Raw genomic sequence first — 113,913 nt, 5'->3', positions numbered from 1 at the left:
CAGGGCAGTGGCGACACGGACCACCGGGTTGTGGTCGCGAACGTGGCGCATTCCGCTTCCGCGGCCCAACACCATGGTTGCGACCACGTCGGAGATGCTGGCCGTATTGGCACCACGATTACTGCTGCCGATACGGCGTCTTCCAATACCACGACCCAACACCACGATTGCCACCACATCGGAGACGATGACCGCGCCGGGACCACGGTCGCTGCTGCCGATACGGCGTCTTCCAATACCACGACCCAACACCACGATTGCCACCACATCGGAGACGATGGCCGCGCCGGGACCACGGTTGCTGCTGCCGATACGGCGTCTTCCGCTGCCGCGGCCCGGCACCACGATTGCCGCTACGTCGGGGATGGTGGTCGCGCTGGCTCCGGGGTTGCTGCCGCGAACACCGATCGTGCAGGGGGTGATGACCGGGGTGTTGGTGATGTTGTTCGTCGGGGTGGGTGCTGGTGTGCGAATTGTGTTGCGGTGCTGGCAGTTCTGGACGATGGGGCGGTGGGTTCGCGGTGTGGTCGTGGTGGGCTGCGGATTGGTGGTGGGGCTGGCGGGGGTGCGGGCCGACTGGTGGCAGAACCGGTTGCGGGAGGCGATGGGGTTTCCGGATATCGGGGTGGGTTACTGGATCGAGTGTGTTGTCACGGCGGGGCTTGTGGCGGGTGCGTTGATCGGGTGTGCGCGGGTGGTGCGGTGGCTGGTTCGAGGGGCGATGCGGGCGCGAAGCGTCACCCTGACGATTGTCGCGGCGCTGGCGCTCCAGATCGCGCTGCTCCCCGCGATGGCCGATGGGCGGCGGCCCGCAGACGCGCGCGCCGACGTACCGACCGCGAATATCCGGCCGGTCGCCGAAAGCCTTTCGGGCAGTGGCGAATCGGCGATCTCCTGGTCCGCGCTGGGAACTCAGGGGCGCAAGTTCATGTCGGCACCGGCCGGGCGCTCCGTGCGGGTCTACGCGAGCCTGGATTCGGCAGCGGACCTGAATTCCCGTGTCGCCCTGGCAATCCGCGAACTCGAACGCACCGGCGGGCTGAATCGCTCGAATCTCGTCGTGATGGCCCCGACCGGATCGGGCTGGGTCGACGATCTGGCGGTCACCGGTCTGGCCCGGCGCTTCGCCGGAGATGTCGCCCTGGTCACCGTGCAATACTCCGACACACCGAGCTGGGTCGGCTACGTATTCGGCCGCGACGCCGCCGAACGCTCCCAGCGGACCCTGTTCACCGCGCTCGAACACCGCCTGTCCGAGCTGAAACATCCACCGCGCCTGTACATCTACGGCCAGAGCCTCGGCGCGACCGCCGGAAGTTCGGTCTTCACCGACGACGCCGACCAACGCCACCGCGTCTGCGCGGCCCTGTGGGCGGGCCCGCCCGCCGACCGCGTCCACCACGCCGACGCCCGCATCCTGGCCAACTCCTCCGACCCGGTCGTCCAGTGGTCCACCGAATCACTGTGGCGCCCACCGAATCTCACCGACACCCGCCCCGATGGCCCCGCACCCGCCGTGGATCCCGATCGTCGGCTTCCTCCAGACCAGCGTCGACCTGCTCGCCGCCCTCACCCCGACTCCGGGCCACGGCCATCGCTACGGCACCGATCAGGGCACCACGCTGGGGACATGCTGACCGATCACCATGCGGGCGAAACCTGGCTCACAATCCGTTGTGCCACAAGCTCATCGGCGCAGACGAAGAGGCTGACGGTCTCCGGCTTCCTGGATGTCGACCTCCCTCCGCAGATGAGATCAACGCATGGTCGGCGGCCTGCACACATTCCGGTGCGCGACTACGTGGATAGCCCGAAGGCCGGAGTGCGACTCCGGCCTTCGAAGCAACCATTCAGCCGTCTGCTACCCGCGAGCGCCGAAATCCCTTGCGGGATTCAGGCAATCGGCCCGCGCGCCGCCTCATACGCCGCACCCACGCGGTACAACCGATCATCGGCGAGGGCGGGAGCCATGATCTGCAACCCCACCGGAAGGTTGTCGTCGGCGCTCAGCCCCGACGGCACCGACATGGCGCAGTGCCCGGCCAGGTTGGTCGGCAATGTGCACAGGTCCGACAGGTACATCGCGAGGGGATCGTTGACCTTCTCGCCCAGCTTCCACGGGGTGAACGGGCTGGTCGGCGAGACCAGCACGTCGACCTGCTCGTAGGCGCGGTCGAAATCCTGCGCGATCAGGGTGCGGACCTTGAGCGCCTTACCGTAGTAGGCGTCGTAGTACCCGGCCGAGAGCGCGTAGGTGCCGATCATGATGCGGCGCTTGACCTCCGGGCCGAATCCGGCCTCACGAGTGGCGGCCATGACCTGCTCGGCGCTGTGCTGACCGTCGTCACCGACGCGCAGGCCGTACCGCATGGCGTCGAAACGCGCCAGGTTCGAGGAGACCTCGCTGGGCAGGATCAGGTAGTAGGCGGGCAGCGCGTGCTCGAAGTTCGGGCACGACACCTCCAGCACGTCCGCGCCCAGATCCTTCAGCGCGGCGACGGCGGCATCGAAGGAGGCCAGCACACCGGGCTGATAGCTGTCCGAATGCAGTTCCTTGACCACACCGACCTTCACGCCGCGCAGATCCCCGCGCGCACCCTCGCGAGCCGCGGTCACCACATCGGGCACCGGGACATTGCGGGAGGTCGAATCACGCGGATCGTATCCGGCGATCACCTCGTGCAGCAGCGCGGTGTCCAGCACCGTACGACCGCACGGACCGCCCTGATCCAACGACGACGCGCACGCGACCAGGCCGTATCGCGACACCGTGCCGTAGGTCGGCTTGGTGCCCACGGTCGCGGTGACCGCGGCGGGCTGCCGGATCGAGCCGCCGGTGTCGGTGCCGATGGCCAGCGGGGCCTGGTACGAGGCCAGCGCCGCGGCCGAACCGCCACCCGAACCGCCCGGAATCCGCTCGGTGTCCCACGGGTTGCGGGTCGGGCCGTAGGCGGAGTTCTCGGTCGACGAGCCCATTGCGAACTCGTCCATATTGGTCTTGCCGACGATCGGGATACCCGCCGCGCGCAACTTGCCGGTGACCGTCGCGTCGTACGGCGACACCCAGCCCTCGAGGATCTTGGATCCGCAGGTGGTGGGCATATCGGTGGTGGTGAACACGTCCTTGAGCGCCAGCGGCACACCGGCCAGCGCCGAAGCCACCTCGCCGCCGGCGATCGCGCGATCGACTTCGGCGGCGGTCAGCAACGCCTGCTCACCCGCGACGTGCAGGAAGGCGTTGTACTCCCCGTCCACCTCGGCGATCCGCTGCAGGTGCGCCTCGGTGACCTGCACCGAGGACACCTCGCGGGCGTGGATCTTCGCCGCCAGCTCGGCCGCGGAGAACCGGGTCAGATCCGCCTCGCTCATGCGCCCTCCCCCAGGATCTGCGGAACCAGGAACCGCTGCTCGTCGACCGCCGGGGCGCCCGAGAGCGCCTCGTCGGGAGTCAGGCACTCCACCGGAACGTCCGCACGAGTCACATTCGTGGTCGGATTCGGCGACGCGGTGGCGGGAACGTCGGCGGCGACCTCCGAGATCACCTGCACGTGGCTCAGGATCGAATCCAACTGGCCCGCATACAGATCGAGCTCTTCGTCGGTCAGAGCGAGCCGGGACAACCGGGCGAGGTGTGCAACCTCGTCGCGGGAGATGGCGGGCACCGCGGGACCCCTTTCGGCAGGTTCGAACGTGGAACAGGTCCGGCATCAAGACGATCTCGCCGGTTGACACCGATAGCCTACTGGGTCTTTGGCCTCCGCTTCGCTCCGGCGGGGTCGGGGCCCCTGAGGCTCGATTCTTCCCTCCTCCGCTCCTCCGCTTCGCTCCCCCGCTCCGTCAGTCCAGAATCGAGCCGGGCCCCGACCATTGCAGTCGGCCTTATTCGGAGCTGGCGGAACTGGGTGACCTAGTTGTCGGCGTTGGCGATGGTTGACGGAACTCGACGCTCTTGGAGGTGGGTGGGATCGGGGACATGGGATCGAGGACATTCGGTTGACCGCTCAACGTCCACCCGGCTTCGGTGGCATGAACGGCCGATGAGGATCACAATGCGAGTGATGTAGGTCACTGCGGATACTTCGAGTCGATTGCCCGGCATCTCGGGTGTAAAGATGACCAGGCTCGGGTACCCGTCCGAAAGTTTCGGTCGCACAGGAAGGAAGGGACGCACGTGTCATTTCTGCTCCGCGTGCAACTTCCGGATCGCCCAGGAAGTCTCGGATCTCTCGCCCTCGCCTTGGGCTCGGTGGGCGCGGACATTCTCTCACTCGACGTAGTCGACCGCGGGGCCGGTTACGCCATCGACGACATCGTCGTCGAGGTCACCCCGGGCGCGCTGCCCGACACGTTGATCACGGCGGCCGAATCGCTCGAGGACGTGCGCGTCGATTCCCTGCGCCCGTATTCGGGGGTGCTGGACACGCATCGCGAACTCGAGTTGATCGATCAGGTCGCCGGGGCCCGCGACGATCGGCTACAGGTGCTCGTCGACGGTCTACCGCGGGTGCTGCGCGTCGGCTGGAGCACCGTGCTGGACATGGGTCCGCAGGGCGCGTTCCGGCTGGTGGGCAGCCAGAGCGCACCCGAGACCCAGGCCGCGGAGGCACCCTGGATGCCCCTGGAGAAGCCGACCGCCCTGGACGGCGAGGCCGACTGGGTGCCGCAGATCTGGAAGGACATGGACACCAAGCTGGCCGCCGCGCCGCTCGGCAACACCGGCAAGGTGCTCATGCTCGGCCGCCCCGGTGGCCCGGACTTCCGTCCGTCCGAAATCGCCCGTCTCGGTTACCTTTCCGGCATCGTCGCCACCGTGCTGGGCTGAGTATTCGCCCCGGCGGCGAAGACTCGACCCAACGGCGAAGGGCTACAACGTCAGTCGCATGACGGTCAGCGGCAAACCGGTGGGGGTGGCCCAATCCCGTTCGGGCACATGGGCGAAGCCGATCCGGTCGTACATGCGACGGGCATCGGCCATGCCCGGCATGGTCGTGAGGACCACCGCGTCGAACTCCTCCTCGCGGGCCGTGTCGATCACCGCGCGCACGAGGGCGGCGCCGATTCCGCCGCCACGGGCCCGGGGCTCCACCGCGAGCATCCGGAATTCCAGCTCACCCGGCCGGGCGATATCGGCGAAGGGTGTGCCCGGACGCGCGATCGTCACCGAACCGAGCACCTCACCGGCGCGCGCGGCGACCAGCACCCGCGCCGCGCGCGCCCGGGTGTCGGTGTCGAGAAGCTCTGCGACATAAGGACTATCGGGGTGCACATGCCCCTCGCCGACGTACACGCCGACGGTGAGCGCGCCGATATCGGCGAACTGTGCCCGCTCCGCGGTATCGATCGTCAACTCCGTGTGCACGGTCATGCCTCGGCACCCTCCTCCGAGTCCTCGGACTCTTCCGCCGCGACCTCCTCGTCGGGCCGGACCGCGCTGGGGCCGCGCTCGAGCAGTAGCCGAAACGCGGCCTCGTCCAGGATCTGCACCCCGAGTTCCTCGGCCTTGGCCGCCTTGGAACCGGGTGCGTCGCCGATGACGACGAAGGCCGTCTTCTTCGAGACCGAACCGGCCGCCTTCCCGCCGCGCAGCAGGATCGCCTCCTTGGCCTCGTCGCGCGAAAAGCCTTGCAGCGAACCGGTCACCACGATCGACAGGCCCTCGAGATTGCGTTCGATGGAGGCATCGCGCTCATCCTCCATGCGCACGCCCGCGGCCTGCCACTTGTCCACGATGACGCGATGCCAATCGACGGAGAACCATTCGATCAGCGCGGCCACGATGGTCGGGCCGACGCCGTCGATCGCGGCCAACTCCTCCTCCGACGCCTGCCGGATGCGTACCATGCTGCCGAGTTCGGCCGCCAGCGCCCGCGCGGCCGTCGGCCCGACGTGCCGGATGGACAGGGCCACCAGCACCCGCCACAGCGGCTGCTGCTTGACCGACTCCAGATTTTGCAGCAGGTGGCCGCCGTTGGTCGAGAGGCTGCCGTTCTTGTTGACGAAAAGCGTTGTGCCGAGCAGCTTTTCCTCGGTCAGGTCGAACAGGTCGCCCTCGTTGACCAGGACGCCGGACCCGAGCAGATCGGATGCGGCCTCATAGCCCAGGGACTCGATGTCGAACGCGCCGCGCCCGGCCGCGTGGAACAGCCGCTCGCGCAGCTGTGCCGGACAGAACTGCTGGTTCGGACAGCGGATGTCGGCGTCGCCCTCCTTCTCGGGGGCGAGTTCGGTGGCGCATTCGGGGCAGTGCGTCGGCATCACGAACGCGCGCTCGGACCCGTCGCGGGTGTCGACCACCGGGCCGAGCACCTCGGGGATGACGTCACCGGCCTTGCGGATGGTCACCGTATCGCCGATCAGCACGCCCTTGCGCACCACCTCGGCGGCATTGTGCAGGGTGGCCATGGCGACGGTCGAGCCCGCGATCGAGACCGGTTCCATCACCGCGAACGGGGTGACCCGGCCGGTGCGGCCGACGTTGACCTGGATGTCGCGCAGGGTGGTGGTGGCCTCCTCCGGCGGATATTTGTAGGCGATCGCCCAGCGCGGGGCGCGGGAGGTGGAGCCGAGTCGACGCTGCAAGGCGATCTCGTCGATCTTGACGACCTGGCCGTCGATCTCGTGCTCGATGTCGTGCCGGTGCCGGCCCCAGTACGCGACGCGCTCGAGGATCGCGTCGGCCCCCTGCACCCGCACGGTGTGCTCGGACACCGGCAGCCCCCAGGCCACCAGCGCCCGATATGCCTCGTACTGGGATGCTGGGCTGAAACCCTCCATGCGGCCGAAGCCGTGACAGATCATCCGCAGCCGCCGCCGGGCGGTGACCGCCGGATCCTTCTGCCGCAGTGAACCCGCCGCGGTATTGCGCGGATTCGCGTACGGCGCTTTACCTTCCGCGACGATGGCGGCGTTGAGATTCTCGAAGTCCTCCAGCCGGAAGTACACCTCGCCGCGCACCTCGAGCAGCGCGGGGATCGGGAACTCCGCGGTGGGGGTCAGTTCGGCGGGGATGTCCTCGATGGTGCGGGCGTTGAGCGTGACATCCTCACCGGTGCGGCCGTCGCCCCGGGTCGCGCCGCGCACCAGCCGACCGTTCTCGTAGACGAGGTTGAGCGCGACGCCGTCGATCTTCACCTCGCAGACGTAGTGGATGTCCGGGCCCGTCTCGGCCTCCACCCGGCTGACCCAGGTGCGCATCTCCTCGGCGTCGAACACGTTGTCCAGCGACAGCATGCGCTCGAGGTGGTCGACGGCGGTGAATTCGGTGGCGAAACCGCCGCCGACCAGCTGCGTCGGCGAATCGGGGGTGCGCAGGTCCGGATGCGCCTGTTCGAGTGCGAGCAGGCGCTGGAACAGCGTGTCGAACTCGCCGTCGGTGATGACCGGCGCATCGCGCACGTAGTAGCGGAACTGGTGTTCGCGCACCTGTTCGGCCAACTCCTGCCACTGCAACCGCTCGTCACCGGTGGCCGCGCCGACCTCACCACCGGATGCGTCCAGTACCGTCGATTCCTTCGCCAGCTCGCTCACCCGTCGAACATTAGCCGAGGCCACCGACACTTCCGCGACCTCGGCACACACCCCGGGAACACCGACACCGCACCCACCGGTTGGACCCCGTATGGAACTCACCACCGCCCTGGACTTCGCCCGCGCCCACACCCGCTCGGTCCTGACCACCATCCGCGGGAACGGCCGCCCCCAACTCTCCAACGTCACCCACTGGCTCGCCGACGACGGCCTGATCCGCATCTCCATCACCGCCGACCGAGCCAAATACACCAACCTGACCCGCACCCCCTGGGCCGCCCTCCACATCACCCGAGAAGACTTCTGGGCCTACGCGGTAATCGAAGGCGACGTCGAAGTAACCCCCGTAGCCACCACCCCCGACGACCCCACCGTCACCGAACTCATCGCCTACTACCGCGCCCTCTCCGGCGAACACCCCGACTGGAACGACTACCGCCGAGCCATGATCACCGACCGCCGAGCAATCGTCAGAATCACCCCCACCCGCGCCTACGGCATGCTCCCCTGATCGAAACCACCTGCGCCGCTGGAGATTCCGTTCGGTGATCAACAATCCGCCCCACAACCCGGATAGACCTCTTATTGCGGATCGACGCGACCGACCGGAGGCTGCCAGTTACCCAGGGCTCGAGTACTGACACTCCGAAACATCCTGACGGACAACGTATTCGGAGTAGCCACTAGAGCGGCGTCGCGAACAGCGGCCAGTGTCGTGGATCCTGGCGACGTCACCCGCATTCCATAGCGGGACACCACGCTCACAGCGCTGACCCGACGACGCCGGGCATCCTGGTAAATACGCAGGTCGGTGGCATGAGCGGCCAGCGTGACCACATCCTCGAGTGCCATGCCCGCCCCCTGACCGAGGGTAGGCCGCATAGCATGCCCGGCATCACCGACCAGTACGACGTGTCCGCACCACAGCCGCCGCGGCACCCGAATCTCGACCAATTCGTCGACGACAACGCGAGAGCGATCGGTGGCGGCGATGAGTTCCGGGACGGGATCCGGCCAGTTGGTGAAATGGTCCAGACTCGTGATTCCCTTTCTGGCAGAAGCGAATACATAGGTCCGCCCGCCCGCCATCGGCACCACACCGCATTCCCCGTGACGCCCCAGCACCACACCCACCGGATCGGGTGCGGGCACGTCGAGCACCCAGCGCCACGCGGTGATTCCGGTACGCCGCACCAGGCTCGCCCCCGGCCACAACACGCGGCGCACCACGCTGTTGACCCCATCGGCAGCCACAACCAGGTCGTATTGCACTGCGCCGGTTTCGGTTTCGACCGTCCCGTCGGCATCCACGCGAACAACCCGCGCGCCGGTACGGACGCATTCCCCCGGCGCGGCGGCAGCCAGAATCGCGATCAGATCAGCACGATGAACGGTCACCAACCCACCGACGAAATCACTGATGTGCGCATCGATCAGCACCCGCCCATCCTGATTCCGAGCCAGCGCACGCCGATCCGCCACACCCATGGCCCGCACCGCATCACCGACACCGAGCGCATCCAACGCGGCCAAAGCATTGGCCGCAAGTGTTATCCCTGCCCCGACCTCGGTAAATTCCGGCGACCGCTCATACAGCGTGACATCCCATCCCGCAGCCCGTAACGCAATCGCAGCCCCCAACCCCGCAATCCCCCCACCGACAATCCCGGCCCTCCCGACAACTTCCACCGCGCAACCCCCTCACCGGTCCGTTTGCCCCGATCGTAAGCACCGATCCACCCCCGGTCCAGAGACCGTCATCACCCCACCTCCCACAATCCCAGGCCTTGCCGACTCCATCCCGGCAACCAATCCACATTTCCCTGATCTCCCGTCGGCCCCTGCGACTCGGATAGGCACCGGACATGCGGACCATCCGCCGCAGACTGCTGTCCGACCACCGATATCGACTCCTCCGACACGACGATCCTTTCCGCTGAGACAGGCCGCCTCAGCTTCTCCGATCACCATCCCACCCACGAGATCTCGGGCTCTGGTCCACATTCGGCGGCCCCGCCGATACGGTGGTCCGCGCGGGCGACACATCACGATCGCTGCGCGAAATACCCATTACGACAAGATCATTCACGCCGCATCCGAGCCTTTGGAATCGGCGGCCGTGCCGAGACCACCGAATGTGCCCGAGAGCCAGATCTCGGACAGTCCCGGTCGATCGCGTAGGCCTTTCCCCCGGAACACAGGACGATGGATAGCACGCCGCTCATGTGGCATCCGGCGAGCGCATTCCTTCGCCGTCGCAGATGTTTTCGAGTCCGGACGCGCACAGGGTACGTGCGGACTCGATCGCGGTGTGCAGGGATCGTGGAGCGGGGGTGAGGGATTCGATGATCTGGTCGACGGCGGTCAGTCCGGCTCGGGCGAGAAGGGTTTTCTCGTTGGTGATCCATTCTGCGCGGGCGGCGAGGATGGCGTGTGCGAAACAGGTTGCGGCTGTGGCTATCTGACCAGCACAGAGGGTCAGGCGGCCGTGTGGAGCGTGGTTGGCGGCGGCGTAGTCGAGGGTCATGTGGGCATGGGTTGACCAGATGTGAGGAGCGTTGCGGCGCAAGAGGTTCGGATAGGTAGGATGCGGAAGTGGGCCGCGTAGGGTGCGATTGAGGGCCAATTCGGCTACGAGCAGGTAGGTAGGGATACCTGCGAGGTGGAAGGCCAGGGGTTCGATGTCGAATCGGCCTGCTTCGGCGGCACGCAGTTGGGTGTCGACGACGTCCAGGTCGCGGTAGTGCACGTCGACGCGGCGGTTGTCGATGGTCAGCCAGGCGCCGCCGTTGAAGACGCCGCCGCCCCAGTCGCCGAGTTCGGAGACGTGGCCGGGCCAGCCTACGGCGGTTAGGGCAGCTGGGGCGAACGTTCCGCGGTAGTAGATGGCCAGGTCCCAGTCGCTGTCGGGGCGGGCGGTGCCCTGGGCCCGTGAGCCGCCCAGCGCGACGGCGGTGACGCCGGGGAGTGCGAACAGTGTGTCGGCGGTCGTGTTCAGGAACGTCTCGTCGTCCATGGCCATCCCCTGTCGTGGCGAAAATCGTTCGCCGCCTCCGCTTTTCGATTCGCGAAACGCGGCACTAAGCCTTCGGGGGCTCCGGGAGCAGTTCGCCGGTCTCCAGCAGCGTCTTGAGGTTCGACAGGATCGCGGGCCAGCCCTCGGTGATGCCCGCGAGCATCGCGCTGCCGGGGCCGAATCCATTGTGCACCACGGTCAGCTTCACCTGGTCGCCCAGCGGCTCGATCTCGAAGCGCACCCGGGAACGCGGTTCCTGCGACAGCTTCTCGAAATCTTCTGTGCTGAAACCGAATTCGTCGGCGAATGCCTGGTCGACGGTGTGCCAGGTGTAGGACAGCACGCGGTAGGGCTGCGCTTCGAGCACGACCTGTTCGGGGTCCTTGCCGGTCCAGCCACGCTGGGACCAGGTCATCGGCGCGCCGGGCTGCCAGTCGGTGTCGAAACTCGCCCCCCAGTAGCGGCTGGTGAAGGCCGGATCGGTCAGCGCCTGCCACAGTTGCCGATCGGTGGCCCGGATGTAGGTGGTGTAGACGAATTCGTTCGACTCGGTCATGGGAACGCTCTCCAATGCGGATTTGAGGTCGGCGAGCAGATGCACTCGCCCGCGGTCGTAGCGGTTGATCCAGCGATCGGCGATGGCGTTGATGGGTTCGGCGTTCAGATAGTGCAACTTCTCCCGGCCGCGGCGGCGGGTGGAGACCAGATTCGCCGCCTCGAGCACCACGAGATGCTTGCTGACGGCCTGCCTGGTCAGCGCCAGCCCGGCGCACAGTTCGCGCAGGGTCTGGCCGTTGTCCGCGTTCAGACTGTCGAGCAAGCGGCGGCGGCTCGGATCGGCCAGCGCCTTGAACACCTCGTCCACATCACCATCCTCCATAGGCAACCATCCGGCTGCATGTTTGGACAATAGGCAGCCGGATGGTTGCCTGTCAAGACCCGGTGTCACCGTCTCGGACAGCGGGCGGCAGGATCACATCCGTGCTGCGCAACTTTCAGGTGACCAATCACAGATCACTGGCCGAACCGCAGGAATTGCGGCTTGTCGGCACCCGCGCCGGGGCGCTGCCCGCACCGGTGACCGCGGTGCACGGCCCGGCGGCGTCGGGCAAGTCGAGCCTGGTCGACGCGCTGGGTCAGCTGCGCGACGCGGTACTGAACTCGGTCACCGGCTGGGATCCGTACGCCGGTCCGGTGCGCGCCCCGCACCTCGGATTCGCCGATCGCCCTTCGGAATTCGCCGCGACGTTCATCGCCGAGGGCGTCTCCTACACCTACGGTTTCCGCCTCGACAACGCCGACGTCAGCGCCGAATGGCTGCACAGCCACCCGCACAATCGCAAACGCATCGTCTTCGAACGCGAGGGTGAGCAGATCCGGATCGGCCCGCAGTTCGAGCCGGTGCGTTACGGCATCGGCGCGCTGGTTCCGCTGGTCCGCCCGAACGCGCTGCTGCTGAGCCTGGCCGGGCAGATGTACGCCGAGGCGCTGGTCCCGGCGTACCGCTGGTTCTCCGCGCAACTGGACGTGCTGCGCGGCCGGGAGGACGCGGAAACCACCGCCCGCCGCCTCGCCGCTCACCTCTCCCGCTCCCCCGAGACCGCCGCCCGGCTGCTGACGCTGCTGCGCTCGGCCGAACTGGGCATCGAGGATCTGCTCATCGCCGAACCCGACCCGATGTACGCGGACTACCTACGCGACCTGGACGCCGAAATCTCCGGTGCGGCAACCGAACTCGACGCCTGCCTGGCCTCCCCCACGCACGCCGTGCAATTCGAGAACACGCACGGCCTGAGCCCGACGGGCCTGGAACGCGAACTGAGCAATCTGCGCGCCGCCCGCGACACGCTGTACACCCGCATGGTGTCCCGGCGCGGCGCGGGCCTGGGCCTGGTGCACGAGGGCATCGACACGCCGTTCGAGATCACCGACGAATCCACCGCGACGCTGGCCCTGCTGCGTCTGCTCCCGACCGTCCTGGACGCGCTGGACACCGGTCGCGTGCTGGCCGTCGACGATATCGACACCCACCTGTCCGGCGACACCGCGGACCGGCTCATCCAGTTGTTCCAGACCCCGGAGACCAATCCCCGTGGCGCACAACTGATCTACACCACCCGCAACCGCACCCTGGTCGACCGCGGCAACGGCCGTTCGTCGCGCCGCACCATCGTCTGGCAGTTGCGTCGCACACCGCACGGCACCGGTGAGCTGACCGCGCACTGACCAGAACTGGCCGCCCGCGGCCCTCATCGCACGCGGCGTTCGGCGCTTTCCGGGCCGGATCACCTCACGCACCCGACTCGACGCATCGGCAGTACAGCGATAACGCGGCCGGAAACGCCCTTCGGGGACCGCACCCGGACAACGCCTAGCATGGTGAGCATGCTGCAAATCGTGTTCATCGTGGTGATCGTCGGTGCGCTGGCGGCGACGGTGATGTTGTACCTGCGCGGGCGCGGCGGTTCGGTTTCGGCCGACGCCGAGTTCGGCACGTTGAACGTGACGGGCGTGAGTCCCCGCCCCGCCGCGCAGGGTGAGCAGTACGTGACGATCACCGGCACCCTTGTCGGCCCCTCGGTCCCCGGTGAGACGATCTACGGCCGCTTCGCCTGGGACGTGAACCAGTGGCCGAGCGCCGGTGACCAGATCCCGGTCAGCTACCCGCCCGGCAAACCGCAGCACTGGCAGATCGCCCATCCCGGCGCTCGCCCGCCGCTCGGGTCCCGATAGGCACCCTCGTACCGCACAAACCGACAAGCGTTGAGCGGCAGACGAATCCGACCTCACACCGCAACTCGACAGGTGCGGGCGAGTGGTTTCCCGAAAGGCCGAACTCGACCGGTGACGCGGCGATTCACTCGAACGTCAACGACTCCGGATCCTCGGAAAACACCCGAGCGGTCTCGGTCGCCAGCGACAGAGCACGCCGAGCCCAGGTCAACGGCGTATTCGCCAGCCCGCACGCAGGGGTGATCAGGACGCGATCGGCGAGGGTGCGGCGACCGACACCGAGCCGATCGACCAGCCGGACCGCAGGTTCGGCCAGCTCGCGCCAGGTAACCGGGGTGGCGGGCGATTGCACGGGAATCACGCCCAGCGCCAACTGCTTTCCGACCTCGAGCAGCTCACCGATATCGTCCAGATCGGCCGTACGTATCGTGGCGAGATCGAAACCGATTGCCGCAGCGGCACTTCCACGCAGGAATTCCAGCGCCGGACGATCCGCACAGGTGTGCACCAGCACCGGGCCGGGCACACCGGTGATCACCGCGTCCAACACGAACAAGGCTTCGGGCGCGGGAACGGCGCGCACCGAATCCAGCACGCTGGTCCCCGGCAAAGACCCCTCCAGCACCGCGCTCGAGGACGGTTCATCCAGCTGCACAACAACTTTCGCACCCAACCGCGAGGCAACCTCCGCCGCGTGCCGGGTGATCCCCTCGGCGAGGGACGCCGAAAGATCCCGCACCGCACCGGAATCGGTGAGCACCCGATGCCCGCTGGTCAATTCCAGCTGCGCCGCCAGCGTCAGCGGTCCGACCGCCTGCACCTTGACCGTCCGCCCGGACCCCGCCGAACCCGTTCCCTCCCAAGCCTCTTCGAGCGCATCCAGATCGGTCCGCAGGAAATCCCGAGCCCGCCGCGCCACCGCGCTCGGCCGTGCGGTGAGCCGATACGCCCGCGTCGACACATCGAACGGCATATCGACCAGCAAGGCCGCGGTCCGCCCGATCATGTCCGAACCCGTTCCGCGCCCGGGCAATTCGACCAGATGAGCCAGCTCCCCCAACTCACCCACGATCGTCGCTGCGGCTTCCCGCGGATCGGTCCCCGGCCACGACCCCACAGCCGTAGCGACACCACCGCGCCACAACTGCTCGGCCTGCTCAGCGCTCACCACACATCCCCTCGCTCGACGTCGAAACCAGCGCGGCCCGAAATGTCCACGCCCGGTACCTGTCCGGCCTGCCGAACACTCACCGCGCGCCCGCATACACGAGGCCGGACATCCGCGAAACACGCAGTACCTGTTCGGCGCACACGCGCCGCAGCCGCGCGCCGTGCGGCGGAAGTGGCGAAATGGTCACCGACGGCTGTCCGCCGCCAGCTCGGACACGACCCGATCGTCCCGCTCGCGGTCCGCGCCGGTGATGGCGCCGCTACCGATGACCTCGTCACCGAGCGCGTCCGGCCGATACAAAACAACGGCCTGACCTCGGGCGACGCCGGTCAGCGGCGCGCGCAACCGGGCCACCAGACCGTCACCGACGGGCTCGGCGACCGCGGCTGCGATACCGCCGTGCGCGCGCACCTGAACGATGCATTCGATCGGACCCTCGGGTCGCTCACCGGACGTCCAGATCGCCCGATCGGCCCGCACGGTCCACACGTTCAACTCCTCCGCGCCGCCGACCCGCACGGTCCCGGACTCGGGATCGATATCGGTGACATAGCGAGGACGACCGTCCGCGGCAGGCCCGGGCAACCCCAGCCCCTTGCGCTGACCGATCGTAAATCCGTGCACGCCATCGTGTTCGGCCAACCGCTGCCCGTCGGAGTCGACGATCGCGCCCGGCCGGATGCCGATCTTCGCGCCCAGGAACGCCCGGGTGTCACCGGACGGAATGAAGCAGATGTCGTGCGAATCGGGCTTGTTCGCCACGGCCAGACCGCGTTCGGCGGCCTCGGCGCGGATCTGCGGCTTCGGGGTGTCGCCGATCGGGAACATCGCGCGCGAGAGCTGCTCGGCGGTCAGCACGGCGAGCACGTAGGACTGATCCTTGTCCGCGTCCACCGCGCGACGCAGCACGCCGTCCTCGAGCCGCGCGTAGTGACCGGTGGCCACCGCGTCGAATCCCAGCGCGATCGCGCGGTCGGCCAGCGCGGAGAACTTGATCTTCTCGTTGCAGCGCAGGCACGGATTCGGCGTCTCGCCCGCCGCATAGGCGGCGACGAAATCGTCGATCACGTCTTCCTTGAACCGATCGGCGAAATCCCATACGTAGAACGGGATTCCGAGCACATCGGCCGCGCGCCGGGCGTCACCGGCGTCCTCCTTGGAGCAGCAGCCCCGCGATCCGGTGCGCAACGTCCCGGGGGTCGCCGACAGCGCCAGGTGCACACCGACCACCTCGTGCCCGGCCGCCACCGCGCGGGCGGCCGCGACCGCCGAATCGACGCCGCCGCTCATCGCCGCCAGCACCCTCATCGCGAACCTCCCTGCACACTCGCCAGTCCGGCCGCCCGCGCCCGGTCCACCGCCGGCGGCAACGCCTCCAGAACTCTGTCGATATCGGCCCGGGTCGAGGTGTGCCCCAACGAGAATCGCAGCGAACCGCGCGCCTCCCTCGCCCGCACACCCATCGCCAGCAGCACATGACTCGGCGCGGCCACACCCGCGTTGCAGGCCGAACCGGTCGAACATTCGATACCCGCGGCATCCAGCAGCATCAGCAGCGAATCACCCTCGCAGCCCGGAAAAGTGAAGTGCGCGATACCCGGCAGCCGCGACTCGGCGGGGCCGTTGACCACCACGTCGGGGATCGCGGCCCGCACCCCGGTGACCAGGTCGTCCCGCAGGATCGTCAATTCCGCTGTGCGCGAAGGCAATTCCTGCACGGTCTCCCGCAGCGCCGCGGCCATCCCGACGACACCGGGCACATCCGAGGTCCCCGACCGCAGATCGCGTTCGTGCCCGCCGCCGTGCAGCAGCGGCACGCAACCCACCTGACGCCCCAGCAGCAGCACCCCGACACCGTGCGGCCCGCCGACCTTGTGCGCGGCGAAACTCGCTGCGGCGGCGCCGCTTCCGGCGAAATCGATGGGCAGCGCGGCGGCGGCCTGCACCGCGTCGGTGTGCAGCGGAATATCGAATTCCTGTGCCAGCGCGGCCAATTCGGCGATCGGTTCGATCGTGCCGACCTCGTTGTTGGCCCACATGATCGAGATCAGCGCGATCTCACCGGCATGCTTGGTCAGGATCTCGCGCAACGCGGGCGCCGGGACCAGCCCGTCGCGGTCGACCTCGAGCAGACTCACCTGCGCGCCCTCGTGCTGTTCGAGCCATTCGACCGCGTCCAGCACCGCGTGATGCTCCACCGCGCTGACCAGAATCCGGGTGCGCTTGGGATCCGCGGCCCGGCGTGCCCAGTAGATCCCCTTGACGGCGAGATTGTCGCTCTCGGTGCCACCCGAGGTGAAGATCACCTCCGAGGGCCGCGCCCCGAGATCGGCGGCGATGGATTCGCGCGCCTCCTCCAACTGCCGCCGCGCCACCCGCCCCGACCCGTGCAGCGAGGATGCGTTACCGACCGCGCCCAGCACAGCCGTCATCGCCTCGACAGCGGCGGGAAACATGGGTGTTGTGGCCGCGTGGTCGAGGTAGACCGTCTGGGGCACCGCACCTAGTGGACCCGGGATGACCGACTTCATGACCGCATCAGCCTAACCGACCGTTGACCTGCACATCTTGCGGGTATCCCTCCACGTCCTACGTTCCACCTACCGATCCCTTCGATCGGCAAACAGCCGCGGGGCCGCCGATATTCCCGAGCCCGATCGGAACACCGCACTCCCCAGCGGTCCGGCCGTCACCCGCCCGCCAGACCGCCATCGTGTCCGTATTTCGTTGCGGCGGTGACAGTCCGGGATGTTGCTACGGTCGGCTCACCGGGAGGTCCAGCGGGCCACGCCCGCTCCGGCGAGCCGGTCGGCTGCGACGTCACGGCCGGTGAGCAGCAGCAACAAGGTGGTCACGGATCCTTCGATGATCGATCCTTCGCCGACGGACCAGTCGGTGTCGGTTGCCACGAGGCGGTAGCCGTCGAATTTCCGGCGTGCGTGGAACGGGGCGGCCGTGTGCCAGATTCGGTCCAGCGCCGATCGTGCGGCGGCGACCGGCACGGTGTGCGTGATTCCGAGGGGTATCGCGACGTCCTGGCCGTGTACGAGCAGATCCATCAGCCGGTCGGTCGGTGTCGTGCCGATCGGCGTGACCCGGGCGCCGATACCCTCGCGCAGTTCGGCGAGGAGTTGGGCGCTGGTGCGGGTGTTCGCGTGGCGGACGGCCGTGTCGCCGATGGCGCGGTCGAGGCTGCCGCGGGCGCGCGCCAGATTGAGCAGTAGCCAGCCGATCCGGGGTCGGGCGGACAACACCAGATGTGCGACGACATCGCGCACCCGCCAGCCGTCGCACGAGGAGGCGTGGTCCCAGTCGGTTTCGGGCAGAGCCTCGAGCATTTCGGCCAGACCTGCGCGTTCGGCGTCCACCGCCTGCCAGGTCCGTTCGGTGCTCATCGATGTCGGTCCGGCCATTCTCGTGACTCCCTTTCCCCGGTGGCTGTTCCAGTAGGGTAGGAATTCCAGTCGGGTGGAGGTTCCAGCTATTGTGACTGAGATCACACATCGCGAGGGGCTGGTCGGTATCGGGGAACTGTCCCGGCTGATCGGTGTGCCGGTGCGCACCATTCGCTTCTACTGCGACGAAGGGCTGGTTCAACCCCATCGCAGCTCCGGCGGGCACCGCCTGTTCGATCCGGCTGCCGTGGATCGGCTGCGATCGGTGCGCCGGTTGCGCGCGCTCGGGCTCGGGCTGACCGCGATCACCGCGGTCCTGGACGGCACGATGTCGATCACCGAAGCCGTGGCCGCCGAACAGGCCGCACTCGACACCGAATTGGGCGCACTGGTGTGGCGGCGAGCGATACTGGCCGCCGCTCAGGATGCGCCGTCGGGCGCACGCGCCACGCGGCTGGACCTGCTCGCAGCGGTCGGCGATCCGCACAGCGCTCACCGTGATCTCGTCGCCTTCTGGCAACGGTTGCTGGCCCCCGCATCGGCGAGCGTCTTCGAGGGGTTCGTCGTGATGAACGTCCCGACCCCACCGACCGATCCGACCCCCGAGCAGGTGCTCGCCTACGCCGAACTAGTCGGAACCGCGACCGATCCCGCACTGGCAGCGGCAATCTCGCGCCAACTGTGGCGATCGGATCCCGCGAGCATCCGCCACCCGCGAGAACTGCTGGCCGGCATCTCCGAAGCCTGCGCGATGGTGGAACCCCTGCTCAGCGCTCACGTTCCACCGCGACCAGGACCCGAACTGGACTGTTTCCTCGATGCCCACGCCACCGCCCGCCGCGCACTCGACACCCCTCGATTCCGGCGGCAGATCCGCTGTGGCACTGACGATTTCGACCCTCGCGTCCAGCGGTACCGGGAGCTCACCGGCGAGATCACCGCAACGACCACCGCGGGTGCCGCCCTACGGTGGCTACGACAAGCTTTGGAGTTCCGGCCGCCCGAACAGACCGACGAGCCCTGACCGGTGCGTGCCGTCCTCATCCAAGCACCAGCGCATCGGCGGGGCTTGCACGGTGCCGTCGAGCACCACCATCCCATCGCCCACATGGTTGGGGTCGGCACTGCGCTGATCGAAGGCATTCGGTCGTGTCCAGGTAGGCCGTGACGGCCCCGTGAGGATGTCAGACCTGGCCGTATCCGCCGTCGACCTGGTAGTCGGCGCCGTTGACGTGGGAGGCCGCGTCCGAGGCGACGAAGGCGATGACGGCGGCGACTTCTTCCGCGGTACCGGCCCGGGTCATCGGGGTCCCGGTACCCATCGCGGCGAACAGCGCCTCACGTTCCTCGGCGGTGGCGGCCAGTTGCGCGATACCAGGCGTGTCCGTCGGGCCCGGGCTCACCACGTTCACCCTGATCCCGCGTGGTGTCAGCTCGAGAGCCCAGGTGCGGGCGAGAGCGCGGACACCGGCCTTGGAGGCCGCGTAGAGACTCCGCCCGCGCGACGCCTTGTGTGCAGCCATCGAGCCGGTGAGGACGATGACGCCACCGTCCACCAGCAGCGGCAGCGCCTTCTGAACGGTCATGATCGTGCCGGTGATGTTGACGTCGAAGACTGTCCTGATGATGTCCTCGGTGATGGTTCCCAACGGCGCGGTCGCGATCGCCGCCGCGTTGACGACCAGCACGTCCACCCGACCGCTGCGGCGCTCCACCTGCGCGAAGAGCCGGTCGAGATCGTCGGCCGAGCGCGAGTCGGCCCGCACCCCGATGACATCACCCGATATGTCCGCAGCCGCCGCCGTCAGGACGTCCTGGTCCCGTCCTGTGATGTAGACAGTGCCGCTCCCCTCGGCGATCTTCTGTGCGGTGACATAGCCGATACCGGCACTCCCGCCCGTCACGACCGCGACCTTGTCATGAAATGCGTTGCTCACCGAACAACCCTGCGCCTTGTGCCGACACCGGTTCCAAGAGCCTGCTGATACTGGTACTGGCAGCACCAGGCCGACGCCTCCCGGCTCTGGCACAGTGGACTTGTGCAGACGACCGCGAACCGCACTGAACTGCGGGAGTTCCTGCGCTCACGACGCGCGCGGGTCTCACCCGCGGATGTCGGCATACCTCCTGGAGTGCGTCGGCGCACCCCCGGACTGCGCCGCGAGGAGGTCGCCCAGCTGGCCGGGGTCGGCATCACCTGGTACACGTGGCTGGAGCAGGGGCGGCCGATCAACGTCAGCTCCCAGGTGCTCGACGCGGTGGCCCGCACGCTGTTTCTGGATGCCGCCGAGCGCGACCACCTCTACCGTCTGGCCCGGATCCCCCAGCCTCCGGTCGCCGGCGATCCGCCGGCCGAGATCCCCGGCGACCTCGACACCGTCCTGACAGCCCTGGACCCGTTGCCTGCCATGCTGGTCGACGCCCGCACCGACGTGCTGCGCTGGAACCGTGCATACGCGGCTCTGCACCCCGCTTTGGTCAGTGCTCCGGTGGGCGAGCGCAACACCCTCTGGCAGTTGTTCGCGGCGCCGGACGCGCAACACCACATCGTCAACCGCGATGAGCGGGCGCCCGAGGCCGTGGCAGGTTTCCGCTATCGCTACAGCCAGAACGTGGGCGACCCGCGATGGCAGGACTTCGTCACTCGTCTGCGCACCGCCAGCCCGCTGTTCTCCCTGCTCTGGGCCAGGCACGACGTCGCTCCACCACGCCTGTGTGACAAGCGTTACGACATTCCGGGAATCGGCGAAGTGAGCCTGCGTGCCACCGGCATGGAACTGGCCGACCATCCGGGCGTCCGCCTCGTCGTCCACACCCCCACCGACAGGCGCAGCCGCGAGAACATCGACCACCTGCTACGCCGGGCGACGCACCTGTGACGAGTGGACCGGAGCCCGAACGTGGGCAGGCCACTCCGGTCGCGGTGGCGAAGCATGGATGCACCGTGGTCAGTGGAAATCCGGCCCGGGGATGCGGACCCCGGCGGCGCGCAACTTGGTCTCGACCAGCGCGAGTGCCCGAGCGGCGGCAGATCCCTGCTGTTCACCGTGGTGCGCGATCAGGTGGTAGCGCGTCCCGGCCTCGGTGCGTGCTCAGGAAACCGCAACCGGGTGGTGGATGTCCTTGTCCGAGACGATCTTTCGAGTCGGACCGGTGCCCAGCGCAGTTGCCTCGGCGTCGATGTCGAGGGTTTCGTCACCGCGAAGGGCTTGTTCGCAGCGGTGGGCCAGGTCGTGGCGATCGTCGCCGGGAGCCTCGGCGGGCAGCAGGGTGAGTTCCGCGACGACGCCGCGGGAGTGCAGAACGCGGCTGACCGAGTCCAGGAAGGTGTCGTCGCCGACGAAGGCGGGGATGCTGGACAACTCGCCGGCACGGTCGAGGTAGCGGACCCGGATCGGCTGGACGGGGGTGCCGGTGTCGACCGCGGCCTGGAACAGGGCGGGGCGCAGGCGGCCGTGGGCACGACCACACCAGGTGGTGCCCTCGGGGAACATCGCGACCCGGTCGCCCGCGGACAGCCGGGCGGCGATCGCGTCGATCACCTGCGGCAGCGCGCGCAGACGTTCGCGTTCGATCGGGATCACGCGCATCAGGCGGGCCAGTGCGCCCAGCAGCGGCCAGTCGATGAGGTCGGCGCGGGCCACGAAACCCATCGGCTGCACCGCGGCCAGCGCGACGACATCGGTCCACCCGACGTGTCCGGCCACGGTCAACAGCGGGGCCGGCCCCTGGTCGGCGTCCGCGCCGCGCTCGTCGACGACGCGCAATCCGATTCCGCAGCAACGCAACAGAGCCTGGGCATACCCCCGCTGCAAACCGCCCCGACGACGACGCGGCGTGACCACGTTGACGATCGGGAAGGACAGCAGCAGACCGAACACACCGGTCACGCGGGCGACGACCCGCAACGTTCCGGCCTCAGCGACCGTCTCGACGCAGCTGGGCACGCACGGACTCGACGGCATCCACTCGTGCACCGCCGCGGCGGGTGGGCACGACAGCGCTGCGGTTCCGGGAGATACGAACGCGGGCATCGGAATTCACCGTCCATCCATGACCGAGGCCGCCGACTGTAAGCGCTCCAGATACCGGCGGTTGATGGTGTCGAGGCCGAGCAGCACCACGAAATCCGCGACGCCGAAGTCGGGATCGTGGGCGGGCTGCCCGCAGATGTCCGCGCCCAGGCGCAGGTATCCGCGCAGCAGCGGCGGCAGTTTCGGCCGCGCGGGCGGCTCCAGTTCGTCCAGGGTGCGGCCGTCGACCACGACCGGGTTCAGCGGGCGCGCCCAGCGCTCCGGATCCCCACCGTGCTTGGCCAGCACCAGATCTCGCACGCCGCGCACGTTCGCGCCGATCGGGTCGCCGGGCGCGTCCTGCATCGGCACCGACGCGCAACCCATCACCCAGTCGTAACCGGTGAGCTGGATGTAGTGCAGGATGCCCGCCCACATCAGCGTCACCACCGAACCGTTGCGGTGATCGGGCACCACGCACGCCCGGCCCATCTCCACGATCCGCTGACCCTCGGGATCCATTGCACTGAGGTCGAATTCGGTCGCGGTGTAGTAACCGCCCGCGGCCGCGACCTTGTCCGGCGGCAGCATCCGGTAGCAGCCGACGAACTGATCGGCCAGCTCGTCGCGCACCAGCAGGTGGTCGCAGTGGTCGTCGAACGAGTCCGCGTCCAGACCGTCGGCCCGCTCGGGAATGTTGAAGCCGGGCTCCCCGGCGAAGACCTGATAACGCAACCGCTGCGCGGCGATGCGGTGCTCGGCGTCGGAGGAAACCACCAGCGAGTATTGTGGGCGACCGTCCCCTACGGCCGTACTGCGCACCGGCGCGGGCGAAACCGCGGCGGGTTCTGAGACTGCCTTTATCGCCATGATCCGATGAAACGAGTCCGAAGGGGCCCTGAGGCATCCGCCGAGTGTCGCCCCGATGCCAGTCCGGTGAACGAGATGAGCATCACACCCGACGTTCACCGCCAGTCCGCGTCCAGTTCGCCCAGATTGCGAACTACGCCGCTACCCGATGCGAATCCGTCACTTCCACAAGGGTTTCAACGCCGAATGTGATGTAGCTCAGGACCGGACAAACGATCTGTTGCCTCGGACGGGCGATTCCTATACTCGGGTGTCGTCGGCCGACCGGCCGACCGGGTAAAAAGGGATCAATACGAAATGAAACGTGTTTTCGCCAGCACCGCCGTCGCCCTCGCCCTGGTGGCGGGTGGCAGCACCGTCGCCGCGAGCGCGGCGAGTGCGCAGACGGTGTCGGCTCCGATCGCGAGCACCGGATCGTCCAGCGGGACGGCGAGTTTCCTACAGACGCTGCTCGCCGGGCGGGTCGGCTGCCTGTTGGGCTCCGTCTTCGGGACCACCCTGCCCAACTGCTGATCGCTCCAGAAGCGATCGGGCACACCGTGATTCGCGCCCGTCCGGTAACCACCGGGCGGGCGCGAGGTCTATCCGCGCGGCACGTTCACCAGCGCCGCACCGTCGCGTGTGAATGCGAGCGGATCGCCTCGGACTCCTCCTCGGGCGTGTAAACCGATTGCACCGCAACACGTCCCGGCCCGACCAGCCGCAACCAGATACTGCGATAACTGAAACTGCGCCACCAGCCCACTCCACGGGTGTGCGGATATTCCAGATGCAGATGCGCGGTCACCGAAAGGTCCCGGTACAGCAGCGCGGACGGTTTGACCAGCAGCGTCTGCCCGGGCGCGAGATCCCGGATGAAGGTATTGCCCGGTGAATGCAACAGCAGCAGACCAGGACCGGCCTGCGCGCTGAAGATGTCGCCGAACATCCCCAGCGGATAGTGCGTCTTGCGATCGTCACCGCTGCCGGTGACGAACCAGACGTTGTTGTTGGTCCAGTCGTAGGAGATGCTGCCGCTGGCCGCCAGGAACCGGTGCTCACGCACCCACATCTGCTGACCGTGCGCCAGCGGCAGCACCACAACGTCCCCGGCGTGCGTCCCGGACAGCGCGATATGCCCGGGCCCGCGGCCGGTCATCATGATCAGCGGCAGCCCGCCCATCATGCGCCGCCACGCGCCCTTGAGGCTCATCCGGTCCAACTGCGCGGTCGGCTCGGTCCACAGCAGGTTGTGATGCGAGAAGTAGATCCAATCACCCTGTGCCAGCGCGAAATCCGCCGCCGGAACCAGCGTTCCCTCGATCTGACAACGGGATTGGCCGAACTGGATCCGGGTCATGTCCCGGATCGCGGGCTGCTTGGTCCAGCCCGACGCGCTCACCGCCGCCCGGATGTCCACTGGCGCACCGCAATGCGGGCAGGTGCTGGCGTTCGGATCGCTCGGCTGCCGACAGAACAGGCAGGTGTAGGTACTCATCGCGGACCTACCCCGACCGGTGGTGGACGTACATCGACTGGATGCCGACCCGGCCCGGCCCGGTCATCTCCGCCAGATACATCCGGCCGAACAACCCGACCTTGATGTTCTGCGGCACGGCCTGCATCTGCACGCTCGCGTCCTTGTAGAGGAAGCCGCCCGGCTCGACCAGGATCTTCTCCCCCGGACGCAGATTCCGCTCGAACACGTTCCCGTACCCGTGCAACATCAGCAGCCCCGGATACCCCTGCGTGATGAACCGGTCCATGTACATGCCGTTGCCGCCGTGCAGGATGTTGGCCAGGCCCTTGATCCGCACGAACGAATAGTTGATGCTGCCCGAGGCCAGCAGGAACGCATGCTCGCGCACATCGAGTTCCATCCCCGGATGCATCGGCAGCACCACCAGCTCACCGGGCGAATCCCGGGAGAACGCGATCCGCCCCGGCCCCTGCGACACCGTGATCACCAGCGGCATCCCGGCCAGCGACCGCTTCACCCCGCCACCGGTGTTGAGCGCGAAGATCGGGACGGCCTCGTCCTTCCACAACATCACGTGATGCTCGTAGTAGACCTGATCGCCCGGCCCGAGCGCGATCTCCGCGACGGGCACCAGCTCCCCCTCGACCTGGCAGACGCTGTTGCCGAACCGGAATTCGGTCATGTCCCGCAGCCGCGGCGCCTCCCGCCAGCCCGAATCGCTGACCTTGTTCGCCTCGTCCAGCGGCGCACCGCAACTGGGGCAGGTGTGTCCCGTACCGGGTGGCGTCTGCACCCCGCACCAGTCGCACTGCAGCTTGTCCACAGCCGAATCCTCCCCGTGCGCAACCGGTCCGCGACCGTCCAACGAAAACGAATAGAAACTAGCACCCGGCCGCTGATCGTTCGAGTGCGTTACTCCGACTTGGGATCCCGCTCCGGCAGCGGCCGCTCGACCACGACCGGACGTCCCATCGGATTGCGCACCCGGCGCTTGGCGGCCTGGTAGACCAGGATCGTCTCGGCCGCGACCACATCCCAGGCGAAGTCGGCGGTCAGGCGCTCACGCGCGGCGAACGCGCGTTCCTGCGCGGCGGCCGGATCGTCCAGCACCGCGCACGCCGCCTCGACCAGACCGGACACGTCGGCGGGTTCGAAGGACGCCCCCGTCACCCCGTCCACGACCAGCTCCCCGAGCCCGCCCGCATTCGAGGTGACCAGCGGGATCCCCGCCGCGGCCGCCTCCAGCGCGACGATGCCGAAAGGTTCGTAGCGACTGGGCAGTACGACCGCGTCGGCGCCGTGCAACCAGCCCAGCAGGTCCTCGTGATCGAGCCGTCCGACGAAGTTCACCGCCCGGGCCACCCGATGCACCCGCGCCCGCTCGCGCAACCACTCGAACTGGGTGCCCACCCCGGCGACGGTCAGCGTCGTGCCGGGATGCGCGCGCCGGATCCGGGGCAGCGCGGCGATCGCGTCCTGCACGCCCTTCTCGTATTCCAGCCGCCCGACGTACAGCAGCCGCGGCGGATCCGAACGCGGCATCCGAGCGCGAAAAGGCCACGCCCCCACGTCGATTCCGTTGCGGATCACCCGCAGCGGCACCCGTTCGGGGTGATAGAGCCGCTCCACCTCGTCCTGCATCGAGGCCGAACACGTGATGAGCGCGTCCGATTCGTTGGCCAGCCACCACTCCACCGAGTGCACCTGCCGGTTGACCCGGCCCGAGACCCAGCCGCTGTGCCGCCCGGCCTCGGTGGCGTGGATGGTGGAAACCAGTGGCACGTCGAAGTATTCGGCCAGCGCGATGGCCGGATGCGCGACCAGCCAGTCGTGCGCGTGCACCACGTCGGGCGTCCAGCCCTCGGCGATCCCCGGTTTGCTCAGCGCGATGCCCGCGCGCACCATCGCGTGGCCCATCGCCAGGGTCCAGGCGAGCATGTCCGCACCGAAGTCGAACGCCGGTGGATCCTCCGCGACCGCGACGACCAGTACCCGGTCCTCGATATAGGTGTGCGTGGGATGGGTGGAGGCGTCGGTGCCCATCGGACGACGGGCCAGCACGACGACCTCGTGTCCGGCGGCGGCCAGCTCGGTGGCCAGGTGATGGACGTGGCGGCCCAGCCCGCCGACGACGACCGGTGGATACTCCCACGACACCATCAAGATCTTCATGCTGGTCCTCTGTGTTCGATATGGCCGCCCGTCGAGGGAGCCATCGATGCCGCGGGGCCCAGCCGCCGCGCGTCCAACGCGGGAAAGAGTCCGTCGGCCGCATACCATCCTGCCGCCAGATCATGTGCCTTGGCCAGTTGCCCGCCGAGTACCGCCCCCGCGATCTCCCGTATCGCGTGGCAGTGGCGGTGCGCGCGATCGCGGGCGTAGCCGGCGGCGGAGTCCTTGCTGACCATGAACGCCCAGTCGCTGGACACCGCGAGCACCGCCTCGCGCAGCAGTTGATCGGCGATCCGGTCGCGCGCCTGCGCACCACCGGCCTCCGCGCGCATCTTGTCCAGCGTGTCCAGGGTGAAGCGCACGATCTCGGCGTTCAACTCGACCAGATCGCGCACCTGTTCCCCGGCCCACACCCGCCAGTCCTTACCCGAACCCCAGGACGAGTCCGCGAGCGGAACCGGTTCTCCCACATAGCCGTTCGCCCGCGCGTCGGCCAGCGTGCCGACGCTGATCCCGGCCTCGGGCAGAGCGCGCAGCACCTGTTCGAGCCATTGCGGGCCCTCGTGCCACCAGTGCCCGAACAGTTCGGTGTCGAAGGCCGCGACCACCAGCGCCGGACGTCCGATCCGCGCGGATTCGGTGATCAGGCGTTCGCGCACGGTCGTCACGAAGTCGTCGACGTCGCGGCGCACCGCCGCGGCCGCGAGCTCGGGATCGTAAGGAGCCTTGTCCGGGCCCTCGACCTGTTTGCCGGTAACCCGCGAGGGCTTGAGCCCGGTGGCGTGGTCGTAATGGTGGAAGTCGCGGTAGGCGCTGTGCCCCGGGTACCCCGATTTCGGCGACCACACGCGATAACTCACCTGGAGATCCCGGCCGAAGGCCAGCACATCCGACTCCCGCACCGGACGCCCCAGGGTGGTGTCCCCGCGCAGGGCGGGACCGTCGACCATGAAGTGCGTCACACCCGCGGCGGCGTATTCCGTTTCCATCCCCGGCGTGAATCCGCATTCGGGAGCCCAGATCCCCGACGGGGTGTGCCCCCAGCGATGCCGGGCATCGGCCAGCCCCTCGGCGAGTTCGAAGGTGCGCAGCCGCGGATCCAGCAGCGGCTGGAACGGATGCGACAGCGGCCCGCCGAGCAACTCGATCGTCCCGGCGTCGATCAACTCCCGCCACACCGGCGAACCACCGTGCCGCCAGCGCTGCTCGAAATCCGCCAGCGCGGTCGCGGCCAGCCCGTGTTCGTGACGACCGAGCGCGACGTTCCCGGCCATGGCGGCCTCGTCGGCGCGCAACTGCCAGTTGCCGAGCCAGTGATGCATACCGGCCAGCGCGTGCGGATCGTCCAGCTGGGCCGCCAGCACCGGCGTGATGCCCAGGCTCAACAGATTCGAACGTCCTTCGGCGGCAAGGGTTCTCAGCACTCGAGCGACCGGCAGATAGGACGCGGCCCAGGACTGATAGAGCCACTCCTCCCCCACCGGCCAGCGCCCGTGATGGGCCAGCCACGGCAGATGCGAGTGCAGGACCAGCGTGAACCGACCCGGTACGGCGTCGGTGTCGGCGGACCCGCTCGTCACGGCTTCACCGCGATCGCGACCAGGTCCAGGCTCGCGTCGATGCGCGGATCCCACGCGCCGCCGGCACTTTCCGGTCCGTCACCCGAGGGCGAGATGTCGAGGGCGAAGTCCTCGCTGCGGACCGCGGCGACATCGGCGGCCAGATCCGCGGGCCAGGGCTCACCGGCCAGGGCGCGCTCGATCTGCGCGTCGATGATCGAACCGCCCCACTTCCTGTCCAGCGCAACGATTTCCGGCCCGTGATGCACGCCGGTCATCACCTCGACGCGAAAACCCGCCGCCACCAACAGTTCCGCCATCTCCACGGCGTTCAGCTCGCGAGTGTGGAAGGGGTTCAACGGAGTGTCGCGTCCGGGCGAGAAGGTGATCCGATTCGGCGTGCTGATCAGCAGCTCACCGCCGGGCCGCAGCACCCGCAGGCATTCGCGCAGGAACTGCCCCTGATCCCAGAGATGTTCGATCACCTGGAAATTCACCACGACGTCGACCGAATCGTCCTCCAGCGGCAGCTCGGCCAGATTCCCCTGGATCATCTCCACCCGGGGGTAGGCCGCGCGCACGTGCTCGACCGCGCTCGCGTCGTAGTCCAGGCCGATCACCCGGGCGGCGACGGCGGCGATCATGTTCGCGCCGTAGCCCTCCCCCGATCCGGCCTCGAGCACCGTGCGACCGGCGCAGCGCGAAAGCAGTCGCAGATAGGCGATCTCGTGGCGGCGGAACCAGTAGTTCTCCTCCGGGATACCAGGCACGGTGCGCTCACCGGTCAGCGGTAACGGGTCCACCGCACTGGCTTCCGCAGGGGAGAAAACGGCCTCACTCATCCAACAGACGTTAGCGGTTGCCAATATCACACCGACGCGCGGAGGTGGCGATGGAGAACATCACACCGTAAGTTACCCATGAGTAACTTAACGTAGGGTAATGTCCCGGAACGAGCTACTTCTGTGGACGTACGGCCCTCGTGCGACCCCACTTTTCACGTGTCCACCAGAACAGGAGGTCGACGAAGACCAATGCCGAACATCGTCGTACTGATCAAGCAGGTTCCCGACACCTGGTCCGAGCGCAAGCTGACCGATGGTGACTACACCCTCGACCGGGAGGCCGCCGACGCCATCCTGGACGAGATCAACGAGCGTGCCGTCGAAGAGGCCCTGCTGATCAAGGAAGCGCAGGGCGGCGAGGTCACGGTCCTGGCCATGGGCCCCGAGCGTGCCACCGAGGCCATCCGCAAGGCGCTGTCGATGGGCGCCGACAAGGCCATCCACGTGAAGGACGACGCAATCCACGGCTCCGACGCCGTGCAGACCGCCTACGTCCTGGCCGCCGCACTGGGCCAGGTCGAGGGTGTCGAGCTGGTCATCGCCGGTAACGAGGCCACCGACGGCCGCAGCGGCGCGGTGCCCGCGATCATCGCCGAGTACATCGGCATCCCGCAGCTCACGCACCTGCGCAAGCTGACCGTCGACGGCGAGAAGATCACCGGCGAGCGCGAGACCGACGAGGGCGTGTTCAAGCTCGAGGCCAGCCTGCCGGCCATCGTCTCGGTCACCGAGAAGATCAACGAGCCGCGCTTCCCCTCCTTCAAGGGCATCATGGCCGCGAAGAAGAAGGAAGTGCAGACCTTCACCCTGGCCGACCTGGGCGTGGACCCCGAGACCGTCGGTGTGGCCAACGCGGGTTCCGCGGTCACCGGCGTCACCCCCAAGCCGCCGCGCACGGCGGGCGAGAAGATCGTCGACGAGGGCGAGGGCGGTAACCAGATCTCCGCCTACCTGGTCGGCCAGAAGATCATCTGATTCCGCCCCTCGAGCAACCCAGGAGAATAAGAACAATGGCAGAAGTACTTGTGCTCGTGGAGCACGCCGACGGTGCGGTCAAGAAGGTCAGCACCGAACTCATCACCGCCGCCCGCGCGCTGGGCACCCCCGCCGCGGTCGTGCTCGGTGCGGCCGGCACCGGTGACAAGCTCGCCGACGCGCTGGCCGCGGCCGGCGCCGAGAAGATCTACGTCGCCGAGTCCGACGACGTCGACGGCTTCCTGGTCACCCCGAAGGTCGACGTGCTCGCCGGCCTGAGCGAATCCGCCGCCCCGGCCGCGATCCTGGTCGCCGCCTCCGCCGAGGGTAAAGAGGTGTCGGGTCGCCTGGCCGCCCGCATCGGCTCCGGCCTGCTGGTCGACGTCATCGACGTCAAGGCCGACGGCACCGTCACGCACTCCATCTTCGGTGGCGCGTTCACCGTGGACGCCAAGGCCACCGGCGACGTGCCGGTGATCTCGGTGCGTCCGGGCGCGATCGAGGCCGCCCCGCAGGCCGGCGCCGGCGAGAAGGTCACCGTCGAGGTGCCCGCGCAGGAAGAGGGCGTCACCAAGGTGACCTCCCGCGAGCCCGTGGTCGGCGGCGACCGGCCCGAGCTCACCGAGGCCACCATCGTGGTCTCCGGTGGTCGCGGCGTCGGCAGCGAGGACAACTTCCACAAGGTGATCGAGCCGCTCGCCGACGCACTGGGTGCGGCGGTCGGCGCCTCGCGTGCCGCGGTCGACTCGGGCTACTACCCGGGTCAGTTCCAGGTCGGCCAGACCGGTAAGACGGTCTCCCCGCAGCTGTACGTCGCGCTCGGTATCTCCGGCGCGATCCAGCACCGCGCGGGCATGCAGACCTCGAAGACCATCGTCGCGGTCAACAAGGACGAGGAAGCTCCGATCTTCGAGATCAGCGACTACGGCATCGTGGGCGATCTGTTCAACGTCGCACCGCAGTTGACCGAAGCGGTCAAGGTGCACAAGGGCTGATTGCCTGCGAACTTGTACCACTGTGGCCCCGGCTGGAAACAGCCGGGGCCACTGTTGTTTTCGATCACAAGAGTTTGTAACGGTTCGGTCGCTGTCATCCTGAAATGCTGCTAATGTTGGCCCGCGTCGGGTTACGGGAGTGGTTCGATCCGCACCGACGAGTCGTTGCGAGATCGCCTGTCCCAACGGCGTTTCGAGCTTTCAACGGGCAGGCTTCCACCTGTCCGCGTTCCAGAATTCGACAGGCATTATCCGGTCGCGGGCAAGACGCGATCGACGAGCTGAGGAAGGCGAGGCGGCCGGGCACCCGGCAAGAGGAAACCTGATGAATCAATCTACTGCCGTGACGATTTCGTGGATCCTCGCCGTGGTGCTCCTCCTGGCCGTGTGCGCGGCGGTCTACGCGGTCTACTACGCGAACCAGCAGCGCACCCGGGCCGAGACCGTGGCCCGCGAGGTCACCGCGCGCGAGGACGAACTCGAATATTTCGTCACCACGACGATGCCCTTCGCGGTCGAGTCCACGCGACATTCGGACAGCCAGGTGGAACTGCCCACCGGCGGCGAGCGCTTCCCCCGGCTGCTACGCGGCCTGGCCGAGCGCTACATCTCCGATCTGCACATGGTGCAGGCCGAGACCCGCGACCGAACCCGCCACGAGGCGGAATTCGAAGCGCAACAAGCCATTTCGGCCGCCGAGAGCGCCGGTAAGGCGGAGATCGATGCCGCCCGCGCCGAAGCCGACAAGGTCCGCAACGACGTGCAGGCCGGTGCGCACGAGGCCACCAGCGCCGCGGTGCGCTCGTTCGGCACCTCGGTGGTGAGCCTCGGCGCCGACGTCGGCCAGGTGGTCAGCGACGCGCTGCGCCGCCACCGCGGCGACGAGGTCTACGAGACGCTCTCCCGCATCGACCACAACGTCCAGCAGATGATCCGGCAGGCGCAGTCCTACGTGATCGTCTGTGGTGGTCTGCCCGGTCGTCGCTGGCCGCAGCAGTCCCTGACCGACATCGTCGGCGGCGCCACCGGCCGCGTGCGTGACTACACCCGGGTGCGGCCCGGACAGCTGGATCGGGTCGTCATCAGCCGTGCGGTCGAACCGCTCGTGCACACCCTGGCAACCCTGCTGGACAACGCGTTGCGCTACTCCCCGCCGACCTCCTTCGTGGATGTCAGCTTCCAGGAAGGCCACCACGGCGTCACCATCATCATCGATGACGCCGGTGTGCGGATGAACGCCGAGCAGATGGAGGAGGCGCGGCAGATCCTCGCCGGTGAGCGCGCCGTCGACATCCATCAGCTCGGCCCCGCACCCCGAGTCGGCCTGCCCGGTATCGCCGCTCTGGCCCGACGCTACGGTTTCAGCGTCTACGTCGACGGCCCCAACGCGTACGGGGGTATGCGCGCCATGGTATTCGTTCCCGAGACCCTACTCACCGAGCGCAAGAACGCCGACACTCCCGCCGCGGAACCCGCGGCCGTGCCGGCGGTGTCCGCCCCCGCGCCCGTGGAACCCATTGCGGTGCAACCGAATCCGCCGATCCCCGCGCCCGCCCCGATTCGGGAGCCGGAGCCGGTGTCGATCCAGGAACCCGAGCCCGTCACCACCTCGACCGTGCACGAGATCACCCCGGGCGGACTGCCGCGCCGCCGTCGCCGGACCGTTTCGGTCTCCAGCGTGGCGCGACTGACCGGCGCCGAGGACGGCACCGTCTCCGAAACCACCGCGCTGCCCCGCCCCGAGATCGCGACCGCGTGGCACAGCGGTTCCCAGAGCGGCCGCGCCGCATTCGACGAACACAGCGAAGGGATGACATCCTGATGGGCACACCCGGTACAGCCGTCACCGACGGCAACAAACTGGCCTGGATGCTCGACGATCTCCACGTTCCCGGCGTTCGCTTCGCCGTCCTGCTCTCCGAAGACGGTCTGCGTATCGCCCACGTCGGTGCCATCGGTCTGGACGACGCCGAGCGCTTCGCCGCCGCGTCCTCCGGGCTACGTTCGCTGGGCAAGGCCCTGGGCGAGTTCTGCGGTACGGCAAATGCGGTGCGGCAGAACATGACCGAGTACGACGACGGGATGATCTTCATCACCGCGGCCGGTGAGGGTGCCCTGATCGGCGTCTCGACGACCAGCGAGGTCGATGTCAGCATGGTCGCCCACAGGATGAACGAACTCGCCGGTCGGGTCGGCCGGGAGCTCGGTAGCCTGCCACGCCAGCACTAGCGGCCGGTGATATGAGCAACCACCGGCGCGACCCGGATCTGGTGCGTTCGTATGTCCGTACGGGCGGCCGCCTTCGTCCCAGTCGAGAACTCGACCTGGTGACTCTCGTTGTAGCAGCTCAGGATCCAGCCCCCGGCACGAGTCCGGATGCGCTGCGCGTCCTCGGCGTGTGTAATCGACGCCGCGTGCTCTCGCTGGCAGAGATCGCCGCCTACCTGGATCTACCACCCTCGGTGGTCAAGATCCTGGCGTCCGACCTGCTGGACAGTGGCCATCTGGCCACACCGGCCCCGGCGAAATCCGTGCCGGAGCTTGCTCTGCTCGAGGAGGTACTCAATGGGCTCCGCGCTCTCGCCGTCTGAGTCCGCTGTTCCCGACCGCACCGTCGACTATGTGCCCGAGACCGTGACCCGGTCCGTGAAGCTACTGGTCGCCGGCAACTTCGGTGTCGGCAAGACGACGTTCGTGGGCAGCGTGTCCGAGATCCGGCCGCTGCGCACCGAGGAGACCATCACCGAGGCCAGCGTCGGCATCGACGATATGGCCGGGCTGCCCGGCAAGGTAACCACCACCGTGGCAATGGATTTCGGACGCATCACGCTGAATCCCCAACTGGCACTGTACCTTTTCGGCACTCCGGGGCAGCGGCGGTTCATCCCGCTGTGGGAGGAACTGTCCCGCGGTGCGCTCGGCGCGCTGGTCCTGGTCGACACCCGGCGCATCGACAAGGCCGACGAGGTGCTCGCGGTCCTCGAGGAGCGCGGTGTGCCGTATTCGGTGGCGGTCAACGAGTTCGAGGGCTCGCAGCGGTATCCGCTCAGCGAGATCCGCGACGCCCTGGACCTCGAGCCCGGCACCCCGCTCACGGCCCTGGACGCGCGCGATCGCGGCACCTGTCTGCGTTCGCTGATCACCCTGGTCGAACATCTCTTCCACCGCGTGGAGAACCGCGGCTAGCGGTTCACGAGCTGTGCAGTGCGGCCAGCAACGTCACCAGGATCGGTGAGGGCCGCACATCACTGCGCACGACCGAGGACACCGGTATGCGCAGCGGGTTCCCGGCCAGGTTCAAGCGGGCGATCCCCTCGACGGCGCTGTTCGCGTACAGGATGGTCCACGCGTCGGGCCGGTTGATGAGCTCCATCGTGGCCGTGTGGTCCGGTGGGATGGGCGGGCCGAACGTGGGCCGGACCGGTAGATCGGCGAACGCGGACCGGACCACGTTGTGCAGCAGCACCTGTTCCTGTTCCGGTGGCAGCAACAATGGGTAGTTACCCAGTTGGGTGAGCGTCACGTCCTCGCGTCCGGCGAGTGGATGCGAGGTCGACGCGGCCAGTTCGAGGTCCTCCACCCACAGTTGTTCGACCGTCAGGCCGGGCTGATCCACGCTGCCTCGGATGAGAGCAAGATCACAATCGCCATCCGCGACCGCGGCGATGCGCTGCCGGAAGGGTTTGATCACGAACTCGATCTCCGCCCCCGGATGCGCGTCGCGCGCCCCGGCGATGGCCGAGAGCGATCTTGTTGCGAAGGACATGTTGGCGGCCAGGCGAATTCGCGGTCCGGAGGCCCGCACAGCTGCGCGAATGGCCGATTCCAGGCTCAGCATCTGTTTCGCAAGCGGAAGTAGCCGAGCGGTTGCGTCGGTCGGGACGACCGATCGCGTGGAGCGTTCGAAGAGCTGCACACCGAGGTCGTGTTCGAGTCTGGCGATCTGGTGACTGATAGCCGATTGCGATATGAAGCACCGCGAAGCCGCCCGACTGAAGCTGAGCTCCTCGCAGACTGCGACGAAGTACGACAGCTGCCGCAGTTCCATCACGAACTCCATTCATGAGAGATCCAGATAAGAGTCATCTGAATTATGCGCCCTGACCCGTGGAACAGTCCCCTTCCGGATCGCGTTTACTAATGACAGAAGGAGGTTGTCATGCAACACGTGGATGCGGGTATCGAAGCCGCGGATGTCGTCATCGTCGGATCGGGCTTCGGCGGGCTCGCCGCCGCGAAGCAGTTGAGCAAATCGGGGGTGGATTTCGTACTCATCTCGAGTACGCCGGAGCATTTGTTCCAGCCACTGCTGTACCAGGTTGCGACGGGTGTGCTCCCCGCCACAGACATCGCCCCGCCGATCGCGCAGGTGCTGCGCCGGCACAAGGGTGCGGATGTGCGGCTGGGCAAGGTCACCGAGATCGACGCCGACGCCGCGGTACTCACCTACGAGACCGAACAGGGCGCGCGCCGGATCCGCTACGGCTCGCTGATCGCGGCCACCGGTGCGAACCAATCCTATTTCGGCCGTGACGATTTCGCCGAGAAGACCTATTCGCTCAAGACCATCGCCGACGCCGAGCGGCTGCGCGCGCAGATCGAGCGCGTCTTCGCCGAGGCCGCCGGGGCCGATCAGGCCACCCGCGAGCGGCTGCTGAGCTTCGTGGTCGTCGGCGCCGGGCCGACCGGGGTCGAGGTCGCCGGACAGCTCAAGGAACTCGCGAAAAGGTATTACCGCCAAGAGATTTCGGTCGCCCTGGTGGAGGGCGCCGGTGCGGTGCTGCCCCCGTTCGGCGGCAACCTGTCCGAGTACGCGCGAGAGTCGTTGACCCGCAACGGCGTCGAGGTGTTGCTCGATACGTTCGTCACCGATATCGACGACGGCAAGGTGACGGTCAAGACCAAGGACGGTGTCGAGCGCGGTATCGCCGCCGAGACCGTGGTGTGGTCGGCGGGCGTGGCCGCGGGCGGTTTCGCCGGGCTGCTGGCCGAGGCCACCGGCTGCGAGACCGATCGCGCGGGGCGGCTGCTGATCAATCAGGACTGCACCGTCGGAGGCCACGCCGACATCTACGCCATCGGCGATATGACCTCGCTGAACGGCTACCCGGGCCAGTCGCCCACCGCGATGCAGGAGGGCCGCCACGTCGCGGACATCATCCGTCGCAAGAAGCAGCCCGGCACCCCGTTCGTCTACTGGGACAAGGGATCCATGGCGGTGATCAGCCGGTTCAGCGCGGTCACCAAGGTCAACGACAAGATGAAGTTCACCGGTCTGATCGCGTGGACCGCGTGGCTCGCGGTGCACCTGTTCTACCTGGTCGGATTCCGCAACCGGTTCATCGCGGTGGCGTCCTGGCTGGTCGCGTTCATCGGCACCGGGCGTCCGGGCTTCGCGGAGAGCGCGAAGGTCGCCGCGGCCCCACCGGCCGAACAACGCCGAGCGGCATAGCCGTTCCCCCGAGACCCTCCGGTACCGACCGGAGGGTCTCGTCGTCCGCGGCGGGCTCTCACGCAGCGCGCTCCACCTCCGTATCGGTCGTGGCCATCTCGAACAGTTCCGCAGCCAACGCATCGGGTGCGATGCGTTCGACCTCGTTCGGCTCGACCGAGGCGAAATGCCCGGAGTCGTAGAGTCGCTGCGCCGCACTCGTCTCGATCAACCTGCTGATTTGCAGACTACCCACGCGCACCCCCGCCGGGCGTACCTGTCGATCCACCGAACGCAGGTAATTGAGCAGACCCGATTGCGGGATGCCGACGCTTGCCAGGGCGGGCTGCGCATCGTGTATCGCACTGCCCTGCGCGACCAGCACCGCGCCCGATCCGCGCCGCACCATCTCCGGCAGCAGGGCGTGCAAGATGCGCACGGGGGTGGTCAGATTCAGCGGCAACCAGGTTCGCAGGGTGTCCGCGTCCAGGTCCAGGGCGTTCACCGGGAGGCGTTCGACGCCACCGGGCGAGTAGAGCAATACATCCGGAATGCCGTGGCGGCCACGAAGATTCGCCAGCGCGATGTCGACCTGCGCATCGTCGGTGAGGTCGGCAAGCAGGATGTCGGCGGTGATGCCGTCGGCAGCCAGACTCCGCCGGAGCCCATCGAGGGTGTCACCGTTGCGTGCGATCAGCGTGACCGAGTAACCCTCGCGACCGAAGCGCCGCGCGGCGGCCAGACCGAGTGCGGGACCTGCGCCGAAGACTGCCAGATGAGGCATGACGAGTTCCTTTCGAGTTCGATGAAGTTGAGAAGTCACTCAATTTGAGCACCTTCTCAACTTAGCTCGAAGTCGAGTGGTCGTTCAACTTGTTAGGCTGATGTCATGGTGGACGCGGCCGAGCACGGGAGTATCGCGAACGCTCCGACGGCGCGGCCGCGGCGTCGGGATGCCCGTGACAATCGGGACAAGGTCGTGACCACGGCCCGCGCGCGGTTCGCCGCCGACGGGCTCGACGCCTCACTCAATGCCATCGCACGCGATGCGGGAGTCAGCATCGGCACGCTCTACAACCACTTCCCGACCCGCGAGGACCTGATCGGCGAGGCGCTGCTGGATCAGGTGTGGGAATCGGTGCGCAGCGCCGAGGCCGCGCTGCGGGCCGAGGATCCGTGGGCGGGCCTGGTCGAGCATCTGACCGCGCTGGCGCAGTGGCAGGCCCGCGATCGCGGATTCACCGATATCTGCGTGCGTTCGCTACCGCCGGACAGTCCCATCGAGGTCGCGAAACAGCAGGGGCACAAGCTGTTTCATCAACTGATCGCACGGGTGCGGGAGTCGGGTGCGCTGCGGACGGATGTCGATGTCAGCGATGTCGGGTTACTGCTGTGGTCGGTTGTGCGGGCGACCGAGGGGGTGCGGGAGCAGGCCCCGGATGTCTGGCGGCGACATCTGGGGATCCTGCTGGACGGGCTGCGCGGGGAGGCTGCCCATCCGCTGCCGGGGCCGCCGCTGGATGACGAAATCCTGCGTACGGCAATGCGATTCGGATAACCGATGGGTCAGGCGCGACGCAGTGAGACGACCGGAATCGTGCGGATGCCCGCTGTCTTCTGCGCGTATTCGGCGAATCCCGGATAGCGGCGGGCCTGTTCGTCGTAGATCCGGTCCCGATCCGGGCCGGTGATCTCGGCGACGGTGACCGGGTAGGTGGCGGTGCCGCGTTCGATCTCGGCGGATCCGGCGGCGACGAGGTTGTGGTACCAGTCCGGGTCGGTCGGCGCGCCGCCCTTGGACGCGAAGACGTAGATGAGATCCGGGTCCTGCTCGTCGGCCAGGTACATCATCGGGGCCACCAGGTCACGCCCGGTCCTGCGGCCCCGATGGTGCAGCAACAGCATCGGCGCGCCCTCGAAGGGCCCACCCACCCGGCCCTCGTTGGCCCGGAACTCGGCGATGATATTCGCATTCCAGTCGCTCATACGGCCATCCTTCCCGATATCGCCCGGGGTGTGCCGGTTTCGGGTCGGCGCGGCGGGCCGGTCTCGCGGAACGTGCTACATCCCGTTGACCTCGACGATCGGTGCCGGATATACCGAGTGCGGCACCGCGGAACGCCACGGGGCGGCGGTCGTCGCGCTCAACTGAGCGCCACGAAACCTCCGGCGATCACGTACCGCTTATCGATGCGCGGTCGATGCAATCGTCAACGCTGGGTTCGGTTGTCGAGGGTGCGGCCGAGGATGTGGCGTAGGGCGAAATCCAGTGCGGGAGTGCGGAATCGGTGTTCGGACTCCTGGAGGCGGGTGGGTTGGACGCGCTGGCTGGCGGCGGCCAGTTCGCGAGCGCCCTCGGTGCCCAGCAGCAGCGCCGGGCCGAATTCGGGTACCGGCAGCAGCGCGGGACGACGAACTACGCGGGCCAGGGTTCGGGTGTAGTCGGCGTTCGTGACCGGTTGGGGCGCAACAGCATTGACCGGTCCGACGAGGTTCGCGTCCCACAGCGCGCGGTGGTAGACCTCGACGAGATCATCGATTCCGATCCAGGACAGCCACTGCGTGCCGTCGCCGATGCGGCCGCCGAGCCCGGCCGTGAACAGCGGACGCAGCAGCCGCAGTGTGCCGCCGCGCGGTGACTGGACGATCCCGGTGCGGACGGTGACCACGCGGACGCGATCGGCGACCTCGGTGGCGGCGGACTCCCAGCCCGTGACCAGGTCCGCGAGGAAACCCGTACCGCGCGAACTGTTCTCGGTCAGCGGCTCGTCCCCACGGTCGGCGCCGTACCACCCGATCGCCGAGGCGCTGACGAAGGTGCGCACCCCGGACCTCGCGGCCAGATCGGCGAGCCGCCGCGTGGGCTCGATCCTGCTGTCGGCGATCGCACGCTTGTGCGCGTCGGTGAACCGGCCCGCGATCGACGCCCCGGCCAGATGCACGACCGCGTCCACGCCCGCCAACAGCCCCGGCTCCGGATCGGCCGGATCCCACCGACGCTCGTCGGGACCGGACGGCGTGCGCCGGACCAACCGGATCACGGTGTGCCCGCCGGTGGTCAGCAGTGCGGTGAGCGCGGCACCGACCAGTCCGCTCGCACCGGTCACCGCGACGACCGACGGCCCGAGACCGTGCGCCGCGGCCAGCCGATGCGCGGCCAGATCGTCGGCCAGTTGCCGGGACCGGTAGGCGAACATCGACCGCAGCGCGAACCCCGGCACCGGGGAATCGACGCGGTCCACCACCCGGGTATGGTCCGCGCCCACGATCTCGAACTCGTGGGTGTGCCGCCACGGCAGCAGTCCGGCGGGCAGCGTGCCGAGGCCGTCGCCGACGACCTCGTCCACGAATCGATGCGGCGGGTCGTACTCGCTCCCGCGATGCTGAGCCACCCAGGACAGACCACCCGGCAGGCGCAGGACCGCGCGCCCGTCGGCCAGTGACCTCGCCTCCGACCGCACCTGCACCGGCTGCCAGGGCGGAGCGAGCCTGGCGAACGCCCCCGGACGCTCGAACCACGCGAAAACCTCGTCACGAGGCACGGCAACGACACTCGACCATTCGATGCCCACGAATCCGAGCGTAACCACGCGAGCACCGATCCCGTTCATTCCCCCCCAGCCCAGCCTGGCACCCGCCGGATCACCGTTGGCTATGCGCGGATCATCGAACCAGCAATAAGCGTGCGGCACTGATGCTCTCACCGAAGGCCACACACGAACACCGGACCAGCAACAAACGCACGGCACTGATGCTCTCACCAACGGCCACACGCAGATCACCGGACCGACAACGAGCATGCGACGCCGGTGCTCTCACCATCGGCTGCGCGCGGACCACCGCACCGACAACAAGCGTGCGACGCCGGTGCTCTCACCATCGGCTGCGCGCGGACCACCGCACCGACAACAAGCATGCGACGCCGGTGCTCTCACCATCGGCTGCGCGCGGACCACCGCACCGACAACAAGCGTGCGACGCCGGTGCTCTCACCATCGGCTGCGCGCGGACCACCGCACCGACAACAAGCGTGCGACGCCGGTGCTCTCACCATCGGCTGCGCGCGGACCACCGCACCGACAACAAGCGTGCGACGCCGGTGCTCTCACCATCGGCTGCGCGCGGACCACCGCACCGACAACAAGCGTGCGACGCTGATGTTCTCACCGACGGCATCGCCGGATCGGTCCGGATCGGAAACGAGTGTGCGGCGCTCGAATTCTCGCCGACGGCGGGGACACGACGTGCGGCCGAACGTACTGTATGTCCATGATCGAACCCCGCGCCCGGGTGGCGGCGCTGTGGTCCACTCCCGCTGCGTTCCGGGCGCTGCGGGCCGCGCTCGTCGTGCCGGGACTGTTCGCGTTGACCGCCGAGGGGATCGGCAATCTGGAGATGGCGACGTTCGCGGCGTTCGGCGGGTTCGCGACGCTGGTGATGGCCTCCTTCGGTGGCAGTCGCAGGGACAAACTGCTCGCCCATCTCGGTCTCGCCGTGGTGGGCAGTGTGCTGCTGACCATCGGGACCGCGGTGCACGCGGCGGTCTGGCCCGCGGTGGTGGTGACGCTGCTGGTCGGATTCGCGGTGTTGTTCGCCGGGGTCATCGGGCCGAATGTGGCGGCCGGTGGGACGGCCGCGCTGTTGGCGTTCGTATTGCCCGCGGCGTCGCCGGGGTCGATGGAGGCGATTCCGTCCCGGCTGGCGGGCTGGTGGCTGGCCTCGGTGGTGGGGACCGCGGCGGTACTGCTGATCGCGCCGCGACCCGGCGCGGACCGGGTGCGAGCGGCCACGGCGACGTTGGCGCGCACCCTGGGTGAGCGCCTGGATGCCGCGTTGCGCGGGGCCGACGACGCAGCCGCGAAATCGGCGACCATCGAGGCCAAACATCGGCTGATGGAGTTGTTCACCGCCCAGCCGTACCGGCCGACGGGTCTGACCACCTCGGATCAGGCGCTGGCGGGAGCCGCCGGAATCATGGAGTGGCTCACCGGACTCCTGAACGACTGCCTGACCGAGCATCCCGATCTGAGCGCGGTCATCGAGGTGGAGAAGGAACTGTTCACCGCCATCGGTTCGGTACTGCACGATGTCGCGGAACTACTGGACGGCGACACCACCGATCCGGACCTGGACCGCCTGGATCAGGCGCTCGAGCAGAGCGTGACCGTGCTGCGGCACATGGACACCGGTGGGGCCGGATACGCCGCCGCGGTGGACCTGTCCTTCCACGCGCGCACGCTCGGTTTCGGTGCCCGCACCGCCGCCCGCGATGCGCTGGTGGTCGTCGGCCGAACCGATGAATCGAACGAATCCGACAGCGCTACAACAGTATCGGTGCATCCGCTCCGACGCTTCGGAGTGCTGAGCTCCCTCGGCGGACTCACCCTCGGACATACCAGCCTCCGATCGGTGTGGTTCCTGAACAGTGTGCGTGGCGCGGTGGGACTGGCCGCGGCGACCGCGGTGGCCGATCTGAGCGGGGTGCAGCACGCGTTCTGGGTGGTGCTGGGCACATTGTCGGTGCTGCGCACCAGCGCGGCGGCCACGGGAGCGACGGCATTGCGCGCATTGGCGGGCACCGTCGTCGGATTCGCCCTCGGCGCGGCGCTGCTGTCGGTGATCGGCACCGGCCAGGTCGCGCTGTGGATCGCGCTACCGCTGGTCACGCTGATCGCCGCCTACGCGCCGGGGATCGCCCCGTTCGCGATCGGACAGGCGGCCTTCACCCTGACCGTATCCGTGTTGTACAACCTCCTGGTTCCGGTGGGCTGGCAGGTCGGCGTGCTGCGGGTGCAGGACGTGGCCATCGGCTGTCTGGTCAGCCTCGTGGTGGGTACGCTGTTCTGGCCCCGCGGCGCGGGCAAGGTGGTGCGCGACGATCTCGCCGACGCCTACCACCAGGGCGGCGACTATCTCGCCGGTGCGGTCGAATGGGCACTGGGCCTGCGCCAGGCCCCACCCGATCCGGCCCGCACCCGCACCGCCGATCTGCGCCTGGACGAGGCCGTGCGCGGCTACCTCGCCGAACGCGGCACCAAACGCATGCCGCGAGAAGACCTCTGGCGTCTGGTCAACGGCACCACCCGCCTGCGCCTCACCGCACGATCCCTGGCCGGACTGCCTCCACGACGAACTGGGCTCCCGGCCGCCACCGGAAGCCCAGTCATACTCAGTCCCTAGCTGGAAGCCGGTTGAGAATCTCCCGCAACAGATCCCCTTGTTCGCGGAACATGGCGTCATGCCGATCCAGCCTGGCGTTCACAGTCCGGAACTCTTCACGCACACCGGCAAGCTCCCCGTGCACTACCGCGAACTCTTCACGCACACCGGCAAGCTCCCCATGCACACCGGCAAGCTCCCCATGCACTACAGCGAACTCCTCGCGCACGTCTTGGAGGGTGCCGTGTACTCGGCCGAATTCCTCGAGCACCTTGTCGTGGTTGGCGGCGACGGTTGCCTCTAGTTTGTCGACACGGCCGGTGGTGGCGGCAGCGATATGTTCCAAGTGGGTCACCCTGATCTCGAGCGATGCGGTCACTGCGGGTCCTCTCAGTAGTGCGATGGTAACAAGCCGGAGCCGGGCGGCACCGGCGGTGAAATCGGCGATCGGTGCTCAGGCGCGGGCTTCGCGGAGTGGGATGCGGACCGCTTCGACTGCGGTGTGCACCTGATCGCAATCGGAATCGGTCAAATCGCCGGACTTCGCCAGAACGAGTTCGTGGCAGGCGGTGAGCAGGGTGTTGGCCAACGCCGGGTAATCGGCGCTCGGATACAGCTCGGTCTGCACCGTCCAGTAGAGGGCGGCGGCCTTCTTCACACCGATTCCCCGGATCTTCCGGCGGGTGAAGGTCCCGCCGTCGGTGATCAGGAAGGCGAGTTTGTTCCCCACACCGCTGTTGATGTGCACCCCGCCCAGATCGGGCACCCGATTGCGGTCGGAGTACGTCGCCGGGGCCCACCCGGGACCGTGATAGGTCTCCGGTTGCGGATCGGCGCCATCGGCCGGGGACTTCATATCCCGGATGACGCCCACCTGCGTCCCGTTCCCGATCTTCCAGCGATCACCGGCGGAATGCTTTGCCCGAGTGGTCAATTCGGCGAGCTCCCCGAACACATCGGACAGCGATTCGTTGATCGCCCCCGCCTCGTTGAGATAGTCCAGACCGCTGGTCTGCTCGGTGACGCCGTGCGTCAGCTCGTGCGCGACGACATCCAGCCCGAGTACCGCACCGCCCATCACGAACCCCTCGGTGTCGGACCAGAAGGCATTCGCGTACGGGCAGGACTCCGGGCACACCCGAACGTGCGCACGCAACGCCTTGCCCCGCCCATCGTGCGCGTCGATGCCGATCAACTCGGTGAGGCTGCCCAGCTCGGTATAGGCCGCGTAGAACTTCTCGGTATCGCCGATCCAGTCGTACACCTTGTTCGCATCGTCGTTACCCCGAACCCGCCCCTGCCCCTCGGCGCGCACGACCGGATACGACCCGTCCGCGCCGCACGGAATCCCCAGTTCCGGCTCCGCGCCACGGGAATTCGCGTCGCAGATCACGCGGGTCAGATTCGCGGCGGTCCGCCACGCGTCCAGTACCGCGCCGGAGGAATCGGCCGCGACGAACACCCGCCAGCCGACCCCGGCCGCCGTGATCTCGAATCGGTAGGCGGGGACCGCGGTCTTCTCCGGCCCACTACCCGTCAACTCCGGATCGAACCAGGCCGCGGATCCGGACCGCACCCGCACCGCACTCACCGGAACACCGGCCAATCCAGCGGCGGTCGCACTCGCCCGGTCCCGAGCACTCGACGAGGGCGTCCTACGGCTCTGGGGAAAATTACCCGAAACGCGTTCGGCGAGTGCCCCACTCGCCGAGAGCAACGAGCCGTCCGGCTGCAACGCCAACGCAACCGCCGCACCGTAAACCGGCACGGCATCGATCGATTGCGCGAGCCGCACGGTACTCCCCCGACTACGCCGAGAAACCTTCTGCACCAACAGTTTCCCCACCTCGACCGCACCGAACAACTGCTGAACCGCAGCGGTGTGCGCGAGCGCAGCCTCGGCCGCCCCGCCGGACGCCCCCACCCTCGGCACCGGCCGATCCGGCACCACCTGCCGCACCGACCCGGCCGCATCCCGATGAATCCGCTTGGGCGCGGCCACAAGTGTGGGCACATCCGGTGGTCGAGCCGAAACCGCCCCTGCCGATCCGGCCACGAGCATCGCGACCACAGACAACACAACGATCGAAACCCTCATGAATCCCCCTAAGGACTCGATGACGACGCAGCATCCCGGCATACATCGAGCGCTCCCCGAAAACGGGCACCACCGAGCTACCGAGAGAAACGTCTGCCGACAATTCGCTTCTTGCAATCCATTTCGATTGCGGTCCCCCGAGACGAATTCTCTCGGTATTCACATGATCGGTTCGTCGAACGATCCCGAACCACTACAACTTCGCGAAAACCTTCTGCACCGTGGCCCACGTCCGGGTGGTGTTCTCCTTGCCGAACGTCCTGTCCAGCCAGGCCATGTGATTCGGCGTCCCCGGCACGCTGTTGTCCATCACCGCCAGAATCGCCCGTATCCGCTCGTCGTACCCCAGGATCTTCACCTGATCGGCGAGCGCGGGCGGCGGCTCGGTGCCCAACGCGGGATGATTCGCCTCCTTGAGAAACGTCACCATCAGGTACGTCTCCCGGGAATGCGTCAGCCCCGAAAACGGATCGGATTCGATCAACGCCCGCAACTCGGCCCGAGTACGAATCAAGGTGCCGCCACCGATGCCGAGTTCGGTGGACAACCCGTGCTGAATCTTCGATTCCAGTGCGGCACAATCGGACTCCGCACTGCTGAATACGACATTGCCACTACCGAGCACCGAACCGACGGATTCGAAACCCAGCCCACTGAACACACCGCGCAACTTCTCCCCGCGCATGGCGGGATTGCTCGGCGTAATTCCCCGCAGGAGGGCGGCGTATCGGTTCATGGCTCAGACGCTACCGCCGACCACCGACAGATTCACCCTCCTGCGGCCAGCCGCTCTAAGACGCGCCGATGCTGGAAGATTCGATCTGTGCAGCATCCCCGCCACGCGCTTTCTTGCGCTCGATATCGGCCAGCGCGGCCTGATGCGCCGCGCGCGCCTCTGCGGCCGCATCCCAGGCTTCCTTGCGGTTCTTGACCACCTTGGCGGGTGCGCCGACCGCGATGCTGTAATCCGGCACGTCCCCCTTGACCACCGCGTGCGCGCCCAGCACGCACCCGCGCCCGACCCGGGTGCCGCGCAGTACGGTCACCTTCGCCGCGATCCAGGTGTCCGGGCCGATGCGCACCGGGCTCTTCACGATGCCCTGATCCTTGATCGGCATGGTGACGTCGTCCATCTTGTGGTCGAAGTCGCAGATGTAGCACCAGTCCGCGACCAGCGTCGACGCGCCGATCTCGATGTCGAGATAGGTGTTCACGACATTGTCCTTGCCGAACACCACCTTGTCGCCGATGCGCAGCGAACCCTCGTGGCAGCGGATCGCGTTGCCGTCACCGATGTGCACCCAGCGGCCGATCTCCATCCGGCCGAATTCGGGCGTCGCGTGCACCTCGACCCGGCGGCCCAGGAAGACCATGCCGCGCAACACGATGTGCGGATTGGCCATCCGGAATTTGAACAGCCGGTAGTAGCGCACCAGATACCAGGGCGTGTACGCCCGATTGGCGAGCACCCAGCGCAGCGACGCCGCGGTCAGAAAGCGCGCCTGCTCCGGATCCCGGCGGCGCGAACCCCGCCAACGCGAGCGCAACGGTGCGCCCCACATGCTCGTCACGAAGTGCTCCTCGCATCCATCGGGCGATCTTCTCGACCCGCGGTGTCGTCGTCGAGCTACCAGGGTACTTTCGGCCGATCTCACCCGATCCCCTACCCTGGCCGTCCGCCGGATTCCCCCCGAAGCGGACGTACTCCATGAGGCGGCAGACCGCCCGCTCGCGGGTGCGGTTAGTCTCGTGCAAGCCCGTACGAGCAGAGGGGAGACAAGGTCAGATGCGTACCAGCATCCGGCGTCCCGCGCACGATCTCCGTACCATTGTGCGCCGCCCGGCATTTCGTGCCGCCGCGGCCCTCGGCGCGGTCGGCGTGCTGACGCTGAGCGGCTGCGGGGGAACCACGCTCGACGACATCACGGTGGGTCCCGGTCACGGCTGGCCCTCGTCCTTCCACGACGGGCGCAACAGCGGCACGACCGATGTCACCGGTTCGCGCCATCTGAGCCTGAGCTGGTCGCGGCCGATCGGCGGCCCCGCCCTCACACCGACCACGATCGGACCGGACGGGCAGCTGTTCGTCACCACCGGCATCGGCACCGCCTGCATCGGCACCCCGGGGGCGACCGGCGCGCTGTTCTCGTTCCAGATGCCGACGGGCCGCAAACGATTCTGTAATCCACTGGGCGTGGACGTGATCCACTCGGTGACGGCCGTGGACGAACTCGCCAACGTCTACGTCGGCGACGACGGCGCGATGAATTCGATCAACGCGCTCGGTCAGCCGCGCTGGCGCACGCCGGTGGCCGGTGTGCCGATCTCAGTGCAGTTCACCGCGGACAGCCACGTCCTGACCATCACCCAGTCCGGCCAGGTCGACGTGCTGAACCGGCAGACCGGCGACCGCGAGGTCCCGTCGTATCAACTGCTGGGCGAACCCGATTTCCTCGCGCATCCGAACCTGCCGCGCCCGGCCGACGGGGAGGGCCTGGACGACTGCGAGTCCGGCGGGCCGCAGTGTCCGGTGGCCAACGTCTCGGCCATCGCTCCGAGCTCCGGGCGCTTCTACGTGACGGTGTGGCAGCGCGGGTCCGCGAAGGCCTCGCTGGTGGCACTGCGCTACGCGGACAAGCGAATTCAGCAGGACTGGAGCGCCGACATGCTGGTCGACGGCAGCGCGACCAGCCCGACCCTGTCCCCCGACGGCAAGACCGTCTACGTCGGTGACAACAGCGGTCGCCTGATCGCCGTCGACGCCGACAACGGGCGCACCAAATGGGCGCAGCCACTGGGCTTCTCACCGCGCGGTGCGGTCTCCGACGACGACGGCCTGCTGATTCCCGGCGGCGACGACGGCCATCTGATGGCGTTGCGGGACAACGGCGCCAGCGCCGAGATCGCCTGGCAGCGTAAGGATCTCCAGTTGCGCGGCCGTCCCGCGCAGACCGCGGGCGAGACCGGTTACATCGTCTCCCCGATCGGCGACGCGCTGAATCTGGTCACCTTCGACACCCACACCGGCAAGACCGTCGCCTCGGCGGTACTGCCCGGCGCGCAGGGCGCCACCACCGGCACCTCGGTCGGCGAGAAGGGCCAGGTCGTGGTGACCTCGCGGGCCGGCGAGATCTACGTCTTCAAACCCGAGAAGTAGGACGCGCGGGAGGCGTCTCGCACAGAAATACCGTGGGAGTGCGGCCGATTCGCGTGATGACCAGCGAGAACGGCACGGCCCCACGGGGTTTGAGCCGTGCGCGCAGGGCGTCGGGGTCCAGATCCACACCGCGGGTGAGGATTTCCAGCGGACCGCAGCCCCGGCGACGCAGTTCGGCGCGCAGGGTCTTCTCCCGCAGATCCAGGCGGTCCAGGATGCGGAAGCCGCGGATGCCCTCGGGAACGCGGTCGCCGGTCAGGTAGGCGATGCGCGGATCCAGTTGCCACAGACCGTTCTCGGCGGCGTAGTGCCGCACCAGGCCCGCACGCACCACGGCACCGTCCGGATCGATGATCCATTCGCCCGGTGGTTGTTCGGGGATCTCGTCGGGGGCGGCATCGGTGAGGGTCCAATCACTGCCGTCCGAGCGCAGCACCGTCGCGCGCCGGGTGACGCCCGGTTCCGCCAGTCCGGACGACCACAGGCACGCCTCACGCACCGCGCCGTCGAGCGAGACCACCTCGGCCTCACAGTCCTCGAACTGGTCGAAATCCAGTCCGGGAGCACACTTCACGGCAATATCGCGACCGCGATAGGCATCCAGCAGATCCGGCAGCGGCGGTTGCAGTTTCGCCGGATCGTGCGTGCGACGGCCGTCCGCCCGCCGGGCCGGATCGGCGATCACGACGGTCCCGGTGCTGCACGGGACGAGCGCATCGGCCTTGGCCAGCAACACATTCGGCGCGTCGGCGAGATTGTGGGCGGCCATCGCCAAGCGGACATCGTCCAGGTCGCTGCCGATCACGATCGGGCAGACCTGGTGCAGCGCAGCCAGTTCCGCGCCTATCGAACAGGTCAGATCGTGGACCGCGCGACCGGCCAACCGACGTGCCCGATGGTCCGCGACCACGCTCGGCGTCGCCTGCTGCATCGCGTCGTCGGTGAACAACCAGCCCGGTGCGCCGGGCAGTTTCGCCACCGCCCGCCGACGCAGCCGCACCGTCTCCACCAGCGCGGCGGCGCGGTCGCCGTGATCGCGCCGCACCCGCTCGAGATCGCCGAGCAGACTCGCGGCGCTCAACGTCAGCCGATCCACCTCGGCCAGCGCCGCTCGTCCGGCGGCACTCCCGAGATATCCGACATCGGCTCGGGTGAAGCGGTACGCCACTAGAGCACCCCGCCCGGTCGCATTACCTTCCCGCGCCGCCCGGCTTCACGCCGGTGATCATCGCGTTGTAGAAGAACTGCCGGGGCACGACGTGCCGCAGCACCTTCTCGTCCAGCTTGCTCAGCCCCAGCCACGCCCGGTACTGCGCCATGCGGTAACGCCAGGTCAGCTTCGCGTCGGGCACCGCGGCCTCGAAGGTGCGCACCGGCCAGCCCCACAGCGCTGCGGCGAACTCCTCGGTCTCGGCATGCACCTCGGTCGCGCCCGCGCGCCGCGCGATGGCCTCGAGCTCGGAGGGATCGAAGGTGTGCAGATCCACCACGGCCTCGAGGGCCGCCGCGCGGGAGGACTCGTCCAGTTCCTCCTGCGGACGCCGCCAATCGGACAGGAACGGCAGCTTGGTGACCTCGGTGGTCACCTTCCAGGTGAGCTGCCCCAGCTTGCGGGCGTAGAAGTCGCCGATCGTGGTCGGCTCACCGGCGAACACGAACCGGCCGCCGGGCTTGAGCACCCGCAGACATTCCTTCAGCGCCAGCTCGACATCCGGAATGTGGTGCAGCACAGCGTGACCGCAGACCAGGTCGAACGTGTCGTCCTCGTACGGGATGGTCTCGGCGTCGGCGACCCGGCCGTCGACGTCCAGACCCAGATTCTGACCGTTGCGGGTGGCGACCTTGACCATGCCCGGCGACAGATCGGTCACCGAACCGGACTTCGCCACCCCGGACTGCATCAGGTTCAGCAGGAAGAACCCCGTACCGCAGCCGAGTTCGAGCGCCCGCTCGTAGGGCAGCGGCGCGTCGGGCACCACGGCGTCGAAGCGGCCGCGCGCATACGCGATACAACGCTCGTCGTACGAGATCGACCACTTGTCGTCGTAGGTCTCGGCCTCCCAGTCGTGGTAGAGGACCTGGGCGAGCTTGTTGTCGGAAAGTGCGGCCTGGACCTGCGCCTCGGTGGCGTGCGGGTTCGGCGCGGGGGCGTCAGGACGTGCGGTCATGATCGGAAAGGGTAGCCCAGCCTCACGTGCGCGCCGTCACCAGGCCCGCGGCGCCCGGCTCGGTCGAACCCCCGACGACCACGGGCGGGATCGGCGACCGAATCCGACCGATTCGGTCAGCGACCGACGAATTCGGCCGATCCCGGACCGGCGACCAAATAAGAACCTGTTCCTGTGCTGCGATCCTCGGTGTCGAACAGCTCCGCCCATTCGGTCCGCGCCCGATCGTGGCCGTGCGTTCCGGCCTCGAAGACGGCCTTGGCCGCGGCCAGCGCCCGCGCCGGGCCGGTGACGAACTGCCGCGCCCAGCGCAGCGCGGCGAGGTAGACGTCGTCGGGGGCGACGACCTCGTCGACCAGTCCGAGCGCGGCGGCCTCGTCGGGTTCCACGAAACGTCCCGTGTACACCAGATCCTTGGCCCGCGCGGGCCCGATGAGCAGGCTCAGCCGCCGGATTCCGGACAGCGGGATCAGGCCCGCGCGAATCTGCGGCAGGCCCAGGCGGACGTTGTCGCCGATGATGCGCCGATCCGCGCCCAATGCCAGTTCCAGCCCGGCGCCGAGGGCGTAACCGCTGATGGCGGCGACCGTGGGTTGCGGCAGCCGGGCCAGGCAGCCGAGCGCGGCTTGCAGATCCGCGGCGCGCGCGGCGGCCTCCTCGGAGGTGAGGCGATTCAGTTCGGCCAGTTCGTCGCCCGCGCAGAACACTCGTTCGTCGCCGTAGACGACCACCGCGCGCACCTCGGCGTCCGCGCCGATCCGCTCGGCCGCGGCCGCCAACTCCCGTGCCACCTGTAGATCGATCAGATTCATCGGCGGCCGCGCGAAACGCAGCACGGCGATCCCCGCCTCGGGTCGGTCAACGGTCACGAATTCGGCCACGGGGCACGAGCCTACTGGTCGCCCCGATTCCGCCCCGGAGGCCCTGCGGCCGGAGCGCCCGATTCCACCGCTCAGGGTGGGCGGTCCGCTCCGGCGGCGCGACGTCGGGGGAATCAGTCCGCGGGCCGGGAGCCGCGCAGGCGGGAACCTTCGGGGTAGTCGGCGAAGTAGCGCTCGTTGTTCGGGAATCGCAGCCGCGGCTTACCGTCGACGGTTTCCAGGACGGGTTCGATCGGCTCGAAATCCGTTGTGGCGGAGAATATCTCGTCGGCCGAGGAGTATTCGCCGAGCGCGATCAGCTGGGACCAGGTCGGCGGCAGCAGCACGTCGGCACCGGCCTTCCAGCGCGCGACGGCCTCGGCGGGAGTACTCCACCGGACGTGTTCCGCCTCCGAGGTGGCCCCGTCGGCGCGTTGTCCGGCCGGGAGCACCGCGACGAAGAACCGGGTGTCGTACCGCCGCGATTCCACGGTCGGCGTGATCCAGTTGGCCCAGGGACGCAACAGATCCGCGCGCAACACCAGATTCTCGGCGGCCAGGAATTGCCCGAGGGACAGTTCGCGACGCTCCAACCGGGTGCGCGCGTCGCTGTACACCGACGTGTCGGAGACGACGCTGTCGGCGGTCGGGCCCGCCAGCAACACCCCGCACTCCTCGAACGTCTCCCGCACCGCCGCGCACACCAGCGCCTGCGCCCGCGCCCGATCCACCCCGAACCGCTCGGCCCACCACTGCGGACCCGGTCCGGCCCAGGTGATTTCGGCCTGCGCGTCGGACGGGTCGACCCCGCCGCCGGGGAACACCGTCATCCCGGCCGCGAACGCCATCGCCTCGACACGTCGTTGCAGGAACACCTCGGGACCCGACACACCGTCGCGCACCAGCATGACCGTGGACGCGTCCTTGGGAGCCACGGGCGTCGAATCGTTCACCGCCGCACCACCGTTCGCCACCGCACCGTCGCTCACGACCGCACCGCGCCGATCATCGGGTTCGCGCGACGCACCACGCGCTGTGTCCTCGGTTCACTCACGGCAACAATCTCGCTCACCCTTCGCACCCTAACGGGTGCTTGGTCGCCCGCACGCGCGAGCCCGGTACCCGCCGAATCCCCGCTGACCAGGACCGCAATCAGCGCACACCCGAATCACCCCACCCGCTCAGGCGCGGTGACGCCCCAGCCGCCGACTGCGACGCGCGAAATAACGCCCATCGATACGATCCAGCGTGATCGACTGATGGAACGCCTTGCTGAGGTTCTCACCGGTCAGCACATCCTCGAGCAACCCCTGGGCGACGACGCTGCCCTCGTTCAGCAGCAGCCCGTGCGAGAAACCCGCCGGAATCTCCTCGACGTGGTGGGTGACCAGCACGGTGGCCGGGGAATCCGGATTCGAGGCCAGATCGCCGAGCTTCTCCACCAGTTCCTCGCGACCGCCCAGATCCAGTCCGGCGCCGGGTTCGTCGAGCAGCAGCAGCTCCGGATCGGTCATCAGCGCCCGCGCGATCAGCACCCGCTTGCGCTCGCCCTCCGAGAGGGTGCCGTAGGCGCGGTCGGAAAGATGTTCCGCACCCAGGCTTTCCAGCATGTCGACCGCGCGATCGGTATCGACGTCGTCGTACTCCTCGCGCCAGCGGCCCATCACCGCGTATCCCGCCGACACCACTAGATCGCTGACCTTCTCGTCCAACGGCACCCGGCTGGCCACCGCCGCCGAGGACAGGCCGATCCGCGGCCGCAGATCGTTGATATCGGTCCGGCCGATCACCTCACCCAGCAGATGGGCGGTACCGGAGGTCGGATGCAGTTCGGCGGCAGCCATGCGGAGCAGGGAGGTCTTGCCGGCACCGTTGGGGCCGAGGATGACCCAGCGTTCGTCGAGCTCCACTTTCCAGCTGAGCGGACCCACGAGAGTATGGCCCGACCGCCGGACGGTCACCTGGTTGAAATCGATGAGTAGATCGGGATCGGGTTGCGACACGAGCTCCATCTTGGACCACGCACCCGAAACATTCCCAACATGGTCCGTTTGCACGTAGATGTCATATCCCGTCGCGCACCGGAAGATGCCGCGAATTCGCCATCGGGGCGGTGAGATTCGACACTGTCGTCAATCATGGCAACCGGACACCGTCGATCCGAACAGCTCCGGATCGTCCCCGGAACCGCGCGGCCGCCTCTCAGCTCGAGACTCCGGGCGGGACCGCGATCACCGTCATCGATCCGGGCGCGACCTCGGTGAATCCGGCGTCCCGCACCGCGATCGCCGCACCTTCCCGAACCAGCCGGGACAGCTCGGACCAGCGCGAACCGGCCTCCCGCACCGAACAGCGATACCCCTGCCCGGCCCAGGCGAAGGTCTGCTCCACCGACAACGCACCGGCCAGCAACATACTCGCGTGACCGACCTGCGCGGCGGCCTTGCCGACGGTCATTCCGAGTTCCGAATCCACCCACAGCACAGGCAGTTCCGGATCCGCGGGCCCCGGATCGTCCGACTCGAGATCGGTGCCGCCGATCTGAAGTCTGCGGATTCGCTGATCGATAGCGCCGACCGGTCCCGGCACCAGTGCCCGCGCCTGCGCGCCGTCGATCTCCACGGTGAGCCCGTCGACCTCGTTCGCCGCGAGCCACTGCGCACCGCGCGCCCGCCGCGCCACCTTGCGGATCCGGGAACGTTTCCAGGTCAGATACCGCGGCTCCCACTCCCCGCCCGGACCGACCCGCGGATCCATGCACACCGCGACCGCGGCCGTCGCGGCGGCGGCCAGCAGCGCACTGCGCGGCGGCGGATCCTGTTTCGGAATGTGCAGCACCATCTGCATCGCCTGCACCAGCGCCGGATCCTCCGGATCCCCGCCGCCGCCGTAGCCGCGCGCCAATTCCGCATGCCGCGCGACGAATCCGTCGTCGAGCTCCACGACAGCGGCGGCCTCCTCCGACGCCTCCGATATCGACGAATCGAATTCGGGGTCATCGCATGCGGATTCGAACAACTCGCCCTCTCACTTCCGTATCACCTGTCGACCGGTCTCGTTCCGTCCCGGAACCATCGGCGACATTCCGCCCGGCTGATCGACCGGCCGCGTCGACGGCTCAGTTCAGCGGGACGCGACGCAGCAGACCGTCACGAGCATCAGCGGCCTCCACCTCATCGCGGGTGACGCCGAGAATGAACAGCACCGCGTCCAGATAGGGGTGCGAAAGCGCCGCATCGGCGATCTCCCGCAGCGCGGGCTTGGCATTGAACGCGATACCCAACCCGGCCGCATTCAGCATGTCGATATCGTTCGCGCCGTCCCCCACCGCGACGGTCTGTTCCATCGGCACCCCCGCCTCGGCCGCGAAACGCCGCAGCGCCACGGCCTTTCCGGGCCGATCCACGATCTCCCCGATCACCTTGCCGGTCAGCCGGCCGCCGACCACCTCGAGCGTATTGGCCTGCACGAAATCCAGTTCGAGCTCGTGCGCGAGCGGTTCGATGACCTGACGGAAACCACCGGACACCACACCGCAGCGAAAACCCAAGCGCCGCAACGTGCGAATGGTCGTGCGCGCACCGGGCGTCAACGTGATCGCCTCGGCCACCTCATCGATCACCGACTCCTGCAACCCGGCCAGGGTCGCCACCCGCTGCCGCAGCGATTCGGCGAAGTCCAGTTCCCCGCGCATCGCCGCCTCGGTCACCTTGCGGACCTCGTCCTCGACCCCGGCGTGCGCGGCGAGCATCTCGATCACCTCGCCCTGGATGAGCGTGGAGTCGACGTCGAACACGATCAGCCGTTTGGCGCGCCGGGCCAGACCCGCGCGTTCGACGGCGATATCGATGTTCTGTTTCGCCGCGACCTCGGCCAGGGTGGTACGCAACCGCGTCTCGGCGGATTCGGTCGCGGGCGCGGTGACGGTCAGCTCCAGACCCGTCACCGGATAGTCCGCGACACCGCGGATCGCGTCGATGTTGACGTCCTGCTCGGCCAGTTTGCGCGCGATGACGCTGAACGCCCGCGCGGTCACCGGACTGCCCAGCACCACGATCGCATGCGTCGACAATCCGGCCCCGGTGCTCGAATCCGCGCCGATCTCCACGTCGACCTGCATGCCGACGGTGACCATCGCGTCCTCGAGCTCGTCCTGCAAACCCTCCGGATCGCCCGGACAGGTCACCAGCACGCCGAGCGTCAGCCGACCGCGGATCACGACCTGCTCGACGTCCAGGAGGCTCACGCCGTTGCGCGCCAACGCTGCCAGCAGGACCGAGGTGACGCCGGGCCGGTCGGGGCCGGTGACGGTGATCAGCACCGTCGTCCCCGCGGCAGCCTGCGCAGCCACGGACTCGCCGTGGTTGCCGGATTCAGGCTGGGACGTGCTCACGTGGTCTCCCTCTCGCGACGTACTCGGCCGCCGGCGACGGCCCCTCATTGTCTCAGGCGGTTTCCGGCGTACCGGACACGGCCCACGGCAGCGTGGCCGGAATCACTCACCTCGGAAACCGAACGCGGCGGCCGCCTCCGAGGAGACGACCGCCGCGTAGGTCATGGCGAGAATCAGCCGATCAGCTCGACACCTTCTCGAGTTCCTTGACGGTGTGCGACTTGGAACCCCAGCCGACGTGGGCCTCCGCGCGCATCCGCTCCACCATGTGCGGGTAGTGCAGCTCGAACGCCGGACGCTCGGACCGGATCCGCGGCAGCTCGTAGAAGTTGTGCCGCGGCGGCGGGCAGGAGGTCGCCCACTCCAGCGAGTTGCCGTAGCCCCACGGATCGTCCACGGTCACGACCTCGCCATAGCGGTAGGACTTGAAGACGTTCCAGATGAACGGCAGCGTCGAGGCGCCCAGGATGAACGCGCCGATCGTGGAGATCGTGTTCAACGTGGTGAAACCGTCGGTGGGCAGGTAGTCCGCGTACCGACGCGGCATACCCTCCGCGCCCAGCCAGTGCTGCACCAGGAAGGTGGTGTGGAAACCGATCATGGTCGCCCAGAAGTGCCACTTGCCCAGGCGCTCGTCCATCATGCGGCCGGTCATCTTCGGGAACCAGAAGTAGATGCCCGCGAAGGTGGCGAACACGATGGTGCCGAAGAGCACGTAGTGGAAGTGCGCGACCACGAAGTAGGTGTCCGACACGTGGAAGTCCAGCGGCGGGCTGGCCAGGATGACACCCGACAGACCACCGAACAGGAACGTCACCAGGAAGCCGACCGACCACAGCATCGGCGTCTCGAACGTCAACTGGCCGCGCCACATGGTGCCGATCCAGTTGAAGAACTTCACGCCGGTCGGAACCGCGATCAGGAAGGTCATGAAGGAGAAGTACGGCAGCAGCACCGCGCCGGTGGCGTACATGTGGTGCGCCCACACCGCGATGGACAGCGCCGCGATACCCAGGGTCGCGTAGACCAGCGTGGTGTAACCGAAGATCGGCTTACGGCTGAAGACCGGGAAGATCTCCGAGACGATGCCGAAGAACGGCAGCGCGATGATGTACACCTCGGGGTGGCCGAAGTACCAGAACAGGTGCTGGTACAGAATCGCGCCACCGTTGGCCGGGTCGTAGATGTGCCCGCCCAGGTGCCGGTCGTAGGCCAGACCGAACAGCGCCGCGGTCAGCAGCGGGAACGCCAGCAGCACCAGCACGCTGGTGACCGCGATGTTCCAGGTGAAGATCGGCATGCGGAACAGCGTCATACCCGGGCAGCGCAGGCAGACCACGGTGGTCAACATGTTGACGCCACCGAGGATGGTGCCCAGACCGGAGACGGCCAGACCCAGGATCCACAGGTCGGCGCCGACACCCGGGGAGTGCACGATGTCCGACAGCGGGGTGTAGGCGGTCCAGCCGAAGTCGGCCGCGCCACCGGGGGTGACGAAACCGGCGGTCGCCATGGTCGCGCCGAACAGGTACAGCCAGTAGCTGAACGCGTTCAGACGCGGGAAGGCGACGTCGGGGGCGCCGATCTGCAAGGGCAGCACGATATTCGCGAAGCCGAACACGATCGCCGTCGCGTAGAACAGCAGCATGATCGTGCCGTGCATGGTGAACAGCTGGTTGAACTGCTCCGGCGACAGGAACTGCAGGCCCGGACGAGCGAGCTCACCACGCATCAGCAGTGCCATCAGGCCGCCGATCATGAAGAACGACATCGCCGTCACCAGGTACATCACCCCGAGCACCTTCGGGTCGGTGGTGGTGACCAACTTGTAGATGAACGAACCCTTCGGACCCGTTCGTTCCGGGTACGGCCGTGTCGCTTCCAATTGGGGGACTGGCTGGGGCTCTACAGCAGTCACTGATCCTCCTGAAGGTATGCCTTCTGGTCGTTGTCGTACGTCTCGCTCCGGCCCTGCGGACAGGCGCACGGCGAACGACGGTGGCTTTCGCTACTACGGATCGTAAACCGTGCTGCCGCAAGCATCACGCCCGGTCCTACTCTGTGTCGTAATTGGCTCGCACAGGTCGAGCGCGCGGGTGGTCGACCGAGGCCCGCACCTGCCCTCGGATGCGCGGGCTGTGTACCCTTCCCGGCATGTCCGTGAGCCAGCGCAGCGAGCGAACCTCCGCCCCGGTGACGCGTTCGCGTGGTCGAGATGTGCGCGCGGACAAGCGCGCTCGGCGTTTGCGTGGAAGTTGCCTGATGCTCGTCGCGGCGGTGGTCGCACTGACCGCCTGTAGCAACGGATCCGATGACGCCGCCAGTTCGATCGTGCGCACCACGACCAATATCGCCGGTGCCGATGTGGTCGGTGTCGAGCGCGACACCACCCGCGCCTGCCCGCTGCCCAGCGATCCGGATCAGGCCGCGGGCACCCGCGCGGTGACGAGTCCCGCTGGGGTGACACAGATTTCGGCCGATCCGAAGCGGATCGTGGTACTGGACACCGCCGCCCTGGATGCGGCGTGCGGCCTGGGCCTGTGGCAGCGGGTCGTCGGCGCGACAACCCTCGCCGGACCCAGCCCGCAGCCGTCCTATCTGGGCTACGGCTTGCAGATCGTGCCGAGCGTGGGCGTCTCGGGCACCCCCGACGTCGCGAAAATCGCCGCGATGCACCCCGATCTGGTGCTCGGCACGGTCGGCGACGGCGATCTCAACGCGTTGCGCGCGGCCGCGCCCACCGTGCTGATCGGTAAGGATCCCAGCTGGCAGAGCTCGTTCAGCGCCTTCGCCGACGCCCTCGGGCGACCGAGCGCCGGCGCGAAGGCCCTCGCCGACTACCACGCCTACGCGCACGACACCGGCGTCGCGATCGCGGCCTCCCTGTCCCAGGCGTCGGTGCTGCGCTTCGGCGCCTCCGACGCCCAGGTACAGGGTGCGGACTCCTTTGCCGGACGAGTGCTGGCCGACGCGGGCGTACAACGCCCGCAGGCCCAGCGAGGCGCGTCCTACCAGGTGAGCACCCTGAGCAGCGAACGCGACCGGGCCCGGGTCGAGGGCGACATCATCTACGTGATGTTCGACGGCGAAGACGGTAAGTCCTACGGCCAGAAGGTCATGCACGGCGACGACTGGAAGAACCTCGGCGCGGTCTCGGACAAACGCGATTTCGTCGTCGACGACACCATCTGGCACGGCACCGGCATCACCGCCGCCCGCGCCCTGATCGATGACCTGCGCAGCTCGCTCAACGGTTACGTGAACGACTGAGCCCTCGGCTCGACCTCACCCCACCGAATCGACGAATTCACCGATCTTCGCCGCGATGACGTCCGGAATGCGTTGCGGCAGTAGATGTCCACCCCCGGAGACGAGTTCCAGCCGGGATCGCGGGAACCGCTCGTGCAACGCGCGTGCGGCCGCGACCGGGACGACCGTATCGGTCGGATCGGCGATGATCAGCGCGGGCATGTCGGTGGTATCCAGGCGCTCGACCCAATGATCCAGGCTCCCGAACAGTTCACGCTGTTCGAGCAGCACGGTGCGCCAGACCGGACTGTGCTCGTGCCGGATGTCGGCGAACGCGTGCCAGGACGCGACGGCGTCGGGATGACGCGCGCGATGCCAGCGGGCCAGCCGCGGCATCATCGACCACATCCCCACCGCCAGCGCCGGTCCCACCACGGGCGCGGCGAGCACCCCGTCCCAGCGCGTGACACATCCCGGCCAGACGCCGGCGATGGAGATCAGCCCGCGCACCCGTTCCGGCGCGATCGCGGCCGCGGCCAGCGCCACCCCACCGCCATAGGAGTGTCCGGCCAGCACGGCATCCGGTATTCCGGCGCGATCGAGCCGATCCAGCAACCAGACGGCATTCTCTTCGAGCGTGCCCCCGGCCGATTCGCTACTCCCGTATCCGGGCCGATCCCACGCCAGCGCCCGCACCGACGACGGCAACCGCTCGAGCACCCCGTCCCAGGCCGAATGGTCCCCCGGCTGCCCGTGCAGCAGCACGACCGGCGCGGTCGTGGTCATCGCCTTCCCCCTCCGCGAGCCCGTCGAATACCGAAGCGCCGCGGGAACCGGCGGCCCCACGACCAGTTCGGAACCATTCGCCATGACCCGCTCCTCTCCCATTTACCCTCTGGCTACCGACAGTAACCGCACAACCTGACCCCCAGCCAGGTACGTTCTGTGCGCTTGCTGTGGACGCGGTCCGAGCGCGCCGTGCTGGTGACCACGACACAAGCGCAGCCCCGGCTACCTGTGCCCCAACCATCCGTCGGCGGAATCGCTTCGCATTGCCTCGGCGAATACCTCACGCGGACAACGAAATACAAGCTGTTCTCAACAGGGCAGTGCTACCTGCCGGGCGATGATCATTCGTACGCCGCGCCACCTCACCCACGCCGCGTGATCAGCCACATCGCCGCACCGATGACAACGCCGAAAAGCAGCAGGCCGCCGCCCAGCTCGGCCATCAACCAGGAACGCTCCGACAGAGATTCCGTGCCCTTGAGGGTGATATCCAGTGCACCGACAGCGAAGGCGATCACCGCGGCGAAGAAGGCGACCACTTCGATGGCACGCGTATGCCCACGCTGCGTACTGTCGGCCAGATCCTGCATCTTCTGCTCGTGACGACCGATGGTCGTATCGATTCGTTTCTCGGATTCCTGCACGAGCGCAGTCATATTCACCATGAATTGCTGCATTTCCTCGCGCGCCGTCTGCATCTGACGCGTGATGGCCTGCTGACTCTCGATCAGCCGTTGCTCGGCCTCGAATTGCTCTTGCAGAAGGTTGTGGCTGATGCGCCAGCCCGTTTTCGGGAGCTTTTTCTGGGCTCGACCGATACTGATTCGAGCGTCCGCGTAGTCACCACACAGCCGCTGTCCGATGGCCAGCCGGAACAGGAACATGTGATCGTCCGGGAACAACGACACCGCCTCGGCCGACCAGGTCCGCAGCAGCTCCCCACGACGGTCGAAATCCTTGCCGACCGCTAGGCCGTTCAACACGACATCGACACTCTCGCGGGTGCGATCCGGCGAGCTCCACACCTTTTCCGCCAATCCACAGGCGTATTCGGAGCTCGTCCGCTCCGCACCGAACGCGGCGAACGCCCGCAACGCGCGGAAAAGCACAGCATCCCAGAACGTCCTGCGGATGGATACGGACAACGGCGAGGACTCGAGGAATTCGAGCAGCTCGTCGAAACTATGGTTGGAACGCAGTTTGGCGGCCTGATACAGCACGGCGAAATAGGCACGGTCACCACCGGGGTTACCGGCGATGATGTCCGCAGTGGCATCGGCGATCTCTTCGGCGGAATCGATCGAGTCGCGAGTGATGAACCCGTATCCCATTGCCCATTTCTCGCGAACCGGTTCCGCGACCACAAGTTCGGCGTGCTCGCTGAGCCAGCCCGCACATTCCACGGCGGTATGCAGGGTAGGTTCCTCGCGGAAACGCAGATTCCAATAACGATCGGCAAGTATGAACGACGGGTCGGAATCGAAATCGGCCGACCAGATCGTGAACTGCGGTTCCACCCGCTCGGCGAAGTACTGTTCGGCAAGCCGCGCACAATCCCGATCGAGGCTGCGTGATCCGGCCTGCTTCAACGTTTCCAGAAACTGTTCGACTGCCCCGTGATCCATACCTTCCCCTACCCTTCAACGGCGTCACGACGATTGCAGCCTATTTACCACACCCGGTCATGCCGCGCAGCATGATTCGACCACGGCGGGCAGCATGGTCAACCAGCTGGCACACTGACTCGCATGCGGGTAGAGGTCGTGACTGCGGTCCACGATGCCTATGCTCATTTCCTTTCCGCCGCATGGCAATCGCTGCAAGCACAGACATTCGACGACTGGTGCTGGCTGGTGCAGATCGATGGGCCCGCCACGGCCGTCATACCGGAGCTGATCGCCTGTGGGGCGTCGGAGGATCCACGAGTCCGTGTGGCGGTCAACGGAACTCGCGAAGGTCCGGCCACCACCCGCAATATCGCGCTCGGACGATCGCGGGCGCCGCTGATCCAGAATCTGGATGCCGACGACGAGCTCGAACCGGATGCCCTCCAGAATCTGGCCCATGCACTCGACACACACCCGCAGGCAGGTTTCGCCGTCGGCCCTGCTCGGGATCTGCTGTATTCCGGTGAGCTGGTGGACTTTCCGCTGCCGTTCCGCCCGGGGCTGCAGGCCCGGGGCAGGCTGATCGCCGCTGTGGCACGCGAACCGGACCGCTACCGGTTGCCGGTGCATCCGGCCGGCATCATGTGGCGGCGTGATCTACTGCTGACCGTCGGAGGCTGGGCCGGGCTGCGCGGTATGGAGGACACCGCACTGCTTATGGCCGCCGCCGCGCTGGCCCCCTGCGTCACACTGGACACGGTGACGCTTCGCTATCGCCGACACCGCGCCCAGACCTCCACACAAACCTCTTTCTTCGAGGGGGGGGGGGGGGAGCAAATTTCGCTTATTCACCAGCGCACGTCACGTTTACTCGCGGGCCCTGGCTGGGTCGCCGACGCAACCACCGGTTCCGATCGACCGGACGGCGAACTTTCCGACCTGCCCGCGGGCCCCGGATGATGGACTCCACGGCAACCTCGCGCCGGAAGTCCATGCCGGACTAGAACTCCCAGTCCTCGTCCTCGGTATTCACCGCCTTGCCGATGACGTAACTCGAGCCCGAACCGGAGAAGAAGTCGTGGTTCTCATCGGCGTTAGGTGACAACGCCGAGAGGATGGCCGGGTTGACTTCGGTTTCGTCCTTGGGGAACAGGCCCTCGTAGCCGAGGTTCATCAGGGCCTTGTTGGCGTTGTAGCGCAGGAACTTCTTGACGTCCTCGGTGAGGCCGACCTCGTCGTACAGATCCTGGGTGTACTCGACCTCGTTCTCGTACAGTTCGAACAGCAGCTCGAAGGTGTAGCTCTTGAGCTCCTCGCGTTCGGGCTCGGTGAGTTGCTCGAGGCCCTTCTGGTACTTGTAGCCGATGTAGTAGCCGTGTACGGCCTCGTCGCGGATGATCAGGCGGATCAGGTCGGCGGTGTTGGTGAGCTTGGCCCGCGAGGACCAGTACATCGGCAGGTAGAAACCGGAGTAGAACAGGAAGCTCTCCAGCAGGGTGGAGGCCACCTTGCGCTTGAGCGGCTCGTCGCCCCGGTAGTAGTCCAGGACGATCTCGGCCTTGCGTTGCAGGTTGCGGTTCTCCTCCGACCAGCGGAACGCGTCGTCGATCTCGCGCGTGGAGCACAGCGTGGAGAAGATCGAGCTGTAGCTCTTGGCGTGCACCGACTCCATGAACGCGATGTTGGTGTACACCGCCTCCTCGTGCGGGGTGAGCGCGTCGGGGATCAGGCTCACCGCGCCGACCGTGCCCTGAATCGTGTCCAGCAGCGTCAGACCGGTGAAAACCCGCATGGTGAGCTGCTTTTCATGCGGGGTCAACGTATTCCACGAGGGGATGTCGTTGGACACCGGAACCTTCTCGGGCAACCAGAAGTTGCCGGTCAGCCTGTCCCAGACCTCGGCATCCTTCTCATCGGGCACCCGATTCCAGTTGATCGCGCTCACTCGATCGATCAGCTTCACGCCCGCCTCACTCACCCTTCTCGCTTCGCCGAATCGCACGGATATCACTCACCCCGAACACTACTACTAGGGTCCGACATCCCCGAGCAGCACAACACCTTGTGCCGTGACGATCCTGCGGATATGCCCGGAAAGCGTGCGGCGATCCACATCCGGAACGGCCCGTCACGACGAAATGCGGCCCGTCACATCGGATTCGCGACACGAATACCGGACACCCGCCGCCGGACTCGCCCGGGGCGCTCGAAGTGTGCCAGACGACGGTTCCGCGGCGACGCTCGCCCCGGTGCGCCGAACCCTCACCCGGCCCGGCGCTCGATCACCGCGGCCTCCACGTCGAGCCAGGTGCGGGTGGCGCACACCCAGTCCGGCGGCGGCGCGGTCTGGGCGCCGAACCAGAACAGGTGCGGCACCGACCCGCGCAGCGCGATGTGCACATCGATCCGATCGTCGATCATGTGCGTGATCCCCAGTTCGGCGCAGTGGATCGCCTTGTCCGCCCGAGCCCGGCAGAAACGCAGGTGCTCGCGCGGAATTCCGGTGCGGCCGTGGAAATCATGATGATCGAGCCACTGCCGCGTCCGCTCCTCGATCCGCGGACCGCATTTGGAGATGACCCACGCGCCCTCGAACAGCGGCACGATCCGCGCCAGCACCTCGAACGCGTCCGCGCTCGGCGGCGTCGCCATCGCCTGCTCCGCACCGCCGGACAGGAATACGGTGTCCGCCTCGCCCGGCGCGATCGCGGCCCCCTGGATCACCCGCCCGAAATCGACCCCCAGCCGTTGCGCCACAAAGGTTTCCGGTGACATGACACTTCCCCAACTCTTCCGGCGACAGAAAACAATGCCGCCTCTCGGGAACAGCGTGCCGCTCTAATCCACCGGGGCGCAACCCATTTACGGCTCGAAGATGAGAAGTACTGCCGCCGAGGCTGTTTCGGCACAGCAGGCTTCGTTCGAGGGTCCGCAGAATCAGGGCATCATGATCACACCGAAGCCAGGAACCACGACGGTGACGATCAACGGACCGGAGCCCGTGACGCCTGCGGCCTCAGATCCCCAGGACGAGCTTCGCGGTGGTGAAGTAGATGATCAGACCGGTCGCGTCGACCAGAGTGGTGACCATGGGCGCGGAGATCACCGCCGGATCGATGCGCAGTTTCTTGGCCAGCAACGGCATCGTGCCGCCGATGGTGGCCGCCCAACCGCAGATGATCACCAGGGTGATGCCGACGACCACCGCGATCTGTGCCCCGACGAACGCGGCCCCGATGACCATGCCGACCACCGCGAGCATCGCCCCTAAGACCAGGCCGACGCGGCATTCACGCCAGATGACCTTCAGCAGGTCCGAGACCCGCACCTCCCCCACGGCCAGTGCTCGCACGCACGAGGTCGCCGCCTGCGCACCGGCATTACCGCCCGCCCCGATCAGCAGCGGAATGAACAGCGCCAGATGCGCGGCCCGCGCCAGCGTCACCTCGAACGCGTCGGTGACGGTCACCGTCAACGTGGCCGCGACCAGCAGCAACAGCAACCACATCGCGCGATAGCGGGCCAGTTGGAAGACCCCGGCGGCCATATAGTGACCGGCCCACGGGCTCGCCCCGGCCTGCCGCGCCACATCCTCACTGTCGGCGGCCTCGATGACCTCGACCGCGTCATCGATCGTCAGCAACCCGACCAACCGATCCTCGCTGTCTACGACCGGCAGGTTGATCAGATTGGTCTCGCGCATGAGTCGCGCCGCCTTCTCCGCGGCATCGGTGGCGCGCGCGAAAACCGGTGCGGTGACGACGAGTTCGGCCAGCGGAGTGTCCGGATCACTGAGAACCAGCTCACGCATCTCGACCACGCCGGTGAGCCGACGACCCCCGTCCACCACGGGCAGCGTGTACACGGTCTCCGCATGCGTACCCTTGGCCCGCACCACCCGCAAAGCCTGCTCGACCGACAGATCACAGTGCAGCGCAACGACTTCCGGCGTCATATAGCGCCCGGCCGACCCCTCGGGATATCCGAGCAGCGCCGCGGTCATCCGCCGCTCCCGCGGACTCAGCCCCGCCAGCACCTTCTTGACGACCGTCGCGGGCGCCTCACGCAACATCCGGGCCCGGTCGTCGGGATCCATCCCCTCGACCAGATCGCGGAAACTCTGATCCCGCATCCCGCACAGAATCTGCTGCTGATCGACCGGTTCGAGCTCCTCGAACACCTCGAGGGCCCGATCCTTGTCCAGCAGCCGGAAGGCGATCCCGGCGTGCACGGCGTCCATGCGGGCGAGTTCATCGGCGATCCGATGCGGCGAGTGGTTCTCCAACCAGCTCAGCACCTCCTCGACCCGACGGGCATCGATGACGTCGCGCAACGACACCTCACCCGAATACTCTTCGGCCACAACGGATTCGGCGGAATCAGGATTTTCGGCGGCAACGGGCGCGACGGCACGATCAGCGGCGGGCGCGTCGAGTCGTGCGGGCACAGCAGAGAACAGATCGGTCGACATGACAGAACCTCGGCATACTGCGAGTGGGTACGGGATTCACGGATTCACACCGCGAGGCACCGACCTCGCCGCCGAAAGCTCTACCGGCAGAACATGAGGACGATGCCGCGCGGCGTTCGACTGGGGGGTTCGCTACGCACAGCCACCCACCTCCTCATCGCCAGCACCGCACCGTCGGAAAATTCTCGGATACCACCTAGGCACCCCGATGACCTGCCTCGTCGCTCGATCATCATCCGGACGCAGAGCGCCCGCATGCAGGCTACACCCCGGCCCGTCGCCACGCCGAACACCGGCCGCGACCACACGACGCGTCGCCGGAGGCGGCTGCCGTCCCGTACACCGGCAAGTCACGGCAATGCGATACGGCGGCAGCCCCCGAGGAGACTGCCGCCGTATCGAATGAGCGCCGCCTGACTTCAGCCGCCTACAACATGCAGCTGACGCAGTTTTCCACCTCGGTCCCCTCCAAAGCCATTTGACGAATGCGGATGTAATACAACGTCTTGATTCCCTTGCGCCAAGCGTAGATCTGAGCCTTGTTCACGTCGCGAGTGGTCGTACTGTCTTTGAAGAACAACGTGAGTGACAGGCCCTGATCGACGTGTTGGGTGGCTGCGGCGTAAGTGTCGATGATCTTCTCGTAGCCGATTTCATAGGCGTCGGCGAAATAGTCGAGGTTGTCGTTCGTCAGGTAGGGGGCCGGGTAGTAGACGCGGCCGATCTTGCCTTCCTTGCGGATCTCGATCTTCGAGGCCACCGGGTGGATGGAACTGGTGGAGTGGTTGATGTAGGAGATCGAACCGGTCGGCGGGACGGCCTGCAGGTTCTGGTTGTAGATGCCGTGCGCCATGACCGAGGTCTTCAGCTCGCGCCAGTCGTCCTGGGTCGGGATGTGCACCCCGGCGTCGGCGAAGATCTGTTGCACGCGTGCGGTTTTCGGCTCCCACACCTGATCGGTGTACTTGTCGAAGAACTCACCGGAGGCGTACTTGGACTCCGGGAAACCGCCGAAGTGGCTGCCGCGCTCGATAGCCAGCTTGTTCGAGGCCCGAATCGCGTGGTACGCAACGGTATAGAAGTAGATGTTGGTGAAGTCGACGCCCTCTTCGGAGCCGTAGTGGACCCGCTCGCGCGCCAGATATCCGTGCAGATTCATCTGCCCGAGGCCGATCGCGTGGGACTGATTGTTGCCCTGCTCGATCGAGGGCACCGAGTAGATGTGGGTCTGATCGGACACCGCGGTCAACGCGCGGATGGACACCTCGATGGTCTGCCCGAAATCCGGTGAGTCCATGGCCTTGGCGATGTTGAGCGAGCCCAGGTTGCACGAGATGTCCTTGCCCACGGTCGCATAGGACAGATCGTCGTTGAACACCGACGGCGTGGAGACCTGGAGGATCTCCGAGCACAGGTTCGAGTGGGTGATCTTGCCCTTGATCGGGTTGGCGCGATTCACCGTGTCCTCGTACATGATGTACGGATAGCCGGACTCGAACTGCAATTCGGCGATGGTCTGGAAGAATTCACGCGCGTTGATCTTCGACTTGCGGATCCGCTTGTCGTCCACCATCTCGTGGTACTTCTCGGTGACGTCGATATCGGCGAACGGCACACCGTAGATCCGCTCGACATCGTACGGCGAGAACAGATACATGTCCTCGTTCTTCTTCGCCAACTCGAAGGTGATGTCAGGAATCACCACACCCAGCGACAACGTCTTGATGCGGATCTTCTCGTCCGCATTCTCCCGCTTGGTGTCCAGGAACCGATAGATATCCGGATGATGCGCATGCAGATACACCGCACCGGCGCCCTGCCGCGCCCCGAGCTGATTGGCGTAGGAGAACGAATCCTCCAGCAGTTTCATGATCGGAATGACACCCGAGGACTGATTCTCGATCTTCTTGATCGGCGCCCCATGCTCGCGAATGTTGCTGAGCAGCAACGCAACTCCGCCACCCCGCTTGGACAACTGCAACGCGGAGTTGATGGAGCGACCGATGGACTCCATGTTGTCCTCGATGCGAAGAAGAAAACAGCTCACCGGCTCGCCGCGCTGTTTCTTGCCTGAATTCAGGAAGGTCGGGGTGGCGGGTTGGAAACGGCCGTCGATGATTTCCTCGACCAATTGCCGGGCGAGGATTTCGTCGCCGTCGGCGAGGGTCAGCGCGACCATGCAGACACGGTCCTCGAAACGTTCGAGATAACGCTTTCCGTCGAAGGTCTTGAGGGTGTACGAGGTGTAGTACTTGAACGCGCCGAGGAAGGTCGGAAAACGGAACTTCTTGGCGTACGCCTGCTGGAAGAGCTTCTTGACGAAGGCCCGGCTGTACTTGTCCAGCACCTCGGCCTCGTAGTAGTTCTCCTCGACCAGGTAGTCGAGCTTCTCGTCGAGATTGTGGAAGAAGACGGTGTTCTGGTTGACGTGCTGCAGGAAGTACTGGTGCGCGGCCTCGCGATCCTTGTCGAACTGGATCTCCCCGTTCGGACCGTAGAGGTTCAGCATCGCGTTGAGGGCGTGGTAGTCCATCCCCTCGGTCGACGCGGTGTCCACGGTGACCGGTCGCTCTAGGCGGGCCGACTTACCGGCAGGTGCTGTTGTCGTTGCCAAAACAATCCCAATCCCTCTCGGACGCGTTCGACGTCCTCGGCAGTTCCCATGAGTTCGAAGCGATACAGGTACGGAACGCCGCATTTGCGCGAGATCACTTCTCCCGCAAGGCAGTACGTATCGCCGAAGTTCGTATTGCCGGCCGCGATGACGCCGCGCAACAGCGCACGGTTGTGCGGATCGTTCAGGAACTTCGCCACCTGACGGGGCACGAATTCCTTCTCGGATCTGTTGCCGCCCAAGACGTGCCGACCTCCCCCGTAGGTGGGGCAGATCAGCACGTAGGGCTCCTCGACGCGAAGCGATTCGGCGGTGTGGAGCGGAATGCGAACGGCGGGCAGGCCCAGCCGCTCGACGAAACGGTGCGTGTTCTCCGACGCACTCGAGAAGTAGACCAGGGGTGCGTTCCCGCAGGGCGCTTCCCCACGCGTGCGGGAATCAGGCGTTTCGGCCATGAGCGCTCCCCTTCCTACCTCCTCGCCGGACGAACTCACGACCGGCGGATCAGGCCGCGGCGACCGCCAGGGACTTGATCCGGTCCGGCCGGAATCCGGACCAGTGGTCGTCACCGGCCACGACGACCGGGGCCTGCAGATAACCCAGGGCCATCACGTAGTCGCGGGCCTCCGGGTTCTCCGAGATGTCGACCACCTCGTACTCGATACCGGCCTTGTCGAGGGCACGGTAGGTGGCGTTGCACTGGACGCAAGCGGGCTTGGTGTAGACGGTGATGGTCATGTGTCCCTCTCTGATCGGGCCTTGGAACCGAACCTGAACCTGAGCCTTGAATCCGTATGCAGTGCATGACCGAGTGCGACTCGCGTCACGTGCGCAAACCCCTGGAAGTGGGCTCGGCCCCCCCAGGTCATATGACCCCGGTAGACCGTGTGGTCGTACCGTCTTCCAGCTTCCAAGACACTACACCTAGTGGCCGACAGATTCCTACAACACGAGATGTTGCGAGTCACAAAGGTGAAATTCGATCGGCGTAAGTCCCTGGACAGTCGATTCGCAACCCGACACGACTGTGGTGCAGATCACGATTTCATCGCGTAGCTTCTTCCCAGCTAACACACTGTTCCCACAGGTAACAGACGCATCTCCCGGCCCACCGACACCGGACACGGCACCAACGACCGAACCAACCCCCGAACCAGACGCGCCCCGAACATCAGCGCTCAAGGCACCGGACACAGCCCCCGAATACGACGAAGCCCGCCCCGTCGTATCGACGGAGCGGGCCGGGTGTTCACCTCGGTCACATCGGGATCGGCCCTCCCGGGGCCTCGCGATCAGGCGTTGACCGACGCCTTGACCGCCTCGACCAACTCGTGCACGGTGGCGGCGAGTTCGGTCAGGGCCTCGGCGTCGTCACGCGGGTGCGCCTCGCCGAAACGCTGGCCGATGGTGCCGAAGTGCAGGTGCGCGCTCTCCACCACCGACGCACCGGCCACACCCAGCACCTTGACGGTGTCGCCGTGCGCCCACTTGGCGGCGTTCTGGCTGATCGACGCGCTCACCACGGCGGCGGGCTTGCCCTTGATCGGGCCCGCGCCGTAGGGACGCGAAGCCCAGTCGATGGCGTTCTTGAGCACGGCCGGGATCGAGCCGTTGTATTCGGGGACGAAGACCAGCAGACCGTCGGCGGCGGCGACGGCCTCGCGCAGCGCGGTCGCGGCGGCGGGTACGTCACCCTCGACGTCGATGTCCTCGTTGTAGAACGGGATGTCACCGAGGCCCGACGCCAGGACGATCTCCACACCCTCCGGCGCGGTCTGCGCGGCGGCCTCGGCGAGCTGCCGGTTGATCGATCCGGCGCGCAGGCTGCCGACGAGTGCTAGAAGACGAGTCTGGGACATGATCACTCCTTGAAATTGCCGAGGCGGTCACCGCCGCTGTCAAGGTAGAATAACCGGACCACGGTCCGCTTTCATTCCGTCCCTAGGGGGGATACCCCGTGAACTCCGACACAGCCACCGATGATCCGTGCGCGCGGGAGCCCGACAATCGTCCCACAGGGCTGCCGATCGAGGCCGTCGCGCTGGAGATGCCCCCCGATGCGCTGGCCCTGCTGCCGGTGACCACCGGCGCGGCCGAGCGCAGCGATGCCGCGCGCAATCGGCAGTTGCTACTGGACGCGGCCGAGCAGCTGGTGCGCGAATTCGGCGCGGACGGCGTCACGATGGACGCGGTCGCCCGGCGCGCGGGCGTCGGGAAGGGGACGGTCTTCCGGCGTTTCGGCACCCGCTCGGGCCTGATGCTGGCCCTGCTCGACCAGTCCGAGCGAAAACTCCAGGCCGCGTACATGTTCGGGCCGCCGCCGCTGGGTCCGGGCGCGCCGCCGGAGCAGCGGCTGATCGCCTTCGGCCGGGCGCGGCTGGCCGGTATCGAGGTCGAGGGCGAGATGCGACGCGCCGCCGACGATTCGAGCCGGTACTCCAGCCCGCCCTACAACATCACCAAAACCCATGTGGCACTGCTGCTTCGGGAGGCGGGCGCGAACGGGGACATCGCGCTGCTGGCGGACAGCCTGATCGCCGCCCTGGACGCCGCGCTGGTCCTGCATCAGATCCGAGTGCTCGGCTACACCGCCGAACAGGTCGCCGACAACTGGGAACGCCTGGTCCGCTGGGTGCTCGCCGACGCCTCGGTAGAGTGACCGGCGTGGGAACTCTTCGCCAGGACATCATCGCCGAATTGGCTGTTCAGCCCGTCATCGAACCGAAGGTCGAGGTGCGCCGCCGCGTCGACTTCCTCAAGGCGTACCTGCGCTCCACTCCCGCAACGGGTTTCGTGCTCGGCATCAGCGGCGGCCAGGACTCCACGCTGACCGGTCGGCTGTGCCAGCTGGCCGCGTCGGAGTTGCGCGCGGAGGGTCGCGAGGCCACGTTCGTCGCGGTGCGGCTGCCCTACGGCGTCCAGGCCGACGAGGAGGACGCGCAGGTCGCGCTGCGTTTCATCCAGCCCGACCGCTCGATCGAGGTGAACGTCAAACCCGGCGCGGACGCGGTCGCCGCCCAGGTAGCCCGCGGTCTGGGCGACGACACCCACCTGCGCGATTTCGTGCGCGGCAATGTCAAGGCCCGCGAACGCATGGTCATCCAGTACGCCATCGCGGGCCAACTGAACATGCTGGTCGTGGGAACCGACCACGCCGCCGAGGCCCTCACCGGCTTCTTCACCAAATACGGCGACGGCGGCGTCGACCTCACTCCCCTCACCGGCCTCACCAAACGCCAGGGCGCGGCCCTGCTCCAGGAACTCGGCGCACCCCCCAGCGTCTGGGAGAAGGTCCCCACCGCCGACCTCGAAGACGACCGCCCCGCCCTCCCCGACGAGGTGGCCCTCGGCGTCACCTACGCCGAAATCGACAACTACCTCGAAGGCCACGAGGTGACCCCCGAGGTGGCCGACCGCCTCGAATCCATCTTCCGCAACACCCGCCACAAGCGCACCGTCCCCGCCACCCCGTTCGACACCTGGTGGACATAGCCGGAACTCACGTCACAACACCGTGAATTCACCGAGTCCTGTTGCCGCGGAGCGTAATTACCGGATATCTGTTCCGTAGCACCGTCGGTGATCGGCAATGTCCTCTCACCTGCCCGCCGCGATCCGCGAGCAGTTCGACGCAATAGCCCGCCTACTCGATTCCGGCGAAGGGTCACCCACCCGCGAACGGCGGCAGGACGTCCACTCGGGGGGTGAGCGGGGTGGTGAGGTCGCGGGTGAGTTCGTCGCCGATGAGGTAGGCGCAGGCTTTGAGCATGGGGTCGAGGGTGGGGCCGTAGGTGTGGGAGAGGGTGTGGCAGAGGTCGGCGACGGTGGCCTCGGGCGGGAGGTCGAGGTGTTCGCTGGTTTTGCCGACCGCGTCCGCTATCGCGGCGAAGTAGCGGATCTCAACCACCGATGGCTCCCATCGTTCGTTCGGGGGGGACGAAGTCGGCGGCGTCGATGCCGTGTCCGGCCCATTTCTGCCACATCGCGCCGCGCCAGAGTTCGGCCAACTCGGCGTCGGTCGCGCCGTCGCGCAGCAGGGCTCGCAGGTCGTATTCCTCGTCGCTGAACAGGCAGGAGCGGATCTTGCCGTCGGCAGTGAGGCGGGTGCGGTCGCAGTCGGCGCAGAAGGTGCGGGTGACCGAGGCGATGATGCCGACGGTCGCCGGGCCGCCGTCGACCAGCCAGGTTTCGGCGGGCGCGGAGGGGTCGTCGCGGCCGGCGGCGGTGAGGGTGAAACGCGAGCCGAGGACCTCGAGCAGTTCGGCGGCGGTGACCATGTTGGCGCGGGCCCATTCGTGATCGGCGTCCAGCGGCATCTCCTCGATGAACCGCAACGCACCACCCTCGGTCAGGCACCATTGCAGTAGATCCGGTGCGCCGGAAAGGGTTTCGCGCATCAGCACGGCGTTCACCTTGACCGGGGACAGGCCCGCGCGGTGGGCGGCGCGGACTCCGGACAGTACCGAGACGAGCCGGTCGCGACGGGTCAGGCGGGCGAAGGCGGTGCGGTCGACGGTGTCCAGGGAGACGTTGACCCGGCTCAGTCCCGCGCGCGCCAGCCCGGCCGCGCGATGTTCGAGCCCGACGGCATTGGTGGTCATGGCCAGCGGCGTCTCCGGCACGGCCGCGTGACAGCCCGCGACGATCTCCTCCAGATCCCGGCGCATGAGAGGTTCGCCACCGGTGAAGCGCACCTCGCGCACCCCCAGCTCACGCACCGCGAGCGTCACCACGCGCACGATCTCCCCGGCCGAGAGCAGTTCGTCACCCGGAATGGCGGGCAGACCCTCCTCGGGCATGCAGTAGGTGCAGCGCAGCGAACACTTCTCGGTAATGGATACCCGCAGGTCACGGGCGGTGCGCCCGAATCTGTCCACCAGGTACGGAGTATCGGGCCGTCCCGCCGACGGGGGAAGCCCGCGGCGTACGGCGGGAATTCCCATGACAACCACACTCACACCATCCATTATTGCCGCACGATGCCGCAGGTGCTTCGGAGGAACATCCGAACTGTCCGGGACAGCGGCGCTACTACAGTGCGTTGTATGGCACTATCGCGCAGCGATTCGAGGAGCGGCACGGGCCCGGTCACCGGTTCGGCCCGGTCGGTCGAGGAACATCTCCGCCGGGTCGAGGAGTTGCTGCGTCCACTCGCGATCCGCGACGTCGCGGAGGTCGCGATGGGTGCGGCGCTGGGGCGGCGGCTGGCGCGCGATGTGCACGCGCCGCTGGATCTGCCGGTCTTCCGTAATTCCGGGATGGACGGTTACGCCGTGCGTGCCGCCTCGGTGTCGGTGACGCCGGTCACACTGCCGCTCACGGGTGTCGTGGCCGCCGGACAGACGGGTCAGGCACCGCTGCCGCCCGGCAGTGCGATGAAGGTGATGACCGGCGCGCCGATCCCGCCCGGTGCGGACTGTGTGGTGCCGGTCGAGGACACCCATGGCGACGAGCACACCGTGACGATCGAGCGTGGTCGTAAGACCGGCGATTTCGTGCACGAACCCGGTGTGGACGTGCGTTCCGGTGAACTGCTGGTGTCGGCGGGAACCACGTTGGCGCCCAGGCATATCGCGGCCCTCGCGGCGGTCGGCCTGCCGACGTTGCCGATGTTCCGCCGGGTGCGCGCCGCCGTGCTGACCACCGGTGACGAGCTGATGCCCGCCGGAGTTCCGTTGCGCCCCGGGCAGATCTACAACTCCAACGGCATCGCACTGGCCGCCGCGTTGACCGCGAACGGGGTCGAGGTCGTCTCGGTCGAACACAGCCGCGACGATCCGGCCGAATTCGGCGATCGGCTCGCCGCGGCGACCGCCCACGCCGATGTGGTGTTCACCTCGGGCGGTGTCTCCAAGGGCGACTTCGAGGTCGTCAAGGACGTATTGTCCACGCGCGGCGGGGAATTCGGCTCGGTGGCCGTACAACCCGGTGGGCCGCAAGGACTCTCGGTGTCCGACGGCGTTCCGGTACTGAGTTTCCCGGGTAATCCGGTGAGCACGATGGTGTCCTTCGAGGTGTTCGCACGTCCGATCCTGCGCGAACTCGCAGGTCTGCCGCCGGTGCCGACACACGATGTGGCACTGCTGGATCCGGTGCGCTCCCCCGCCGGTCGGCGACAATTCCTGCGCGGCCGCCTGGACGGCGACGGAGTGCGGCTGGCCTCGGGCCCCGGATCGCATCTGGTGGCGGCGATGGCCCACGCCGACGTGCTGATCGATATCGCCCCCGAGATCACCGAGCTGGCCGCCGGCTCGATCGTGAAGGTGCGGGAACTGTGAGCGAACACGAACTCTCACACGTCGATTCAGAGGGCCGCGCGCGCATGGTCGACGTCAGCGCCAAGGCCGACACCGCCCGAATCGCCGTCGCCGCAGGCGAATTGCGCACCACCGCCGAGGTGATCGCACTGGTCCGCGCCGACGACATGCCCAAGGCCGACGTGCTGTCCACCGCTCGCCTGGCAGGTATCTCCGGTGCGAAGAAAACCTCCGAACTCATCCCCCTGTGCCACCAGCTGGCCCTGACCAAGGTGGATGTCCGCTTCGATTTCACCACCGACGCCATCACCATCGAGGCCACGGCCAAGACCACCGGCCCCACCGGCGTCGAGATGGAGGCCCTCACCGCCGTGGCCGTCGCCGGGCTGACCCTGCACGACATGGTCAAGGCCGTCGATCCCGCCGCGGTCCTGAACAATGTCCGGTTGCTCACGAAAGACGGTGGGAAGCGCGGACATTGGGCACGTCCGGGAGCAAACACCGAGGCAGCCGCGCCACATCGTCCGGGCGATCCGAATTCCGGCACACCCGCGGCATCAGCAGATTCCACAGCATCCCTCCCGACGCGGCGTGAGATCACGCACGCGCATCGACATACCGGATCTCACCCGCTCACAGCACAGGTGGAGCAGTCCGGGAACTCGATCGAATCCGGCACGCACACAACGGGTTCCGAACAAAACATAGCCATCCCCGAACCGACCGGATCACGGACAGCGGTGGTCATCGTGGCCTCGACCGGAGCGGCAGCGGGGACACGAATCGACAAGACCGGTCCGGTGTTACGGGATTGGCTTGCGGGACTCGGCTTCTCGGTGCGCGGCCCGCTGGTGTACGCGGACGCCGACATCGCGGCCGGACTGACCGACGCGCTGAGCACCCGTCCGGGTCTGGTGATCACCACGGGCGGCACGGGAGCTTCCCCGACCGACGCGACCCCCGAGGCGACGCGCGCAATCCTGAATCGCGAACTCCCCGGAGTAGCCGAGCAGATCCGCATGAAAGGCACCGCGACCTTCCCGCTGGCCGCGTTGAGCCGGGGCATCGCCGGGCTGGCCGGACGCACCGTACTGATCAATCTGCCGGGTTCACCGGGCGGAGTGCGCGACGGCATCAGCGTGCTCGAACCGCTACTGGATCATCTACTCGCCCAGGTCGCCGGAGGAGGCAGCCATGACTGATCTGCAACCCGCCGTCCGCCTCGCCACGATCAGCGATCGGCCGCTCTCCCCCGAGGCGGTGGAGCAGGCGGTGACCGGACCCGAGTACGGCGCGGTCGTGGTGTTCACCGGCAAGGTGCGCAATCATGATGGCGGACAGTCGGTTTCGTCTCTCGAGTATTCCGCTCATCCGGACGCCGAGAAGTTCCTGCACCGCATCTGCGCCGAGATCGCGACCTCGACCGGATTACCGGTGGCCGCGGCGCACCGCATCGGCGCGCTGGGTATCGGCGATGCGGCGATCGTCGTCGCGGTCGCCTCGGCCCATCGCGCGGAGGCGTTCACCACCTGCGCCGATCTGGTGGACCGGATCAAGCACGAGGTTCCGATCTGGAAGCGTCAACTGTTCGCCGACGGCCTGTCCGAATGGGTCAACGCCTGCGGCTGAGCGGGACGGTTGCCGGGGGTCGAAGCGCTTCGCCCCTTGCGGCCGAACGGAATTCGCGCTCAGTCCTCGGGTGAGTCCGATGTCTCGCGCGCGAGGTTGCTCCGGATCCGGTCCAACGCCCGCACCACGGCCACCCGTTCGGCGTCCTCGAATCCGGCCAGCGCCCGATCGGTGAGACCGGCCATCTCGTCCTCGATGGTGACCTCGAGGTCCCGCCCGCGCTCGGTCAGATACAGCCTGACCAGTCGCCGATCGGTGGGATGCGGCTCGCGGCGCAACAGACCGGCGGCCGCCATCCGGGTCGCGGCCCGGGTGATCGTCGGGGTCGACAGCCCGAGCCGTTTGGCCACCTCCCCCGGCGTCAGCCCGTCCTCCGCCCAAAGGCTACGCAGGATGAACTGCTGCCCCTCGTAGACGCCGTGCCGCGCGTACGCCGCCGACGCGGCCAAGGTCACCGCGCGCTTGGTGGACCAGTACACGGTGAGGAAGTCTTCGGCGTCGGCGGTGGTCATGATGCGTTCAGCGTAGGGTATTGAGTTCGTTAGCCGACTCACGATATGGTCGTTACCCGGCTAACGACTAAACTCGAAGGACCGCGATGAAACTTGGCATCGGCATCACCGACTTCTCCTGGCCAGTCCCCACCGACCGACTCGGCCCCACCGTCACCGACCTCGCGCAGCAGGCCGACGAATCCGGATTCGACAGCCTGTGGGTGATGGACCACTTCTTCCAGATCCGCCTGTCCGGGCTGCCGCCGGAATCCCCGATGCTGGAAGCCTATGCGGCACTGGGCTTTCTGGCCGGTATCACCCGGCGCATCAAACTCGGCACCCTGGTCACCTCGGTGGCCTACCGCCACCCGGGCATCCTGCTCAAATCGCTCACCACCCTCGACGTACTCAGCGGTGGCAGAACGTATTTCGGCATCGGCGCGGGCGCCGCGATCGACCCCGCGAAACTCGAGGGAATCTTCGAAACCGACGGTCTGGGTATCCCGTTCCCCTCGCTGAGCCAACGATACGAAATGCTCGAGGAGACCCTCCGGATCGCGCACCGCATGTGGGAGGGTGACGAAACACCGTTCCGCGGAACGCATTACGAGCTGACCCGCCCACTCAACTCACCGAATTCGGTGCAGCGCCCGCACCCGCCGATCCTGATCGCGGGCAGCGGCGAACGCAAGACACTCCGCCTGGTCGCCCGCTACGGCGACGCGTGCAGCCTGTTCGACATGCCCGGCGCGGGCTACGCCGACGACATCACCCACAAGCTCGACGTGCTGCGCGCGCACTGCGACGAGGCCGGACGCGATTTCGACGAGATCGAGAAGACGATCGGCACCCACCTGGACCCGAGTGACGAGCGGCACTTCGTGGCGCACATGCGCGAACTGGCGGCCCTGGGCATCGACCACGTGCTGCTCGCCCCGCAGGGCCCGTGGGACGACAAACGCCTGGCCGGAGTGGCCGCGGTACTGCCCGAGATTCACGCGATGTGAGCGCGACGCGCGGGGCGACGCGAACCGGCCGCGCGGTCCGGCACGCACACCACATTGAGGTCCGCACGGCAAAGGGGCAGAATTGGTGTGTCGGACTTCGGCGCATATGCGGTATTCCTGTCCGGCACGGTCGACAGCGGTTACTGTCGAGTGCCCCTCGGGTGGATTCGGTGATTCGCCGTCGGTGGATCCAGGGGGCATGTGCGTTCCCAACCCGCAGGTGGCGGGTCCGGGAGAGGATCGGATCGCCCGGCCGCGCGGGTGGATCGAGAAAGGGGCGCAGCGTGCACTGGTGGGAGTCCGCGCCTCCAGGAAGAGCATCCGTGCCGACCGCTGCCCGCTCCGCCGCCGCAGCGGCCCAATTCGTCCTATTCCCCGGGCCGAGCGGCACGCTCACCATCCCCATCGCGGCGGCGGCCGATATCGCCACCGCGCGTCAGGCCGGGCGCGACTGCGCCATCGGGCTCGGTTTCTCCCCGACCGACGTCACCATGATCTCCACCGCCATCTCCGAGGTCGCCCGCAACATCATCAGCTACGCCGGACACGGCGAGGTCCGCCTGACCATCGCCGACGTGCAGGGTCGCCGCGCGCTGGTGGTGCATGCGCAGGATCAGGGTCCCGGCATCCCGGATACGGCCGCCGCGCTCGAGCATGCGGGTGGTTCGGGCCGTCGGCTCGGCTTGGGGCTGCCCGGTGCGCGGCGGTTGATGGACGGGCTGGTGCTCGAATCCGAACTCGGCCACGGCACGCTGGTCGAGATGTGGAAGTGGATTCCGGTGCGCGCACGCCGGTGAGATGCGGCGTTGCGCTCGGACTCCGGTGCGCAGGCCCGGTACAGGGATTCTGGTACGCAGACAACACCGAGACTCTGGTACGCGCACGGCTTCGAGTTCGTGCGTGCCGGACGAGACTGTGCGCGCTCGGCGGGCGGAGGCAGGTCGGTAGGGTGGGCGCGTGAGTCGGCGCATCCCTGTATTGATTGTGGCCGGATTTCTCGGGGCCGGAAAGACGACGCTGCTGAATCACCTGCTGCGGCAGCGCCAGGCGCGAATCGGGGTGGTGGTCAACGACTTCGGTGCGGTGAACATCGACGCGATGCTGGTGGCCGGGCAGGTCGACGCGATGGTGTCGCTGGGCAACGGCTGCGTGTGCTGCGCGGTGGATATCGGCGAGCTGGACGAGATGTTCACCCGGCTGGCCCAGAGCAATCGCGTCGATGTGATCGTGGTGGAGGCCAGCGGGTTGGCCGAACCGCGCAATCTGATCCGCATGGTGGCCACCAGCGACAATCCGCGCATCCGGTACGGCGGGCTGGTCGAGCTCGTGGACGCGGAGCATTTCCCGGACAGTCGCGACCGGCATCCGGAACTGGCGTCCCATCTGCGACTGGCGGATCTGGTCGTGCTGAACAAGGCCGATCGGGTCCCGGCCGCGGCGCTCGCACGACTGCGCGACGAGCTCGGCGAGCTGGTGCGGGGCGTCCCGGTGCACGCGACCACGCACGGCCGGATCGATCCCGCGCTGCTGTTCGACCCGCCCGAACGGGCCGAACCGACCGTGGCCGAACAGCTCAGCTTCGACGAACTGCTGCACGACGACCACGACCACACCGTCGATCATCGGCATCTGCACGACGACTATCAGAGCGTATCGTTCACCAGCACAACCGATCTCGATCCGCGCAAGTTGGTGGCGCTGCTGGAGGATCCACCGGCCGGGTTGTTCCGCGCCAAGGGTTTCGTCGCATTCGGGGTCGCGGATGATCGCCGAAAGTTCCTGCTGCACATGGTCGGACGGCATCTGGTGTTCGAGTCGGCGGTGTGGTCGCGCGGCGAGTCCCGGCGCACCGATCTCGTCCTGATCGGATCGGGCCTGGACGTCGTCGCGACCACGGCGGCACTACAGGACACCGTGCACGACGGCCCCGAACCGCTGGACGAACAGGCATTGCTCGGGGTCTGGCGGCACGTCCCGCAGGAACTCGGCGGTACCGAATCCGATTCCCACGCGGAGATCTTGCAGGCCGAAACCGACAGTGCCACAAGAGATATCAGCGTTCCATAGGCCGACATCAATCGGTTGCTCACACCGTACCCACCTGGTACGAATCCTCAGCCAGGCGATCCAGCAGATCCGCGGCGGCGCCCCGGACCGAGGCGGGATCACCGTGCCACCCGAGCATGTGCAAGACGGCGTCGGGGATCAGATGATCCGCTTCATCGGGTGCCGAACCCTGATCGGATCGAATGTTGATCACGCTCTCCACCAGGCGAAACGGCAGTGTGTGCGCATCCTCCGCGGCATCCGTGGCCACCTCGGCGGCGAGTTGCTCGTACCGCTGCCGCAGTTGCGCGCGCCGCAACCGGAACTCCTCGAAACGTTCCGAACGCAGTTCCGGCAGGAGATACAGCGCGCCGAGATTCCAACGCGCCGCACACAATTGCCGCACGTCGAACCAGGCCAGCGCGTAGAGCCGCACCTGCGGCGGCTCGTCCGTGACATCCAGCTGCGCGACAAGATCCAGTGGGGCGGAGATCGTTTCGGACAGCAGTGCGTCCAGGATGTCGTCCTTCGCCCCGAAATGGTGGTAGAGCGAGGCCTGCCGGATGCCGACCGCGTCGGCGATGGCCCGGGTCGAGGTACTCGCGTACCCGCGCGTGGTGAACAGTTCGGCGGCGGCGTCCAGGATTTCCGCGCGCGGTGTCGAGCCGCGGCGACGCCGGGCCTCGAGGCGGGGGCGGCCGGGTCCGGGTTGCATCACACCTCTCATTCTGAACCATCGACCCGCTCGCAGGCCCGTCACCTGGGCGGAGAGATTTCTGTCATTTGACAGAAATCCAGGCAACACAAAAGTTACCGACGGTAGCGAACCGGATACATCGGCGTCACCGATCAGGTCATCGGACTCGGAAAACTATCAGTCGATAGATATTGGCCGCGACGCCGAAGGATTCCGCCCATGGCCACCACCCTGCCCGCATCACCGTCCGACAGCGCCGACCTCGAGGCATTCGGCTACCAGCCCGTCCTGCACCGCAAACTCGGCCGGTACGCCTCGTTCGCGGCCGGATTCTCCTTCGTCTCCATCCTCACCACGATCTTCCAATTCTTCGGATTCGGTTACGGATTCGGCGGCGGGGCCTTCTTCTGGACCTGGCCGATCGTGTTCGCCGGACAGTTCCTGGTGGCGCTGAACTTCGCCGAACTCGCTGCGCGGTACCCGATTTCGGGATGCATCTACCAGTGGTCGCGCCGACTCGCGGGCGAACTCGTCGGCTGGTTCGCGGGCTGGATGATGATCATCGCGCAGATCGTCACCGCCGCCGCGGCGGCCATCGCGCTGCAGGTGGTGCTGCCCTCGATCTGGAGCGGGTTCCAGCTCATCGGCCACGACACCGCGCTGACCTCGAAATCCGGTGCGGCGAACGCGGTGCTGCTGGGCAGCATCCTGCTGGTGCTGACCACGGTGGTCAATGTGGTGGGTATCGAACTGATGGCGCGGATCAACACCATCGGCGTCACGATCGAGATCGTCGGGGTGCTCGCCACGATCGCGCTGTTCCTGACCCACACCCATCGCGGACCGCACGTCGTGCTCGAACACAGCACCGCCGCGCCCGGCGGATACTGGGCCGCATTCCTGGTGTCCGGGTTGATGGCCGCCTACGTGATGGTCGGATTCGATTCCGCCGGTGAGCTTTCCGAGGAGACCCGCAATCCCCGGCAGGTCGCGCCGCGCACGATTCTGACCGCGCTGGCCGTCTCGGCGCTCGGTGGCGGGCTCATGCTGTTCGGTGCGCTGATGGCCGCGCCGAGTCTGACCGACGGCAACCTGTCCACCGACGGGCTGGCGTACGTCATCTCCGCGACGCTGGACAGTCCGGCGGGCAAGGTGCTGCTGGGCTGCGTCGCCGTCGCGATCTCGGTGTGCACCTTGGCAATTCAGACCGCGGGCTCGCGGCTGATGTTCTCGATGGCCCGCGACGGACGACTGCCGTTCGCCCGGCAGCTCGCCACGGTCCATCCCCGTTTCGGCACGCCGGTGCTGCCGTCGGTGGTGATCGGCGCGCTCGCGATCGCACTGCTGGTACTCAACCTCGGCAACGCGGCGATCTTCGCGACCCTGGCCAGCGTCTGCATCGTCATGCTGTACCTGGCCTATCTGCTGGTCACCGTGCCGCTGCTGCTCCAGCGGCTGCGCGGCCCGGTCCAGCAACCCGACGGCCTGTTCTCCCTGGGGCGCTGGGGAATTCCGGTGAACCTGCTGGCCGTGGTCTGGGGTATCGCGATGGCTGTGAACCTGGCCTGGCCCCGACCCGCGGTCTACACACCGAACGGCGGCAGCTGGTGGATGCTCTGGGCCGCACCGCTTTTCGTGCTGCTGACCATCGCCGTCGGCATAGTGGTGCACCGGCTCGCGGCCGCACCGGACCGAAACGCCACGCCCGCAGTACAACCCGCATGACCCGCCGCGCCGGTGCCCGCACCGCCCGACCCGGATATCTGGGCCGCCCGGCCCTGGCCCTGTTGATCGCCGCCGCGATCGATCGAGCCGTCACCGTCGCACGTCATCGAAAGGACTCGCAATGACCAGCACCGCATCCACGACCGAGGCACGGGCACACGCCCGTTCGCAGGCGGCGGGCGCGAATGTCGACGGGCCGGAGCTGCCCGCGAACGTCGATGCCGCGAATATCTCCTTCGCCCAGCGGATTCCGGCGGGCGGGTACGCGAATGTCGTGCTGGACCGGGGAACTCGGATCAGGCTGTCCGATCCCGCGGGCGCGGCGTGCGCGCACCTGATGCTGCTGCGCGCCGATTCTCCCTGGGAGCGGCTCAATGTCGCGGATACGGTGAAGGTGCCGTGGCAGGCCTACCTGGGGACCGGACATCCGTTGCTCTCCGATCAAGGGCGCATTCTGGCCACGCTCGTGGCGGATACGTCACGGCGACACGACGCCCTGTGTGGCCCGGGGCCCGCCGCTCGACGCGGCCTGTTGCTCGCCGCCTCGAAGCAGGGGCTGACCTCGCGTGATATCGGGCCGACGGTATCGCTGTTCCGTGGCGTGCGGGTCGATGCGGACGGCGGACTCGTGCCGACCGGCGGTGCCGGAGCGGGACAGGCGGTCGAGTTGATCACGCATCTGCCGGTCACCCTGCTGCTCGCGAACGCCGAGCATCCTCTCGACCCGACTCCGGTCACCGAACTCGACGTCGTCGCGTGGCACACGCCCGAGGATCTCGCGCACCTTCCCGGCACCGAGCCGGAATACCAACGGGCCGTGGAGAACACCGAGCGGGCATGGCACGCCGCGCACATCCCGGCGTGACACACCCGGCGCACAGAGACCGAAACCCATTCCCCCGGAACGGATCCCACATATGACCACCTCGGCACACACCGTCATCCTCGATCAGACCGTGCCCGCTCGCAGTCCCTGGTCGGCCGTCGTCCCCGCCGGAGCCCGGCTGGACATCATCGACCTGCACGGCAATCAGGCCGTCGACTGCCTGCTGTACTCGGCCGCCGATCACGCCGACCGCTACAGCGCCCAGGCCACGATCACCGCGCAGCGCAACATCTTTCTCACCACCGGCAGTGTGCTGCGCACCGAGACCGGCACCGCCCTGATGACGGTCATCGCCGACGAGGTGGGCAACCACGACACCGTCGCCGGGGCCTGCTCACAGGAGTCCAACACCCTGCGCTACGGCCACCACACCCGCCATCAGCACGCCTGCGTCGAGAACTTCCTCGCCGAAGGTATGAAATGGGGTCTGGGCAAACGGGATCTGGTCTCGAACATCAACTGGTTCATGAACGTCCCGGTGGAGGCCGACGGCACCCTCGGCATCGTCGACGGCCTGTCCGCCCCGGGCAAGAGCCTGTCCCTGCGCGCCGAGATCGACACCCTCGTCCTGATCTCCAACTGCCCGCAGATCAACAACCCCTGCAACGGATTCGACCCCACCCCCGTCCGCATGGTCATCACGCACTGAGCTGGCGCCGCCCCGAGTTCCACTGAATCCACTACCGCACAGTCACATTCGCGCAGGAGGTACGAGAGTATGACCGACGCCGCACCGGCCCTCGCATCGCTCGGGCACCCACCCGCATCCCGGAAACACATCCTCGACGTGCGACCGCCCGATATCGCCGGAACCGAGAAACCCGCAATCGTCTCCGTCGCCGAGACGGGGGCTCACACAATCCACACCGCAGCAGCAGGTGCGCAACCGGCTGTCGATGGTGACAACGAAACTCGTTCTGCGACACGCGATTCGATGGATGGCGAGACGGTCGGGACGGATGCGGCCGCCGCATGGGCAGCGCTCGAGGTGCGGCCCACGAACGAGATCGAGGTGCTGCGGCCGGGAATGCTGACGACGGTGCAGGATTGGCCGGGACGGGTGGGGTTCTGGCATGTGGGAGTGCCGCCGTCGGGGCCGATGGACGATCTGTCGTTCCGGCTGGGCAACCGGGCGCTGGGCAATGCCGAGGGCGCGGCGGGGCTCGAATGCACGCTGGGTGGTCCGGCGCTGCGCTTCGAGCGGGAGGTGCGGGTGTGTGTGACCGGAGCGCCCGCGCCGGTCACCGTGGACGGGGTGCCGGTGCCGCAGTGGCGCACGGTGCGAGTCCCGGCGGGCGGGGTGCTGGATGTCGGTCCGGTCACCGGGCCCGGTATGCGGACCTACATCCTGTTCGAGGGCGGGCTCGAGCTGCCCGAATATCTGGGTAGCACAGCGACTTTCACGCTCGGCGGGTTCGGCGGCGGTACGGGGGCGGCGCTGCGGGCCGCAGACCGGCTGCCCTTGGACACGGCCACCGGAACTGTCACCTCCGGTGTGCCCACCGACGACCGCCCGATGCTGTCCCATCGCTGGGAGCTGGCCGTCACCGAGGGGCCGCACGGCGCGCCGGAGTTCTTCACGCGCAACGACATCGACACCATCGTCGCCACCGACTACCAGGTGCATTTCAACTCCGACCGGACCGGCGTGCGGCTCATCGGCCCCAAACCACAGTGGGCGCGCACCGACGGCGGCGAGGCCGGACTGCACCCGTCCAATATCCACGACACCGCGTATTCGGTTGGCGCACTGGACTTCACCGGCGACACCCCGATCCTGCTCGGACCGGACGGACCCAGCCTCGGCGGATTCGTCTGCCCGATCACGGTGACCGCCGCCGATCGCTGGAAACTCGGTCAGCTCGCGCCGGGCGACACCGTGCGGTTCGTCCCGGTGCGCGCCGATCGCGTCGCCTCACCACGCAGCCTGGGCCCCGCGCGCCGGGCGGGCTGGCCGTTCGTCCGCTCGACCGCCGGAGACCGCGACGACGGCATCCTGGCCCGCACCGACGCCGACGACACCACCACGGTGACCTATCGGCGTGCGGGTGAGGACGGCGTGCTGGTCGAATACGGCGATATGACACTGGATCTCGGGCTCCGGGCACGCGTGCACGCGCTGTACGAGCACCTGCGTGAGCGCGGCGAACCGGGCATCACCGAACTGACATCGGGCATCCGTTCTCTTCAGATCCGATTCGATCCGGATCGCCTGCCGACCGCGAAACTGCTTGCCCTGCTGGGTGATGCGGAATCGCTGCTGCCGCCCGCCGACGAACTGGTGGTCCCGAGCCGGACCGTACATCTGCCGCTGTCCTGGGACGATCCGGCGACCCGCGAGGCGATCACCCGCTACATGCACGGCGTTCGCGCGGATGCGCCGTGGTGCCCGTGGAATATCGAGTTCATCCGCAGAATGAACGGATTGTCCACGGTGAGTGAGGTTTTCGATACCGTCTTCGCGGCCGAATACCTGGTGCTCGGCCTGGGTGATGTCTACCTCGGCGCACCCGTGGCCACCCCGACCGATCCCCGGCATCGCCTGGTCACCACGAAATACAATCCGGCTCGCACCTGGACTCCCCAGAACGCGGTCGGCATCGGCGGCGCGTACCTGTGCATCTACGGTATGGAGGGTCCAGGCGGTTACCAGTTCGTGGGGCGGACTACCCAGGTGTGGCAGCACAACACCACGGGCGATGAATCCCCTTGGCTGCTCAGATATTTCGACCGCATCCGGTGGTACCCGGTCGAAGCCGACGAATTGCTGCACCTGCGCGCGGAATTCGCTGCCGGGCGCGGTGAATTGCGCGCGGAGGACGGCGAATTCCGGCTCTCGGACCACCGCCGCTTCCTCGCGGACAACGCCACCTCGATCGAGCAGTTCCGCGCTCGACAGCAGCAGGCTTTCGCCGCCGAACGTCAATCCTGGCGCACGGCAGGCGAACTCGCCGAATCAGCGGTTTGAGCAAACCGCACCGCCCAGCCACAAGGTTCACATTCGAGGAGACCGGACCATGACCGTATGGATCCATCGACCACCCGACGATTCGATCGCCGCACAACTCACGGCCGCCGGGGGTGAGCTGGCCGGGCTGCGACTGGCCGTGAAGGACAATGTCGATGTCGCCGGAATGCCCACCACCGCAGGCTGTCCGGAGTTCGCCTACACCCCGGAGCACGACGCACCCGCGGTCGCGGCCCTGCGCGCGGCGGGCGCGGTCGTGGTGGGGAAGACGAATCTGGACCAGTTCGCGACCGGACTGGTCGGCACGCGCTCGCCCTACGGCGCGGTTTCGGATCTGCGACGGCCCGAATTCGTCTCGGGCGGTTCGAGTTCCGGTTCCGCGGTCGCGGTGGCCAGCGGTGCGGCCGATATCGCGATCGGCACCGATACCGCGGGTTCGGGCCGGGTCCCGGCGGCATTCCAGGGCATCGTCGGCATCAAACCGACCGTCGGGGTGGTGTCCACCGAGGGTGTGGTCCCGGCCTGCCGGTCCTACGACTGCGTGACGATCTTCGCCGCGGACATACACCTGGCGAACCGAGCGATGGGCGTGCTCGCCGCCGCCGGTGCCCGCACCTGGCCCGCCGACGTGCGGTTCGCCGCGCCGCCGGAACCCGTCGTGGCGATCTTCGACGCACTGCCCGACCTGGACCCATTGTGGCGCAAAGCCTTCGATCGAACCGTCGCACAACTGCGGGACTCCGGTGCGCGCATCGTCACGGTGGATCCCGAACCGTTCCTGGCGGCGGCCCGGCTGCTGTACGACGGCGCACTGGTCGCCGAAAGGTACTCCGCGGTAGGCGAATTCGTAGATGCGCACCCCGACGCGATCGACCCCACGGTCGGATCGATCATCCGCGCCGCCCGCGACATCCCGGCACACCGGCTCGTCGCGGATCTCGAAACGCTACAACAACTTCGCGCCCGCGCATTGGCAAGCTTGAACGGCTCCGACGCCCTGCTCACCCCGACCGCCCCCTACCAACCGACGATCGCGGAGGTGAGCGCCGACCCGATCGGCGTCAATTCCCGACTCGGGGTCTACACGAACTTCTGCAATCTGTTCGACCTGTGCGCGGTGGCGGTCCCGGCCGGAACCGCGGGCGACGCACAGTTCGGCGTCACGGTACTGGCCCGCCCCTTCGAAGACGCGGTCGCACTGGATATCGCCACACGAATCACCGAGGGAGACAACCACTCCCACCCCGAGCCGGCCCCCGCCTGGCCACTACGCCGCGCACCCGCCCACGAACTGATCGTCTTCGGCGCACACCTACGCGGCCAGCCCCTCGAACATCAACTCACTGACCTCGGCGCACGCTGGGCGGGCCCGGTACGAACCGCACCGCGATACCGCCTCGCCGCCCTCGACACCACTCCCCCGAAACCCGCCGTCACCCGCCAACCCGACGACATCACCGGAGCAACCATCGCCGGAGAACGCTGGCTACTCTCCCCCGCCGCCCTCGGCCAATTCCTCACCCAACTCCCCGCCCCCATGCAACTGGGCGCAGTAGAACTGGACGACGGCACCTGGCACACCGCCTTCGCCTGCGACGCCACCACCGCCCTCACCGCCAAGGACATCAGCGAATACAGCAGTTGGAAAACCGCCCTCGCCGCGGGCGCAGTCGGCTGAGACTCGGCCCAGCGCGCAGCACGCCTGACCGGTCATCGACCGCAACGCGGGGCCAATCCGTCACGCACGAATGTTCACGCACGAAACGGAGCGAACGCCACCGAAACCAAGCAGCGCGCCCAACAAGCAGCGCGCCCAACAAGCAGCGCGCCCAACAAGCAGCGCGCCCAACAAGCAGCGCGCCCAACAAGCAGCGCGCCCAACAAGCAGCGCGCCCAACAAGCAGCGCGCCCAACAAGCAGCGCGCCCAACAAGCAGCGCGCCCTGCCGCACGTGACGTGCGGCAGGGCGCGACCGGAACGCGGATTACTTGGTGACGGCAGCAGCCGCGTTGCCCGCGGCCCCGATGAGCGTCGACACCAACGTGTATGCGAGGTTGATCAGCTCCGAATTCGCCACGTCACCCAGGCCCAGTGAGGTCGCCAGCGGTGCGAGCAACTGGATGGCCGAGGTGACCAGGGTGCTCACCGCGGAGTTCGGATCGGCGAGATTCGGTGTGCCGGGCTGGGTTTGGGTGCCCGCCTGCGGCGTGGTGCCCGGCGTGGCCTGCGGTTGCGCGGCACCGGGGGTGTAGGCGCCGGGCGTACTCTGCTGCGGCGCAGCGGGTGTCGCCGCATTCGGCACGGCGGCATTCGGTGTGGCAGCGTTGGGCGCGACCGGGTTGGGCGTGGAATCCACTGCCGGAGCGGCGTTCTGCGGTGCGGTGCCGTCGTTCGCCGCAGGAGCCGCGTTCGTCTGCGGAATCGGGGCGGCTGCGGCCGAACTGCTGGGCGGGGCTCCGAGCAGATAGGTCACCAGTCCGGTGGTGATGGCGATCGCATGCTTGATCTGGCCCTCGTTGGAGACCAGTTGTGCCGCGTCGGCCTTGTTGGCCCCGTTGCCCATCTCGATGAACACGTCGGGCACCTGGGTCAGCGCGGGCCCGGCGATATCGGAGCGGGTCTGCATCCCGTCGACGGCCCCGGCGTAGCTGGCCGCGGTGAATCCGGCCCGCTTGTAGGCATCGCGCACGGCCTTGCTGGCGGCCAGTCCGGCGGTCGCCTGCACCTGCGATGCCTTGGCATCGGAGACGGGCAGCTTCGGGACGATGAGATGGAATCCGTGATCCTGCGCGGGCGCGCCGTCGGCGTGGATGCTGACCGCGACGTCGGCGCCCGAACGATTGGCCGCGGCGGCCCGCTCGTCGACGCAACCACCCCACCCGGTGTCGTCCTGACGACTCAGCACCACCCGCGCACCCAGCACCTCGAGTGACTGCTTGACGAGGTTGGCAACCTTCCAGTTGATGGTGTGCTCGGGCGTGCCGTCCAGGGCGGTCATCCCGGTGGTCTGACAGGGCTTGGTACCGCCGTAACCATTGCTGACCGGGCGGTTCAGATCCTGCCCGGAGCCCTGGTGCCCGGGATCGATGAATATCGTCCGACCCGACAGTTTGGTGGACAGATTGGACGGTGCCGGCGCGGGCGCGGCAGGGGCGGCCGAGGCGCTCGGCACGAGTCCCGCGCAGGTGGCAGCGGTCGTGACGACGAGACACAGACCTGCCCGAACGACTTTCGGCTTGCGGTGGAACAGCTGGCGAGAGAACACAACGCCCTCCAAATCCGGTGCTGGTACCGGTATCGCGGTGCCAATGAGCACAGCCGGGGCGGCGTACCGCCCTAGCTGTTACTGCTGTTGCGGTTGTTACGGGTGAGCATAGCCACAATCTCGCCCGATGTCGCCTTCCACTCCCGTTTCACAGCGATCCGCAACATTCCCGCATCCGGCACTCGCGCGCGCCGCCTACCTCAGGCGCGCACGATATTGCTCCCCTGCACCTTCACCGCGTGCGACGCCAGCGGACGGGTGGCCGGGCCGTGCGCCACGGTCCCGTCGAGATGGAATGTGCTTCCGTGACAAGGACATTCGATCAATCCGTTGACCACCTTGTTGACCTTGCATCCGGCATGGGTGCAGGTGGTGGAGAAACCGGAGTAGGTACCCGCGGTCGGCTGGGTGACGACGGTGTCGCCGACGATCACCCCACCGCCGACGGGCACATCGGAGGTACTGGTCAGTGGCGCGTCCGCCTGCTTCGCGGTCGTCGACGAGGAAGTCGACGACGAATCATCCGAGCTACAGGCGGCCGCCAGGGTGAGCGCGGCCGCGGCCACACCGGCGCCGGCCAGCGCCGTGCGGCGGTCGAGCGGGTTGACGACCGAATCGTTCTGAGACATGGGCTGTTCTCCTCCGGGGCAGCCGCGGCCGAACCAGCGATCCGCGCACCCCATAGGTGGTCGGGGCAAGATCGATCGAGGCGAACGATACGGGGTGCATCGTCGTGTGACACCACAAATTTCGCCGATTCGATCAATTCGCCCGCGTGATTCTGATAGACAGCCGGGAAAGGTGCGGGAGTTCCCGCCACGCCACCGAATTTTCGGCGGCACAGATCAGTTCTAGGAGGACCACCGTGCGTGCCAGCACGCTTGCGATCGCCGGAGCCGTGGCTTCGGCGGCCACCCTGCTCGCGTCGGGAACGGCCGCCGCCGCTCCGGCGACGTCCATCCCCGGCGACGGGCTCTACCGCGTGGGCGTGGACATCACCCCCGGCATCTATCAGTCGGCCGGGCCGACCGATCCGGCACATGCGTGCTTCTGGGAACGGCTGTGGAAGATTCCCGGCCCACAGGACCACGGTGATCCGAATCAGTACATCGTGGCCAGCGATCTGACCAAGCACACCCCGGTCCGAGTGATGATCAAATCCACCGATGTCGCCTTCAAGGCGACCGGATGCGGCCGCTGGGTGCTGATGCCCCCGCCGCCGAACACCGGCTCCTACGGCCCGGGCGGGCTGTTCGGCAGCGAATACTGACCGTTCGCGGGAACGTTCCGGCAGACCGTCGGAACGTTCCCGCACCGCCCTGATGTGAGCGCTCACAACCTTCCGGTGTACTGTCCGGACCGACTCTCACGTGTCCCGATCGGAGGTTGGCATGGCGCTCGGACCTGACCAGATGTGCACACCGCGGCGGGCCCGCCGATGATCACCACCCGTCGCCGCCTCGCCGACGGCCGCGAGATCCTGTACTTCGACCGGGAACCGGTGGCGCGCAACGCGATCGACACCCGCGACCTGCCGACGACGACCACCCATTCGCAGCGTCGATTCGATCCGCTGCTCGGCGAATGGGTGGTGCTGGCCTCGCATCGCCAGACCCGCACCTTCCTGCCTCCGGCGGATCTGTGCCCGCTGTGCCCGTCGACGCCGGAACGGGCCACCGAGATTCCCGAATCCGATTACGAGATAGCGGTTTTCGAGAATCGGTTTCCGTCATTGTCGACCGATCACATCGAATTGCCCGCCGCGGTGGCGGGTTCGCCGCTCACCGAACTCCGGGACGGATACGGACGCTGTGAAGTGGTGTGCTTCACCAGTGTTCACGATTCCTCCTTCGATCGGCTGGACCCGCAGCGGGCGCGCATGGTGGTGGACGTGTGGGCCCATCGCACCGCCGAACTGAGCGAATTGGACGGCGTCGGCCAGGTGTTCTGCTTCGAGAACCACGGCGAGGAGATCGGGGTCACCCTGGCGCATCCGCACGGGCAGATCTACGCCTACCCCTTCGTCACGCCGCGCGTCGCGAAGATCGCCGCCAATGTCGCGGAGTATCGGAAAGCCCACGGCGGCAACCTGTTCGGCGATCTGCTCGCCGCCGAGCGCGCGGCCGGACTGCGCGTGGTCGCGGCCAACGAGGAGTGGACCGCCTTCGTGCCGCCGTTCGCCCGCTGGCCGTACGAGGTGCAGTTGTATCCGCATCGCCGGGTGGCCGACCTGCCCGACCTCGACGACGCCCAGCGCGACGCGTTCGCCGAACTCTATCTGGACGTGCTGGGCCGCTTCGCCCACCGTTTCGACACCCCGATGCCGTACATCGCCGCCTGGAATCAGGCCCCGACACCGAAATCCGGTGTGCCCCGCGATGATTGGTGGCTGAACCTACAGCTGTTCTCGATCCGCCGGGCGGCGGGCAAGCTCAAGTACCTGGCCGGATCCGAATCCGGCATGAACGTCTTCATCAGCGACACCACCCCGGAGACGGTCGCGGCCGAACTGCGGGAGGTCACCGCGTCGTGAGCGGAGTCGAACAGGGCGTCTGGGTCGCCCCCGGACGGGTCAACATCATCGGCGAGCACACCGATTACAACGACGGCTACGCGTTGCCGATCGCGCTGCCGCATGTGGTGCGGTGCGCGGCGACGGCCGAATCCGATGCGCGAGTGATGGTTTCGTCACGACAGCATCCCGGCGAGGTGATCACCGAGCCGATCGCCGGGCTCGCGGATGCGACGGTGACCGGCTGGGCGCGGTATCCGCTCGGCGTCGTGCACGAGTACGTCCGGCGGGGATACGCGATTGCGGGTGTGCGGCTCGAACTGGACGGCGCGGTGCCGGTCGGCGCGGGGCTGTCCTCCTCGGCGGCGGTGGAGTGCGCGGTCGCGGTCGCGCTGCGCGATCTGTTCGAGCTGCCGGTCACCGATGCCGAGCTGATCGATATCGGCCGGGCCGCGGAGAACTCGTATGTCGGCGCGGCCACCGGGACGCTGGATCAGTCCGCGTCGGTGCTGTGCACGGCCGGGCACGCGCTGTTCCTGGACTTCGGCCGGGGCGAACACGACCAGGTGCCCTTCGATCTGGCCGCGGCCGGGCTGACGCTGCTGGTCGCGGACACCAATACCCCGCATCAGCACGCCGGTGGCGGATATGCCCAGCGCCGCAAGGAATGTGAGCAGGCCGCAGCCGCGCTCGGGGTGCGGTCGCTGCGCGAGATCACCGATATCGCGGCGGTCGAGCGGATCGCCGCGGACGCGCCGCGACGCCGGGCCCGGCACATCGTCTCGGAGAACGCGCGGGTGCTCGAGGTGGTGCGGATGTTGCACGACGGCCGCGATCCGCGCGAGATCGGGCCGATCCTGACCGCCGGACACGCCTCGCTGCGGGACGATTTCGAGATCTCCACCCCGCAGTTGGACGCGGCGGTCGCCGCGGCATTGGCGGCGGGTGCGCACGGCGCGCGCATGGTCGGCGGCGGATTCGGCGGCAGCATCATCGCCCTGGTGGACACCGACCGTCTCGACGCGACCGTCGAGAGTATCGAAAACCGTTTCCACACCGAGGGTTTCGCACAACCGCGAACTTTCGTCGCGGTGCCCTCGGCAGGTGCGCGCCGGGAGTCGTGAGGGTCCGGCTCGGCGCGGCCATTACCCCCGAGGTCCACGACGGTGGAATCCAAGACGAACTTCCTGCGCGCGATCCGATCCGGCCACGCCCTGGCCACCTCCCGCCCCCTGCACACCGGACGTCGCTTCATCGTCGTGGAGACCGAAATCCACGATGCCGCAGGCACACTCGTCGGCAAGACCACCCAGACCCAGGCGGTTCTCTGACCCCTACGCTCCGCCCTGTTCCCCCTCGATCTCATCCACCCACGCCTGCATTCCGGCGAGGAATCCGTGCCGCTCCTCGGGCGTGAGCCGATCCATCGCGCGGAACAGCCCCGCACTGCGCCGGGCGAGGAATTCCTCGAAGGCCGCGCGGTACTCCGGCGCGGCCGAGAGCAGTGTGCGCCGATGGTCGGCCGGATCGTTGCGCCGCTGTAGCAGCCCGGCCCGGGTGAGCTCCCCGCTGAGCTGACTGGCATTGGTGAGCCCGAGCCCCAGTTGCCGGGCCACCTCACTCACGCTCGCCGGGCCCGACGACACCACGAAGCCCAGCACCGCGCCGTGCCGCGCACCCAGTCCCGCCTGCTCGAACACCTTCCGGATCACCGGTGGCATGTCGTTCCGGGCACGCCGCAGGTAGGCGGAGACCATCGGCACGAGCATCGTCAGCCGACGTCGTTGCTCCGCACTCACGGTCGATGCCACATCCGCGCCGTCGGCCGATGCCTCTTCCACTACGCCTCCCGGTCCCTCTTGACAGCACCCAGCATACAAGTTCAGACTTCTGAACTATTCGGAAATCTGAACTATCAAGGGGATCATCGTGACGACACCGTCCACCAACCCGACCGAATACTTCGACGCTTTCTACCGGACCCAGCCCGCCGACGGATCCGACGTCCGGTCCGCCGGCTGGGATATCGGCCAGGCTCAGCCGCTGGTCGAGGAACTGGAGAGCGCGGGCGCGTTCGGCCCGCGCGTGCTGGACGCCGGATGCGGCACCGGCGAGAACGTACTGTTCCTGACCACGCGCGGACATCGGGTGACCGGTATCGACGGCGCACCGGCGGCCATCGAGCACGCCCGCGCCAAGGCCGCGCTGCGCGGCATCGAGGCCGAGTTCGCCGTGGCCGACGCCTGCGAATTGTCCGGCTACGACGGACAATTCGACAGCGTGCTGGATTCCGGCCTGTTCCACACCTTCGGCGACGCCGATCGAAGCCGCTATGTCGCAGCGCTGCACCGGGTTTCGGTGCCGGGCGCGCTCGTGCACATACTGGCGGTCAGTGCGGCGGCCGAGCCCGGCCCCGGGCCGCGCCGGATCACCGAGGCCGAACTCCGCGAGAGTTTCGCGACCGGTTGGAGCATCGAGGAGCTGCGACCCGCCACGATGCTGGGCAAGCTGCCCGGTGCCGAGGCCCGAACCCCCATTCCCGCTTGGCTTTTCAGCGCGCGGCGGCAGGGGTGACGCCGCGCGCGTGGCAGCGGCTGCTCCGGACGGTGACGACCCTGGTCGCGCTGGACAGCTTCGCCCAGGCCATGTTCGCCGGACGCCTGATGGCCGGAAGTTACGACGGGTTGGACGCGCATTCGCTGAACGGGTCGATCATGGCGATCGGCATGCTGATCATGACGCTGTGTTTCGCCGCGGCGTGGCGGTTCGGGCAGGCCACCGGGCGGGCCGTGCTGCGTAGTGCGGCGCTGACCGTTGCCGCGGGAGCCGAGATCGGGTTGGGGCACAAGGCGATTCTGGCCGTGCACGTGCCGCTGGGCGTCGCGCTCGTGGCAGGTCTGGTCGCGGTGACGATGCAGGTGTGGGCGAAGCCGGCGATCGAGACCGAGGTCGCGGCCTGATGAACTCCGCGTTCTCCCGACGGTCCCTGTTCCGGATCGCGGCGGCGGTCGGGGTGGCCGGGGCGGCCGGGGCCTGGCAGTTGACCGCCGATTCCCCGGACGACCGGGTGCATCTGACCAGTTCGGCCCGGCTGCCCGAACCATTCACGCTGCCGCTGCGGGTGCCCTCGCCACTCACTCCGATTCGCCGCGATGCGACCACGGACTACTACCGGATCGTCCAGCGGCGCGCGAATGCCGTTGTGCTGCCCGGTTATTCGACGCCGATCTGGGGTTACGACGGCACCTTCCCCGGGCCGCTGCTGGTGACCGAACGCGGTCGCCGCGCGGTGATCACGCATCGCAACGAGTTACCCGTGCCGGTGGTGGTTCATCTGCACGGCGGGCATGTGCCCGAGGCATCGGACGGGTATCCGACCGATCTGCTGTCACCCGTCGACACGATGAGCCCGCACGACGCGATGATGATGACCTCGGATCCCTTGGCACACACCATGATCGGTGAGCGCGATTACATCTATCCGGCCGGGCAGCCCGCGGCGACGCTCTGGTATCACGATCATCGGATGGATTTCACCGGCGCATCGGTGTGGCGTGGACTGGCCGGGGTGCACCTGATCGTCGACCCGGACGAGCGGCGACTCGGATTACCCTCGGGCACACGGGATCTGCCGTTGCTGATCACCGATCGGGCATTCGACGCGACCGGGGCGTTCAACTATCCGGCCATCGATCCCACCGCCCTGCACACGCCCGGGGTGACCGGGAAATTCGGCCGCGGCGTGCTGGGCGACGTGATTCTGGTGAACGGCGTGCCCTGGCCGGTGCACCGGGTCGGCACAGCTCGGCACCGGCTGCGCCTGATCAACGGATCCAATGCCCGCGTCTACCGGCTCCGCGTCGACATGCCGCGCGGGGACGGACATTTCGTGCAGATCGGCTCGGACGGCGGGCTGCTGCGGGAACCACAACGGGTGGACGAACTGACGATCGCGCCCGGCGAACGCTACGAGGTGATCCTGGATCTGTCCGGATGTTCGGTCGGCGACCGCGTCGACATCCACAACGACCTCGGCGACGGAAACACCACGCGCGTCATGCGTTTCGAGGTCGTCGAGCGGGTCGCGGACACCTCCACGGTGCCCGATCGACTCTCCGAGATCGCGCCACTGCACCGGCACGACGCGGTCACCACCCGCCGATTCGATTTCCGCCGTGGGGATTCCGGCTCGATGAGCGGCTGGCTGATCAACGGACGGCCCTACGATCCGCGCGAACCGATCGCCCGGCCGCGTCTGGGCGAGGTGGAGATCTGGCGGCTGTCCACCGATCTCGATCATCCGATTCACCTGCACCTCAACCAATTCCAGGTGCTCTCCCGCAACGGCGCGCCACCCCAGGCCACCGATGCGGGCTGGAAGGACACCGTCTATCTGGGAGCCAGTGAACTCGCCGAGATCGCCGTGCGGTTCACCGACTATCCGGGGCGGTACGTGCTGCACTGTCACAATCTCGAGCACGAGGACATGGCGATGATGGCGACGTTCACCACGCACACCTGACCCGCCGGGAGCTTGTGACGAATTCCTTACGGACGGCGGTGTCGCGTACCCGAACGGCGGCGCGCGGGCCAGGATCGGTACATGACTTCCACACGACCGAATCCGGCCTGAGGCGATGCGGGTACTGCTCACCGGCGCGGCCGGCTTCATCGGGTCCCATATTCGCCGCGCGCTGACCGACGCGGGCGACGAGGTGGTGGCCGTCGATCTCATGCTGGCGGCCGCACACGGGATCGACGCGGCCGCGCCCGAGCAGGTGCACCGGGTCGACGTGCGTGATCCGGACGCGCTCACCGCGCTGCTACGCGGGGTCGACGCGGTGTGCCATCAGGCCGCGGTGGTGGGTGCGGGGGTCAGCGCCGCCGACGCACCCGCCTACGCCAGCCACAACGATCTCGGCACCGCGGTCCTGCTGGCCGCGATGGCCGAGACCGGGGTGCGGCGGCTGGTGCTGGCCTCCTCGATGGTCGTCTACGGCGAGGGCCGGTATCACACCGCCGACGGCACACCGGCGGTTCCGGCGCCGCGCCGACGAGACGATCTGGATCGCGGACTGTTCGATCATCTCGATCCCGAAACCGGAGAACCGTTGCGCTGGAGCGTGATCGACGAGGACAACCCGCTGTGCCCGCGCAGCCTGTACGCGGCGAGCAAAGTGGCACAGGAGAATTACGCGAACGCCTGGACCGCGGTGACCGGCGGCACGGTCACCGCACTGCGGTACCACAACGTCTACGGCGACGGTATGCCAAGGGACACACCGTATTCCGGGGTCGCGGCCATCTTCCGCTCGGCCCTCGAGGCGGGCGAATCACCGCGCGTCTTCGAGGACGGCACGCAGATGCGCGATTTCGTCCACGTTCGCGATATCGCCGCGGCCAACCTCGCCGCCCTGCACCGCCCGCTCCCCGGCTTCGTCCCCCTGAACATCGCCTCGGGCACCCCCATCAGCATCCGCGAGGTCGCCGACCTGCTCGCCCGTGCCCACCACGGCAAACCACCCACCGTCACCGGACAGTACCGCCCCGGCGACGTCCGCCACATCGTGGCCAGCCCCGAAAGAGCCAGCGCCCTACTGGATTTCAGTGCCACCATCGCTCCCGCCGACGGCCTCACCGAGTTCGCCACCGCACCCCTGCGCCCCGCGTCCGGCACCGGCGCACCGCAGTGGCGCTGACCGCGGGCGAGCGAACGGAACTACGGCCAGCACCAGTTCAGGGTGGCGGATCCGGGCGTCGGGATGTGGACGCAGATGTTCACCCAGATATAGGGCGAATCCACGGTCGACGTCGCGGGCCGGTCCCTGGCGGCGGATGTCGGTGTGTCGGGCTGGGCAGCCGATGCGGACGATGCCGCCAGGGCGACGAGTGGGACTGCTGCTGCGGCGATCGCCGCCGAGCGGGCAATTCCTGCGAGCATCTTCATCAACTCCTTCGAATCGAGAACCACGGTCACCGGCTCCGAAGAAAAATCGACATAATTACGGTAGCACCTGCGGCAACCCCCTCGACCCGACGATCTCGGGCATCGCGGAACGGCGCAATCAGGACGAAGTGCGGGCGCTCGCCGCGGTCTCGGGGTGCGGCAGCAGCGGGAGGCGGATTTCGAAGCGACAGCCGAGGTCCTGGTTGTGGGCGCTGATATCGCCGTGATGGGCCTGGATCAGGCCCGCGGCGATGGCCAGGCCCATGCCGCTGTTGCTGCCGATATCGGTACTGGAGCGGGCGGCGGTGCCACGGTAGGCGACCTCGAAGATGCGGGGCAGATCCTCCGGGGCGATACCGGGGCCGGTGTCGGTGACCTGGGTGAAGGCCCGGCCGTCGCGGATGCCGGAGCAGATCTCGATGCGACCGCCGGACGGGGTGTGTTCGATGGCGTTGGCGACCAGGTTGGTCAGCACCCGGGTCAGGGCGCGATCGCTGGCGGATACCGGGATCTCCGAATCAGGTTGGTGTGCAACCAGACTCACCCCGGCACGGACGGCGGTCGGCTGGTTGGCTGCGGCGACCTCGTCGACGAGTTCGCGCAGATCCACCGGTTCGAGTTGTAGGCGCAGCGCGCCGGAGTTGATCTTCGACATCTCGAACAGGTCGTCCACCATGGTCGAGAGCCGATTCGTTTCCAGGACAATGCGATTCGCGTAACGCTCCACGGTTTCGGGCTGATCGATCACGCCGTCGACCAGCGCCTCCCCCATGGCCCGGATACCGGCCAGCGGGGTGCGCAGATCGTGGCTCACCCAGGCGACGAGTTCGCGGCGGGAACGTTCGGCGGCGCGTTCCTGTTCGCGCATCTGCCGCTCCCACACCGTCTTTCGAGCCTGGGCCCGCCCCAGCACGATGGCCGCGGGCACCGCGACGATGGTGACCACGGCCAGTACCACCGCGATGCGGCGCAGTTCGTCGGTGAACATCATGCCGCTCACCGCGACCACCCCGACCAGGGTGGCCAGCGTAGGAATCAGTACCAGCAACACCATGCTGCCGGTGAGGCTGCGATTGTGGGTCAGGCGCATGGCCAGTGCGCCCAGCGCGGTCACGGGCAGCGATCCGGCCAGAGCGAATCCGATCAGCCCGAGCAGGTCGGTGGGCATCAGCGATCTCCGTCCTCGTCACCGGGGCGGCCCCAAGCGTAGCCGCGACCCCAGATCGTCTCGATGCGGTGTGCGGCACCGAGTTTCGCACGCAGGCGTTTGATGTGCACGGTGACGGTGGACTGATCGCCGAAGGACCAGCCCCACACCTGTTCGAGCAGTTCGGCCCGCCCGAACACCTGCTGTGGATGCGCGAGCAGGAAGGCCAGCAGATCGAATTCGCGGGCGGTCAGCTCCACCCGGCGGCCGTCGACCAGCACCGCCTGCGCGTCGGGCCGCAATTCGATTGCGCCGCTGCGCAATACCGGTTGTTCGGCCGGGGCCTCGGTACGCTGCACCCGCCGCAGCACCGAGGCCACCCGCAACGCCAGTTCCCTCGGACTGAACGGCTTCACGATGTAGTCGTCCGCGCCGGACTGCAAGCCCAGCACCCGATCCTCCTCCTCACCGAGCGCGGTCAGCAGAATGATCGGGGTATCCGGATGCGGTCCGGCGCGCACCGCCCGGCACAGCTCGATCCCGTCCGGCGGCGGCATCATCACGTCCAGCACCACCAGCGCGATCTCGTTGCGCGCCAACACTTCCGCGGTCGAGGGACCGTCGGCGGTCTCCACCACCGTGAAGCCGTCCCGTTCGAGGTAGCGGCGCACCACCTCCCGGACCACGGCGTCGTCATCGGCCACCAGAATGCGCATCGAATCACCAGTTCGTCATCAGCAGATGGTTGAGCAGCAGCGCCGCGACGGCTTGCAGCGCCAACCAGATCCGTACCCGCCGCGCCGGCAGCAACGCCGTCCCGGCCAGCACCCACATATCGAACGGCAACCAGATCCGTTCGGTCTCGGCCTTGCTCAGGCCGCTCAGGTCGGCGGCAAGGATGGCCAGCACCCCCGCCGCGGCCAGCAGCGCCGCCGGATCCACGTGCTCCCGCCACCCGGCCAGGCGTGCGGGCCACGCGGGCCGCGGCGTGCCCCCGGCCAGCACCCCGCGCACGACGCGATGCAGGGCCGCCGCGGCGGCCAACCCGATCGAGCAGACGGTCGCGGCGAGGTTGCCCCAGATCCAGTAGGAGTAGGGACGTTCCGAGGCGATGCCCTGGTAATAGCGTTGCACCACAAGGTGATAGCCGTCGAGCCACCAGAATCCGGCGGCGGCGAAGGCGGCCACCACCAGCGCGACGCCCACGAGTGTGGCGGCCGCGGGCAGGGCGGCGCGCATGCCGCGCGCGCACAGCACCGCGACCGCGGGGATCACCATGAGCGTGAGTCCGTAGTTCAGGAACAACCCGTAACCGAACAGCAGACCGGACGCCAGCGCGACCCCAGGCCACCCCGGACCGCGCCGGGTCGCGATCGCCAGCAGCGCCACCGCCCATGCGGTCACCCCGGCGAACAGCGCGTCGGCCGAAACTCCCAGCCAGACCGCGGCGGGTGCGAGAACCAGGTACGGCACCGCGGCCCGGGCTCGATCCTCCGCACCCAGCGCACGCAGGGCTGCCGCGACCGCAACGACCGCGGACGCGCCCGCCGAGACCACCAGCCAGGCCGCCCACGCCCCGCCACGCAGGCCGATCCGGTCCATCAGTACGAAGGTCAGCAGGGCCCCGGCCGGATGTCCGGAGACGTGCGTCGCCCACGAGTCCGGCTGGAAATCCAGTATGCGACCGGAGAATTCGCGCAGCATCGCGCCGATGTCGGTAATCCGCCCGGCCTCGTAGAGATACTCCTCGTGTCGCGCGAGCCGCCCCGCGAAACCGGTCTGCCAGCCATCGATCATGGCGAGCGAGAAGATCCACGCGATCGAGGTGACCCAGGCGACCAGCAACATCGGCCGCCACGGCAACCTGCGGGCGAGTTCGGGCCCGCGCAGCACCACCAGGACCGCGACGAGAATCGCCGGACCGGTCCCCCAGCCGAGGTGCGGCCCCCAGATCCCGAAGATCGGCGCGGCCGCGGCGTACAGATGTTTCGACCACTGCTGGCCGCGGATCTGCGGCACCGCGAACGCCACCACGACCAGCAGCGCGGCCGCGACCGCGCAGATCACGTCGGCGCGTGCGCCCGAGACACGCCGGACCCGGGCGGGAATCACCTGCTGCACCCGTTCACCCTAGGCCGCGCCGGGCGCCGAATTCGCCGCACGGCACCGTCGCACCGCGTCCCGTCATACTTTCGTCATCGGTTCCCTGGGCCGAAATCGGTGGTCGCGGGCCTACGGTCGAGAGGTGAGCGATGCACTGAGCGCGCGGGACGTCACCGTCGTCATCCCCTGCCACAACGAGGCCGGGGCACTACCCGGCGTACTGGCGGCGATGCCGTACGGATACCGGGTGATCGTGGTCGACAACGCCTGCACCGACGACACCGCCGCGGTAGCGCGGGCCGCCGGAGCGACCGTGGTCACCGAGCCGGTGCCCGGCTACGGTTCGGCGGTCGAGGCGGGCGTGCGGGCGGCCGACACCGCGCTGGTCGCGGTGCTCGACGGCGACGGCTCCATGGACGCGGCCGAATTACCCTGTCTGCTGGGCGAATTCGACCCGACCGTGGATATGGTCGTGGGCCGCCGCCGTCCGGTGCGGGCGAGCGCGTGGCCCTGGCACGCCCGGCTGGGTAATCTGCTGATCGCCGCGCTGCTGCGCCGACAGCACGGTCTGCCGGTGCACGATATCGCCGCCATGCGGGTCACCCGGCGTGATCGCCTGATCGCGCTGGGTCCGCTGCATCCGCGCTCGGGATATCCCCTGGCGCTGCTGATCCGCGCGGGCGCGGCGGGCTGGCGGATCGTCGAGCGCGATATCAGTTACCGGCCGAGAACCCATGGCGTATCCAAGGTTTCGGGTTCGGTCCGCGGTACCGTGCGCGCCGTCGCGGACTTCTGGAGCGTGCGATGATCACCACCTCCTCCTCGGCGGGTATCCCCGCCACCCTGCTGGTGATCGCCAAGGCGCCCATCGCCGGATTCGCGAAAACCCGTCTCACACCGGACTTCTCACCGCGGGAGGCGGCCCAGCTCGCCGCCGCGGCCCTGCTGGACACGCTCCGCGCCGTGCGGCACAGCGGCGTGCGTCATCGGGTGGTCGCCTGGACCGGCGACCTCACCCGGGCCGAGCGGTCCGACGAATTGTCCACGGCCCTGGCCGAATTCGAGCTGATCCCGCAACGTGGCGAAACCTTCGGCCAGCGCCTGGCCAACGCCCACGCCGACGCCGCCCGCGCGGGCCTGCCGGTCCTCCAGATCGGCATGGACACCCCGCAGGCTGGCCCGGCCCTGCTCGCGGTCTCGGCGACCCTGCTGCTGGAATGCGGCGACACCGTGCTGGGTCCGGCCGCCGACGGCGGCTGGTGGGCCCTGGGCCTGACCGACCCCCGACCCGCCCGCACCCTCGCCGAGGTTCCCATGTCGACCGCCCACACCGGCGACCTCACCCGAGAAGCCTTGAGCCGCTGCGGATGCCGGGTCCGGCGACTCCCCGTCCTCACCGACGTCGACACCGCGGACGACGCTCTCACCGTGGCCCGCGAACATCACGGCCACTTCTCCCGCGCTGTCGAGCAGTTACGTCATCACGCACCCGCGTGACCGGCGTGCCCGTCGTGATCTCGGTGATCGGCATGTTCGCCGTCACCGTGATCAGGCATCGAATGTTCGTGCGCGTGGCCGTGTTCCGCGTCCGGTGAACCACCCATCATGCGCAACATGGGAATTCCCCCGGTGCGCACGAACCGGATCACCAGAACCGCCGCGAGCAACAGGAATACGATGTTGAGCCAGGTGGTGTAGTTCCACCGGATGCCCTCCTCCATGACCATGGCGTTACGCTCAGCGGGCACGAGTCCCGTTGCGCCGAAGAGGATTTCGACGAGGTACCCGGCACCGACCATGGCCACGTAGAACACGCCCAGCACGGTCAGCATCATGCGGGTGCCGTAATACTTGCGGTAGATGTTCAGGATCGGCAGGATCAGCAGGTCGGCGAAGATGAACGCGGTCACGCCACCGAAGCTGATGCCGCCGTTCCAGAGCACCGCGGCCAGCGGCACATTCCCGATCGAGCACACGAACGACGCGATCGCCACCAGCGGCCCGACGATCGGCCCCCAGATCGCCGACAGCAGCGGATGATCACTCAGAAAGAAGTGCTGCCAGAACGTATCCGGCACCCACGCCCCGATCGCACCGGCGATCAGCAGCCCGATGATCAGGTCGCGCAGGATCGCGGCCCACTCCATCACGAAGACGTGCGATACCGCGGTCAGCCCGCGCCCGGACAGCAGCCGCCGCCCGAACGACCCCTCGCCCGCGACCGACATGTCCATGGCCGCATGGCCTTCCATCGATCCGGCCAGCCCGCGCTCGGACTGTGCCCGCGCCGCCTCCACCAGCCGCGACCGCACGAACAACCGGAACAGCACCGCCACCAGCACGATCATGATCGGTCCGCCGATGAATTCGGCGGCGGTGAACTGCCACCCCAGCAGCAGCGCCAGAATGATCCCGAGTTCCACGACCAGATTGGTCGACCCGATCTCGAACGCCATCGCCGCGGTGAAGTTCGCCCCCTTGCGGAACAGGGACCGCGCCAGCGCGACGGCCGCGTACGAACACGACGACGAGGCCGCCCCCAACACCGACGCGACCGCCAGCGTCCGCGGCCGATCGTCCCCCAGCAACCGCACGATCGTCGACTTGCGCACCACCGCCTGCACTACCGCCGACAGCGCGAACCCGAGTATCAGCGCCCACAGAATCTCCCAGGTCATCGACCCGGTCAACGCCAACATATGCCCTACCGCATGCATCAGCCACCTCGTTTCCGCCGTAGCCACGACCCCGAACGAGCCGCGCTCCAGCAGCAACATATACCCCCCACGGGTATGTGGTCAACAGCCTCGCACCACCCCTACCAGCACACACCCCCGAAACGCGCCGATGCCGCGCCCACCGGTCGATTCCGGCGAACACGGCATCGGTCACACATCCCCGCCCCGGGGCCGGCTCCGATTTTGCGGGGCGCTCACCCTTCGTTCCACCCGCCGCAAGCCTGCCGGAGCGGGCCGGAAGCGTGGGTACTACAGCCCGGCGAGCCGCTCGATCACGCCCGCGGCCTTCTCGGTGTATTCGATCGGATCGCCGTCGGGCATCACGTCGATCTGCGTAATCCCCAGCGCCGCATACTGTTCCGCCTCGGCGAGGAAGGTGTCCGGATCCGCGGCCGGGGAGGTGAAGGCGGTGAGGGTCTTGCGGATGACGTCGTAGTCGCGGCCCTCGGCCTCGCAGTGCCCACGCAGCACCTCGAGCTTGTGCGTGACATCCTCGAGGCCGGTGCCGAACAGGTTGCACGCGTCGGCGTAGCGCGCCACCTGCAACAGCGTCTTCTTCTCACCGCCGCCGCCGATCAGGATCGGCGGGCGCGGCCGGGTCAACGGCGCTGGGACACACAGGGTTTCGGCGAGTTCGTAATGCTTGCCCTTGTACGGACCGTTGTTGTCGCTCCACATCTGCAGGCAGATCTGCAGCGTCTCCTCCATGCGCTCGAACCGCTCGGCCATCGGGACGACCGGCACGCCGAGTCCGAGCTGTTCACGCTCGTACCAGGACGCGCCGATGCCCAGCTGCGCGCGCCCCTCGGACAGCACGTCGAGGGTGGACACGATCTTGGCGAGCAGGCCCGGGTACCGGTACATCACGCCGGTGACCAGCACGGCCAGCCGCATCCGCTCGGTCAGCGCCGCGACGTACCCCAGCGTGGTGTACGCCTCGAGCATCGGTTCCTCGGCGCGACCGCGCATCTCCATCTGGAAGTAGTGGTCCATCACCGTGAACTCCGCGAAACCGGCCTGCTCGGCGAGTTGCGCGGTGCGGGCGAGGGTCGGCGCGATCCGCGCCGGATCCGACGGAGTCGAGAAGTTCCAGTAGTGCAGACTCAGATCCATTACTGTCGTTCCTTCGCACTGGGCGGGAGTGAATGGACGGTTATCCGTCGATTCCCCACCCTAGTCCCGATCCGGAACGACCGCCCCGGCCGACCACCGACCACTTCCGAAGTCGATCCGAAAGCCCCTGCGCGACAACGCTTTTCTCAGGATCCCACGGATACCGGCTCGGCATGCCGCTCCGAGATGAGCGACTCTCCGACGATCGCGGCGGTCCGCGGCTTCAGATGCCCCGCCTCGACCAGCACCCCCAGCGCCGCGGCCTTGCGCGCGCAGGAGGCGGCGGCACAATCCAGATGCTCCTGCATGACGCGATGCGCCTCGGGCACCGCGAGCGGTTGCTCGGGCGCACTGTGCCCCGCCAGCAACTCCAGGATCGGCCCGGCGGATTCCGCGTCCAGTCGCGCGCGAATCTCCGCGACGCTACGACCGGGCGTCATCCGGCGCGGCGGGCGCACGATGAGCAACAGCACCGCCAATGCGGCGGCCGTCGCCATCACGACGACGAAAATCTGCCAGCTGCTCATCATTTCACCCCCTCGAATGCGAAATCCGCACCGACGCAGACACAACCGCAATGAATACTCATCTCTCTCTTCCGTGTTCGAAATTGTCTAACCCGGATTGCCTTTTTCTCGAATTACATTGCAGGACAAGCATTTACATATAAAAGAACTACACGCGAAATGCGGTGGCCAGATGAACCGACACGTCGTTGATCGCGATCCGCGCGGCCGTCAATCGCGCCCACACGTCATCGGCGGCGGCATCATCGGCGGTCCACACACTCGCGCACGGCGCGAACGGCTCGTTGGCCAACGCGATCGCCTGCTCGGCATCCGCGACGCGAACCACGGGCAACACCGGCCCGAGCGTCTGCTGGGTCAGCACCGCCATCGCCGGATCGGCGTCCGCGAGCACGGTCGGCTGCATGATCTGCCCCTCACCGTTCCCCCCGACCCGCACCCGCGCACCTTTGACGATGGCGTCGGCGATCTGATCGCGCACATTGTCCACATGCGCGGCCGAGGTCATCACCTCCACAGTCGAATCGTCCGGATCGTGCGAACCGAACGCGAGCACCTCCTCGACCAGCCGATCCAGGAACTCGTCGTAGATCGCCGATTCCACGAACACCCGCTCGATACTCGCGCAGCTCTGCCCCGAGCCCGCGAGCCCGCCCAGCGCGATACCGGTGGCCGCCCGCCCGATATCGGCCCCGGCCAGCACCACCGCCGCCGATTTCCCGCCGATGTCCAACCCGCACGGAATGAGCCGACCGGCCGCGCGCAGCGCCACCACCTTGCCGGTTTCCGGTGAACCGTTGAAATGCACCGCGTCGACCGTATCCACGACCGCCGCACCGGACTCGGGCCCGGCGACGAACTCGAACACCGGCGGCGCACCCAGATCGAGCCAGCCCGTGACCAGCGCGCGCATCGTCAGCGGCGTCACCGAGGACGGCTTGGCCACCACCGCGGATCCGGCCAGCAACGCCGGAACCGCGTCCAGCAACGGCGTGGCCATCGGGGCGGTCCAGCTGGAGATCACCCCGGCGACCGCGCACGGCCGGTGCGCGACGGCCAGCCGCAATGCCGCGCCGGGCACCCGGCCGGCGCGGGTGCGGGGCGGGCTCAGGAAGTCCGCGCCGCGGGTGCGGTGATAGTCCAGCGTGTCGATACCGAGCCGAAACTCCTGGTGAGCGGCGGTGGCGGATCGACCCGTCTCGGCCGCGAGCAGCGCGGCGATCGGATCCTCGTTGTCCAGGAGCCAGTCCCGGAAGGCGGTGAGCCAGTGCACCCGGCCCACCACCCCCATCGCGCGCCATTCGCTCTGCGCCTCGCGCAGCTGGGCGACGGTCGCGTGCACCCGGTCGGGTGTGTGCATCGGCAACGTACCCAGAATTCGTCCGTCGGCGGGTGCGGTCACGGTGATCCAGGAGTCCCTGGCGGCATTCGAGGGAATCGACAACATTCGAGGTTCACTCCGGTCGCGATGGGATGGGGGTACCCACACCGCGAACACACAGCTCACAGGTCGATTCGGCAAACGACCGGGTCGCAAGGGTTCCCCGAGCGCAGTGCGGGATATGAAAACCGTATGGCTATCGTGAACGTTCAACCAGCGCGGATTGGGCCAGGAATCACCGAATATGGGACGTCGCCAGCAAACTTACTCGTGAGTAAAGTGTACGGGCGCACCGCATTTCGCCACGAATCAGCGCCGATTCTGCGAGGATTTGCAGGTGAACGATGCGAGAACGTCGGAGGAGTCCGGTCGCTTGCGGTCGATCAGCGGGGCGGCGCTGCTGATCGAGTACGCCGTATCGCGTGGCCTGTCGATGGCGTCGCTGCTGTCCGGAACAGGTCTTTCCGAGAACCAGTTGCAGGATCACAGCACCGAGATCACCCTCGCCCAGGAGATCGCGCTGACCCGCAACGTCGTGGCCGCCCTGGACGACGAGCCGGGCATGGGTCTGATGGCCGGACTCAGTTGTCACGCACCGAATTTCGGTGTTCTCGGCTTCGCGGCCATGAGCAGCCCGACCCTGCGGCGGGCCGCGGAGATGGTGCTCCAGTACGCCGATCTGTCGTTCACCTTCGCGCACCACACTCTCGAGGACCACGGCCAGGAGTTCTGGTTCATCCGCGATGATCGCGCCATTCCGGCCGATCTGCACCGCTTCGTACTGGAGCGCGACCTCGCAGCTATCGCGACCGTGACGCAGGACGTGCTGGGCTCGCGACTGCCGATGATCCGGGCGGAGATCGCGGTGGATCCGCACCCGATCTACGAGATGTTCGGGACGTTGCTCGGGGTCGACAAACTCGTGTTCGGCACCGAACGCACGGTGCTGATCGGCAACACCAGCGCCCTGGATCAGCCCATGCCGCAATCGAATCCGGTCACCGCGCGCTACTACGAGCGCCAGTGCGCGGATCTGATCCAGCAGCGTCGCAACCGCACCGGCCTGAGCGGTCAGGTGCGCGAACTGCTGATCCGGCACGGCGGCGTCGCCGACCAGACCCATATCGCCGCGGACCTGGACGTCAGCGTGCGCACCCTGCGTCGGCGGCTGGCCAGCGAGGGCACCACCTTCCGCGAGGTCAGCAACGAAACCGTCGGGCTGCTCGCGGAGGAGATGCTGATCGCCGGGCTGACGGTCGAGCACGCCGCGGAACGACTGGGCTATTCCAGCGTCTCGGCGTTCACCTCGGCGTTCCGGTCCTGGCGGGGTCAGTCACCGGGGCAGTTCGCCCGCACCCACCGGGGCCGGGCCACCGTCCGCGTCTGAGGCGGCGCGCCGATTCGGCATTCGTAACCCATTCGAGTTCAGCTAATGGTCCGCGAGGGGCTGAACCGGACTTATCCTGCCCAAATGACAACCAGCAAAGAAGGAGTAACCGAAGGGCCACTGCATCTGCTGGCCCGCGGTGCGTGGCAGTCGCTGCTGGTCATCGGCATCCTGTCGGTGGTCATCGGCCTCATGATCCTGATCTGGCCGGGGCCGACACTCGTCGTCGCCGGCATTCTGTTCGGTTTCTATCTGCTGTTCTCCGGTGTGCTGCAACTCGTCGCGGCGATGGGCCCGCACGTGGGGGCCGGGTGGCGGGTGCTGTCGATCGTCAGCGGCATCCTGTCGTTCATCCTGGCGGTGTTCTGCTTCCGGCACATCGGCGATTCGCTGGTGCTGCTGGCGCTGTGGATCGCGGTCAGCTGGCTGTTCCGCGGGATGGCGGTGCTGATCGGCGGCACCGAATCGCCCTCGGGCATGCCCGGCAAGGGGTGGACGATCGTCTTCGGTGTGCTGCTGCTGATCGGCGGCGTGGTCATGGTGGTGTGGCCGATCCACTCGATCGCCGCGCTGACCGTCCTGACCGGTTGGTGGCTGTTGTTCATGGGCCTCATGGAGATCGTGGAGGCGTTCCAGGTGCGTGGCGCGGCCAAGCACATTCCGAGCCCTGCGTAGTCGACCCGGCGACGGCCGTCAGCGGACCAGCGGTTCCGGTAACAGATCCGCGTGGTCCGCGGGCGGCCGTCGTGGCGTCCGATAGGACGAGGGCAGTCCCAGCGTGTGCTCGCCGATGTAGTTGAGCACCATCTCCCGGCTCACCGGCGCCGTGCGCATGAGCCGCGCGGTGAACCACATCTCGGCCAGGCCGTATTCGGGGGTGAGCCCATTCCCGCCGTGCACCTGGATCGCCTGATCCAACGCGTGCAGCGAAGCCTCGGCGGCGGCGAATTTGGCCATGTTGGCCGCGGCGGCCGCATCGTGACCGGCATCGAACTGCTGCGCCGCGGCGCGGGTGGCCAGCCGGGCCAGTTCGACCTCGATGTGGGATTCGGCCAGCGGATGCGAAATGCCTTGGTGCGCACCGATCGGCACCGACCACACCCGGCGTTCCTTGGCATAGTCCACCGCCTTGGCCACCGCGTAACGACCGATGCCGCAACTGATCGCCGAGGCCAGCACGCGTTCGGGGTTCAACCCGGCGAACACCTGCGGTAATCCCTTGCCGGGCAAGCCGATCAGCGCCTGCGGGCCCAGCCGGACCTCGTCCAGGAAGACGGTGAACTGCCGGTCCGGGGAGACCACCGCGGTCGGCAGTGGTTGCAGCGTAACGCCTTTCGCGTCGGTGGGAACAACGAACAGCGACAACGGATTTCGCCGCGTATCGGCGATGTCGACCGCGCGGGCGACGACCAGCAGCGCATCGGCCTCGTCGGCCGCGGAGATGAAACACTTTCCGCCCGAAACGATCCAGTCCGCACCGTCGGCGCGGGCGAAGGTGCGCACGGCGTGCGCGTTGGATCCCGAATCGGGTTCGGTGAGCGCGAAGGCCATCTTGCGGGTGCCGTCGGCCAGCCCCGGCAGCCAGGCGGCCGCGAGTTCCGGCGAGCCGTGCGCGGCCAGGATGGATCCGCAGATGGCCGGTGAGATAACCGTCAACAGCAGCGGAATGCCGTGCGCCGCAAGCTCTTCCACGACGATCGACAATTCGGTCAGGCCCGCGCCGGCACCGCCGTGTTCGATCGGCAGATGGACCCCCAGCATGCCCGCGGACCCCAGATCGGCCCACAGTTCGTCGAGCTTCGCACCGGCGCGCGAACGCTCCAGGAAATATTCCGCCCCGTATTTCGACGCGATCTGCGCGACCCCGTCGCGAAGCAGGCGTTGATCGGAGCTGTCGACGAGAAGACCCTGCACGGTTGCCCCACTCTCCCTCGGCTCAACCGTACCCGACACCGCGGTCCGGCGGTCCGAATCGCCCTATGCCCGTTCGAGTCTTGCTACCTTTGGAGCACCCGTCGGAGTAACTCGTACAGGAGTCGACATCATGAGCATCGTCTGGATGATCATCATCGGCCTGATCGCCGGTGCCATCGCCCGTCTGCTCGTCCCGGGCAAGGAGAGCTTCGGCTGGATCGGCACCATCGTGCTGGGCGTCGTGGGCGGATTCGTCGGCGGAACCCTGGGCAGCCTGGTCTTCGCCCCACACAAGCTGAGTTTCCGGCAGCCGATCGAGCACACCTTCATCGGCGCGATCGTCGGCGCCGTCATCGTCCTGATCATCTACAAGTTCGTGCGCGCCCGCACCTAGCGCCCGCACCACTCACCGACGGACCGCTCCCGGGCGGTCCGTCGGTGTAAGCCCGCTGAATCTCCGGCCCAACCGATAACCGCTGCTCGGGGCACGAAACGACCTAGACTGTCGGCATTTCATGCAGTAGACCATCGGATGCGAACCGATAGGAGATCCTCATGACAGCCGGCACCTCCCATGCCCTGGCCGCGGGAACCTGGGTCATCGACCCGGCCCATTCCCAACTCGGCTTCACCGTGCGCCACCTGATGGTGAGCAAGGTCCGCGGACGATTCAGCGACTTCTCCGGCAAACTCGTCGTCGGCGAGGACGGCGCCGCCCGCGCCGAGGCGCAGATCCAGGTCTCCTCGGTCACCACCGACAACGAACAGCGCGACGCGCATCTGCGCACCGCCGATTTCTTCAAGGCCGAGGAATTCCCGCTCGCGACGTTCGCCACCTCCGAATTCCGGATCGAGCCGGGCGAATTCGACGTCGCCGGTGAGTTCACCATTCGCGGCGTCACCAAGCCGATCACCCTCGCGGTCGAATTCCTCGGCAGCAATCCGGGGATGGGCGCGGGGCCAGTCGCCGGATTCGAGGCCAAGACGGTCATCAACCGGCGGGATTTCGACATCACCATCGATATGCCGCTGCCCGAGGGCGGCGCGGTGATCGGTGACAAGATCACCCTCACCCTGGAGATCGAGGTCGGCCTCCAGGGCTGAGCGTGGCCCCCGAGCCGGACCGCACCGCAGACCGGTCCGGCTCAGGGGCGGCACCTCAGGGGCGGCACACCGCCGAATGCGAATTGCCGCCGATCTGGGTCAGAATTCCGCGCGGCAGCAGAATCCCGTACAGCGACACGTCCAGGCTGCACACGTAGGCCGAGGCGAACGCGCCGTCCTGCGTCGCGCCGCCCAGATCGGACAACATCCTGGGCAGATCGATCGCCGCCTGATCCAATTGCGCACCGTGTGCGATCAGCATGGTCAACGCGTCGTGCGAGGAATCCTGCGCCGCGGCGATCTTGGGCTGGATCCGCTGCACCAGCTGTTCCATCGAATTCGTCGCGCCCGCGATCTGATCGGTCGAGGCGAGCAGCGACTGTCCCTGCCGATACAGGCCGCCGACCAGCGCGCGGGTCTGGGTGATCAGGGTTTCCAGCTGGTCACCGCGTGCGGCCAGACTCTTCATCACGCCCGACAGATTCGTGATGATGTCCGCGAGGATCGCGTCGCGCCGCTCGAAATCCCCCGCCAGGCCCGCGGCCTGGGTGATGAACGCGCTCAGCGAGACCCCGTTGCCCTGTAACGCCTCGATCAACGTGCCGGTCAGATCGTTGACCTGGGCGGGGTCCAGGGTCTGGAACAGCGGCTCGAATCCGTTGAGCAGCTGGGAGATGTCGAAGGAGGGTTCGGTCTGCGCCAGCGGAATCGCACCCCCGGCCGGGAGCAGCGTGGGCTCGCCCTTGGTCCCGGGCTCCAGCGCGACGTAGCGCTGCCCGATCAGATTCTGGTACCGCACAAGGGCTTTGGTGTCGTGATAGAGATGCTGATCGCGCTGCACCCGGAAGGTCACCGCAGCCACGTACTTGTGACTCGCGGGATCGCGCACCGTGCCGATGGAGTCGACCTTGCCGACCCGCACCCCGGCCATGCGCACATCGTCACCGGGACGCAGCCCGAGCACATCGGTGAACGTCGCGGAATAGCTGTCGGTCTGCCCCTTGACGGTGCGGGCGAGCGTATTCCACATCATCACCGTCACCAGCAGCGCCACCAGGCCGAAGATCGCGAACCCGACCGCGGCCTTGCGATCCTTGCCCCTCATTCCGGCGTTCCATCCGCAGTTACCGAACCGAGCACAGCACGCCTCCTGAAACCTTGCGGTGGAACCGGACTACTGGCAACGACCTCGCTGATGACGCAATTTCGGCTATGACGCAGCAAATGCGAGCACTATAGCGAATGCGGATCGATCGTGAACCCCGCCACACCGCGCACCCGCGCGCCGCATTGCACCGCGACACGTTGTCGCCCATCATTTGCTGGTCACCGATCCGGGCATACACCCCGTCGGCCGGGCAGATCCCCCGGTCCGGGCCCGGTATCGGGTTTCGATCGGCTCGCCCGGCGTCATCCCCGCCGGTCTGCTTAGCTGGGACCCACCACGCGGAGGTCAATACGGTCATGTCGAATATCGCGCAGGCGACTGCGGGCGAACGACGAGCGGCACATCGGGCACGCAAGGAACCGCTGGCGCCCCGGCTCGCCTCGGCCGCGGCCTGGCTGCTGTGCATTGTGGTGATCGTGGGCGGCGCGATCTTCTTCGCACCCCGGATCCCGGTCGATTGGCTACAGGACGTGGTGGGCGCCGCCGGGTTGGCGCTGTCGGCGGCGACGCTGTGGTTCGCGGTGGGCTGTTTCCTGTGCGTGGTGGTCGCGATCGTGTCCTGGCGCAGCCGCAAGGTCTGGCGGCTCGCGGCCGGGGTGATCGCGGCGGCGCTGGCGCTCACGGTCGTGCTGGTGCCCTGGCTGACCGCGTGGCGCACCGCGTCCGCGCACGGTTCGACGGTGTCGGTGTTTTCCTTCTCCGATCAGGGTCCGCACCGATCACCCACGCGGACAACGACTTTCGCCACCATCGACGGCCAGGCGCTGGATCTGGACGTGTATCGCCCGACGCAGCCCGCGGCTGGGGCGCCGGCGATCGTGTTCGTGCACGGCGGCGGATTCGTCAACGGCAACCGCGGTGAGAGCAACAGCTGGTTCAGCTGGTTGGCGACCCAGGGTGTCACCGTGTTCTCCATCGATTACCGGCTCGCGCCGCCCGCGCGCTGGCAACAGGCCACCGGCGATGTGAAATGCGCCCTGGGCTGGGTGCGCGCGCACGCCGGGGAGTTCGGTATCGCTTCGTCGAACATCTCGGTCGCGGGCGATTCGGCGGGCGGGAATCTCGCGCTCATGGCCGCGTACACCGTCGGCGATGCGCAGTTCCCGCCGACCTGCGAGGTGCCCGAGGCCCCGGTGCGTTCGGTGATCGCGCTCTACCCGATCACGAACCTTCCTGCGGCACTGGACGATACGCGGACGCCCTACGCGATACGCACGATGCTGGACCGCTACACGGGCGGCCGCATCGCGCAGCAGCGGGATCGCTACCTCGCCGCCTCACCGACCGAGCACGTCGCGCCGGGGCTGCCGCCCACCCTGCTGGTGCAGGGCGGCAGCGACCACCTGGTGCCCGCGAACCAGACCACCCGATTGGCCACCGCCCTGAACGCCGCCGGAGTTCCGGTGCAGACGTACGAGCTGCCGTGGGTGGACCACGGATTCCTCAGCCGATGGGGTGATTGGGGATCGCAGCTGCTGCGGCCGCAGCTGAGCAAATTCGTGCAGCAGTATCTGACCGCCGCATCCTGATCAGGCCGCGGCGGCCCGGCTCAGCCGGCGGCACACCGCCTCGGGATCCGCGACGTCCAGCACCAGCCGGGTGAAATCGGTCCCGGACAACTCGATCCGGACCCCGCGCCCGTCGAAGAGCGTGTCCCAGAATTCCTTGCGGTGCTTACCGCGGAAGATCCCGGCCGCGATGACGCCCGGGAAGAACGTGCCCGGCGCGCGCACCCACGGCGGCCGCAGATCGATCTCGGCCGGTACGACCGCGGTGATATTCGCCAGATCGAAGGTGACCTGCTCGCGCAGCGACAGGAATCGATGTGCGCCGAGCACCTGAACCGTCACCGTCGTCCCCGTGACCTCGATTTCGACCATCGCGCACCTCGCCCTCGCCGATTCCTGCTACCTCGACCAGGATGCGTCCCGCGCCTGACCGGAGCCTGTGGCTTTCCTTTGTTTTCTCTCAGATTCGGCGGCGGCGGCCGAGTTCGCGAGTGAAGATCACCACAACGCTTCGGGTGAGTGGGCGAGCCCCGTTAGCCTGGATCTTGCGCCGGGCCTGCGGCCCGGCGTGATCGGGTTCGGATTGGTTGTTTGCCGCTGATCAGCGGCTTTCGGGCAATCTTGGGTGGCCCGGTCGGCGGGTTGGCCGCCGGGCTCCACGGGC

Annotated in this window: 110 protein-coding genes and 1 pseudogene (1 of these 111 only partly in view); 49 read left to right on the top strand and 62 right to left on the bottom strand. The window is 67.7% G+C overall.

Annotated elements, in window-relative coordinates; genetic code table 11:
* Window positions 1–1,333 (top strand): annotated as a pseudogene (locus NRB20_RS39410) (alpha/beta-hydrolase family protein); its annotated part reaches 347 nt to the left of the window's first position; the annotation flags it as partial.
* Between the two features lie 560 nt (window positions 1,334–1,893).
* Here the strand turns inward: NRB20_RS39410 and gatA are convergent.
* Both gatA and gatC read right to left on the bottom strand, forming a co-directional pair.
* Window positions 1,894–3,369 (bottom strand): Asp-tRNA(Asn)/Glu-tRNA(Gln) amidotransferase subunit GatA, encoded by a 1,476-nt coding sequence (gene gatA, locus NRB20_RS31570; RefSeq protein WP_153415050.1) that lies wholly within the window; start codon window positions 3,367–3,369, stop codon window positions 1,894–1,896.
* On the bottom strand, window positions 3,366–3,662 hold the full coding sequence (gene gatC, locus NRB20_RS31565) for an Asp-tRNA(Asn)/Glu-tRNA(Gln) amidotransferase subunit GatC (protein ID WP_319945641.1): 297 nt from the start codon (window positions 3,660–3,662) through the stop codon (window positions 3,366–3,368). Before gatC ends, gatA begins: the two co-directional genes overlap by 4 nt.
* A 509-nt stretch (window positions 3,663–4,171) precedes the next feature.
* Here gatC and NRB20_RS31560 point away from each other — a divergent pair.
* Entirely contained in the window at window positions 4,172–4,822 is a 651-nt protein-coding gene (locus NRB20_RS31560; protein ID WP_319945640.1) for an ACT domain-containing protein, read from the top strand.
* A gap of 42 nt (window positions 4,823–4,864) precedes the next feature.
* On the opposite strand, the gene NRB20_RS31555 is transcribed toward NRB20_RS31560, so the two are convergent.
* Together NRB20_RS31555 and ligA are read right to left on the bottom strand one after the other, a co-directional pair.
* Window positions 4,865–5,365 (bottom strand): GNAT family N-acetyltransferase, encoded by a 501-nt coding sequence (locus NRB20_RS31555; protein WP_153415049.1) that lies wholly within the window; start codon window positions 5,363–5,365, stop codon window positions 4,865–4,867.
* Window positions 5,362–7,497: an NAD-dependent DNA ligase LigA gene (ligA, locus tag NRB20_RS31550; protein WP_153415102.1), complete on the bottom strand. Its 2,136-nt coding sequence runs from the start codon at window positions 7,495–7,497 to the stop codon at window positions 5,362–5,364. Before ligA ends, NRB20_RS31555 begins: the two co-directional genes overlap by 4 nt.
* A gap of 121 nt (window positions 7,498–7,618) precedes the next feature.
* On the opposite strand from ligA, the gene NRB20_RS31545 reads away from it, so the two are divergent.
* On the top strand, window positions 7,619–8,038 hold the full coding sequence (locus NRB20_RS31545) for a PPOX class F420-dependent oxidoreductase (protein WP_153415048.1): 420 nt from the start codon (window positions 7,619–7,621) through the stop codon (window positions 8,036–8,038).
* A 71-nt stretch (window positions 8,039–8,109) separates the two neighbouring features.
* Here the strand turns inward: NRB20_RS31545 and NRB20_RS31540 are convergent, their stop codons facing one another.
* The 3 genes from NRB20_RS31540 to NRB20_RS31530 form a co-directional block, all read right to left on the bottom strand.
* Window positions 8,110–9,216 carry an FAD-dependent oxidoreductase gene (locus tag NRB20_RS31540; protein WP_319945638.1) on the bottom strand — a complete coding sequence of 369 codons (1,107 nt, stop codon included), beginning with the start codon at window positions 9,214–9,216 and terminating at the stop codon, window positions 8,110–8,112.
* Window positions 9,217–9,748: 532 nt separating this feature from the next.
* Window positions 9,749–10,549: a nucleotidyltransferase domain-containing protein gene (locus NRB20_RS31535; RefSeq protein WP_153415046.1), complete on the bottom strand. Its 801-nt coding sequence runs from the start codon at window positions 10,547–10,549 to the stop codon at window positions 9,749–9,751.
* 58 nt (window positions 10,550–10,607) lie between these two features.
* Window positions 10,608–11,408, bottom strand: a complete 801-nt coding sequence (locus NRB20_RS31530) for an ArsR/SmtB family transcription factor (RefSeq protein ID WP_319945637.1) — start codon at window positions 11,406–11,408, stop codon at window positions 10,608–10,610.
* A 116-nt stretch (window positions 11,409–11,524) separates the two neighbouring features.
* Here NRB20_RS31530 and NRB20_RS31525 point away from each other — a divergent pair, with 116 nt between their 5' ends.
* The gene (locus NRB20_RS31525) at window positions 11,525–12,769 is read left to right on the top strand and encodes an AAA family ATPase (RefSeq protein ID WP_319945636.1); all 1,245 of its coding nucleotides are present in this window, start codon (window positions 11,525–11,527) and stop codon (window positions 12,767–12,769) included.
* A 159-nt stretch (window positions 12,770–12,928) separates the two neighbouring features.
* Window positions 12,929–13,276 carry a hypothetical protein gene (locus NRB20_RS31520; RefSeq protein ID WP_153415043.1) on the top strand — a complete coding sequence of 116 codons (348 nt, stop codon included), beginning with the start codon at window positions 12,929–12,931 and terminating at the stop codon, window positions 13,274–13,276.
* Window positions 13,277–13,400: 124 nt separating this feature from the next.
* Here the strand turns inward: NRB20_RS31520 and NRB20_RS31515 are convergent, their stop codons facing one another.
* The 4 genes from NRB20_RS31515 to NRB20_RS31500 all read right to left on the bottom strand — a co-directional run bounded on the left by NRB20_RS31515 (window position 13,401) and on the right by NRB20_RS31500 (window position 17,860).
* Complete coding sequence (locus tag NRB20_RS31515; protein WP_319945635.1) at window positions 13,401–14,444, bottom strand: methionine synthase; 1,044 nt, start codon at window positions 14,442–14,444, stop codon at window positions 13,401–13,403.
* A gap of 186 nt (window positions 14,445–14,630) precedes the next feature.
* Entirely contained in the window at window positions 14,631–15,755 is a 1,125-nt protein-coding gene (gene mnmA / locus NRB20_RS31510) for a tRNA 2-thiouridine(34) synthase MnmA (RefSeq protein ID WP_153415041.1), read from the bottom strand.
* Window positions 15,752–16,978 carry a cysteine desulfurase family protein gene (locus NRB20_RS31505; protein WP_153415040.1) on the bottom strand — a complete coding sequence of 409 codons (1,227 nt, stop codon included), beginning with the start codon at window positions 16,976–16,978 and terminating at the stop codon, window positions 15,752–15,754. Before NRB20_RS31505 ends, mnmA begins: the two co-directional genes overlap by 4 nt.
* A gap of 234 nt (window positions 16,979–17,212) precedes the next feature.
* The gene (locus NRB20_RS31500; RefSeq protein WP_227834049.1) at window positions 17,213–17,860 is read right to left on the bottom strand and encodes a maleylpyruvate isomerase family mycothiol-dependent enzyme; all 648 of its coding nucleotides are present in this window, start codon (window positions 17,858–17,860) and stop codon (window positions 17,213–17,215) included.
* A gap of 73 nt (window positions 17,861–17,933) precedes the next feature.
* Between NRB20_RS31500 and NRB20_RS31495 the strand changes: the two genes are divergently transcribed.
* Window positions 17,934–18,866: a MerR family transcriptional regulator gene (locus tag NRB20_RS31495; protein ID WP_153415039.1), complete on the top strand. Its 933-nt coding sequence runs from the start codon at window positions 17,934–17,936 to the stop codon at window positions 18,864–18,866.
* A 160-nt stretch (window positions 18,867–19,026) separates the two neighbouring features.
* On the opposite strand, the gene NRB20_RS31490 is transcribed toward NRB20_RS31495, so the two are convergent.
* A complete protein-coding gene (locus NRB20_RS31490; protein ID WP_319945634.1) occupies window positions 19,027–19,779 on the bottom strand; it encodes an SDR family NAD(P)-dependent oxidoreductase in 753 nt (250 codons plus the stop codon).
* A 102-nt stretch (window positions 19,780–19,881) separates the two neighbouring features.
* Between NRB20_RS31490 and NRB20_RS31485 the strand changes: the two genes are divergently transcribed.
* Window positions 19,882–20,721, top strand: coding sequence for a helix-turn-helix transcriptional regulator (locus NRB20_RS31485; RefSeq protein WP_319945633.1), 840 nt, complete (start codon window positions 19,882–19,884; stop codon window positions 20,719–20,721).
* 213 nt (window positions 20,722–20,934) lie between these two features.
* Here NRB20_RS31485 and NRB20_RS31480 read toward each other — a convergent pair whose 3' ends face one another.
* Window positions 20,935–21,876, bottom strand: coding sequence for a lysophospholipid acyltransferase family protein (locus NRB20_RS31480; RefSeq protein WP_227834048.1), 942 nt, complete (start codon window positions 21,874–21,876; stop codon window positions 20,935–20,937).
* Between the two features lie 6 nt (window positions 21,877–21,882).
* A complete protein-coding gene (locus NRB20_RS31475; RefSeq protein ID WP_153415038.1) occupies window positions 21,883–22,725 on the bottom strand; it encodes a GNAT family N-acetyltransferase in 843 nt (280 codons plus the stop codon).
* Between the two features lie 297 nt (window positions 22,726–23,022).
* Between NRB20_RS31475 and NRB20_RS31470 the strand changes: the two genes are divergently transcribed.
* On the top strand, window positions 23,023–23,238 hold the full coding sequence (locus NRB20_RS31470; RefSeq protein WP_153415037.1) for a hypothetical protein: 216 nt from the start codon (window positions 23,023–23,025) through the stop codon (window positions 23,236–23,238).
* An 85-nt stretch (window positions 23,239–23,323) separates the two neighbouring features.
* Here NRB20_RS31470 and NRB20_RS31465 read toward each other — a convergent pair whose 3' ends face one another.
* The 5 genes from NRB20_RS31465 to NRB20_RS31445 all read right to left on the bottom strand — a co-directional run bounded on the left by NRB20_RS31465 (window position 23,324) and on the right by NRB20_RS31445 (window position 28,757).
* A complete protein-coding gene (locus tag NRB20_RS31465; RefSeq protein ID WP_153415036.1) occupies window positions 23,324–24,202 on the bottom strand; it encodes an AIM24 family protein in 879 nt (292 codons plus the stop codon).
* Between the two features lie 7 nt (window positions 24,203–24,209).
* Window positions 24,210–25,007 carry an AIM24 family protein gene (locus NRB20_RS31460; RefSeq protein ID WP_153415035.1) on the bottom strand — a complete coding sequence of 266 codons (798 nt, stop codon included), beginning with the start codon at window positions 25,005–25,007 and terminating at the stop codon, window positions 24,210–24,212.
* A gap of 89 nt (window positions 25,008–25,096) precedes the next feature.
* Window positions 25,097–26,356, bottom strand: a complete 1,260-nt coding sequence (locus tag NRB20_RS31455) for a glycosyltransferase family 4 protein (protein ID WP_153415034.1) — start codon at window positions 26,354–26,356, stop codon at window positions 25,097–25,099.
* Window positions 26,353–27,936 (bottom strand): glycoside hydrolase family 57 protein, encoded by a 1,584-nt coding sequence (locus NRB20_RS31450; RefSeq protein WP_319945631.1) that lies wholly within the window; start codon window positions 27,934–27,936, stop codon window positions 26,353–26,355. The genes NRB20_RS31455 and NRB20_RS31450 overlap by 4 nt, the downstream gene beginning before the upstream one ends.
* On the bottom strand, window positions 27,933–28,757 hold the full coding sequence (locus NRB20_RS31445) for a class I SAM-dependent methyltransferase (RefSeq protein ID WP_153415033.1): 825 nt from the start codon (window positions 28,755–28,757) through the stop codon (window positions 27,933–27,935). The genes NRB20_RS31450 and NRB20_RS31445 overlap by 4 nt, the downstream gene beginning before the upstream one ends.
* A gap of 192 nt (window positions 28,758–28,949) precedes the next feature.
* Here NRB20_RS31445 and NRB20_RS31440 point away from each other — a divergent pair, with 192 nt between their 5' ends.
* The 6 genes from NRB20_RS31440 (at window position 28,950) to NRB20_RS31415 (ending at window position 33,916) form a co-directional block, all read left to right on the top strand.
* The gene (locus tag NRB20_RS31440) at window positions 28,950–29,735 is read left to right on the top strand and encodes an electron transfer flavoprotein subunit beta/FixA family protein (protein WP_153415032.1); all 786 of its coding nucleotides are present in this window, start codon (window positions 28,950–28,952) and stop codon (window positions 29,733–29,735) included.
* 35 nt (window positions 29,736–29,770) lie between these two features.
* Window positions 29,771–30,730, top strand: coding sequence for an electron transfer flavoprotein subunit alpha/FixB family protein (locus tag NRB20_RS31435; protein WP_153415031.1), 960 nt, complete (start codon window positions 29,771–29,773; stop codon window positions 30,728–30,730).
* Window positions 30,731–31,055: 325 nt separating this feature from the next.
* On the top strand, window positions 31,056–32,552 hold the full coding sequence (locus NRB20_RS31430; protein ID WP_153415030.1) for an ATP-binding protein: 1,497 nt from the start codon (window positions 31,056–31,058) through the stop codon (window positions 32,550–32,552).
* Window positions 32,552–32,959, top strand: a complete 408-nt coding sequence (locus NRB20_RS31425; protein WP_067889186.1) for a roadblock/LC7 domain-containing protein — start codon at window positions 32,552–32,554, stop codon at window positions 32,957–32,959. Before NRB20_RS31430 ends, NRB20_RS31425 begins: the two co-directional genes overlap by 1 nt.
* Before the next feature lie 11 nt (window positions 32,960–32,970).
* The gene (locus NRB20_RS31420) at window positions 32,971–33,321 is read left to right on the top strand and encodes a DUF742 domain-containing protein (RefSeq protein WP_153415029.1); all 351 of its coding nucleotides are present in this window, start codon (window positions 32,971–32,973) and stop codon (window positions 33,319–33,321) included.
* A complete protein-coding gene (locus NRB20_RS31415) occupies window positions 33,296–33,916 on the top strand; it encodes a GTP-binding protein (RefSeq protein WP_153415028.1) in 621 nt (206 codons plus the stop codon). The genes NRB20_RS31420 and NRB20_RS31415 overlap by 26 nt, the downstream gene beginning before the upstream one ends.
* A 4-nt stretch (window positions 33,917–33,920) precedes the next feature.
* Here NRB20_RS31415 and NRB20_RS31410 read toward each other — a convergent pair whose 3' ends face one another.
* Entirely contained in the window at window positions 33,921–34,778 is an 858-nt protein-coding gene (locus NRB20_RS31410) for a LysR family transcriptional regulator (RefSeq protein ID WP_040826745.1), read from the bottom strand.
* A 111-nt stretch (window positions 34,779–34,889) separates the two neighbouring features.
* Between NRB20_RS31410 and NRB20_RS31405 the strand changes: the two genes are divergently transcribed.
* Window positions 34,890–36,182 carry an NAD(P)/FAD-dependent oxidoreductase gene (locus NRB20_RS31405; RefSeq protein ID WP_153415027.1) on the top strand — a complete coding sequence of 431 codons (1,293 nt, stop codon included), beginning with the start codon at window positions 34,890–34,892 and terminating at the stop codon, window positions 36,180–36,182.
* 58 nt (window positions 36,183–36,240) lie between these two features.
* Here NRB20_RS31405 and NRB20_RS31400 read toward each other — a convergent pair whose 3' ends face one another.
* A complete protein-coding gene (locus tag NRB20_RS31400; protein ID WP_153415026.1) occupies window positions 36,241–36,945 on the bottom strand; it encodes an SDR family NAD(P)-dependent oxidoreductase in 705 nt (234 codons plus the stop codon).
* 105 nt (window positions 36,946–37,050) lie between these two features.
* On the opposite strand from NRB20_RS31400, the gene NRB20_RS31395 reads away from it, so the two are divergent.
* A complete protein-coding gene (locus NRB20_RS31395; RefSeq protein ID WP_153415025.1) occupies window positions 37,051–37,719 on the top strand; it encodes a TetR/AcrR family transcriptional regulator in 669 nt (222 codons plus the stop codon).
* 8 nt (window positions 37,720–37,727) lie between these two features.
* Here NRB20_RS31395 and NRB20_RS31390 read toward each other — a convergent pair whose 3' ends face one another.
* Window positions 37,728–38,147, bottom strand: coding sequence for a nitroreductase/quinone reductase family protein (locus tag NRB20_RS31390; RefSeq protein WP_153415024.1), 420 nt, complete (start codon window positions 38,145–38,147; stop codon window positions 37,728–37,730).
* Window positions 38,148–38,371: 224 nt separating this feature from the next.
* Complete coding sequence (locus NRB20_RS31385) at window positions 38,372–39,733, bottom strand: TIGR01777 family oxidoreductase (RefSeq protein WP_319945630.1); 1,362 nt, start codon at window positions 39,731–39,733, stop codon at window positions 38,372–38,374.
* A gap of 697 nt (window positions 39,734–40,430) precedes the next feature.
* Between NRB20_RS31385 and NRB20_RS31380 the strand changes: the two genes are divergently transcribed.
* Window positions 40,431–42,341: an FUSC family protein gene (locus NRB20_RS31380; RefSeq protein ID WP_227834047.1), complete on the top strand. Its 1,911-nt coding sequence runs from the start codon at window positions 40,431–40,433 to the stop codon at window positions 42,339–42,341.
* On the opposite strand, the gene NRB20_RS31375 is transcribed toward NRB20_RS31380, so the two are convergent.
* From NRB20_RS31375 to NRB20_RS31360, 4 genes are all read right to left on the bottom strand, one after another.
* Window positions 42,331–42,699 (bottom strand): hypothetical protein, encoded by a 369-nt coding sequence (locus NRB20_RS31375; protein ID WP_153415021.1) that lies wholly within the window; start codon window positions 42,697–42,699, stop codon window positions 42,331–42,333. The two genes, NRB20_RS31380 and NRB20_RS31375, sit on opposite strands and share 11 nt — an antisense overlap.
* A gap of 75 nt (window positions 42,700–42,774) precedes the next feature.
* Window positions 42,775–44,418, bottom strand: a complete 1,644-nt coding sequence (locus tag NRB20_RS31370) for a M4 family metallopeptidase (RefSeq protein WP_194290080.1) — start codon at window positions 44,416–44,418, stop codon at window positions 42,775–42,777.
* A gap of 193 nt (window positions 44,419–44,611) precedes the next feature.
* Complete coding sequence (locus NRB20_RS31365) at window positions 44,612–45,154, bottom strand: DUF1697 domain-containing protein (RefSeq protein WP_153415019.1); 543 nt, start codon at window positions 45,152–45,154, stop codon at window positions 44,612–44,614.
* Between the two features lie 55 nt (window positions 45,155–45,209).
* Window positions 45,210–45,980: an acyltransferase gene (locus NRB20_RS31360; protein ID WP_153415097.1), complete on the bottom strand. Its 771-nt coding sequence runs from the start codon at window positions 45,978–45,980 to the stop codon at window positions 45,210–45,212.
* 224 nt (window positions 45,981–46,204) lie between these two features.
* On the opposite strand from NRB20_RS31360, the gene NRB20_RS31355 reads away from it, so the two are divergent.
* Window positions 46,205–47,575 (top strand): outer membrane protein assembly factor BamB family protein, encoded by a 1,371-nt coding sequence (locus NRB20_RS31355; RefSeq protein ID WP_153415018.1) that lies wholly within the window; start codon window positions 46,205–46,207, stop codon window positions 47,573–47,575.
* On the opposite strand, the gene NRB20_RS31350 is transcribed toward NRB20_RS31355, so the two are convergent.
* From NRB20_RS31350 to ctaD, 8 genes are all read right to left on the bottom strand, one after another.
* Entirely contained in the window at window positions 47,559–48,743 is a 1,185-nt protein-coding gene (locus tag NRB20_RS31350; RefSeq protein ID WP_319945629.1) for a THUMP-like domain-containing protein, read from the bottom strand. The two genes, NRB20_RS31355 and NRB20_RS31350, sit on opposite strands and share 17 nt — an antisense overlap.
* A gap of 22 nt (window positions 48,744–48,765) precedes the next feature.
* Window positions 48,766–49,743, bottom strand: a complete 978-nt coding sequence (locus NRB20_RS31345) for a class I SAM-dependent methyltransferase (protein ID WP_153415017.1) — start codon at window positions 49,741–49,743, stop codon at window positions 48,766–48,768.
* Window positions 49,744–49,859: 116 nt separating this feature from the next.
* Window positions 49,860–50,624 (bottom strand): enoyl-CoA hydratase-related protein, encoded by a 765-nt coding sequence (locus tag NRB20_RS31340; RefSeq protein ID WP_319945628.1) that lies wholly within the window; start codon window positions 50,622–50,624, stop codon window positions 49,860–49,862.
* A gap of 113 nt (window positions 50,625–50,737) precedes the next feature.
* Complete coding sequence (locus tag NRB20_RS31335) at window positions 50,738–51,511, bottom strand: NUDIX hydrolase (protein WP_153415094.1); 774 nt, start codon at window positions 51,509–51,511, stop codon at window positions 50,738–50,740.
* Between the two features lie 273 nt (window positions 51,512–51,784).
* On the bottom strand, window positions 51,785–52,615 hold the full coding sequence (locus tag NRB20_RS31330) for an ABC transporter ATP-binding protein (RefSeq protein WP_153415016.1): 831 nt from the start codon (window positions 52,613–52,615) through the stop codon (window positions 51,785–51,787).
* A gap of 190 nt (window positions 52,616–52,805) precedes the next feature.
* The gene (locus tag NRB20_RS31325; RefSeq protein WP_319945627.1) at window positions 52,806–53,546 is read right to left on the bottom strand and encodes a peptidyl-tRNA hydrolase; all 741 of its coding nucleotides are present in this window, start codon (window positions 53,544–53,546) and stop codon (window positions 52,806–52,808) included.
* A gap of 175 nt (window positions 53,547–53,721) precedes the next feature.
* Window positions 53,722–55,044, bottom strand: coding sequence for a phosphoserine phosphatase SerB (gene serB, locus NRB20_RS31320; protein WP_153415014.1), 1,323 nt, complete (start codon window positions 55,042–55,044; stop codon window positions 53,722–53,724).
* Between the two features lie 133 nt (window positions 55,045–55,177).
* A complete protein-coding gene (gene ctaD, locus NRB20_RS31315; RefSeq protein WP_319945626.1) occupies window positions 55,178–56,914 on the bottom strand; it encodes an aa3-type cytochrome oxidase subunit I in 1,737 nt (578 codons plus the stop codon).
* Window positions 56,915–57,258: 344 nt separating this feature from the next.
* Between ctaD and NRB20_RS31310 the strand changes: the two genes are divergently transcribed.
* Window positions 57,259–58,266 carry an ABC transporter substrate-binding protein gene (locus tag NRB20_RS31310; protein WP_153415092.1) on the top strand — a complete coding sequence of 336 codons (1,008 nt, stop codon included), beginning with the start codon at window positions 57,259–57,261 and terminating at the stop codon, window positions 58,264–58,266.
* Window positions 58,267–58,281: 15 nt separating this feature from the next.
* Here NRB20_RS31310 and NRB20_RS31305 read toward each other — a convergent pair whose 3' ends face one another.
* Together NRB20_RS31305 and NRB20_RS31300 are read right to left on the bottom strand one after the other, a co-directional pair.
* Window positions 58,282–59,031, bottom strand: coding sequence for an alpha/beta fold hydrolase (locus NRB20_RS31305; RefSeq protein ID WP_194290079.1), 750 nt, complete (start codon window positions 59,029–59,031; stop codon window positions 58,282–58,284).
* Window positions 59,032–59,396: 365 nt separating this feature from the next.
* Window positions 59,397–60,659 carry a protein-tyrosine phosphatase family protein gene (locus NRB20_RS31300; protein WP_194290078.1) on the bottom strand — a complete coding sequence of 421 codons (1,263 nt, stop codon included), beginning with the start codon at window positions 60,657–60,659 and terminating at the stop codon, window positions 59,397–59,399.
* Between the two features lie 123 nt (window positions 60,660–60,782).
* Between NRB20_RS31300 and NRB20_RS31290 the strand changes: the two genes are divergently transcribed.
* Entirely contained in the window at window positions 60,783–61,601 is an 819-nt protein-coding gene (locus NRB20_RS31290; protein WP_153415010.1) for a glycosyltransferase, read from the top strand.
* Between the two features lie 40 nt (window positions 61,602–61,641).
* Here NRB20_RS31290 and nrdF read toward each other — a convergent pair whose 3' ends face one another.
* The 7 genes from nrdF to NRB20_RS31255 form a co-directional block, all read right to left on the bottom strand.
* Complete coding sequence (gene nrdF / locus NRB20_RS31285; protein ID WP_319945653.1) at window positions 61,642–62,604, bottom strand: class 1b ribonucleoside-diphosphate reductase subunit beta; 963 nt, start codon at window positions 62,602–62,604, stop codon at window positions 61,642–61,644.
* A gap of 299 nt (window positions 62,605–62,903) precedes the next feature.
* On the bottom strand, window positions 62,904–63,416 hold the full coding sequence (locus tag NRB20_RS31280; protein WP_153415009.1) for a hypothetical protein: 513 nt from the start codon (window positions 63,414–63,416) through the stop codon (window positions 62,904–62,906).
* A 241-nt stretch (window positions 63,417–63,657) separates the two neighbouring features.
* Window positions 63,658–65,112: a magnesium transporter gene (gene mgtE, locus NRB20_RS31275; protein ID WP_153415008.1), complete on the bottom strand. Its 1,455-nt coding sequence runs from the start codon at window positions 65,110–65,112 to the stop codon at window positions 63,658–63,660.
* Window positions 65,113–65,539: 427 nt separating this feature from the next.
* Window positions 65,540–67,645: a class 1b ribonucleoside-diphosphate reductase subunit alpha gene (nrdE, locus tag NRB20_RS31270; RefSeq protein WP_227834057.1), complete on the bottom strand. Its 2,106-nt coding sequence runs from the start codon at window positions 67,643–67,645 to the stop codon at window positions 65,540–65,542.
* 38 nt (window positions 67,646–67,683) lie between these two features.
* Window positions 67,684–68,181, bottom strand: a complete 498-nt coding sequence (gene nrdI / locus NRB20_RS31265; protein ID WP_194290082.1) for a class Ib ribonucleoside-diphosphate reductase assembly flavoprotein NrdI — start codon at window positions 68,179–68,181, stop codon at window positions 67,684–67,686.
* 49 nt (window positions 68,182–68,230) lie between these two features.
* Window positions 68,231–68,464, bottom strand: coding sequence for a redoxin NrdH (locus tag NRB20_RS31260; protein ID WP_153415006.1), 234 nt, complete (start codon window positions 68,462–68,464; stop codon window positions 68,231–68,233).
* A 554-nt stretch (window positions 68,465–69,018) separates the two neighbouring features.
* Complete coding sequence (locus tag NRB20_RS31255) at window positions 69,019–69,585, bottom strand: NAD(P)H-dependent oxidoreductase (RefSeq protein WP_153415005.1); 567 nt, start codon at window positions 69,583–69,585, stop codon at window positions 69,019–69,021.
* Between the two features lie 188 nt (window positions 69,586–69,773).
* On the opposite strand from NRB20_RS31255, the gene NRB20_RS31250 reads away from it, so the two are divergent.
* A complete protein-coding gene (locus NRB20_RS31250; RefSeq protein ID WP_153415090.1) occupies window positions 69,774–70,385 on the top strand; it encodes a TetR/AcrR family transcriptional regulator in 612 nt (203 codons plus the stop codon).
* A 5-nt stretch (window positions 70,386–70,390) separates the two neighbouring features.
* On the top strand, window positions 70,391–71,218 hold the full coding sequence (gene nadE, locus NRB20_RS31245) for an ammonia-dependent NAD(+) synthetase (RefSeq protein WP_319945625.1): 828 nt from the start codon (window positions 70,391–70,393) through the stop codon (window positions 71,216–71,218).
* Window positions 71,219–71,390: 172 nt separating this feature from the next.
* Here nadE and NRB20_RS31240 read toward each other — a convergent pair whose 3' ends face one another.
* Together NRB20_RS31240 and moaA are read right to left on the bottom strand one after the other, a co-directional pair.
* Complete coding sequence (locus tag NRB20_RS31240; RefSeq protein WP_319945624.1) at window positions 71,391–71,633, bottom strand: MoaD/ThiS family protein; 243 nt, start codon at window positions 71,631–71,633, stop codon at window positions 71,391–71,393.
* The gene (moaA, locus tag NRB20_RS31235; protein WP_319945623.1) at window positions 71,626–72,684 is read right to left on the bottom strand and encodes a GTP 3',8-cyclase MoaA; all 1,059 of its coding nucleotides are present in this window, start codon (window positions 72,682–72,684) and stop codon (window positions 71,626–71,628) included. Before moaA ends, NRB20_RS31240 begins: the two co-directional genes overlap by 8 nt.
* Window positions 72,685–72,771: 87 nt before the next feature.
* On the opposite strand from moaA, the gene NRB20_RS31230 reads away from it, so the two are divergent.
* Genes NRB20_RS31230 through NRB20_RS31220 form a run of 3 tightly spaced genes read left to right on the top strand, consistent with a single transcriptional unit; the run spans window position 72,772 to window position 75,612 of the window.
* Window positions 72,772–74,004, top strand: coding sequence for a molybdopterin molybdotransferase MoeA (locus NRB20_RS31230; RefSeq protein WP_153415003.1), 1,233 nt, complete (start codon window positions 72,772–72,774; stop codon window positions 74,002–74,004).
* A gap of 44 nt (window positions 74,005–74,048) precedes the next feature.
* A complete protein-coding gene (gene moaCB, locus NRB20_RS31225) occupies window positions 74,049–75,185 on the top strand; it encodes a bifunctional molybdenum cofactor biosynthesis protein MoaC/MoaB (RefSeq protein ID WP_153415088.1) in 1,137 nt (378 codons plus the stop codon).
* On the top strand, window positions 75,178–75,612 hold the full coding sequence (locus NRB20_RS31220) for a molybdenum cofactor biosynthesis protein MoaE (protein WP_153415002.1): 435 nt from the start codon (window positions 75,178–75,180) through the stop codon (window positions 75,610–75,612). Before moaCB ends, NRB20_RS31220 begins: the two co-directional genes overlap by 8 nt.
* A gap of 59 nt (window positions 75,613–75,671) precedes the next feature.
* On the opposite strand, the gene NRB20_RS31215 is transcribed toward NRB20_RS31220, so the two are convergent.
* Complete coding sequence (locus NRB20_RS31215; RefSeq protein WP_153415001.1) at window positions 75,672–76,124, bottom strand: MarR family winged helix-turn-helix transcriptional regulator; 453 nt, start codon at window positions 76,122–76,124, stop codon at window positions 75,672–75,674.
* An 86-nt stretch (window positions 76,125–76,210) separates the two neighbouring features.
* Here NRB20_RS31215 and NRB20_RS31210 point away from each other — a divergent pair, with 86 nt between their 5' ends.
* The 3 genes from NRB20_RS31210 (at window position 76,211) to NRB20_RS31200 (ending at window position 79,180) form a co-directional block, all read left to right on the top strand.
* Window positions 76,211–77,113, top strand: a complete 903-nt coding sequence (locus NRB20_RS31210) for an LLM class F420-dependent oxidoreductase (protein WP_153415000.1) — start codon at window positions 76,211–76,213, stop codon at window positions 77,111–77,113.
* 398 nt (window positions 77,114–77,511) lie between these two features.
* Window positions 77,512–77,910 carry an ATP-binding protein gene (locus NRB20_RS38580; RefSeq protein ID WP_319945652.1) on the top strand — a complete coding sequence of 133 codons (399 nt, stop codon included), beginning with the start codon at window positions 77,512–77,514 and terminating at the stop codon, window positions 77,908–77,910.
* Window positions 77,911–78,070: 160 nt separating this feature from the next.
* A complete protein-coding gene (locus NRB20_RS31200) occupies window positions 78,071–79,180 on the top strand; it encodes a CobW family GTP-binding protein (RefSeq protein WP_319945621.1) in 1,110 nt (369 codons plus the stop codon).
* 19 nt (window positions 79,181–79,199) lie between these two features.
* Here NRB20_RS31200 and NRB20_RS31195 read toward each other — a convergent pair whose 3' ends face one another.
* Window positions 79,200–79,877: a TetR/AcrR family transcriptional regulator gene (locus NRB20_RS31195; protein ID WP_454786552.1), complete on the bottom strand. Its 678-nt coding sequence runs from the start codon at window positions 79,875–79,877 to the stop codon at window positions 79,200–79,202.
* A gap of 198 nt (window positions 79,878–80,075) precedes the next feature.
* Here NRB20_RS31195 and NRB20_RS31190 point away from each other — a divergent pair, with 198 nt between their 5' ends.
* The 6 genes from NRB20_RS31190 (at window position 80,076) to atzF (ending at window position 87,113) form a co-directional block, all read left to right on the top strand.
* Window positions 80,076–81,581, top strand: coding sequence for an amino acid permease (locus NRB20_RS31190; protein WP_153414998.1), 1,506 nt, complete (start codon window positions 80,076–80,078; stop codon window positions 81,579–81,581).
* Window positions 81,578–81,706 (top strand): hypothetical protein, encoded by a 129-nt coding sequence (locus NRB20_RS39095; RefSeq protein WP_264766403.1) that lies wholly within the window; start codon window positions 81,578–81,580, stop codon window positions 81,704–81,706. The genes NRB20_RS31190 and NRB20_RS39095 overlap by 4 nt, the downstream gene beginning before the upstream one ends.
* Window positions 81,703–82,446 carry a DUF1989 domain-containing protein gene (locus NRB20_RS31185; protein ID WP_153414997.1) on the top strand — a complete coding sequence of 248 codons (744 nt, stop codon included), beginning with the start codon at window positions 81,703–81,705 and terminating at the stop codon, window positions 82,444–82,446. The genes NRB20_RS39095 and NRB20_RS31185 overlap by 4 nt, the downstream gene beginning before the upstream one ends.
* Window positions 82,447–82,498: 52 nt before the next feature.
* A complete protein-coding gene (locus tag NRB20_RS31180; protein WP_153414996.1) occupies window positions 82,499–83,116 on the top strand; it encodes an urea amidolyase associated protein UAAP2 in 618 nt (205 codons plus the stop codon).
* Window positions 83,117–83,494: 378 nt separating this feature from the next.
* A complete protein-coding gene (locus tag NRB20_RS31175; protein WP_194290075.1) occupies window positions 83,495–85,435 on the top strand; it encodes a 5-oxoprolinase/urea amidolyase family protein in 1,941 nt (646 codons plus the stop codon).
* 31 nt (window positions 85,436–85,466) lie between these two features.
* Window positions 85,467–87,113 (top strand): allophanate hydrolase, encoded by a 1,647-nt coding sequence (atzF, locus tag NRB20_RS31170; RefSeq protein WP_319945651.1) that lies wholly within the window; start codon window positions 85,467–85,469, stop codon window positions 87,111–87,113.
* A 306-nt stretch (window positions 87,114–87,419) separates the two neighbouring features.
* Here the strand turns inward: atzF and NRB20_RS31165 are convergent, their stop codons facing one another.
* The gene (locus tag NRB20_RS31165; RefSeq protein ID WP_406603901.1) at window positions 87,420–88,700 is read right to left on the bottom strand and encodes an N-acetylmuramoyl-L-alanine amidase; all 1,281 of its coding nucleotides are present in this window, start codon (window positions 88,698–88,700) and stop codon (window positions 87,420–87,422) included.
* 200 nt (window positions 88,701–88,900) lie between these two features.
* Window positions 88,901–89,329, bottom strand: a complete 429-nt coding sequence (locus NRB20_RS31160; RefSeq protein WP_153414993.1) for a QcrA and Rieske domain-containing protein — start codon at window positions 89,327–89,329, stop codon at window positions 88,901–88,903.
* A gap of 236 nt (window positions 89,330–89,565) precedes the next feature.
* On the opposite strand from NRB20_RS31160, the gene NRB20_RS31155 reads away from it, so the two are divergent.
* From NRB20_RS31155 to NRB20_RS31140, 4 genes are all read left to right on the top strand, one after another.
* A complete protein-coding gene (locus NRB20_RS31155; protein ID WP_319945620.1) occupies window positions 89,566–89,970 on the top strand; it encodes a hypothetical protein in 405 nt (134 codons plus the stop codon).
* Window positions 89,971–90,138: 168 nt separating this feature from the next.
* The gene (gene galT / locus NRB20_RS31150; RefSeq protein WP_153414992.1) at window positions 90,139–91,233 is read left to right on the top strand and encodes a galactose-1-phosphate uridylyltransferase; all 1,095 of its coding nucleotides are present in this window, start codon (window positions 90,139–90,141) and stop codon (window positions 91,231–91,233) included.
* Entirely contained in the window at window positions 91,230–92,336 is a 1,107-nt protein-coding gene (galK, locus tag NRB20_RS31145; RefSeq protein WP_319945619.1) for a galactokinase, read from the top strand. The genes galT and galK overlap by 4 nt, the downstream gene beginning before the upstream one ends.
* Window positions 92,337–92,378: 42 nt before the next feature.
* Window positions 92,379–92,543, top strand: a complete 165-nt coding sequence (locus NRB20_RS31140) for a PaaI family thioesterase (RefSeq protein ID WP_406603900.1) — start codon at window positions 92,379–92,381, stop codon at window positions 92,541–92,543.
* 3 nt (window positions 92,544–92,546) lie between these two features.
* Here NRB20_RS31140 and NRB20_RS31135 read toward each other — a convergent pair whose 3' ends face one another.
* Complete coding sequence (locus NRB20_RS31135) at window positions 92,547–93,053, bottom strand: MarR family winged helix-turn-helix transcriptional regulator (RefSeq protein ID WP_319945618.1); 507 nt, start codon at window positions 93,051–93,053, stop codon at window positions 92,547–92,549.
* 88 nt (window positions 93,054–93,141) lie between these two features.
* Here NRB20_RS31135 and NRB20_RS31130 point away from each other — a divergent pair, with 88 nt between their 5' ends.
* From NRB20_RS31130 to NRB20_RS31115, 4 genes are all read left to right on the top strand, one after another.
* Complete coding sequence (locus tag NRB20_RS31130) at window positions 93,142–93,786, top strand: class I SAM-dependent methyltransferase (protein WP_153414991.1); 645 nt, start codon at window positions 93,142–93,144, stop codon at window positions 93,784–93,786.
* Entirely contained in the window at window positions 93,756–94,172 is a 417-nt protein-coding gene (locus NRB20_RS31125) for a hypothetical protein (protein WP_153414990.1), read from the top strand. Before NRB20_RS31130 ends, NRB20_RS31125 begins: the two co-directional genes overlap by 31 nt.
* Entirely contained in the window at window positions 94,172–95,734 is a 1,563-nt protein-coding gene (locus NRB20_RS31120) for a multicopper oxidase family protein (protein WP_153414989.1), read from the top strand. Before NRB20_RS31125 ends, NRB20_RS31120 begins: the two co-directional genes overlap by 1 nt.
* A 115-nt stretch (window positions 95,735–95,849) precedes the next feature.
* The gene (locus NRB20_RS31115; RefSeq protein WP_153414988.1) at window positions 95,850–96,911 is read left to right on the top strand and encodes an NAD-dependent epimerase/dehydratase family protein; all 1,062 of its coding nucleotides are present in this window, start codon (window positions 95,850–95,852) and stop codon (window positions 96,909–96,911) included.
* A gap of 20 nt (window positions 96,912–96,931) precedes the next feature.
* On the opposite strand, the gene NRB20_RS31110 is transcribed toward NRB20_RS31115, so the two are convergent.
* The 4 genes from NRB20_RS31110 to NRB20_RS31095 all read right to left on the bottom strand — a co-directional run bounded on the left by NRB20_RS31110 (window position 96,932) and on the right by NRB20_RS31095 (window position 100,427).
* Complete coding sequence (locus NRB20_RS31110; RefSeq protein ID WP_153414987.1) at window positions 96,932–97,189, bottom strand: hypothetical protein; 258 nt, start codon at window positions 97,187–97,189, stop codon at window positions 96,932–96,934.
* Between the two features lie 88 nt (window positions 97,190–97,277).
* Complete coding sequence (locus NRB20_RS31105; protein WP_153414986.1) at window positions 97,278–98,327, bottom strand: sensor histidine kinase; 1,050 nt, start codon at window positions 98,325–98,327, stop codon at window positions 97,278–97,280.
* Entirely contained in the window at window positions 98,327–99,022 is a 696-nt protein-coding gene (locus tag NRB20_RS31100; RefSeq protein WP_153414985.1) for a response regulator transcription factor, read from the bottom strand. The genes NRB20_RS31105 and NRB20_RS31100 overlap by 1 nt, the downstream gene beginning before the upstream one ends.
* A 4-nt stretch (window positions 99,023–99,026) precedes the next feature.
* Window positions 99,027–100,427 (bottom strand): hypothetical protein, encoded by a 1,401-nt coding sequence (locus NRB20_RS31095; protein WP_319945617.1) that lies wholly within the window; start codon window positions 100,425–100,427, stop codon window positions 99,027–99,029.
* Window positions 100,428–100,551: 124 nt separating this feature from the next.
* On the opposite strand from NRB20_RS31095, the gene NRB20_RS31090 reads away from it, so the two are divergent.
* A complete protein-coding gene (locus tag NRB20_RS31090; RefSeq protein ID WP_319945616.1) occupies window positions 100,552–101,217 on the top strand; it encodes a glycosyltransferase family 2 protein in 666 nt (221 codons plus the stop codon).
* The gene (locus NRB20_RS31085) at window positions 101,214–101,906 is read left to right on the top strand and encodes a TIGR04282 family arsenosugar biosynthesis glycosyltransferase (protein WP_153414984.1); all 693 of its coding nucleotides are present in this window, start codon (window positions 101,214–101,216) and stop codon (window positions 101,904–101,906) included. Before NRB20_RS31090 ends, NRB20_RS31085 begins: the two co-directional genes overlap by 4 nt.
* On the opposite strand, the gene NRB20_RS31080 is transcribed toward NRB20_RS31085, so the two are convergent.
* From NRB20_RS31080 to NRB20_RS31065, 4 genes are all read right to left on the bottom strand, one after another.
* Entirely contained in the window at window positions 101,891–103,126 is a 1,236-nt protein-coding gene (locus tag NRB20_RS31080) for a permease (RefSeq protein WP_153414983.1), read from the bottom strand. The genes NRB20_RS31085 and NRB20_RS31080 overlap by 16 nt on opposite strands.
* A gap of 270 nt (window positions 103,127–103,396) precedes the next feature.
* Window positions 103,397–104,260, bottom strand: a complete 864-nt coding sequence (locus NRB20_RS31075) for an LLM class F420-dependent oxidoreductase (protein ID WP_153414982.1) — start codon at window positions 104,258–104,260, stop codon at window positions 103,397–103,399.
* A 146-nt stretch (window positions 104,261–104,406) separates the two neighbouring features.
* Window positions 104,407–104,787: a hypothetical protein gene (locus tag NRB20_RS31070; protein WP_153414981.1), complete on the bottom strand. Its 381-nt coding sequence runs from the start codon at window positions 104,785–104,787 to the stop codon at window positions 104,407–104,409.
* A gap of 148 nt (window positions 104,788–104,935) precedes the next feature.
* The gene (locus tag NRB20_RS31065) at window positions 104,936–106,234 is read right to left on the bottom strand and encodes an aldehyde dehydrogenase family protein (protein ID WP_153414980.1); all 1,299 of its coding nucleotides are present in this window, start codon (window positions 106,232–106,234) and stop codon (window positions 104,936–104,938) included.
* A gap of 271 nt (window positions 106,235–106,505) precedes the next feature.
* On the opposite strand from NRB20_RS31065, the gene NRB20_RS31060 reads away from it, so the two are divergent.
* Together NRB20_RS31060 and NRB20_RS31055 are read left to right on the top strand one after the other, a co-directional pair.
* Entirely contained in the window at window positions 106,506–107,555 is a 1,050-nt protein-coding gene (locus tag NRB20_RS31060) for an AraC family transcriptional regulator (RefSeq protein ID WP_153414979.1), read from the top strand.
* Between the two features lie 84 nt (window positions 107,556–107,639).
* Window positions 107,640–108,230: an HdeD family acid-resistance protein gene (locus NRB20_RS31055; protein ID WP_153414978.1), complete on the top strand. Its 591-nt coding sequence runs from the start codon at window positions 107,640–107,642 to the stop codon at window positions 108,228–108,230.
* Between the two features lie 18 nt (window positions 108,231–108,248).
* On the opposite strand, the gene NRB20_RS31050 is transcribed toward NRB20_RS31055, so the two are convergent.
* Window positions 108,249–109,469 (bottom strand): acyl-CoA dehydrogenase family protein, encoded by a 1,221-nt coding sequence (locus NRB20_RS31050; RefSeq protein ID WP_319945615.1) that lies wholly within the window; start codon window positions 109,467–109,469, stop codon window positions 108,249–108,251.
* A gap of 130 nt (window positions 109,470–109,599) precedes the next feature.
* Between NRB20_RS31050 and NRB20_RS31045 the strand changes: the two genes are divergently transcribed.
* Window positions 109,600–109,863 (top strand): GlsB/YeaQ/YmgE family stress response membrane protein, encoded by a 264-nt coding sequence (locus tag NRB20_RS31045; RefSeq protein ID WP_153414977.1) that lies wholly within the window; start codon window positions 109,600–109,602, stop codon window positions 109,861–109,863.
* A 161-nt stretch (window positions 109,864–110,024) separates the two neighbouring features.
* Complete coding sequence (locus NRB20_RS31040; RefSeq protein WP_153414976.1) at window positions 110,025–110,573, top strand: YceI family protein; 549 nt, start codon at window positions 110,025–110,027, stop codon at window positions 110,571–110,573.
* A gap of 55 nt (window positions 110,574–110,628) precedes the next feature.
* Here the strand turns inward: NRB20_RS31040 and NRB20_RS31035 are convergent, their stop codons facing one another.
* On the bottom strand, window positions 110,629–111,678 hold the full coding sequence (locus tag NRB20_RS31035; protein WP_153414975.1) for an MCE family protein: 1,050 nt from the start codon (window positions 111,676–111,678) through the stop codon (window positions 110,629–110,631).
* Window positions 111,679–112,037: 359 nt separating this feature from the next.
* On the opposite strand from NRB20_RS31035, the gene NRB20_RS31030 reads away from it, so the two are divergent.
* Window positions 112,038–113,270 carry an alpha/beta hydrolase gene (locus tag NRB20_RS31030; RefSeq protein WP_194290073.1) on the top strand — a complete coding sequence of 411 codons (1,233 nt, stop codon included), beginning with the start codon at window positions 112,038–112,040 and terminating at the stop codon, window positions 113,268–113,270.
* Here the strand turns inward: NRB20_RS31030 and NRB20_RS31025 are convergent, their stop codons facing one another.
* On the bottom strand, window positions 113,271–113,621 hold the full coding sequence (locus tag NRB20_RS31025) for a hypothetical protein (RefSeq protein WP_153414973.1): 351 nt from the start codon (window positions 113,619–113,621) through the stop codon (window positions 113,271–113,273).
* Between the last annotated feature and the right edge of the window lie 292 nt (window positions 113,622–113,913).

The sequence above is a fragment of the Nocardia macrotermitis genome, assembly GCF_009604405.1.
GTDB classification, from domain to species: Bacteria; Actinomycetota; Actinomycetes; order Mycobacteriales; family Mycobacteriaceae; genus Nocardia; species Nocardia macrotermitis.
This window is presented reverse-complemented; position numbering and strand designations above follow the sequence as displayed.

Bases quoted from the DNA above. Each gene is read 5' to 3' on its own strand.
- gatA (WP_153415050.1), bottom strand. From the start codon at position 3,369: ATGAGCGAGGCGGATCTGACCCGGTTCTCCGCGGCCGAGCTGGCGGCG.
- NRB20_RS31555 (WP_153415049.1), bottom strand. From the start codon at position 5,365: ATGACCGTGCACACGGAGTTGACGATCGATACCGCGGAGCGGGCACAG.
- NRB20_RS31545 (WP_153415048.1), top strand. From the start codon at position 7,619: ATGGAACTCACCACCGCCCTGGACTTCGCCCGCGCCCACACCCGCTCG.
- NRB20_RS31535 (WP_153415046.1), bottom strand. From the start codon at position 10,549: ATGGCCATGGACGACGAGACGTTCCTGAACACGACCGCCGACACACTG.
- NRB20_RS31520 (WP_153415043.1), top strand. From the start codon at position 12,929: ATGCTGCAAATCGTGTTCATCGTGGTGATCGTCGGTGCGCTGGCGGCG.
- mnmA (WP_153415041.1), bottom strand. From the start codon at position 15,755: ATGAGGGTGCTGGCGGCGATGAGCGGCGGCGTCGATTCGGCGGTCGCG.
- NRB20_RS31505 (WP_153415040.1), bottom strand. From the start codon at position 16,978: ATGAAGTCGGTCATCCCGGGTCCACTAGGTGCGGTGCCCCAGACGGTC.
- NRB20_RS31500 (WP_227834049.1), bottom strand. From the start codon at position 17,860: ATGGCCGGACCGACATCGATGAGCACCGAACGGACCTGGCAGGCGGTG.
- NRB20_RS31480 (WP_227834048.1), bottom strand. From the start codon at position 21,876: ATGCCCGCGTTCGTATCTCCCGGAACCGCAGCGCTGTCGTGCCCACCC.
- NRB20_RS31475 (WP_153415038.1), bottom strand. From the start codon at position 22,725: ATGGCGATAAAGGCAGTCTCAGAACCCGCCGCGGTTTCGCCCGCGCCG.
- NRB20_RS31470 (WP_153415037.1), top strand. From the start codon at position 23,023: ATGAAACGTGTTTTCGCCAGCACCGCCGTCGCCCTCGCCCTGGTGGCG.
- NRB20_RS31465 (WP_153415036.1), bottom strand. From the start codon at position 24,202: ATGAGTACCTACACCTGCCTGTTCTGTCGGCAGCCGAGCGATCCGAAC.
- NRB20_RS31455 (WP_153415034.1), bottom strand. From the start codon at position 26,356: ATGAAGATCTTGATGGTGTCGTGGGAGTATCCACCGGTCGTCGTCGGC.
- NRB20_RS31445 (WP_153415033.1), bottom strand. From the start codon at position 28,757: ATGAGTGAGGCCGTTTTCTCCCCTGCGGAAGCCAGTGCGGTGGACCCG.
- NRB20_RS31440 (WP_153415032.1), top strand. From the start codon at position 28,950: ATGCCGAACATCGTCGTACTGATCAAGCAGGTTCCCGACACCTGGTCC.
- NRB20_RS31435 (WP_153415031.1), top strand. From the start codon at position 29,771: ATGGCAGAAGTACTTGTGCTCGTGGAGCACGCCGACGGTGCGGTCAAG.
- NRB20_RS31430 (WP_153415030.1), top strand. From the start codon at position 31,056: ATGAATCAATCTACTGCCGTGACGATTTCGTGGATCCTCGCCGTGGTG.
- NRB20_RS31425 (WP_067889186.1), top strand. From the start codon at position 32,552: ATGGGCACACCCGGTACAGCCGTCACCGACGGCAACAAACTGGCCTGG.
- NRB20_RS31420 (WP_153415029.1), top strand. From the start codon at position 32,971: ATGAGCAACCACCGGCGCGACCCGGATCTGGTGCGTTCGTATGTCCGT.
- NRB20_RS31415 (WP_153415028.1), top strand. From the start codon at position 33,296: ATGGGCTCCGCGCTCTCGCCGTCTGAGTCCGCTGTTCCCGACCGCACC.
- NRB20_RS31410 (WP_040826745.1), bottom strand. From the start codon at position 34,778: ATGGAACTGCGGCAGCTGTCGTACTTCGTCGCAGTCTGCGAGGAGCTC.
- NRB20_RS31405 (WP_153415027.1), top strand. From the start codon at position 34,890: ATGCAACACGTGGATGCGGGTATCGAAGCCGCGGATGTCGTCATCGTC.
- NRB20_RS31400 (WP_153415026.1), bottom strand. From the start codon at position 36,945: ATGCCTCATCTGGCAGTCTTCGGCGCAGGTCCCGCACTCGGTCTGGCC.
- NRB20_RS31395 (WP_153415025.1), top strand. From the start codon at position 37,051: ATGGTGGACGCGGCCGAGCACGGGAGTATCGCGAACGCTCCGACGGCG.
- NRB20_RS31390 (WP_153415024.1), bottom strand. From the start codon at position 38,147: ATGAGCGACTGGAATGCGAATATCATCGCCGAGTTCCGGGCCAACGAG.
- NRB20_RS31380 (WP_227834047.1), top strand. From the start codon at position 40,431: ATGATCGAACCCCGCGCCCGGGTGGCGGCGCTGTGGTCCACTCCCGCT.
- NRB20_RS31370 (WP_194290080.1), bottom strand. From the start codon at position 44,418: ATGAGGGTTTCGATCGTTGTGTTGTCTGTGGTCGCGATGCTCGTGGCC.
- NRB20_RS31365 (WP_153415019.1), bottom strand. From the start codon at position 45,154: ATGAACCGATACGCCGCCCTCCTGCGGGGAATTACGCCGAGCAATCCC.
- NRB20_RS31360 (WP_153415097.1), bottom strand. From the start codon at position 45,980: ATGTGGGGCGCACCGTTGCGCTCGCGTTGGCGGGGTTCGCGCCGCCGG.
- NRB20_RS31355 (WP_153415018.1), top strand. From the start codon at position 46,205: ATGCGTACCAGCATCCGGCGTCCCGCGCACGATCTCCGTACCATTGTG.
- NRB20_RS31345 (WP_153415017.1), bottom strand. From the start codon at position 49,743: ATGACCGCACGTCCTGACGCCCCCGCGCCGAACCCGCACGCCACCGAG.
- NRB20_RS31335 (WP_153415094.1), bottom strand. From the start codon at position 51,511: ATGCTGGTGCGCGACGGTGTGTCGGGTCCCGAGGTGTTCCTGCAACGA.
- NRB20_RS31330 (WP_153415016.1), bottom strand. From the start codon at position 52,615: ATGGAGCTCGTGTCGCAACCCGATCCCGATCTACTCATCGATTTCAAC.
- serB (WP_153415014.1), bottom strand. From the start codon at position 55,044: ATGAGGGGCCGTCGCCGGCGGCCGAGTACGTCGCGAGAGGGAGACCAC.
- NRB20_RS31310 (WP_153415092.1), top strand. From the start codon at position 57,259: ATGCTCGTCGCGGCGGTGGTCGCACTGACCGCCTGTAGCAACGGATCC.
- NRB20_RS31305 (WP_194290079.1), bottom strand. From the start codon at position 59,031: ATGACCACGACCGCGCCGGTCGTGCTGCTGCACGGGCAGCCGGGGGAC.
- NRB20_RS31300 (WP_194290078.1), bottom strand. From the start codon at position 60,659: ATGGATCACGGGGCAGTCGAACAGTTTCTGGAAACGTTGAAGCAGGCC.
- NRB20_RS31290 (WP_153415010.1), top strand. From the start codon at position 60,783: ATGCGGGTAGAGGTCGTGACTGCGGTCCACGATGCCTATGCTCATTTC.
- NRB20_RS31280 (WP_153415009.1), bottom strand. From the start codon at position 63,416: ATGTCACCGGAAACCTTTGTGGCGCAACGGCTGGGGGTCGATTTCGGG.
- mgtE (WP_153415008.1), bottom strand. From the start codon at position 65,112: ATGTCGACCGATCTGTTCTCTGCTGTGCCCGCACGACTCGACGCGCCC.
- nrdE (WP_227834057.1), bottom strand. From the start codon at position 67,645: ATGGACTACCACGCCCTCAACGCGATGCTGAACCTCTACGGTCCGAAC.
- nrdI (WP_194290082.1), bottom strand. From the start codon at position 68,181: ATGGCCGAAACGCCTGATTCCCGCACGCGTGGGGAAGCGCCCTGCGGG.
- NRB20_RS31260 (WP_153415006.1), bottom strand. From the start codon at position 68,464: ATGACCATCACCGTCTACACCAAGCCCGCTTGCGTCCAGTGCAACGCC.
- NRB20_RS31255 (WP_153415005.1), bottom strand. From the start codon at position 69,585: ATGTCCCAGACTCGTCTTCTAGCACTCGTCGGCAGCCTGCGCGCCGGA.
- NRB20_RS31250 (WP_153415090.1), top strand. From the start codon at position 69,774: ATGCCCCCCGATGCGCTGGCCCTGCTGCCGGTGACCACCGGCGCGGCC.
- NRB20_RS31230 (WP_153415003.1), top strand. From the start codon at position 72,772: ATGGCACTATCGCGCAGCGATTCGAGGAGCGGCACGGGCCCGGTCACC.
- moaCB (WP_153415088.1), top strand. From the start codon at position 74,049: ATGGTCGACGTCAGCGCCAAGGCCGACACCGCCCGAATCGCCGTCGCC.
- NRB20_RS31220 (WP_153415002.1), top strand. From the start codon at position 75,178: ATGACTGATCTGCAACCCGCCGTCCGCCTCGCCACGATCAGCGATCGG.
- NRB20_RS31215 (WP_153415001.1), bottom strand. From the start codon at position 76,124: ATGACCACCGCCGACGCCGAAGACTTCCTCACCGTGTACTGGTCCACC.
- NRB20_RS31210 (WP_153415000.1), top strand. From the start codon at position 76,211: ATGAAACTTGGCATCGGCATCACCGACTTCTCCTGGCCAGTCCCCACC.
- NRB20_RS31190 (WP_153414998.1), top strand. From the start codon at position 80,076: ATGGCCACCACCCTGCCCGCATCACCGTCCGACAGCGCCGACCTCGAG.
- NRB20_RS39095 (WP_264766403.1), top strand. From the start codon at position 81,578: ATGACCCGCCGCGCCGGTGCCCGCACCGCCCGACCCGGATATCTGGGC.
- NRB20_RS31185 (WP_153414997.1), top strand. From the start codon at position 81,703: ATGACCAGCACCGCATCCACGACCGAGGCACGGGCACACGCCCGTTCG.
- NRB20_RS31180 (WP_153414996.1), top strand. From the start codon at position 82,499: ATGACCACCTCGGCACACACCGTCATCCTCGATCAGACCGTGCCCGCT.
- NRB20_RS31175 (WP_194290075.1), top strand. From the start codon at position 83,495: ATGCTGACGACGGTGCAGGATTGGCCGGGACGGGTGGGGTTCTGGCAT.
- NRB20_RS31160 (WP_153414993.1), bottom strand. From the start codon at position 89,329: ATGTCTCAGAACGATTCGGTCGTCAACCCGCTCGACCGCCGCACGGCG.
- galT (WP_153414992.1), top strand. From the start codon at position 90,139: ATGATCACCACCCGTCGCCGCCTCGCCGACGGCCGCGAGATCCTGTAC.
- NRB20_RS31120 (WP_153414989.1), top strand. From the start codon at position 94,172: ATGAACTCCGCGTTCTCCCGACGGTCCCTGTTCCGGATCGCGGCGGCG.
- NRB20_RS31115 (WP_153414988.1), top strand. From the start codon at position 95,850: ATGCGGGTACTGCTCACCGGCGCGGCCGGCTTCATCGGGTCCCATATT.
- NRB20_RS31105 (WP_153414986.1), bottom strand. From the start codon at position 98,327: ATGCCCACCGACCTGCTCGGGCTGATCGGATTCGCTCTGGCCGGATCG.
- NRB20_RS31100 (WP_153414985.1), bottom strand. From the start codon at position 99,022: ATGCGCATTCTGGTGGCCGATGACGACGCCGTGGTCCGGGAGGTGGTG.
- NRB20_RS31085 (WP_153414984.1), top strand. From the start codon at position 101,214: ATGATCACCACCTCCTCCTCGGCGGGTATCCCCGCCACCCTGCTGGTG.
- NRB20_RS31080 (WP_153414983.1), bottom strand. From the start codon at position 103,126: ATGCATGCGGTAGGGCATATGTTGGCGTTGACCGGGTCGATGACCTGG.
- NRB20_RS31075 (WP_153414982.1), bottom strand. From the start codon at position 104,260: ATGGATCTGAGTCTGCACTACTGGAACTTCTCGACTCCGTCGGATCCG.
- NRB20_RS31070 (WP_153414981.1), bottom strand. From the start codon at position 104,787: ATGAGCAGCTGGCAGATTTTCGTCGTCGTGATGGCGACGGCCGCCGCA.
- NRB20_RS31065 (WP_153414980.1), bottom strand. From the start codon at position 106,234: ATGTTGTCGATTCCCTCGAATGCCGCCAGGGACTCCTGGATCACCGTG.
- NRB20_RS31055 (WP_153414978.1), top strand. From the start codon at position 107,640: ATGACAACCAGCAAAGAAGGAGTAACCGAAGGGCCACTGCATCTGCTG.
- NRB20_RS31045 (WP_153414977.1), top strand. From the start codon at position 109,600: ATGAGCATCGTCTGGATGATCATCATCGGCCTGATCGCCGGTGCCATC.
- NRB20_RS31040 (WP_153414976.1), top strand. From the start codon at position 110,025: ATGACAGCCGGCACCTCCCATGCCCTGGCCGCGGGAACCTGGGTCATC.
- NRB20_RS31035 (WP_153414975.1), bottom strand. From the start codon at position 111,678: ATGAGGGGCAAGGATCGCAAGGCCGCGGTCGGGTTCGCGATCTTCGGC.
- NRB20_RS31030 (WP_194290073.1), top strand. From the start codon at position 112,038: ATGTCGAATATCGCGCAGGCGACTGCGGGCGAACGACGAGCGGCACAT.
- NRB20_RS31025 (WP_153414973.1), bottom strand. From the start codon at position 113,621: ATGGTCGAAATCGAGGTCACGGGGACGACGGTGACGGTTCAGGTGCTC.